At 71.0% G+C, this 115,343-nt stretch carries 100 protein-coding genes, 1 tRNA gene and 2 riboswitches (2 of these 103 running past the window's edge); of the genes, 58 read left to right on the forward strand and 43 right to left on the reverse strand.

The features are described from left to right. Together RWH45_RS13035 and RWH45_RS13040 are read left to right on the forward strand one after the other, a co-directional pair. Positions 1–1,072: the 3' portion of an SPFH domain-containing protein gene (locus RWH45_RS13035; RefSeq protein WP_315995328.1), read on the forward strand. The gene continues 338 nt to the left of window position 1, outside the view; only the last 1,072 of its 1,410 coding nucleotides appear in the window; its start codon lies beyond the left edge, outside the window; its stop codon occupies positions 1,070–1,072. 13 nt (positions 1,073–1,085) lie between these two features. Further along, positions 1,086–1,913, forward strand: a complete 828-nt coding sequence (locus RWH45_RS13040) for a DNA-formamidopyrimidine glycosylase family protein (RefSeq protein ID WP_315995329.1) — start codon at positions 1,086–1,088, stop codon at positions 1,911–1,913. 395 nt (positions 1,914–2,308) lie between these two features. On the opposite strand, the gene RWH45_RS13045 is transcribed toward RWH45_RS13040, so the two are convergent. After that, entirely contained in the window at positions 2,309–2,857 is a 549-nt protein-coding gene (locus tag RWH45_RS13045) for a type 1 glutamine amidotransferase domain-containing protein (RefSeq protein ID WP_315995330.1), read from the reverse strand. A gap of 236 nt (positions 2,858–3,093) precedes the next feature. Here RWH45_RS13045 and RWH45_RS13050 point away from each other — a divergent pair, with 236 nt between their 5' ends. Continuing rightward, entirely contained in the window at positions 3,094–3,231 is a 138-nt protein-coding gene (locus tag RWH45_RS13050) for a hypothetical protein (protein WP_315995331.1), read from the forward strand. A 171-nt stretch (positions 3,232–3,402) separates the two neighbouring features. Here the strand turns inward: RWH45_RS13050 and RWH45_RS13055 are convergent, their stop codons facing one another. Then, positions 3,403–4,896 (reverse strand): MDR family MFS transporter, encoded by a 1,494-nt coding sequence (locus RWH45_RS13055; RefSeq protein ID WP_315995332.1) that lies wholly within the window; start codon positions 4,894–4,896, stop codon positions 3,403–3,405. 200 nt (positions 4,897–5,096) lie between these two features. Between RWH45_RS13055 and RWH45_RS13060 the strand changes: the two genes are divergently transcribed. Beyond that, the gene (locus RWH45_RS13060) at positions 5,097–7,034 is read left to right on the forward strand and encodes an ABC transporter ATP-binding protein (protein ID WP_315995892.1); all 1,938 of its coding nucleotides are present in this window, start codon (positions 5,097–5,099) and stop codon (positions 7,032–7,034) included. A gap of 158 nt (positions 7,035–7,192) precedes the next feature. Here the strand turns inward: RWH45_RS13060 and RWH45_RS13065 are convergent, their stop codons facing one another. Genes RWH45_RS13065 through RWH45_RS13090 form a run of 6 tightly spaced genes read right to left on the reverse strand, consistent with a single transcriptional unit; the run spans position 7,193 to position 13,623 of the window. Beyond that, positions 7,193–8,089 carry a glycosyltransferase family 2 protein gene (locus tag RWH45_RS13065; protein ID WP_315995333.1) on the reverse strand — a complete coding sequence of 299 codons (897 nt, stop codon included), beginning with the start codon at positions 8,087–8,089 and terminating at the stop codon, positions 7,193–7,195. Then, positions 8,086–9,216, reverse strand: a complete 1,131-nt coding sequence (locus tag RWH45_RS13070; protein WP_315995334.1) for a cysteine desulfurase family protein — start codon at positions 9,214–9,216, stop codon at positions 8,086–8,088. Before RWH45_RS13070 ends, RWH45_RS13065 begins: the two co-directional genes overlap by 4 nt. After that, positions 9,213–10,070: a carboxylating nicotinate-nucleotide diphosphorylase gene (nadC, locus tag RWH45_RS13075; protein WP_315995335.1), complete on the reverse strand. Its 858-nt coding sequence runs from the start codon at positions 10,068–10,070 to the stop codon at positions 9,213–9,215. The genes RWH45_RS13070 and nadC overlap by 4 nt, the downstream gene beginning before the upstream one ends. Further along, positions 10,064–11,557, reverse strand: a complete 1,494-nt coding sequence (nadB, locus tag RWH45_RS13080; RefSeq protein WP_315995336.1) for an L-aspartate oxidase — start codon at positions 11,555–11,557, stop codon at positions 10,064–10,066. Before nadB ends, nadC begins: the two co-directional genes overlap by 7 nt. Further along, a complete protein-coding gene (gene nadA / locus RWH45_RS13085) occupies positions 11,554–12,885 on the reverse strand; it encodes a quinolinate synthase NadA (protein ID WP_315995337.1) in 1,332 nt (443 codons plus the stop codon). Before nadA ends, nadB begins: the two co-directional genes overlap by 4 nt. 12 nt (positions 12,886–12,897) lie before the next feature. Further along, a complete protein-coding gene (locus RWH45_RS13090; RefSeq protein WP_437127347.1) occupies positions 12,898–13,623 on the reverse strand; it encodes an NUDIX hydrolase in 726 nt (241 codons plus the stop codon). Positions 13,624–13,865: 242 nt separating this feature from the next. On the opposite strand from RWH45_RS13090, the gene RWH45_RS13095 reads away from it, so the two are divergent. The 8 genes from RWH45_RS13095 (at position 13,866) to RWH45_RS13130 (ending at position 24,481) form a co-directional block, all read left to right on the forward strand. After that, positions 13,866–15,041, forward strand: coding sequence for a MarP family serine protease (locus RWH45_RS13095; protein ID WP_315995339.1), 1,176 nt, complete (start codon positions 13,866–13,868; stop codon positions 15,039–15,041). A 153-nt stretch (positions 15,042–15,194) separates the two neighbouring features. Continuing rightward, complete coding sequence (locus RWH45_RS13100) at positions 15,195–15,491, forward strand: hypothetical protein (protein ID WP_315995340.1); 297 nt, start codon at positions 15,195–15,197, stop codon at positions 15,489–15,491. Beyond that, positions 15,488–17,293 carry an alpha/beta hydrolase gene (locus RWH45_RS13105; RefSeq protein WP_315995341.1) on the forward strand — a complete coding sequence of 602 codons (1,806 nt, stop codon included), beginning with the start codon at positions 15,488–15,490 and terminating at the stop codon, positions 17,291–17,293. Before RWH45_RS13100 ends, RWH45_RS13105 begins: the two co-directional genes overlap by 4 nt. Beyond that, positions 17,283–17,774: a hypothetical protein gene (locus RWH45_RS13110; RefSeq protein ID WP_315995342.1), complete on the forward strand. Its 492-nt coding sequence runs from the start codon at positions 17,283–17,285 to the stop codon at positions 17,772–17,774. The genes RWH45_RS13105 and RWH45_RS13110 overlap by 11 nt, the downstream gene beginning before the upstream one ends. A gap of 60 nt (positions 17,775–17,834) precedes the next feature. After that, a riboswitch (glycine riboswitch) is annotated at positions 17,835–17,929 on the forward strand. Next, positions 17,930–18,038, forward strand: a riboswitch (glycine riboswitch). Between the two features lie 48 nt (positions 18,039–18,086). Then, entirely contained in the window at positions 18,087–19,319 is a 1,233-nt protein-coding gene (locus RWH45_RS13115) for an aminomethyl transferase family protein (RefSeq protein ID WP_315995343.1), read from the forward strand. Continuing rightward, positions 19,316–19,690, forward strand: coding sequence for a glycine cleavage system protein GcvH (gene gcvH, locus RWH45_RS13120; RefSeq protein ID WP_315995344.1), 375 nt, complete (start codon positions 19,316–19,318; stop codon positions 19,688–19,690). Before RWH45_RS13115 ends, gcvH begins: the two co-directional genes overlap by 4 nt. Then, complete coding sequence (gcvP, locus tag RWH45_RS13125; RefSeq protein ID WP_315995345.1) at positions 19,687–22,566, forward strand: aminomethyl-transferring glycine dehydrogenase; 2,880 nt, start codon at positions 19,687–19,689, stop codon at positions 22,564–22,566. Before gcvH ends, gcvP begins: the two co-directional genes overlap by 4 nt. A 172-nt stretch (positions 22,567–22,738) precedes the next feature. Beyond that, positions 22,739–24,481: an ABC transporter substrate-binding protein gene (locus tag RWH45_RS13130; RefSeq protein ID WP_315995346.1), complete on the forward strand. Its 1,743-nt coding sequence runs from the start codon at positions 22,739–22,741 to the stop codon at positions 24,479–24,481. Between the two features lie 53 nt (positions 24,482–24,534). Here RWH45_RS13130 and RWH45_RS13135 read toward each other — a convergent pair whose 3' ends face one another. Beyond that, on the reverse strand, positions 24,535–25,410 hold the full coding sequence (locus RWH45_RS13135; RefSeq protein WP_315995347.1) for a CPBP family intramembrane glutamic endopeptidase: 876 nt from the start codon (positions 25,408–25,410) through the stop codon (positions 24,535–24,537). A gap of 164 nt (positions 25,411–25,574) precedes the next feature. Between RWH45_RS13135 and RWH45_RS13140 the strand changes: the two genes are divergently transcribed. The 11 genes from RWH45_RS13140 (at position 25,575) to RWH45_RS13190 (ending at position 40,259) form a co-directional block, all read left to right on the forward strand. Next, positions 25,575–27,194: a peptide ABC transporter substrate-binding protein gene (locus RWH45_RS13140; protein ID WP_315995348.1), complete on the forward strand. Its 1,620-nt coding sequence runs from the start codon at positions 25,575–25,577 to the stop codon at positions 27,192–27,194. A 163-nt stretch (positions 27,195–27,357) separates the two neighbouring features. Further along, positions 27,358–28,287 (forward strand): ABC transporter permease, encoded by a 930-nt coding sequence (locus RWH45_RS13145; protein WP_315995349.1) that lies wholly within the window; start codon positions 27,358–27,360, stop codon positions 28,285–28,287. After that, positions 28,277–29,224 carry an ABC transporter permease gene (locus RWH45_RS13150; protein ID WP_315995350.1) on the forward strand — a complete coding sequence of 316 codons (948 nt, stop codon included), beginning with the start codon at positions 28,277–28,279 and terminating at the stop codon, positions 29,222–29,224. The genes RWH45_RS13145 and RWH45_RS13150 overlap by 11 nt, the downstream gene beginning before the upstream one ends. Beyond that, positions 29,221–30,885: an ABC transporter ATP-binding protein gene (locus RWH45_RS13155; protein WP_315995351.1), complete on the forward strand. Its 1,665-nt coding sequence runs from the start codon at positions 29,221–29,223 to the stop codon at positions 30,883–30,885. The genes RWH45_RS13150 and RWH45_RS13155 overlap by 4 nt, the downstream gene beginning before the upstream one ends. Before the next feature lie 38 nt (positions 30,886–30,923). Continuing rightward, entirely contained in the window at positions 30,924–31,472 is a 549-nt protein-coding gene (locus tag RWH45_RS13160; RefSeq protein WP_315995352.1) for a PH domain-containing protein, read from the forward strand. Between the two features lie 217 nt (positions 31,473–31,689). Next, positions 31,690–32,670 (forward strand): ABC transporter permease, encoded by a 981-nt coding sequence (locus RWH45_RS13165; RefSeq protein ID WP_315995353.1) that lies wholly within the window; start codon positions 31,690–31,692, stop codon positions 32,668–32,670. Between the two features lies 1 nt (position 32,671). Further along, the gene (locus RWH45_RS13170; RefSeq protein ID WP_315995354.1) at positions 32,672–33,595 is read left to right on the forward strand and encodes an ABC transporter permease; all 924 of its coding nucleotides are present in this window, start codon (positions 32,672–32,674) and stop codon (positions 33,593–33,595) included. Then, complete coding sequence (locus RWH45_RS13175; protein WP_315995355.1) at positions 33,588–35,780, forward strand: dipeptide ABC transporter ATP-binding protein; 2,193 nt, start codon at positions 33,588–33,590, stop codon at positions 35,778–35,780. Before RWH45_RS13170 ends, RWH45_RS13175 begins: the two co-directional genes overlap by 8 nt. 4 nt (positions 35,781–35,784) lie before the next feature. Then, positions 35,785–37,461, forward strand: coding sequence for an ABC transporter family substrate-binding protein (locus RWH45_RS13180; protein WP_315995356.1), 1,677 nt, complete (start codon positions 35,785–35,787; stop codon positions 37,459–37,461). Between the two features lie 159 nt (positions 37,462–37,620). Continuing rightward, entirely contained in the window at positions 37,621–39,534 is a 1,914-nt protein-coding gene (gene typA, locus RWH45_RS13185; RefSeq protein WP_315995357.1) for a translational GTPase TypA, read from the forward strand. After that, the gene (locus RWH45_RS13190; RefSeq protein WP_315995358.1) at positions 39,534–40,259 is read left to right on the forward strand and encodes a creatininase family protein; all 726 of its coding nucleotides are present in this window, start codon (positions 39,534–39,536) and stop codon (positions 40,257–40,259) included. Before typA ends, RWH45_RS13190 begins: the two co-directional genes overlap by 1 nt. An 8-nt stretch (positions 40,260–40,267) precedes the next feature. On the opposite strand, the gene RWH45_RS13195 is transcribed toward RWH45_RS13190, so the two are convergent. Continuing rightward, the gene (locus tag RWH45_RS13195) at positions 40,268–41,671 is read right to left on the reverse strand and encodes an amidohydrolase (protein ID WP_315995359.1); all 1,404 of its coding nucleotides are present in this window, start codon (positions 41,669–41,671) and stop codon (positions 40,268–40,270) included. Then, positions 41,668–42,696 (reverse strand): LacI family DNA-binding transcriptional regulator, encoded by a 1,029-nt coding sequence (locus RWH45_RS13200; protein ID WP_315995360.1) that lies wholly within the window; start codon positions 42,694–42,696, stop codon positions 41,668–41,670. Before RWH45_RS13200 ends, RWH45_RS13195 begins: the two co-directional genes overlap by 4 nt. Positions 42,697–42,877: 181 nt before the next feature. Here RWH45_RS13200 and RWH45_RS13205 point away from each other — a divergent pair, with 181 nt between their 5' ends. Genes RWH45_RS13205 through RWH45_RS13225 form a run of 5 tightly spaced genes read left to right on the forward strand, consistent with a single transcriptional unit; the run spans position 42,878 to position 49,016 of the window. After that, positions 42,878–43,924, forward strand: coding sequence for a BMP family lipoprotein (locus RWH45_RS13205; protein ID WP_315995361.1), 1,047 nt, complete (start codon positions 42,878–42,880; stop codon positions 43,922–43,924). Next, entirely contained in the window at positions 43,924–45,456 is a 1,533-nt protein-coding gene (locus RWH45_RS13210; protein WP_315995362.1) for an ABC transporter ATP-binding protein, read from the forward strand. The genes RWH45_RS13205 and RWH45_RS13210 overlap by 1 nt, the downstream gene beginning before the upstream one ends. Continuing rightward, positions 45,453–46,541: an ABC transporter permease gene (locus tag RWH45_RS13215; protein WP_315995363.1), complete on the forward strand. Its 1,089-nt coding sequence runs from the start codon at positions 45,453–45,455 to the stop codon at positions 46,539–46,541. Before RWH45_RS13210 ends, RWH45_RS13215 begins: the two co-directional genes overlap by 4 nt. Next, positions 46,538–47,812, forward strand: a complete 1,275-nt coding sequence (locus RWH45_RS13220) for an ABC transporter permease (RefSeq protein ID WP_315995364.1) — start codon at positions 46,538–46,540, stop codon at positions 47,810–47,812. Before RWH45_RS13215 ends, RWH45_RS13220 begins: the two co-directional genes overlap by 4 nt. 4 nt (positions 47,813–47,816) lie before the next feature. Beyond that, a complete protein-coding gene (locus RWH45_RS13225) occupies positions 47,817–49,016 on the forward strand; it encodes a metal-dependent hydrolase family protein (protein WP_315995365.1) in 1,200 nt (399 codons plus the stop codon). A 4-nt stretch (positions 49,017–49,020) separates the two neighbouring features. Here RWH45_RS13225 and RWH45_RS13230 read toward each other — a convergent pair whose 3' ends face one another. Then, the gene (locus RWH45_RS13230) at positions 49,021–49,389 is read right to left on the reverse strand and encodes a DUF2200 domain-containing protein (RefSeq protein WP_315995366.1); all 369 of its coding nucleotides are present in this window, start codon (positions 49,387–49,389) and stop codon (positions 49,021–49,023) included. 112 nt (positions 49,390–49,501) lie between these two features. Beyond that, positions 49,502–50,053 carry a helix-turn-helix domain-containing protein gene (locus RWH45_RS13235; RefSeq protein ID WP_315995367.1) on the reverse strand — a complete coding sequence of 184 codons (552 nt, stop codon included), beginning with the start codon at positions 50,051–50,053 and terminating at the stop codon, positions 49,502–49,504. A 66-nt stretch (positions 50,054–50,119) separates the two neighbouring features. Between RWH45_RS13235 and RWH45_RS13240 the strand changes: the two genes are divergently transcribed. Both RWH45_RS13240 and RWH45_RS13245 read left to right on the forward strand, forming a co-directional pair. Then, positions 50,120–50,833: an AzlC family ABC transporter permease gene (locus tag RWH45_RS13240; RefSeq protein ID WP_315995368.1), complete on the forward strand. Its 714-nt coding sequence runs from the start codon at positions 50,120–50,122 to the stop codon at positions 50,831–50,833. Next, a complete protein-coding gene (locus RWH45_RS13245) occupies positions 50,830–51,144 on the forward strand; it encodes an AzlD domain-containing protein (protein WP_315995369.1) in 315 nt (104 codons plus the stop codon). Before RWH45_RS13240 ends, RWH45_RS13245 begins: the two co-directional genes overlap by 4 nt. Positions 51,145–51,494: 350 nt before the next feature. Here RWH45_RS13245 and RWH45_RS13250 read toward each other — a convergent pair whose 3' ends face one another. Then, positions 51,495–54,452 carry an RCC1 domain-containing protein gene (locus tag RWH45_RS13250; RefSeq protein WP_315995370.1) on the reverse strand — a complete coding sequence of 986 codons (2,958 nt, stop codon included), beginning with the start codon at positions 54,450–54,452 and terminating at the stop codon, positions 51,495–51,497. A 341-nt stretch (positions 54,453–54,793) separates the two neighbouring features. On the opposite strand from RWH45_RS13250, the gene RWH45_RS13255 reads away from it, so the two are divergent. The 5 genes from RWH45_RS13255 to RWH45_RS13275 all read left to right on the forward strand — a co-directional run bounded on the left by RWH45_RS13255 (position 54,794) and on the right by RWH45_RS13275 (position 58,773). After that, positions 54,794–55,192 (forward strand): DUF6113 family protein, encoded by a 399-nt coding sequence (locus tag RWH45_RS13255; RefSeq protein ID WP_315995371.1) that lies wholly within the window; start codon positions 54,794–54,796, stop codon positions 55,190–55,192. A gap of 52 nt (positions 55,193–55,244) precedes the next feature. Further along, entirely contained in the window at positions 55,245–55,565 is a 321-nt protein-coding gene (gene fdxA / locus RWH45_RS13260) for a ferredoxin (protein ID WP_076676249.1), read from the forward strand. Positions 55,566–55,568: 3 nt separating this feature from the next. Further along, the gene (gene dapC, locus RWH45_RS13265) at positions 55,569–56,672 is read left to right on the forward strand and encodes a succinyldiaminopimelate transaminase (protein ID WP_315995372.1); all 1,104 of its coding nucleotides are present in this window, start codon (positions 55,569–55,571) and stop codon (positions 56,670–56,672) included. A 321-nt stretch (positions 56,673–56,993) separates the two neighbouring features. Further along, on the forward strand, positions 56,994–58,289 hold the full coding sequence (locus RWH45_RS13270) for a citrate synthase (RefSeq protein ID WP_315995373.1): 1,296 nt from the start codon (positions 56,994–56,996) through the stop codon (positions 58,287–58,289). A gap of 289 nt (positions 58,290–58,578) precedes the next feature. Continuing rightward, complete coding sequence (locus RWH45_RS13275; RefSeq protein ID WP_315995374.1) at positions 58,579–58,773, forward strand: hypothetical protein; 195 nt, start codon at positions 58,579–58,581, stop codon at positions 58,771–58,773. Between the two features lie 88 nt (positions 58,774–58,861). Here RWH45_RS13275 and dapD read toward each other — a convergent pair whose 3' ends face one another. After that, a complete protein-coding gene (dapD, locus tag RWH45_RS13280) occupies positions 58,862–59,782 on the reverse strand; it encodes a 2,3,4,5-tetrahydropyridine-2,6-dicarboxylate N-succinyltransferase (protein ID WP_315995375.1) in 921 nt (306 codons plus the stop codon). 43 nt (positions 59,783–59,825) lie between these two features. Here dapD and dapE point away from each other — a divergent pair, with 43 nt between their 5' ends. The 3 genes from dapE (at position 59,826) to RWH45_RS13295 (ending at position 62,403) form a co-directional block, all read left to right on the forward strand. Continuing rightward, positions 59,826–60,902 (forward strand): succinyl-diaminopimelate desuccinylase, encoded by a 1,077-nt coding sequence (gene dapE / locus RWH45_RS13285; RefSeq protein WP_315995376.1) that lies wholly within the window; start codon positions 59,826–59,828, stop codon positions 60,900–60,902. Continuing rightward, a complete protein-coding gene (locus RWH45_RS13290) occupies positions 60,899–62,122 on the forward strand; it encodes a hypothetical protein (protein WP_315995377.1) in 1,224 nt (407 codons plus the stop codon). The genes dapE and RWH45_RS13290 overlap by 4 nt, the downstream gene beginning before the upstream one ends. 107 nt (positions 62,123–62,229) lie before the next feature. Beyond that, positions 62,230–62,403: a DUF3117 domain-containing protein gene (locus RWH45_RS13295; protein WP_076490128.1), complete on the forward strand. Its 174-nt coding sequence runs from the start codon at positions 62,230–62,232 to the stop codon at positions 62,401–62,403. Positions 62,404–62,484: 81 nt separating this feature from the next. Here RWH45_RS13295 and RWH45_RS13300 read toward each other — a convergent pair whose 3' ends face one another. Beyond that, a complete protein-coding gene (locus RWH45_RS13300; protein WP_315995378.1) occupies positions 62,485–63,123 on the reverse strand; it encodes an O-methyltransferase in 639 nt (212 codons plus the stop codon). A 72-nt stretch (positions 63,124–63,195) separates the two neighbouring features. Here RWH45_RS13300 and RWH45_RS13305 point away from each other — a divergent pair, with 72 nt between their 5' ends. Further along, positions 63,196–63,567, forward strand: coding sequence for a twin-arginine translocase TatA/TatE family subunit (locus tag RWH45_RS13305; protein ID WP_315995379.1), 372 nt, complete (start codon positions 63,196–63,198; stop codon positions 63,565–63,567). A gap of 150 nt (positions 63,568–63,717) precedes the next feature. On the opposite strand, the gene RWH45_RS13310 is transcribed toward RWH45_RS13305, so the two are convergent. Genes RWH45_RS13310 through RWH45_RS13320 form a run of 3 tightly spaced genes read right to left on the reverse strand, consistent with a single transcriptional unit; the run spans position 63,718 to position 66,727 of the window. Continuing rightward, positions 63,718–64,866 carry an Mrp/NBP35 family ATP-binding protein gene (locus RWH45_RS13310; protein WP_315995380.1) on the reverse strand — a complete coding sequence of 383 codons (1,149 nt, stop codon included), beginning with the start codon at positions 64,864–64,866 and terminating at the stop codon, positions 63,718–63,720. Next, positions 64,863–65,408 (reverse strand): DUF1003 domain-containing protein, encoded by a 546-nt coding sequence (locus RWH45_RS13315; protein ID WP_315995381.1) that lies wholly within the window; start codon positions 65,406–65,408, stop codon positions 64,863–64,865. Before RWH45_RS13315 ends, RWH45_RS13310 begins: the two co-directional genes overlap by 4 nt. Continuing rightward, a complete protein-coding gene (locus tag RWH45_RS13320) occupies positions 65,408–66,727 on the reverse strand; it encodes a magnesium transporter MgtE N-terminal domain-containing protein (protein ID WP_315995382.1) in 1,320 nt (439 codons plus the stop codon). The genes RWH45_RS13315 and RWH45_RS13320 overlap by 1 nt, the downstream gene beginning before the upstream one ends. 71 nt (positions 66,728–66,798) lie before the next feature. Between RWH45_RS13320 and RWH45_RS13325 the strand changes: the two genes are divergently transcribed. After that, on the forward strand, positions 66,799–67,596 hold the full coding sequence (locus RWH45_RS13325) for a YflT domain-containing protein (protein ID WP_315995383.1): 798 nt from the start codon (positions 66,799–66,801) through the stop codon (positions 67,594–67,596). Beyond that, positions 67,593–68,279, forward strand: a complete 687-nt coding sequence (locus RWH45_RS13330) for an alpha/beta hydrolase family protein (RefSeq protein ID WP_437127348.1) — start codon at positions 67,593–67,595, stop codon at positions 68,277–68,279. Before RWH45_RS13325 ends, RWH45_RS13330 begins: the two co-directional genes overlap by 4 nt. A 34-nt stretch (positions 68,280–68,313) precedes the next feature. On the opposite strand, the gene RWH45_RS13335 is transcribed toward RWH45_RS13330, so the two are convergent. The 3 genes from RWH45_RS13335 to RWH45_RS13345 all read right to left on the reverse strand — a co-directional run bounded on the left by RWH45_RS13335 (position 68,314) and on the right by RWH45_RS13345 (position 72,644). Continuing rightward, on the reverse strand, positions 68,314–70,095 hold the full coding sequence (locus tag RWH45_RS13335; protein WP_315995384.1) for a gamma-glutamyltransferase family protein: 1,782 nt from the start codon (positions 70,093–70,095) through the stop codon (positions 68,314–68,316). Beyond that, positions 70,092–71,537, reverse strand: coding sequence for an aminopeptidase P family protein (locus RWH45_RS13340; RefSeq protein WP_315995385.1), 1,446 nt, complete (start codon positions 71,535–71,537; stop codon positions 70,092–70,094). The genes RWH45_RS13335 and RWH45_RS13340 overlap by 4 nt, the downstream gene beginning before the upstream one ends. A gap of 75 nt (positions 71,538–71,612) precedes the next feature. Further along, positions 71,613–72,644 carry an endonuclease/exonuclease/phosphatase family protein gene (locus RWH45_RS13345; RefSeq protein WP_315995386.1) on the reverse strand — a complete coding sequence of 344 codons (1,032 nt, stop codon included), beginning with the start codon at positions 72,642–72,644 and terminating at the stop codon, positions 71,613–71,615. Positions 72,645–72,836: 192 nt separating this feature from the next. Between RWH45_RS13345 and RWH45_RS13350 the strand changes: the two genes are divergently transcribed. Beyond that, on the forward strand, positions 72,837–73,697 hold the full coding sequence (locus RWH45_RS13350; RefSeq protein WP_315995387.1) for a PHP domain-containing protein: 861 nt from the start codon (positions 72,837–72,839) through the stop codon (positions 73,695–73,697). Between the two features lie 74 nt (positions 73,698–73,771). On the opposite strand, the gene RWH45_RS13355 is transcribed toward RWH45_RS13350, so the two are convergent. Continuing rightward, positions 73,772–75,226 (reverse strand): DEAD/DEAH box helicase, encoded by a 1,455-nt coding sequence (locus RWH45_RS13355; protein ID WP_315995388.1) that lies wholly within the window; start codon positions 75,224–75,226, stop codon positions 73,772–73,774. Between the two features lie 149 nt (positions 75,227–75,375). Between RWH45_RS13355 and RWH45_RS13360 the strand changes: the two genes are divergently transcribed. Continuing rightward, on the forward strand, positions 75,376–76,092 hold the full coding sequence (locus tag RWH45_RS13360) for a ferritin-like fold-containing protein (RefSeq protein WP_315995389.1): 717 nt from the start codon (positions 75,376–75,378) through the stop codon (positions 76,090–76,092). A 213-nt stretch (positions 76,093–76,305) separates the two neighbouring features. Here the strand turns inward: RWH45_RS13360 and RWH45_RS13365 are convergent, their stop codons facing one another. Together RWH45_RS13365 and RWH45_RS13370 are read right to left on the reverse strand one after the other, a co-directional pair. Further along, positions 76,306–76,590: a hypothetical protein gene (locus RWH45_RS13365; protein ID WP_315995390.1), complete on the reverse strand. Its 285-nt coding sequence runs from the start codon at positions 76,588–76,590 to the stop codon at positions 76,306–76,308. Positions 76,591–76,600: 10 nt separating this feature from the next. Further along, the gene (locus tag RWH45_RS13370; RefSeq protein ID WP_315995391.1) at positions 76,601–76,825 is read right to left on the reverse strand and encodes a DUF3107 domain-containing protein; all 225 of its coding nucleotides are present in this window, start codon (positions 76,823–76,825) and stop codon (positions 76,601–76,603) included. Between the two features lie 370 nt (positions 76,826–77,195). Here RWH45_RS13370 and RWH45_RS13375 point away from each other — a divergent pair, with 370 nt between their 5' ends. Beyond that, positions 77,196–80,339, forward strand: coding sequence for an ATP-dependent helicase (locus tag RWH45_RS13375; RefSeq protein ID WP_315995392.1), 3,144 nt, complete (start codon positions 77,196–77,198; stop codon positions 80,337–80,339). After that, a complete protein-coding gene (locus tag RWH45_RS13380; protein WP_315995393.1) occupies positions 80,336–83,623 on the forward strand; it encodes an ATP-dependent helicase in 3,288 nt (1,095 codons plus the stop codon). The genes RWH45_RS13375 and RWH45_RS13380 overlap by 4 nt, the downstream gene beginning before the upstream one ends. Before the next feature lie 231 nt (positions 83,624–83,854). Here the strand turns inward: RWH45_RS13380 and RWH45_RS13385 are convergent, their stop codons facing one another. Further along, a complete protein-coding gene (locus tag RWH45_RS13385) occupies positions 83,855–85,309 on the reverse strand; it encodes a phosphotransferase (RefSeq protein WP_315995394.1) in 1,455 nt (484 codons plus the stop codon). Between the two features lie 109 nt (positions 85,310–85,418). Between RWH45_RS13385 and nudC the strand changes: the two genes are divergently transcribed. Both nudC and RWH45_RS13395 read left to right on the forward strand, forming a co-directional pair. After that, positions 85,419–86,342: an NAD(+) diphosphatase gene (nudC, locus tag RWH45_RS13390; protein ID WP_315995395.1), complete on the forward strand. Its 924-nt coding sequence runs from the start codon at positions 85,419–85,421 to the stop codon at positions 86,340–86,342. Beyond that, positions 86,339–88,090 carry an ATP-dependent helicase gene (locus RWH45_RS13395; protein ID WP_315995396.1) on the forward strand — a complete coding sequence of 584 codons (1,752 nt, stop codon included), beginning with the start codon at positions 86,339–86,341 and terminating at the stop codon, positions 88,088–88,090. Before nudC ends, RWH45_RS13395 begins: the two co-directional genes overlap by 4 nt. Positions 88,091–89,033: 943 nt before the next feature. On the opposite strand, the gene RWH45_RS13400 is transcribed toward RWH45_RS13395, so the two are convergent. Beyond that, positions 89,034–90,473, reverse strand: a complete 1,440-nt coding sequence (locus RWH45_RS13400; protein ID WP_315995397.1) for a zinc-dependent metalloprotease — start codon at positions 90,471–90,473, stop codon at positions 89,034–89,036. A 128-nt stretch (positions 90,474–90,601) separates the two neighbouring features. On the opposite strand from RWH45_RS13400, the gene RWH45_RS13405 reads away from it, so the two are divergent. Next, complete coding sequence (locus tag RWH45_RS13405) at positions 90,602–91,729, forward strand: YlbL family protein (RefSeq protein WP_315995398.1); 1,128 nt, start codon at positions 90,602–90,604, stop codon at positions 91,727–91,729. Positions 91,730–91,772: 43 nt separating this feature from the next. Further along, positions 91,773–94,724, forward strand: coding sequence for a UPF0182 family membrane protein (locus RWH45_RS13410; protein ID WP_315995399.1), 2,952 nt, complete (start codon positions 91,773–91,775; stop codon positions 94,722–94,724). 392 nt (positions 94,725–95,116) lie between these two features. On the opposite strand, the gene RWH45_RS13415 is transcribed toward RWH45_RS13410, so the two are convergent. From RWH45_RS13415 to idi, 7 genes are read right to left on the reverse strand one after another with little or no spacing between them, the layout of a single operon-like run. After that, complete coding sequence (locus RWH45_RS13415) at positions 95,117–96,007, reverse strand: prenyltransferase (RefSeq protein ID WP_315995400.1); 891 nt, start codon at positions 96,005–96,007, stop codon at positions 95,117–95,119. Then, a complete protein-coding gene (locus RWH45_RS13420) occupies positions 96,004–96,321 on the reverse strand; it encodes a lycopene cyclase domain-containing protein (RefSeq protein WP_315995401.1) in 318 nt (105 codons plus the stop codon). Before RWH45_RS13420 ends, RWH45_RS13415 begins: the two co-directional genes overlap by 4 nt. Continuing rightward, the gene (locus tag RWH45_RS13425) at positions 96,318–96,653 is read right to left on the reverse strand and encodes a lycopene cyclase domain-containing protein (protein WP_315995402.1); all 336 of its coding nucleotides are present in this window, start codon (positions 96,651–96,653) and stop codon (positions 96,318–96,320) included. Before RWH45_RS13425 ends, RWH45_RS13420 begins: the two co-directional genes overlap by 4 nt. Position 96,654: 1 nt before the next feature. Further along, positions 96,655–98,211, reverse strand: coding sequence for a phytoene desaturase family protein (crtI, locus tag RWH45_RS13430; RefSeq protein WP_315995403.1), 1,557 nt, complete (start codon positions 98,209–98,211; stop codon positions 96,655–96,657). Further along, positions 98,208–99,077, reverse strand: coding sequence for a phytoene/squalene synthase family protein (locus tag RWH45_RS13435; protein ID WP_315995404.1), 870 nt, complete (start codon positions 99,075–99,077; stop codon positions 98,208–98,210). The genes crtI and RWH45_RS13435 overlap by 4 nt, the downstream gene beginning before the upstream one ends. Then, complete coding sequence (locus RWH45_RS13440) at positions 99,074–100,141, reverse strand: polyprenyl synthetase family protein (protein ID WP_315995405.1); 1,068 nt, start codon at positions 100,139–100,141, stop codon at positions 99,074–99,076. The genes RWH45_RS13435 and RWH45_RS13440 overlap by 4 nt, the downstream gene beginning before the upstream one ends. Continuing rightward, positions 100,138–100,689 carry an isopentenyl-diphosphate Delta-isomerase gene (idi, locus tag RWH45_RS13445; protein WP_315995406.1) on the reverse strand — a complete coding sequence of 184 codons (552 nt, stop codon included), beginning with the start codon at positions 100,687–100,689 and terminating at the stop codon, positions 100,138–100,140. Before idi ends, RWH45_RS13440 begins: the two co-directional genes overlap by 4 nt. 111 nt (positions 100,690–100,800) lie before the next feature. Between idi and RWH45_RS13450 the strand changes: the two genes are divergently transcribed. Beyond that, positions 100,801–101,232: a MarR family winged helix-turn-helix transcriptional regulator gene (locus RWH45_RS13450; RefSeq protein ID WP_315995407.1), complete on the forward strand. Its 432-nt coding sequence runs from the start codon at positions 100,801–100,803 to the stop codon at positions 101,230–101,232. A gap of 125 nt (positions 101,233–101,357) precedes the next feature. Here the strand turns inward: RWH45_RS13450 and RWH45_RS13455 are convergent, their stop codons facing one another. The 5 genes from RWH45_RS13455 to RWH45_RS13475 all read right to left on the reverse strand — a co-directional run bounded on the left by RWH45_RS13455 (position 101,358) and on the right by RWH45_RS13475 (position 104,173). Further along, entirely contained in the window at positions 101,358–102,017 is a 660-nt protein-coding gene (locus tag RWH45_RS13455; protein ID WP_315995408.1) for a formylglycine-generating enzyme family protein, read from the reverse strand. Continuing rightward, entirely contained in the window at positions 102,014–102,934 is a 921-nt protein-coding gene (locus tag RWH45_RS13460; protein WP_315995409.1) for an SMP-30/gluconolactonase/LRE family protein, read from the reverse strand. Before RWH45_RS13460 ends, RWH45_RS13455 begins: the two co-directional genes overlap by 4 nt. A gap of 51 nt (positions 102,935–102,985) precedes the next feature. Beyond that, positions 102,986–103,474, reverse strand: coding sequence for a cupin domain-containing protein (locus RWH45_RS13465; protein ID WP_315995410.1), 489 nt, complete (start codon positions 103,472–103,474; stop codon positions 102,986–102,988). A 9-nt stretch (positions 103,475–103,483) separates the two neighbouring features. Further along, positions 103,484–103,846 carry a hypothetical protein gene (locus RWH45_RS13470; RefSeq protein ID WP_315995411.1) on the reverse strand — a complete coding sequence of 121 codons (363 nt, stop codon included), beginning with the start codon at positions 103,844–103,846 and terminating at the stop codon, positions 103,484–103,486. A gap of 253 nt (positions 103,847–104,099) precedes the next feature. Continuing rightward, a tRNA-Met gene (locus RWH45_RS13475) sits at positions 104,100–104,173 on the reverse strand. A gap of 83 nt (positions 104,174–104,256) precedes the next feature. On the opposite strand from RWH45_RS13475, the gene RWH45_RS13480 reads away from it, so the two are divergent. The 3 genes from RWH45_RS13480 to RWH45_RS13490 all read left to right on the forward strand — a co-directional run bounded on the left by RWH45_RS13480 (position 104,257) and on the right by RWH45_RS13490 (position 106,084). Beyond that, positions 104,257–104,754: a DUF6328 family protein gene (locus tag RWH45_RS13480; RefSeq protein WP_315995412.1), complete on the forward strand. Its 498-nt coding sequence runs from the start codon at positions 104,257–104,259 to the stop codon at positions 104,752–104,754. Further along, positions 104,751–105,557: a carbon-nitrogen hydrolase family protein gene (locus tag RWH45_RS13485; RefSeq protein ID WP_315995413.1), complete on the forward strand. Its 807-nt coding sequence runs from the start codon at positions 104,751–104,753 to the stop codon at positions 105,555–105,557. Before RWH45_RS13480 ends, RWH45_RS13485 begins: the two co-directional genes overlap by 4 nt. A 104-nt stretch (positions 105,558–105,661) precedes the next feature. Continuing rightward, on the forward strand, positions 105,662–106,084 hold the full coding sequence (locus tag RWH45_RS13490) for a nuclear transport factor 2 family protein (protein WP_315995414.1): 423 nt from the start codon (positions 105,662–105,664) through the stop codon (positions 106,082–106,084). A gap of 6 nt (positions 106,085–106,090) precedes the next feature. On the opposite strand, the gene RWH45_RS13495 is transcribed toward RWH45_RS13490, so the two are convergent. Then, entirely contained in the window at positions 106,091–107,296 is a 1,206-nt protein-coding gene (locus RWH45_RS13495; RefSeq protein ID WP_315995415.1) for an aminotransferase class I/II-fold pyridoxal phosphate-dependent enzyme, read from the reverse strand. A 200-nt stretch (positions 107,297–107,496) separates the two neighbouring features. Here RWH45_RS13495 and RWH45_RS13500 point away from each other — a divergent pair, with 200 nt between their 5' ends. From RWH45_RS13500 to RWH45_RS13510, 3 genes are read left to right on the forward strand one after another with little or no spacing between them, the layout of a single operon-like run. Beyond that, positions 107,497–109,098 (forward strand): S1C family serine protease, encoded by a 1,602-nt coding sequence (locus RWH45_RS13500; protein WP_315995416.1) that lies wholly within the window; start codon positions 107,497–107,499, stop codon positions 109,096–109,098. 40 nt (positions 109,099–109,138) lie between these two features. Continuing rightward, positions 109,139–110,389, forward strand: coding sequence for a CDP-glycerol glycerophosphotransferase family protein (locus tag RWH45_RS13505; protein ID WP_315995417.1), 1,251 nt, complete (start codon positions 109,139–109,141; stop codon positions 110,387–110,389). Next, positions 110,386–111,846: a CDP-glycerol glycerophosphotransferase family protein gene (locus tag RWH45_RS13510; protein WP_315995418.1), complete on the forward strand. Its 1,461-nt coding sequence runs from the start codon at positions 110,386–110,388 to the stop codon at positions 111,844–111,846. Before RWH45_RS13505 ends, RWH45_RS13510 begins: the two co-directional genes overlap by 4 nt. Positions 111,847–111,864: 18 nt before the next feature. On the opposite strand, the gene RWH45_RS13515 is transcribed toward RWH45_RS13510, so the two are convergent. Beyond that, positions 111,865–112,206 (reverse strand): DUF7882 family protein, encoded by a 342-nt coding sequence (locus RWH45_RS13515; protein WP_315995419.1) that lies wholly within the window; start codon positions 112,204–112,206, stop codon positions 111,865–111,867. Between the two features lie 26 nt (positions 112,207–112,232). Further along, on the reverse strand, positions 112,233–112,394 hold the full coding sequence (locus tag RWH45_RS13520) for a hypothetical protein (protein ID WP_315995420.1): 162 nt from the start codon (positions 112,392–112,394) through the stop codon (positions 112,233–112,235). A 151-nt stretch (positions 112,395–112,545) separates the two neighbouring features. Here RWH45_RS13520 and RWH45_RS13525 point away from each other — a divergent pair, with 151 nt between their 5' ends. Beyond that, positions 112,546–113,052, forward strand: a complete 507-nt coding sequence (locus RWH45_RS13525; protein WP_315995421.1) for a MarR family winged helix-turn-helix transcriptional regulator — start codon at positions 112,546–112,548, stop codon at positions 113,050–113,052. A gap of 75 nt (positions 113,053–113,127) precedes the next feature. Here the strand turns inward: RWH45_RS13525 and RWH45_RS13530 are convergent, their stop codons facing one another. Further along, positions 113,128–114,210, reverse strand: coding sequence for a glycosyltransferase family 2 protein (locus tag RWH45_RS13530; protein ID WP_315995422.1), 1,083 nt, complete (start codon positions 114,208–114,210; stop codon positions 113,128–113,130). 42 nt (positions 114,211–114,252) lie between these two features. Here RWH45_RS13530 and RWH45_RS13535 point away from each other — a divergent pair, with 42 nt between their 5' ends. Next, positions 114,253–115,343 carry the 5' portion of a CDP-glycerol glycerophosphotransferase family protein gene (locus RWH45_RS13535; protein ID WP_315995423.1) on the forward strand. The gene runs 139 nt beyond the window's last position, so the window shows 1,091 of its 1,230 coding nt (coding positions 1–1,091); its start codon is at positions 114,253–114,255; the stop codon falls past the right edge of the window.

Genomic DNA, 115,343 nt, shown 5'->3' on the forward strand with positions numbered 1-115,343 from the left:
CTCCGACCCCGAGTCGGTGCGCCGCGCGGCCGAGCGCTTCGCCTCGCAGGACAAGGCGATCGAGCAGTTCACGACCGAGCAGCTCGAGGGTGCGCTGCGCGGCGTCGTCGCGACGCTGACCGTCGAGGAGCTCATGCGCGACCGGCAGCGGCTGTCGGACCAGATCGCCGAGGGCATCAAGGGCGACCTGTCGTCGCAGGGCCTCATCCTCGACTCCTTCCAGATCCAGGGCGTCACCGACGGCAACGGCTACATCGCCGCCCTCGGTGCGACCGAGGTCGAGCGCGTGAAGCGCGAGGCCGAGGTCGCCCGCATCAACGCGGTTCGCGAGATCCGCGCACGCCAGATCGCCACCGATGAGGCGAACCTGATCGAGCAGACGAAGCTCGACAAGAACAGCGCCGCGGCCAAGGCCGAGGTCGGTCGGGCCAACGCCGAGGCCGAGCAGGCCGAGGCCCTCACCCGCGCCGAGCGTCGCCAGGCGGTTCTGCAGCAGGAGGCGCAGAACACGCAGGCGCGCCTCGAGTCCGAGGTCTCCCGCGTCGCCGACGCCGACCTGTACCAGCGCCAGAAGGATGCCGACGCCGAGGCGTACGCGCAGATCAAGGCCGCAGAGGCTCGCGCTCAGATCGCCGAGCAGGAGGCCTCCGCCGTGCGCGTGCGCGCCGAAGCCGACGCGCAGGCCGTGCGCCTGGCCGGTGAGGCGCGCGCCGAGGCGATCCGCGCCGAGGCCGAGGCCCTGTCGCAGAACCAGGAAGCACTGCTCGCCCAGCGCGCTCTCGAGGCGCTGGTGCCGATGATGGCCGAGTTCGCCAAGGGCTACGACCGCGTCGGCAACGTCACCGTCCTCGGCGGCGAGGGCGCGAGCGGCCACCTCGCGACCGAGTCGGCGACGGGCCTGCGCTCCTCGTTCGAGGCCGTGAAGGCGGCGACGGGGATCGACCTGACGCAGATCATCCAGGGCCGCGCCGTGGCCGACGCGTTCGCCGAGTCGGCGCGTCGCCCCGCGGCCGAGGCGCCGGCATCCAGCGCCCCCGCGGCGCCGCCCGCGGCGTCTGACCTCGGGGTCTGAGCGGCACCCGCCGATGCCCGAAGCCCCCGAGGTCGAGGCGCTCGCGCTGTTCCTGCGCGAGCGCCTGATCGGTCGCGAGGTCGTCGGCACCGAGCTCGTCGAGGGGAGGGCGTGGAAGACCCGCGGCCGTCCCCTCGACCAGCTCGTGGGTCACCGGGTGACCGCCGTGACGCGATTCGGCAAGCACATCGACCTCGACCTGGACGGTGCGCATCTCTCGCTCGGGTTCGGCCGGGCGGGGTGGGCGACGTGGACCGACGCCGACGCCGCACCACAGCTCGCCGAGGCCGCGGCATCCCCTGCCGCCGCCGTCATCGCGCGGGTCGTGTTCGACGACGGCGAGCTGGGCATCACGGATGCGGGGGAGTGGCTGTCCGTCCAGCTGCACCTCGTCGACGAGCCGCGCGAGGTGCCCTCGGTGGCGAAGCTCGGACCGGATGCCATCGACCCGGACTACTCGCTCGAGATGCTCCGGGCGGCGCTGGGCGGGCGACGAAAGCAGGTGAAGGCCCTCCTGCAGGAGCAGGAGACGCTGGCCGGGATCGGCAACGCGTACTCGGATGAGATCCTCTTCGCCGCGCGACTGTCGCCGGTCGCCCACGCCTCGTCGCTGACGGACGACGAGGTGACGCGGCTGTTCGCGGCGTTGCGCGACACGCTCGCCAACGCCGTGGCGTCGCGTCGCGGAGTGCCGATCGCCGAGCAGAAGGCCGCGAAGGTGGCGGCGATGAAGGTGCACGGTCGCACGGGTGAGCCGTGTCCGGGGTGCGGCGGCGTGATCGAGGACATTCCCGGGACGAAGGGCGGCGGCCAGTGGTGCCCGTCGTGCCAGGGCGGCTGAGGGACGGACCGCGGGGCGGGAGACCGGGGGCGTCGGGTCGGTTCGCGGAGGGGCCCATCAGGTCGGTGGGTGCCGAGATCGGAGCCGTGCCCGCGGGCGATCGCGGCGACCGGCAGCAGCTCAGTGACTTGCGTCGGGTCGGTGACCGGCAGCAGGTCGGTGACCGGCAGCAGGTCGGTGATCGGCGCCTGGCCGGTGTTCCGCCCAGGTCGATGATCTGCGCCGGGTCGGTGTTCCGCCCAGGTCGATGATCTGCGCGGGGCCGGTGATCGGCGCAGGGTCAGCCGGCTCTCGAGTATCCGGTCTGACGCTGCGCCGAACAGGGACGATGCGTGGGCCCGGCGGCACGCGGAAGGGCCCCGAACCGTGGTCCGGGGCCCTTCCGACGATCGCGCTCAGGCGGTTTGACCGGAGTGCGTGCCCTCAGCGACCTCTTCGACGAGCTTGGCGTTGAAGGCCGGCAGGTCGTCGGGGTTGCGGCTGGAGACGAGGCCCTGGTCGACGTGGACCTCTTCGTCGACCCAGGTGGCGCCGGCGTTGCGGAGGTCGGTCTGCAGCGTGGGGTAGCTGGTGAGCGTGCGCCCCTTCAGCACATCGGCCTCGGTCAGGATCCACCCGCCGTGGCAGATGACGGCGACGGGCTTGTGCTGGTCGAAGAAGTCGCGGGCGAAGGACACGGCATCCTTCACGATGCGGATGTCGTCGGCGTTCTGCACGCCGCCCGGAAGGACGAGCGCGTCGAAGTCGCCGGCGGAGGCGCCCGAGACGGCGAGGTCGACCTTCTGCTCATGCCCCTTCTCGCCGCTGATGCTGCCCTCGTTCGGCGAGACGAGCACCGCTTCGGCACCGGCGGAGGTCACGGCCTCCCACGGGCTCGTCAGCTCGCTGTCTTCGAAACCGTCGGTGGCCAGGAATGCGATGCGCTTGCCGCTGAGATCGGTCATGGATACGCCTCTCTTCGTTGTCGGTGGGGTTCTCCACGTTAGGAACGAGACACGGCGCGAGGGCGGGGGTTGCGGATGCCCCGTGCAGGGGTTAGCCGCGAAGCGGGCCGACCGTGTCGATCGACGGCCGGTGCCGGGGTGTGCCCGCACGTTCACAAGTCCGGTCGCTCCCGGCGGGACGGGGGACGGGCGCGGCACCGGCCCCTGCCCGCACGCGCAGGCGTAGCATGGAGCGCATGTCCGGTGACTCCACGTCTGACACGACCACCGCGTCCACGCCGCTTCTCACGCTGCTGAACGCCCCCGCTGTCGAATCCGACGACGACGCTCCTTCCGCCTCGCAGTGCTGCGGCGGCGGCTCCTGCTCTCTCTGAGCGCTCGCTGACGTCTTTCTGACGCTACGCGTCCGCGCCCCGCGCGGCGATGTCGGTCGCCCCTTCTGGTGGTGAGCCGGGGTCTCGCTGCAACGCCGGCGGCGCCGGTCTTCAGCGCAGACTGCGAGACGGGCGCTCACCGTCACGGTGCGCGCCCGCCTCGAATGCCGGTCAGGGCGCGACGACGGCCGCGTCGGCTTCTTCCGCCTCCGCCGGCTTGCGCACGAAGCACGCGAGGACGACCGCGGCCGTGGCGATCACCGCGCCGACGAGGAAGGACGCGTGCACGCCGGACGCGACGGCGCCGGCCTGGTCGGTGCCACCGGCGAGGGCGATGCTCGAGAACACGGTCATGATCGCCACGAAGCCGGCCGTGCCCGCGGCACCGGCGACCTGCTGAGCGGTGCCGACGACGGCACTGCCGTGCGAGTACAGGCGGCGGGGGAGCGAACCGAGCGCGGAGGTCATCAGAGGCGTGAACACGAGGCCCAGCCCGAGGTTCAGGGCGAGGTAGACCGTGACGATCCACCACATCGGGGTGCCCTGGCCGAAGGTGAGCGCCATCGTCCACAACACGGCGGCGGCGATGAGCATCCCGGGGATGACGAGGGGAGTCGGGCCGAAGCGGTCGAACAGGCGACCGACGATCGGTGCCATGACCCCCATGAGCACGCCGCCCGGAAGCAACATGAGACCGACGGTGAGGCTGCTGAGGCCGAGCGCCTGCTGCAGGAAGATCGGCAGCAGGATGAGCGACCCGAAGAGAGCCGCCATCACGATCGCGACCAGGGGGACGGCGAGCCGGAACGAGGGGCTCAGGAAGACGCGCAGGTCGAGCAGAGCGGAGTCCGAGCGCTGCAGGCGGAGCTGGCGCAGGACGAAGACCGCGACGAACACGGCGCCCACCGCGAGCGGGATCCACACCGGCACGGACGCGTGGCCCGAGGCCGATTCGCCGATGGCGCTCAGGCCGTAGACCAGACCGCCGAAGCCGATCGCCGAAAGGACGACCGAGAGGACGTCGAAACGTGCATCGGGGCGGGTCTCGGTGACGTTGCGGACCCAGCGCGCACCGAGAGCGATGGCGACGAGCGCGATGGGCAGGATGAGCCAGAAGATCGCGTGCCAGGTGAGGGCCGAGAGGATGAGGCCCGAGACCGTGGGCCCGACCGCGGGTGCGACGGCGATGACGATGGTGACGACGCCCATCACCCGACCGCGCCTGTTCGCGGGGACCAGGTTGAGCACGGTCGTGAAGAGCAGGGGCATCATGACGCCCGTGCCCATCGCCTGGATGATGCGTCCCGCGAGCAGGACGCCGAACGCCGGCGCGACCGCGGCGACGAGCGTGCCGACGGCGAAGACGCCCATCGCGCTGAAGAACACCACGCGGATCGGGAAGCGCTCGAGGAGGAAGCCGGTCAGGGGGATGACGACGGCCATCGTCAGCAGGAACGCGGAGGTGAGCCACTGGCCGGTGGCCGCGCTCACGCCGAAATCGGCCATGATCGCCGGGAGCGCGACCGACATCGTGGTCTCGTTCAGGATGACGACGAAGGCGGCGACCACGAGCAGCGCGATCACCGGGCCGGGGCGGTGCGTCGGCATCGACGGGGTCGACGCGGTCGTCGGTCGGGAGACGGGGATGGTGCCGGTGGCGGCCATGACGAGGTCCTTTACACGCGGGGGGCTTCGTGGCGCCACGGAGGGCGACTGCGTCGGTCACAACGGGCAGGCGGCCCGAGGTATTCCGATATCGAGACGATCGGATCGAAGATGATCCGGTAGCGACCCTACCGAGGGGCTCCGACATCGCCGTCCGCGGCTCGATGTCGGTGGGCGGACGTAGGCTGGCCCGCATGAGCATGGGCGGAATGGGCGGGAGCATGTTCCGCGGCGTGGATGCCGACGTGCAGCGCAAGCGCAACGCCCAGGCGCCGCGGGTGGCGAATCTGGGCCGTCGGGTCGTCGAGCTCTTCCGCCCCTACCGCGCCCGCATCGCCTTCACGGCGCTGCTGGTCGTCGTCGGCGCGGCGGTCGCGGTCATCCCGCCGCTGCTCGTGCAGCGCATCTTCGACGACGCGCTGTTCCCCGTCGACGGCTCGAACCCCGATCTGCGCCTTCTCGCCGTCCTCGTGAGCCTCATGATCGGGCTCTTCCTCGTCTCCGCTGCGCTCAACGTCGGTCAGACCTGGCTGACGGCCACCGTGGGGAATCGGGTCACCGGCGACCTGCGGACCCGTCTTTTCGACCACCTGCAGAACATGGAGCTCGGGTTCTTCACCCGCACGAAGACGGGCGTCATCCAATCGCGTCTTCAGAACGACGTGGGCGGCGTGTCGGGTGTGCTGACCAACACCGTCACCAGCATCCTCGGCAACGCCGTCACCGTCATCGCGTCGCTCGTGGCCATGATCCTCATCGACTGGCGGCTCACCCTCATCGCGGTCGCGCTCATGCCGTTCCTGCTGTTCGTCCAACGACGGGTGGGCCAGGTGCGGGCCCGCATCGCGGGTGAGACGCAGGAGTCGCTGTCGGAGCTGTCCGCGATCACGCAGGAGACGTTGAGCGTCTCGGGCATCCTGTTGTCGAAGTCGTTCAACCGCCAGCGCACCGAATCCGCGCGCTTCGACGCCGAGAACGACAACCAGGTGGGCCTGCAGGTGCGCCGCGCGATGAGCGGTCAGGGCTTCTTCGCCGTCGTGCAGGTGATCATGTCGAGCGTGCCCGCGGTCATCTACCTCGTCTCGGGATACCTCATCGGCGGCGGCGCGGGGGCGATCACCGCCGGCACCATCGTCGCCTTCACCACGGTGCAGGCGCGGCTGCTCATGCCCCTGATGGGCCTCATGCGCGTCGCGCTCGACGTGCAGACCTCGTCGGCGCTGTTCGCCCGGATCTTCGAGTACCTCGACCTGCGCCCGGCCATCGTCGACGTGCCCGATGCGCTTCCCGTCTCGGCCGCGCCCGGACCGCTCGGGCGCATCGAGTTCCGCGACGTGGAGTTCCGGTACCCGGACGCCCCCGCGCAGGCGCGACCGACCCTCGACGGCGTGTCGTTCACGGTCGAGCCCGGCCAGCACGTCGCTTTCGTCGGGCCGTCCGGCGCGGGGAAGACGACCATCCTGTACCTGACGCCGCGGATGTACGAAGCCAGCGGCGGCGCGGTCCTGTTCTCGGGAGCCGATGTGCGTTCGCTCGAGCGCGCCTCGATCATCGACGAGATCGGCATCGTCTCGCAGGAGACCTACCTCTTCCATGCGACCGTCCGCGAGAACCTGCGCTACGCCCGTCCCGACGCCACCGACGACGAGATCGAGGCCGCGTGTCGGGCGGCCAACATCCACCACGTGATCGCCGGTTTCGAGGCCGGGTACGACACGGTCGTCGGTGAACGGGGATACCGCCTCTCGGGCGGCGAGAAGCAGCGCATCGCGATCGCGAGGGTGCTGCTGAAAGACCCGCCCGTGCTGCTGCTCGACGAGGCGACGAGCGCCCTCGACACCGTGTCGGAGCGCATCGTGCAGGAAGCCCTCGAGACCGCATCGCACGGTCGCACCACGCTGTCGATCGCCCACCGCCTGTCGACGGTGATCGGTGCCGATCAGATTCACGTGGTGGATGCCGGTCGCATCGTCGAATCCGGCACGCACGGCGAACTGCTGGCGCTCGGGGGACTGTACGCCAGCCTCGCCGCCGAGCAGCTCGCGGCCTCGTTCGTGCTCGCCGAGGAGCAGCTCGACGAGGCGGGTCTGGCCCGCGCCGCCCTTCCCGCGCGCCGGGCGGACGAGGCGCCGGCGTAGCTCGACGCGGTTCGGACCCGCCGCATTCCGTGCACGACGGCGCGAGGTGTTTGAAGCGCGCCGCATGACAGAATCCGGTGTCGGCGTGTCGGGGACTCCGCCCGCCGTTGTGTCTGCGCACACGTGACGCGGCCCGGCACAGGCCGCCGCCCCCGGCCTCAGCCCGGCAGCGACTCCATGAACGCCTTGAGCGCGATGCGGTACGAGGCGTCCGGATGCGTCTCGGCGATGCGCCGCAGCGGCGGGAGATCCAGCGTGCGGATCAGCCGCCCGCGCTCTTCGACGGCCGCGTCGGCCCCGGCGGCGCGCAGCACGGCGATGCCCTCGCCGAGGGCTTCGAGGTAGTCGCGCAGCACGTCGACCTCGCCCAGGCGCTGGGTGATCGACCCGCCGTCGCGGCGCTGGCGCCACTCGACGATCACCTCGGGGATCACGTCGAACGCCGCCGCCGAGGCGTACATACGCTGGGCGAGCACCTGGTCCTCGTAGTAGCGCCCCTCGGGGAAGCGGAGACCCTGCTCGTGCCAGAAGGCGGTGCGGCTGAGCTTGGACCACGCGACGATGTTCCCTGATGCCGCGGGGTGCTGCGTCAGCGTCGTCCCCGAGCGGGCCGGGTCGGTGGCCGCCGCGACCCACGGCTGCACGTCGCCCGCGGTGTATCCCGGGCCCTCGGCATCCGGGCGCAGGCGCACGTACGCTCCCGCGACGAAGTCGCTCCCGGTGCGATCGAGGGCGTCGGCGAGGCGGGCGAGCGCGTCGGGACGGAGGATGTCGTCGGCGTCGAGGAAGGCGGTGTAGGGCGTGTCGACCCGCGCGAGTCCGGTGTTGCGGGCGGCGCCGAGGCCGCGCTGCTCCGTGTGGCGGACGAGACGGAAGCGGGGGTCGTCGGCCTCGGCGTCGGCGAAGATGCGGGCCGTGTCGTCGGTCGAGGCGTCGTCGACGAGCACCGCCGTCCAGTGCGGGTGCGTCTGCGCGCGGAGCGAATCGAGGGCTTCGGTCGCGTACTCGGCGACGTCGAAACCGGGGACGATGACGGTGACCGGGGTGGAGCTCACCCGCGCGATCCTACGGCCGTCACGGCCGCGGCGACCGCATCCGCGACGGGATCGAGGGATGCCGTGAGGCCGTGCGGCAGCGTGAAGCGCACGGCGGTGCGGGCCGTATCGTGATCCAGGCCGATCGCGAGCAGCACGTGCGACGCCTCGTCGCTGCCGGCCGCGCACGCCGAGCCGCTCGAGGAGACGACGCCGCGGCGTTCCAGCTCGAGCAGGACGGTCTCGCCGTTCGTGCCGGGGAAGACGAAGCTCGCGGTGCCCGGGAGGCGACGGGTCGGGTGGCCGGTGACGCGCGCGTCGGGCACGAGCGCGAGGACGCGGGAGATGAACGCATCGCGCAGCCCCGAGACGCGGGCGGCCTCCTCCGCGCGCTCCGCCTCGGCGAGGGTGAGGGCAGTGGCGATGGCGACGGCTCCCGCGACATCCGGCGTCCCCGACCGGCGTCCGCGCTCTTGGCCGCCGCCGTGCAGCAGCGGTTCGAACGGAAGTCGCCCGCGCACGGCCAGGATGCCGGTGCCCTTGGGGGCGCCGACCTTGTGGCCGGCCACGGTCACGGCATCCGCCCCGAGGCCGGCCAGGGGCAGCCACCCGGCCGCCTGCACGGCATCCAGGTGAAGGGGCACTCCGCGCTCGTGGGCGACGGCGGCGAGGGCGGCGGCGTCCTGGACCGTGCCGATCTCGTTGTTGGCATAGCCGACGCTCACGAGCGCGGTGTCCTCGCGCAGGCTCGCGGCGAGCGCGTCGGGGGTGAGCGTTCCCGTGGCGTCGATCAGGGCGTGCGTGACCGCGACCCCGTGCAGGCGGGAGAGGTAATCGGCGGAGGCGAGCACCGACTCGTGCTCGATCGCCGTCGTGACGAGGTGCCTCTTCCCCGATCCCAGGACGAGGCCCTTGATGGCGGCGTTGTTGGACTCCGTGCCGCCGGAGGTGAAGGTCACGTCTCCCGTCCGCATCCCGAGGACGGCGGCCACCCGCGATCGGGCGTCGTCGAGGGCGGATGCCGCTGCCTCCCCGAGCTCGTGATGGCTCGACGGGTTGCCGAAGTACCGCGTGAGGTACGGGGCCATCGCCTCGAGCACCTCGGGGCGCACGGGCGTCGTCGCGGCGTTGTCGAGGTAGAGGCTCACGCCGTCTCGATGCGGATGTCGAGTCCGAGGTCGAGCGACGACGCCGAGTGCGTGAGCGCGCCGACGGAGATGACGTCGACGCCGGTCTCGGCGATGGCGCGCACCGTGTCGAGGGTGACCCCTCCCGAGGCCTCGACCTGCGCTGCTCCCGCGACACGGGCGACGCCGGTGCGCAGATCGTCGAGCGAGAAGTTGTCGAGCATGATCGTTCCGACGCCCGCGGCGAGCACGGCGTCGATCTGCTCGAGACGGTCGACCTCGACCTCGACATGCGTGGTGTGCGGCAGCCGCGCGATCGCACTCTCGAGAGCCTGGGTGACCGACAGGCCGTTCGCGGTGAGCACGGCGAGGTGGTTGTCCTTCGCCATCACGGCATCCGAGAGCGAGAAGCGGTGGTTGTGGCCGCCGCCGTCGCGCACCGCCTGTCGTTCGATGGCGCGCAGGCCCGGGGTGGTCTTGCGGGTGTCGACGATGCGGGCGCCGGTGTGGGCGACCTCGGCGACGTAGCGGCCGGTGAGGGTCGCGATGCCCGACATGCGCTGCACGAAGTTCAGTCCGATGCGCTCCGCCGTGAGCACCGCGCGAGCGGGACCGGTTACCACCGCGAGCGTGTCGCCGGGGGAGAAGCGCGCCCCGTCGGCGACGCGCTGCTCGACCGTGGTCGACGGATCGGTGAGGGTGAACGCCGCGGCGAAGACGGCGGCTCCGCTGAAGACGCCGTCGACGCGGGCGACCAGCTCGGCGCGCGCCGTCGCGTCTTCCGGGATGAGGGTCTCGCTCGTGAGGTCGCCCCAGGGGGCGTCCTCGTCGAGGGCGGCGGAGACGACACGGTCGATGGTGGCGCGGGTCAGCATGCGAGGACCTCCGGAGGGGCGGAAAGGGATGCCGGTTCGGCGGCGTCCGAGCGGTGGTGGGCGCCGACGGAGGCGGTACGCGCCCGCGCGGCATCCACGACGTGGGTGGCGACGAGGAGGAGGTTGTCGTCCTCCACCGACGGGAGGAGTCCCGCCGCTCGCCAAGCGGCGAGTGTCGCCGCGGCGCGGTCGAGCCCGGAGGCGTCGCGCACGAGTCCCGCGTCGTCCCACATGAGCCGTTGCAGAGCCGCGCGGGAGAATGCCTCGGCAGCGGTGTCGACCGCCACGGGCACCGGTCGCGCGGGGGCGACCGGGGGGATCGGCCAGTCGCGGTCACGGGCGACGGCATCCCCGGCGCGCGCGCCGAACACGGCCCCTTCGAGCAGCGAATTGGATGCCAACCGGTTCGCCCCGTGCACGCCGGTCCGCGCCGTCTCGCCCACCGCGTACAGTCCGGGCACCGTGGTGCGCCCGTCGAGGTCGGTCACGACGCCGCCCATGAGGTAGTGCGCCGCGGGGGTGACCGGGATGGGCTCGTGCGCCCAGTCGAGGCCGCGCTCGCGCACGGCGGCGTCGATCGTGGGGAAGCGCCGAGCCAAGCGCTCCGCGCCCAGGGCGGTGGCGTCGAGGCGGACGGGGTGACCGTCCTGCGCGGCCATGGCGCGGGCGTTGGCGCGGGCGACGACGTCACGGGGGGCGAGCTCACCGTCGGGGTGCGCGTCGAACGCGAAGCGGCGTCCCGCGTCATCGATGAGAACGGCGCCCTCGCCGCGGACGGCCTCCGACACCAGGAAGGGCGTCCCGACGGCGAGCGCCGTCGGATGGAACTGCACGAACTCGAGGTCGGCCACGGCGGCGCCGGCCCGGATGGCCGCGGCGATGCCGTCGCCGGTGGCACCGAGGGGATTGGTGGTGTGGGCGTACAGCTGACCCGCTCCACCCGTGGCGAGGACGACGGCGTCGGCGGTGAGCCGGTCGCCGTCGGCCAGTTCGATGCCCGTGACACGGCCGCGCTCGACGATCAGGTCGCGGAGCAGAGCGTGCTCCTGCACAGGGATCCCCTCCGCGCGCACCGCCTCGCCCAGGGCGGCCTGGATGGCGGCGCCGGTCGCGTCCCCACCGGCGTGCAGCACGCGGGCGACGGCGTGCGCCGCCTCGAGACCGCGCGAGAAATCGCCGTCCGCGGTGCGGTCGAAGCCGACCCCGCGGTCCACGAGCTCGGCGATGCGCGCCGGTCCCTCGCCGACGAGCACCTCCACGGCATCCGAGTCGTTCAATCCCGCACCCGCGGTGATCGTGTCGGCCGCGTGCGAGGCGACGGTGTCCGCCGGGTCGGTGACGGCGGCGATACCCCCCTGCGCCCAGCGCGTATTGGTGTCGGGCAGGGCGCCCTTGGTCACGACGGTGACGCGGCATCCCGCCTCGTGAGCGTGCAGCGCCGCCGTGAGACCGGCGATGCCGCTGCCCACCACGACGACGGTGGTCACTTCACTGCGCCGTTCGGCTTCGCGGCGAGCATGCGCTCGAGGGCCACGGTCGCGGGCTCGGCCACATCGGCCGGGACGGTGATGCGATTGACGACCTCGCCCGCCACGAGCGACTCGAGCACCCACGCGAGGTAGCCCGGGTGGATCCGGTACATCGTCGAGCAGGGGCACACCACCGGGTCGAGGCAGAAGATCTCGTGCTGCGGATACTGTGCGGCCAGGCGCTGCACGAGGTTGATCTCGGTGCCGATCGCGAAGGTCGTGGGCTCGGTCGCCGCAGCGATCGCCTTGCGGATGATGTCGGTCGACCCCGCCTCGTCGGCGGCATCCACCACGTCCATCGGGCATTCGGGGTGCACGATCACGCGGACGCCGGGGTGCTCGGCGCGCGCCTTGTCGATCTGGTCGACGGTGAAGCGGCGGTGCACCGAGCAGAAGCCGTGCCACAGGATGACGCGGCTGTCTGCGAGCTGTTCCGCGGTCGAGCCGCCGAGGGCCTTGCGCGGGTTCCACATCGGCATCTGCTCGAGCGGCACGCCCATGGCCTTGGCCGTGTTGCGGCCGAGGTGCTGGTCGGGGAAGAAGAGCACGCGCCGTCCGCGCGCGAACGCCCACTCCAGCACCGTGCGCGCGTTCGACGAGGTGCAGACGATCCCGCCGTGGCGCCCGACGAAGCCCTTGATGGCGGCGCTGGAGTTCATGTACGTCACCGGGATGACGGGGACGAGGCCCTCGGCATCCGGGGTCTCGAGATCGCCGAGGACCTCCTCCAGCTGCTCCCAGCACTCCTCGACCTGGTCGATGTCGGCCATGTCGGCCATCGAGCATCCCGCGGCGAGGTTCGGCAGGATCACGGCCTGATCGGGGCGTGAGAGCAGATCGGCCGTCTCTGCCATGAAGTGCACGCCGCAGAACACGATCGCCTCGGCCTCGGGGCGCTCCTTCGCGGCATTGGCGAGCTGGAACGAGTCGCCCACGTAGTCGGCGTGACGCACGACCTCCTCGCGCTGATAGAAGTGCCCGAGCACGACGACGCGCTCGCCGAGGGTCTGCTTCGCCGCGCGGATGCGGGCGTCGAGCTCGTCGTCGGAGGCGTCGCGGTAGTCCTGCGGCAGCTCGCCCTGCCGCGGAGCGCCGGTGGGGATGACGTCGCCCATCGACGAGCCCGGGCCGTACCCCGGTCGCGTGTCGAAGTCCCAGGGGCCCACGGCGAGGTCCGTGGTGCAGGTGGCGTCGGTCGACGCGCCCGAGACGATCGCCTGGATGGCGTGGTCGACGCTGGGGTCGACGGCCGGACGCGGCTGCAGGGTGAGGGGTGTGGCGGACATGGGCGTTTCCGATCAGTGACGGGACGGGAGCGGGCCGCGGTCGGCGAGCTCCACGTCGCGGTTGTAGCGGTAGAGGCGGGCAGGGCGATGGCTTCCGGTGCGGAAGCGCTCGGTCGGGATGAGCGTGTCGCTCGTGTCGACCTGTCGGCGGAAGTTCGCGGGATCGAGGCGTTTGCCGAGGATCGACTCCGTGACCTCGCGAAGGTCGGCGAGCGTGAACTCGTCGGGCAGCAGCCCGTGAGCGATGCGGCTGTAGCCGACCTTGTTGCGAAGGCGCCACAGCGTGTATTCGACGATGTCGTTGTGGTCGAACGCGAGCGTCGGCAGATCGGTCGCGTCGAACCATTCGACGTTCTCGGGAGCGTCGCCCTCCCGCGCGTGGGCCGCGACCTGCGCGTCGACCTCGTCGGAGCGCAGCAGTGCCCAGTACACGATCGACACGACGCGGGTGGGGGAGCGGTCCACGGCGCCGAACGCGTAGAGCTGCTCGAGGTAGCTGGGGGTGAGGCCGGTCGTCTCGGCGAGCGTGCGGGATGCCGCGGCGTCGAGGCCCTCGGTCGCGTCGAGCCATCCGCCGGGCAGTGCCCAGCGCCCATCGAACGGATCGCGCGTGCGGCGCACGAGGGGGAGCGAGAGCACGGGTTCGTCGTCGGCGTCGCGGCGCACGCTGAAGATGACGGTCGACACCGCGACGCGCACGTCGGCGTCGCGGGGCTCGGGGCGAGGGGTTCGTGTCATGGTGACCATATCTCCGGGATCGATCTTAGTGTCATTCCGACCCGAAGGGCGAATCGCGCGATGATTCCGGGCACCTCCTGTCGAAGACCGTGTCGCGGGGTGGCCCCGGGGCCATCTCCGAAGCCCCGGGGCCACCGGCGACTTCAGCGCCCGGTCGCAGGATCGGCGCCTGCCCGGCCCCGCGCGTCGAAAGGGTTCTCTCAGACGCGCCGCCTAGCCTCGGGGAGGACTCAGGAGGTCGGATGCCGATCATCGACATCGTTCTGATCGCCCTTCTGGCGGTCGCTCTCATCGTGGGCCTGTCGCGCGGATTCCTCGCCACGATCGGCTTCTTCGCCGGGCTCGCGGCGGGTGCCGTCGCCGCGTACTGGGTCACGCCCTTCGTCGGACAATGGGTCACAGCCCCGGCCTGGCGTGGCCCCGCGATGATCCTCGCCGGCATCCTGCTGCTGATGATCGGTTCGGGTCTCGGCAGCGCGGTCGGCGGATTCTTCCGCCGCGGCGCCGATCGCATCAAGCTTCGCGTGCCCGAGCGTCTGCTCGGTGGCGTCGTGAACGTCGCCGCCGCCGCTCTGACGATCTCCTTCGTCGCGGGATCCCTCACGCCCGTGGGTCTGCCCGTGGTCTCGGCTGCTCTGGGCTCCTCCACGGTGGTGCGCACGATCGACGACCTCACGCCGCCTCCCGTGCGCGGCGCGCTCGCCGACCTCCGCGGACAGGTGTTCGCCGGCGGCATACCGAGCTTCGGTTCGCTCATCCAGATCGGCCCCGTGCCCAGCGCGCCCGAGATCGCGCTCGACGACCCGGCCCTGACCCAGGCTGCCCAGTCGGTCGCCCGCATCTCCGGCACCGCCTACGCGTGCGGCATCACCTCGAGCGGGTCGGGCTTCGTCGTGGCCGACGACCGCGTCGTCACCAACGCCCACGTCGTCGCCGGAGTCGACGCCCCGCTGGTCGAGCTTCCCGGTCAGCCCGCCCGCGAGGGTCGCGTCACCTACTTCGACCCGACCGACGACATCGCCGTGATCTCGGTGGATCAGTTGGACGCCGCGGCCCTCCCCATCGTGTCGACGCTCGCGGTGGGGGAATCCGCCGTCGTGCAGGGCTACCCCGGCGGCGGCCTGTTCACGTCGGGCAGCGCGCAGATCCTCTCGGAGGGGACGGTGCCCGTCCCCGACATCTACGACGGAGCGTCCTCTCCCCGCGACATCTACGCGATCGCCGGGATCGTCCGCCCCGGCAACTCCGGCGGACCGCTTCTGACCACCTCGGGAGAGGTCGCCGGCATCGTCTTCGCGCGTTCCGACACCGACGACAACGTCGGCTACGCCATGACCCCTGCCGAGCTCCTCCCGGTCATGGCGCAGATCGATGCGCTGTCGACGCCCGTGGCATCCGGAAGCTGCACCCGGGGCTGACCGCGGGATGCCGGTATCTGCGCGAGGCAGCGCGGGCGCCGAAGAGCGTTCGGACAGCGGGACCGACGGCGTTCGCGAGGCCGCGCACGCGCAAGGGTGAAGTTGTCCACAGGGTGATCCGGTGGGGCCGGCGCTCTCCCTACGATCGCTCCCATGCCGCTCATCTCCCTCTCGGTCGACGAGGTGCGACGAGCCGCGACGAAGGTCAAAGAGGTCTCGGCGGGCCTGAGTCCCCTCCCGCTGCTGAGCGTCCCGGGTCAGCCCGATCTCTCGCTCGCGCTGGCCGAATTCGTCGCCTGCCTGAACGATTGTCGATCCGAACGGGAGCGCGAGATCGACGCCACGGCGGCAGGGCTGCGCGACGTCGCGGATCTCTTCGAAGGCACGGAGACCGCAGCCGTCGAGGGGATCCGCGCGCTCGCATCGGCCGCCGGATGGAGCCTCCCGTGACGGCGGAACTCGGTCAGTCCACGGATCCGGTACGGCTCATCCCCGGGAATGCGGCCGCTCTCCATCGAACGGTCGCCCTGTGGACGGCTCGTGCGGTCGACGCGGAAGAGTCCGCCGCCAGGCTGCGGCGGGTGCGCTCGGTGCCGGAATGGGCGGGCGAAGCGGCGGACGCCTACGAGCGACGCGTCTCGGCCGCAGCCTCGCGGTGGGATGCCATGGCCTCAGCCTTTCGCGTCGCTCAGGCGGCGCTGGAGGAGTTCGTTGCGGCGCTGGAGTCCGCCCGTGCCCGCGCCGGAGACGCCGTCGATCTGTGGAACCGCGCTGACGCCCTGGATGACGCTCCGCCCGTGACGACGAGCTTTCCCGCGCCGGATCGGCAGCCGTTGCGCGGTCTGGAACCGCGGAGCGAAGCCCGGTCGATCCTCGACGACGCGCGGTCCGCGCTCGACAGGGCGGCGGAGCACACCGCCGCCGCACTCCGCCGCGCCATCGCAACCCCCGGGCTCGACGCAGACGAGTGGCTCGCCGTGCTCACCGGATGCGTGTCCGCCTCTCAGGCGCTGGACGCGATCGCCGGCGCCGACGGCCCGAGCCTGGCCACGGTGCTCCGCGCGCGGCCCGCGCTTGCACAGGTCCTCAGCCAGGCGGAGCCGTCCGCGGTCGCGCCGTGGTGGGCCGCCCTCGACGATGGGCAGAAGCACGCGCTCATTCACGCCGCCCCCGCGGTGATAGGCAACCTCGGCGGTGTGGCTTACACCGCCCGTGACGAGGCGAATCGGATATGGCTGCGCACGCAGCTCGAGGAGGCGCGTGCGGCGTTGGCGGAGGCGGACGCGCCTTCGCTTTCCTCGCGGATCAATGCGGCCGCTGGATCGGAGGCCGTGACCAAACGACGGGACACCGCACGGGCGCGGGTGGCGGGGCTGGAGAACATCGCGATGGCGCTCGCGGAAACCGCCACCGGCTCGCTGAGGCAGCTCATCTCCCTCACCGACGACGCGCCCCCGCTCGCTTCGATTTCGATCGGCGACCTCGACGCTGCCGACGTCATAACGCTCGCGGTGCCGGGAATGGGTACGACAACCGAACACATCAGTGACTGGGCACGCGCGACCCAGAACCTGCTGACGATGCAAGACCAGCTCGATCCGGGGCGATCTCACGCAACGGTCGCATGGGTTGGATACCGCACGCCACCTCTCCCGACAGGCGCAGGTGAGTTCGATGTCCTAGGCTCCGATCTCGCCAGGCGAGGTGGAGACGCACTGGCTGGTGACATCCGAGCCCTCCAATGTTCGCGGGCCGGTATCGACGTCAACGTGGTGGCCCATTCATACGGGACGACGACGGCGTCCTTCGCGCTCGCGCAGGATGACGTTCATGTGGCGGCCTTCGTTTCTTTGGGATCGGCTGGGTTGGCGCCACAAATACATGAGTCGACCCTTCTGCATGCGACGGAGGTTTATTCCGGGCAGGCGCAGGACGTCTTGGCCATCGATCCTGCTGGCGGTGATCCGTGGGCATGGGTGGGGAGAATGTCCGCAGCCCACCCCATCAATCCGATTGCGCCGGGCTTTGGTGCTCACGCATTCAGTGTCGCTGGGGAGGGTGAGTTACTGCCCGTGACTCATCATGAGGTCAGTACTCCCCAGGGCACGGGCTATCTAGACCCCCGCACCGAGTCCTTGCGCAATGTAGCGGCCGCGACCGTTGGGCTCAGCCAACAGGTGACGGACTATGTACCGCCGGGACCGACGCCGCTCCAGCAAGGGCTCATCGAAGGAATGACGCATGGCGGTTGACGCTGACCGGGTGCTTCGCTGGATGACCAGCGCGGCTGCGGTACTGGGGCTGACGTTGTTGTTGGCTTCCTGTTCAGCGCCCGCCGACGAAAGTCCCGTATCGGCTCGCGAGAAGCTCACGTCGACTATTGAGGAGAGCGCGGCCATTCTTGGCCAGGTGGAATGGGCGGAGGTGGGCCCGGCGGATGTGGGGAACTGTGGTGACCAGCCCGGCGAACGTGTGAACTACAACTATTGGTACAACGCTGACCCTCAACCCGAACGAGATCACGCAGCTGACGCCCGAAAAATGGCGGAGCATTGGACTGCTCTCGGAATGGACGTCCGCGTCGTTGAAAGCCCGTCGTACGTTGTTTATGCCACGGGAGGTCCCGTTGAGGGTTTGTCCTTCTCCACCGCACCCGGCAACTACTACATCACCGGCACCTCCCTCTGCGTCCCCGGCGACGCCGACGAACTCCGCAAACAGGACAACGGCTGAACATCTCACGAGGCCGACCGAAGCTCCGCTAGGCTGACCCCACAAGTCCACACCGGCCCCATGATCGATGCGGGAGAGCTCCGGCGAACGCAGCCGGGCACCGAAGGAGCAAGCCTCCCCGCCAATCTCTCAGGTACGCGTACCGCGTCGATCGGGCCACTCTGGAAAGTGATCCGGGTGCACCGCGCCGGATCCGCCGACGGTGAAAGCTGTGCGTTCAGGACGCCGCAGTGAAACTCTCAGGCCCATGACAGAGGGGGAGTTCTTCAGGCGCCGACCGGCGTCTGTCCGTCATCGCGAACGGCAGAACTCATGACCGAAACCCCCGCTCCACCGCGCACGTCGCCGCTGCACGATCGGCACGAGGCCCTCGGCGCCTCGTTCACCGACTTCGGCGGCTGGAACATGCCCGTGCGCTACACCTCCGACCTCGCCGAGCACCACGCCGTCCGCGCGGCCGCAGGTCTGTTCGACATCTCGCACATGGCCGAGTTCCGCGTCGACGGCGAGACCGCGGCCGCCTTCCTCGACCACGTGCTCGCCGGACGCCTGTCGACCATGAAGATCGGCAAGGCGAAGTACTCGCTGGTCCTCGCGGAGAGCGGGGGCATCGTCGACGACGTCATCGTCTACCGCACGGGGGAGCAGAGCTTCCTCGTCATCTCGAACGCCGGCAACCGGGATGCCGTGGCCGCGGCGTTCGACCTGGCTCAGCGCACGTGGGTCCCCGCGTCGACCGCGGTCCCTGACGGCGCAGCCGAGGTCCCTGAGCCCGTCGAAGGGACCGGAACCCCCGCGTCGGACGCTTCGACAGGCTCAACGACCGACGCTCGCGGGAGCCTCACCGTCGAAGATGTCACCGACCACTACGCCCTCATCGCCCTCCAGGGCCCCGAGGCCCGTGGCATCCTGAGCTCCACCCCGGGGGTCGAGATCACCGGCACCGCACTCGACGAGCTCGGCTACTACGCCTGGACCGAGGGCACCTTCGACGGGGCCCCGCTGTTCGTCGCCCGCACCGGTTACACCGGCGAGGACGGCTACGAGCTGATGATCCCCACGGCCCAAGCCGCCGCCCTGTGGGATGCCGTGCTCGCTGCGGGCGCCGATCGGGGTCTCGTTCCGTGCGGTCTCGCCGCGCGCGACACGCTTCGACTCGAAGCCGGCATGCCGCTGTACGGCCACGAGCTCTCACGCGACATCGTCCCCGCGCAGGCGGGCCTCGGTCGTGTCGTCGCCGTCGACAAGGAGGCGTTCGTCGGAAAGGACGGCCTGTCGTCCGGACCCGCCGATGCCCCGGTCCTCGTCGGTCTCGTCTCGGAGGGCCGCCGCGCGGGTCGCGCCGGCTACTCGGTGCTGCACGGCGACGACACCGTCGGCGAGATCACCAGCGGTGCCCTCAGCCCCACCCTCGGCCACCCCGTGGCCATGGCTTTCGTCGCACCCGCGGCATCCGCCATCGGAACCGAACTGTCCATCGACGTCCGCGGAACCCGCATCCCCGCGACCGTCACCGCCCTTCCCTTCTATCGGAGAAACGCATGACCGACCTCACCGCCCTCAGCTACACCTCCGAGCACGAGTGGATCGCCCTCGAGGGCGACATCGCCACCGTCGGCATCACCGACTTCGCCGCCGACAAGCTCGGTGACGTCGTCTTCGTCGAGCTGCCCGGCGCGGACTCGGCCGTTTCGGCCGGTGATGTCTGCGGCGAGATCGAGTCGACGAAGTCCGTCGGCGAGCTCTACGCGCCGATCACCGGCACGGTCGTCGAGGTCAACGACGCCGTCGTCGACGACCCCTCGCTGGTCAACGCCGAGCCGTTCGCCGGCGGCTGGCTCATCAAGATCCGCGTCGAGGGCGACCTGCCCGCCGACCTGCTCGACCGCGCCGCATACGAGGACCTCACCGCATGACCTCCGTCCTCCCTCCTCGCACGGATGCGGGGACCCCGGCCGCCTTCACCGACCGCCACATCGGCATCGGTCCCGACGCCCAGGCGCACATGCTCGAGGTCGTCGGGTACGACAGCGTCGAGGCGCTCGTCGAGACCGCCGTGCCGGCATCCATCCACGTGCAGCCTCGCGCGACGAGCTCGATCCCGACCGCGGCCACCGAGGCGGAGGCTCTGGCCGAGCTGCGGGAGCTGGCATCCGCCAACCGTTCCGCCCGCCCGATGATCGGTCTCGGCTACTACGACACCTTCACGCCGTCGGTGATCGCGCGGAACGTCCTCGAGAACCCGTCCTGGTACACGGCCTACACGCCGTACCAGCCCGAGATCTCGCAGGGGCGTCTCGAAGCGTTGATCAACTTCCAGACGATGGTCACTGACCTGACCGGGCTCGCCACGGCGAACGCGTCGATGCTGGATGAGTCCACCGCGGTCGTCGAGGGCATGCTCGTCGCTCGTCGCGCCTCGAAGGCGAAGACCGACGTCTTCCTCGTCGACGTCGACTCCCTGCCGCAGACGAAGGCGCTGCTGCACCACCGAGCGGCGGCCGTCGGCATCGAGATCGTCGAGACGTCGTTCGAGGGGGAGATCCCCGCAGCGTTCGGCGCGTTCGTGCAGTACCCCGGCGCGACCGGGCGCATCTGGGACTTCTCCGCCGTGGCCGAGACCGTGCACGCGAACGGCGGCCTGGTCGTGGCCGCCGCCGACCTGCTCGCCCTGACGCTGCTGCGCTCGCCCGGATCCCTCGGCGCCGACGTGGCGGTCGGCACGACCCAGCGCTTCGGCGTGCCCCTCGGCTTCGGCGGACCGCACGCCGGCTACATGGCCGTGCGTGCGGGCCTCGAACGACAGCTTCCGGGCCGCCTCGTCGGCGTGTCGCAGGATGCCGTCGGCGCCCCCGCCTACCGCCTGTCCCTGCAGACGCGCGAGCAGCACATCCGCCGCGAGAAGGCCACGTCGAACATCTGCACCGCCCAGGTGCTGCTCGCGGTGATGGCCGCGATGTACGCGGTGTACCACGGGCCCGACGGGCTCCGCGCGATCGCGACGCGGGTCGCGCGCAAGGCCGATGCCCTGGCATCCGCTCTGCGCTCGTACGACCTCACCCTCGCGAGCGACGCGTTCTTCGACACCGTGCGCGTGCACGTGCCGGGGCGCGCGCAGGACGTCGTCGATCGCGCCCGCGAGCGCGGCTACCAGCTGCTGTGGGTGGACGATGCGACCGTGGGCGTGTCGGTGGACGAGACGACGACGGATGCCGATCTCTCGGCGATCCTCGACGCCTTCGGTTTCGCGAGCGAGGAACTGTCCGAAGGGGAGGCGCTGCGCGGGGTCGAGGAGGCCCTCCACCGCGACGACGAGTACCTCACGCACCCGGTGTTCCACAGTCACCGCAGCGAGACCGCGATGATGCGCTACCTCAAGACGCTCGCCGACCGCGACTACGCGCTCGACCGCGGCATGATCCCGCTGGGCTCGTGCACGATGAAGCTCAACGCGGCGACCGAGATGGCAGCGGTGTCGTGGCCCGAGTTCTCGCGCGTGCATCCGTTCGCGCCCGAAGCCGACGTGCACGGGTACCTCGAGATGATCGAGCAGCTCGAGCGCTGGCTCGCCGAGGTCACCGGCTACGACGCGGTGTCGCTGCAGCCCAACGCCGGCTCGCAGGGCGAGCTCGCGGGCCTGCTCGCGATCCGCGGCTACCACCTCGCGAACGGCGACACCGCGCGCACGGTATGCCTCATCCCGTCGTCGGCGCACGGCACGAACGCCGCCTCGGCGATCCTGGCGGGGATGAAGGTCGTCGTCGTCGCGTGCGACGAGGCCGGCAACGTCGACCTCGGCGATCTCCGCGCGAAGATCGCGCAGCACGCGGCGGAGCTGTCGGCCCTGATGATCACGTACCCCTCCACTCACGGGGTGTATGAGCACGACGTGCTCGAGATCACGCAGGCCGTGCACGACGCCGGCGGACAGGTCTACGTCGACGGCGCGAACCTCAACGCCCTGCTCGGCTTCGCCCGCTTCGGCGACCTCGGCGGCGACGTGTCGCACCTGAACCTCCACAAGACGTTCGCGATCCCGCACGGCGGCGGAGGTCCGGGCGTGGGTCCGGTCGCGGCGAAGGCGCACCTCGCGCCGTTCCTGCCCTCGCACCCGTTCTCGCAGCGCGCCGAGCACGCCGGCGGCACGTTCGACGGGGGCCCGGTGTCTGCCGCTCCGCACGGCTCCGCCGGCATTCTGCCGATCTCGTGGGCCTACGTGCGCATGATGGGCGCCGAGGGTCTGCGCCAGGCCACGGCCGCCGCGGTGCTCTCGGCCAACTACATCGCCACGCGTCTGCGCGAGCACTACCCGGTGCTGTACGCCGGTGAGGGGGGCCTCGTCGCACACGAGTGCATCCTCGACCTGCGTCCCCTCAAGGAGCAGACCGGCGTCACCGTCGACGATGTGGCGAAGCGCCTCATCGACTACGGCTTCCACGCCCCGACGATGTCGTTCCCGGTCGCCGGCACCCTGATGGTGGAGCCGACCGAGAGCGAAGACCTCGCCGAGCTCGACCGCTTCGTGGATGCCATGATCGCGATCAAGCAGGAGGCCCTCGCGGTCGCCGCGGGGGAGTGGCCCGCCGACGACAACCCTCTCGTGAACGCCCCGCACACCGCCGAGACGGTCGTGGTGGGGGAGTGGGAGCACCCGTACTCGCGCGAGACCGCCGTATACCCCGTGCGCTCGCTCATCCGCGGCAAGTACTGGCCCCCGGTGCGCCGCATCGACCAGGCCTACGGCGACCGCAACCTGGTGTGCTCGTGCCCCCCTCCGGAGGCGTTCGCCTGACGATCCGACGCGGCGGCGGTTCCCGGCATCCGGGGCCGTCGCCGCGTCTAGCGTGCCCGGCCCCTCGGCCGCACCGTGCCGCGCCGTTCGCGCGCCCGTCCGGGGCGCGGCCGGCGTCGACGGGCGCGCGCGGCCCGGGGATCCCACAGGAGGCGTTTAGTAAAGTGCCCCTGTGCTGCACCGTGGGCTGAACGACGTTCCTCGACCGACTCGACGACGCGGGGCGGGACGGCTGCTGGCCCTTCTGATGGCCGCCGGTGTCGTCCTGGCCGGGTGCGCGGCCCCCGAGCCCGCCCCGGCTCCGGTCGAAGAAGCGCCCACGAGCCTGACCCTCGGCGTCGTGGGGTCGCTGACCAGCCTCAACGCCGCCAGCGCCACGGGCAACACCCCCGCCAACCGCGCCCTGTCCGCGCTCCTCGACGAGCGGCTCGGCTCGCTCGACGGCGACCTCCAGGTGGTGCCCAACGACGGTCTGGGCCGCATCACCCGCGTGCAGGGCGACCCGCTCAAGGTGAGCTACGAGCTCTTCTCCGACCGTGTGTGGTCGGACGGCACCCCGGTGACCCTCGACGACCTGCTGTTCGGCTGGGCCGTCACCTCGCATTACTTCGACGACGCGACCTACGACGCGACCGGCCAGATCGTCTCGGGCACGCGGTACTTCAACACGGCCATGCCCGCCGACCCGAATGCACGGACCGCCCGCCCGAGCATCGACCGCGCCGACGACACCCTCACCCTCACCTACGAGCAGCCGTTCGCCGACTGGAACCGTCAGTGGCTGCTCGACCGGCCCGTCCACGTCATCGCACAGCGAGCAGGCGTCAGCGTCAAGGATCTGCTCACCGCGATCCTCACCACTCCCGCGGGCGACCCGGAACAGCCGCGTACACCGAACCCGGTGCTGCTCGCCGCGGCTCAGACCTGGAACACCGGGTTCGACATCGCGCCCGGCTCCACCCCCGACCCCGCCAGCGTCGTCTCGGCCGGACCGTGGACGGTGACCGAGATCACCGCCGACACGGTTCAGCTCGCGCGCCGCGATTCGTATCAGGGCGCCCACTTCCCGGGGCTCGAGCAGCTGACCGTCCGCTTCTTCGCCGACCGTGCGGCCCAGCTGTCCGCGGTCGAGGCGGGTCAGGTCGACGTGGCCAACGTCGGCGACATCGACGTGGCGGAGAACGAGACCCTGACCGAGGCCGGATACCAGGTGCAGGTCGGTCCGACCACCCAGACGCTGCACCTGCGGTTCGCCGAGGGGACGGCATCCGACCTCCGTCAGGCCATGACGCTCGCGATCGACCGCGGCTCCCTCGTGCAGGACGTCCTCGGCGCGGTGCGCCCCGACGCGCAGCCCCTGCAGTCGTTCCTGTCGTCGCCCGCGGCGGGCTCGCTCTACGCCGACCTCGTCTCCGGCAACGGCGCCCCCGGCACGGGGAGCGACGTCGACGGCGCGCGCAGTGCCCTGGGCGATCGTGCGGCCGTGCTGCGCGTGGCCTACGACACCACCGACGACGTCTCGGCGCAGGTCTTCCCTCGACTGGTGTCGATGGGAGCCCGTGCCGGGATCGCCGTGCGCCTGGCGACCACTCCCGAAGAGGCGGATGCCACGTTGGCCTGGGTGGGAGAGGACGAGAGCCTCTACCGCTCGGCGCGCGACCGCATCGCCGAGGGGATCGAGGGGGCGCAGACGAACGCGCTGTTCGACGAGCTGACCGTCCACACCGATCCGGTCGACGTGCTGTCCGAGGCCAAGGAGATCGACCGCTCGCTCTTCGCCGCCTACGCCGGGGTGCCCCTGCTCGAGCGCACGGGCGCGGTCGTCACCGCCGAGGGCGTCGGGGGAGTGGCCTACACCTCCGAGCCCGACGGGGTGCCCCCCGCGTTCTGGACCTGGTCCCCGCCGCAGCGCTGAGGTCGGATCCCGGATGCCGTCACGGCACGCTGCGGGACCTGTCGCCGCGAGCCTCAGGCCGTCGGCGACGGCGTCGCGGTGGGCGTCGGGGTCGACGCGGGCGGGGCGAAGATCCCCGGCCACCACGCCGCGGCCAGGGGGTAGCCGACGAAGGCGACGATGTCGATGACCGTATGGGCGACGACGAGCGGCATGACCCGCCCCCAGCGCTTGTAGCACCACCCGAACACGAGGCCCATCACCACGTTGCCCAGCGCCGACGGCCAGCCCTGATAGAGGTGGTAGCTGCCGCGCAGCAGCGCGGTGGAGACGATGATGCCCGTCCACGACCACCCGAGCCGGCGGAGGCGGTCGAAGAGGTATCCGAGGAAGATGACCTCCTCGGTCAATCCGGCCCGCAGCGCCGCCAGCACGAGCAAGGCGATGACCCACCACGACGAGTCCAGCGGCGCGGGGACGACCGTGATGCTCTGCCCGATGGCCCGGCCGATCGCGTAGACCCCGATGCCCGGAGCGCCGATCAGCGCGACCAGGAGCAGCCCCCGGGCGATGTCGGAGCCCGGGCGGCGGAAATCCAGGCCGATGCGGCGCAGAGCATTGTTGGCCGGCTCCCACAGCAGATACAGCGCCAGGGCGACGAGAGCGAGCGAGAAGAAGATGTCGAGGAACTGGTAGATCGCGTCCCACAGGGGCTCGGCGCTGCGCGACGGATTCAGCTGCGTCTGCTGCTGGGAGATCGGCGCACGGGTCGCCGCTCTCACGAACGACACCACCGAATAGATCGCCGACTGGCCCACGCTGATCAGCAGCACCAGCGCGATCTCCCAGACCAGACGCGAGCGCGCGTACCGTTCGGACGCCGCCAGAGTCGGAGGATATGACCAGTCCGCGGGACCCGTGGGGCGCGACGACTTGTCAGATTGCCACATCAAGGGCCTCCCGAGTAAATCCTCTGTAACGTTTATCCAAGAAGTTTGGGGCACCTGGGTAAACGTGCCTAGTGTGTTCTCATCCTGCCCGAACGGATTTCCCCGCATCTTGTGCTGCGTGAAAACTCTGCCCGGGCGATGATCATCCCTTCCCTGGAGGAACTGTGAAGCGCAACAAGATTGCCCTCTCCAGTCTCGCCCTGCTGGGAGCTGTCGGGCTCATGCTCGCCGGCTGCTCGGGCGGAGACAACGGCGGCAGCGGCTCGGCCTCGGGCGGCGACGCCTCGGCCATCATCCGGACCAACGGTTCGGAGCCGCAGAACCCGCTGATCCCGACCAACACCAACGAGGTCGGCGGCGGCAAGATCCTCGACTCGATCTTCGCGGGTCTGGTCTACTACGACGCCGACGGCGCCCCGGTGAACGACATGGCCGAGTCCATCGTCACCAACGACGCGCAGAACCTCACGGTGACCTTGAAGAAGGGCCAGAAGTTCACGGACGGCACCGAGGTCAAGGCCGACAACTTCATCAAGGCCTGGAACTGGGGCGCTCAGCTGTCGAACAACCAGCTGAACAGCTACTTCTTCGAGGACATCGTCGGCTTCAGCTACGACGCCGACTCGGAGCTGACCGGTCTGCAGAAGGTCGACGACTACACCTTCACGATCGCCCTGTCCAAGCCCGCCGCCGACTTCGCGCTGCGCCTGGGCTACTCGGCGTTCTTCCCGCTGCCCGACAGCGCGTTCGACGACATGGCCGCCTTCGGTGAGAACCCGATCGGCAACGGTCCGTACAAGCTCGCCAGCGACGGCGCATGGCAGCACAACGTGCAGATCGACCTCGTCAAGAACGACGACTACCAGGGTGGTCGCACGGTCGCCAACGGCGGCCTGACGGTCGTCTTCTACGCATCCCAGGATGCCGCTTACGCCGACCTCCTCGGCGGCAACGTCGACGTGATCGACGCGATCCCGCCGGCATCGCAGGCGACCTTCGAGTCCGACCTGGGCGACCGCGCGGTCAACCAGCCGGCCGCGGTGTTCCAGTCGTTCACCATCCCGGAGCGCCTCGCGCACTTCGGCGGCGAAGAGGGCAAGCTGCGTCGTCAGGCGCTGTCGATGGCCATCAACCGCGACGAGATCACGAAGACGATCTTCCAGGGCACCCGTACCCCGGCCAGCGACTTCACCTCGCCGGTCATCGACGGCTGGTCGGACTCGCTCACCGGCGCCGACGTGCTGCAGTACGACGAGGCCAAGGCGAAGGAGCTGTGGGCCCAGGCCGACGCCATCTCGCCCTGGACCGGTACCTTCCAGATCGCGTACAACGCCGACGGTGGTCACCAGACCTGGGTCGACGCGGTGACCAACTCGATCAAGAACACCCTCGGCATCGACGCGTCGGGCGCTCCCTACCCGACGTTCAAGGAAGCCCGTTCGGCCATCACCGACCGCAGCATCCAGACCGCCTTCCGCACCGGTTGGCAGGCCGACTACCCCGGTCTGTACAACTTCCTCGGACCGCTCTACGCGACCGACGCCTCGTCGAACGACGGTGACTACTCGAACCCCGAGTTCGACAGCCTGCTCTCGACCGGTATCGCCGAGACCGAGGTCGACGCACAGAACGCCGACTTCCAGAAGGCGCAGGAGATCCTGCTCCAGGACCTGCCCGCCATCCCGCTCTGGTACTCCAACGTCACCGGCGGATTCGCCGACGGCGTGAACAACGTCAAGTTCGGGTGGAACTCGGTTCCGCTGTACTACGAGATCACGAAGTAACCCTTCCGATCTCTGGCCGCGAGGCGGTGACGGATTCGTCACCGCCTCGCGGTCTGCCAGCCAGGCCTCATCACGACGTGTGATAAAACAGCACGGGCTCTTCTGAGCCCGGCCCCCCACGTGACGTCCGATGAGGCGTTTCCCACGTTCGAAAAGAGAGCGGATGCTCGGCTACATCCTCAGACGTCTGCTGCAGGTGCTCCCCGTGTTCTTCGGGGCCACGCTGCTGATCTACTTCATGGTCTTCGCCATGCCGGGAGACCCGATCCTCGGGCTCTTCGGCGACAAGACCCCCGCCCCGCAGGTCGTCGAAGCCCTGCGCGCGCAGTACCACCTCGACCAGCCCTTCATCGTCCAGTACTTCCTGTACCTCGGCGGCATCTTCCAGGGCGACCTCGGGACGACCTTCTCCGGCCAGTCCGTGAACGAGGTCCTCGCCCGCACCCTGCCGGTGACGGCTCGACTGGCCGTGATGGCCCTCGCGATCGAGTTCGTGCTCGCCATCGTCGTCGGCACCATCTCGGCCATCCGCAAGGGCAAGCTGTTCGACAACGTCGCCCTCATCGTGGCGCTCCTGTTCGTCGCCCTGCCGATCTTCGTGGCCTGCTTCCTCGCGCAGTACTTCCTCGCCGTCCAACTCGGGTGGTTCCGCCCGACGGTCGGTGCCCAGAACGGGTGGGGGGATCTCATCCTCCCGGCGATCGTCCTGGGCCTGAGCCTCTTCGCGACGAGCATGCGCCTGATGCGCGGGTCGGTCATCGACACGCTCAACCAGGACTGGGTGCGCACCGCCTACAGCAAGGGTCTCTCGCGTCGTCGTGTGATCCCCGTGCACGTGCTGCGCAACTCGCTCATCCCGGTGATCACCAACTCCGCGACCAACTTCGGTGTGCTGCTGGTGGGCGCGACCGTGACCGAGGGAATCTTCAACATCCCCGGCGTCGGCAACACGCTCTACCAGGCGACCATCCGCGGCGAGGGCCCCACGGTCGTGTCCTTCGTGACCGTCTTCGTCATCATCTACGTGCTGGTCAACCTCGTCGTCGACCTTCTGTACGGTCTCCTTGACCCGAGGATCCGCTATGTCAAGTAATCGTTCCCCGGCGCCGCACTTCGTCGCCCCCATCAAGACCGAGACCATCTCGGTCGACGCCGTGCGCGTCGCCGCCCGCAAGAGCAACCTCTGGCTCGACGCGTGGCGCGACCTGCGCCGTCGGCCCACCTTCTGGATCGCCCTGGCCGTCATGGCCGTCGTGATCCTGATGGCGGCGTTCCCGACGCTGTTCACCCAGGTGCCGCCGAACAACGACTGCCAGCTGTCCAACAGCAACGGCGGCCCGACCGCGGGTCACATCCTCGGCTTCACCTTCCAGGGCTGCGACACGTTCTCCCGCATCGTGTGGGGTGCGCGCACCTCGCTGTCGGTGGGTCTGCTCGCCACGGCGATCGGCACGATCATCGGCCTCATCATGGGCGCGCTGTCGGGCTTCTACGGTGGATGGCTCGACGCGGTGATCTCGCGCGTCGGCGACATCTTCTTCTCGATCCCCTACATCCTCGCGGCGATCGTCGTCATGAGCGTGTTCTCGCAGTACCGCAACGTCTTCACCCTGGCGTTCGCGATCGGCGGGTTCGCGTGGGCCTCCACGGCACGCGTCGTGCGCGCCGAGGTGCTGCGTGTGCGTCAGGCGGACTACGTCGCCGCATCCCAGGCCCTCGGGCAGTCGCGCTTCAAGACGCTGCTCACCCACGTCATCCCCAACGCCATCGCCCCTCTGCTGGTCGTCACGACCATCAGCCTCGCGGCGGCGATCGTGGCCGAGGCGACCCTGTCGTTCCTCGGTGTCGGCCTCGGCGGCGACACCATGTCGTGGGGTAACGACATCAGCCAGGCCCAGCAGTCGCTGCGCGTCGCGCCGGCCGCGCTGATCTGGCCGTCGCTGGCGCTGACCGTGACGGTGCTGGCGTTCATCATGCTGGGCGAGCTCATCCGAGACGCCATCGACCCGAGAGCGAGGGCCCGCCGATGAGCGACGCCACCATGACGCCGCTGCTGTCCGTGCGCGACCTCAAGGTCGCCTTCGAAGGTCAGGGCGGTTCCCGCCAGGTCCTGCACGGCGTGAGCCTCGACGTCTACCCCGGCCAGACGGTGGCCATCGTGGGCGAGTCGGGTTCGGGCAAGTCCACCACCGCCTCCGCGGTGATCGGGCTGCTCCCCGGCACCGGTCACGTCACCGGCGGCAGCATCACGCTCGACGGACGCGAGCTGACGGGCCTGACCTCGTCGCAGTTCGAGTCCGTCCGCGGCAAGGACATCGGATACGTCCCCCAGGACCCGATGTCCAACCTCAACCCGGTGTGGAGCATCGGCTTCCAGGTCAAGGAGGCGATCCGCGCGAACGGGATCGCCACCGGCCGGAAAGAGGTCGAGAAGCGCGCCATCGAGGTGCTCAAGCAGGCCGGTCTCGCCGATGCCGAACGCCGGTTGCACCAGTACCCGCACCAGTTCTCGGGCGGTATGCGTCAGCGTGCGCTCATCGGCATCGGCCTCGCCGCCGATCCGAAGCTCCTGATCGCCGACGAGCCGACCTCGGCCCTCGACGTCACGGTGCAGCGCGTGATCCTCGACCACATGGCATCCCTCACGCGGGAGCGCGGCACTTCGGTGCTGCTCATCACGCACGACCTGGGTCTGGCCGCCGAGCGCGCCGACACCATCGTCGTGATGAACCAGGGCGAGATCGTCGAGTCGGGTCCGAGCCGCGAGATCCTCGAGAACCCGCAGCACCCGTACACCCAGCGGCTGGTCGCCGCGGCGCCGAGCATCGCGTCGCAGCGCATCCAGGCGAAGGCGGAGGACCGTGGCATCCTCCGCGAGGCCGACCTCGACGCTCCGGCGACCGTGAAGGTGACCGACCTGGTCAAGGAGTACAAGATCCGCCAGGGCGGGTTCCGCAGCGAGCAGTTCCGCGCAGTCGACGGGGTCTCGTTCGAGATCCCGCGCGGCAAGACGCTGGCGCTCGTGGGGGAGTCGGGCTCGGGCAAGTCGACCATCGCCAAGATGGTGCTCAAGCTCGAGGAGCCCACCTCGGGGTCGATCGAGGTCGACGGCGTGAACACCGGCAGGCTCAGCGCGAAGGACACCTTCGCCCTGCGTCGCCGCATGCAGCCCGTGTTCCAGGACCCCTACGGCTCGCTCGACCCGCTGCGCAGCATCGGCAACCTCATCGCCGAGCCGCTCAACATCCACAAGGTGGGTGACACCACCTCGCGTCGCGAGCGGGTGGAGGAGCTGCTCGAGCAGGTCGCCCTGCCGCAGGAGCTGGCGTCGCGTTACCCGAACGAGCTGTCCGGTGGTCAGCGTCAGCGTGTCGCCATCGCGCGCGCGCTTGCGCTCAAGCCCGACATCCTCGTGCTCGACGAGGCCGTCTCGGCGCTCGACGTGCTCGTGCAGGCGCAGATCCTCCAGTTGCTCGCGGAGCTGCAGTCCGAGCTCGGTCTCACGTACCTGTTCATCACGCACGACCTCGCCGTCGTCCGTGTCGCCGCCGACCTGGTGTGCGTCATGGAGCGGGGCAAGCTCGTCGAGCAGGGCACCGTGGACGAGATCTTCGCGCAGCCGTCGCAGGAGTACACGCGGCGTCTCCTCGACGCCATCCCCGGCGCCTCCCTCCAGCTGGGCGGCGCGTGACGCGCGACGAGCGCTTCCGGGGCGCGGAGCACCCACGGGTGTTCCGCGCCCCGTCCTCCCTCTTCGGGCTCGTGCTCGGCGCGGTGCTCGCGGTCGTCCTCCTCGGGGATGCCGCGCTCCGCGCCGGCGTCGGCGAGATGCTGCTCCTCGCGCCCTGGGTGCTGCTGGCGCTGTGGGGCGTGTACGCCCTGCTGTTCGCCCCGCACGTGCGCATCGACGCCCGCGGCATCCGCATCCACAATCCTCTGCGCGTCACCGAGATCGCGTGGGCGCGCGTGAGCGACATCGACATGCGGTGGCAGCTCGAGGTGCGCACCGACGAACCGCGGGTGGTGAAGGCCTTCGGGGGCCCGGTGGCCGGACGACCGGGGCGCCCCGCGCTTCGCCGTGACGACGAGCGGGGGCGGCGCGAGCCCCCCGCCATCCGTGATCTTCAGATCATCCAGGACGCGTGGGAGTCCGCCCGCACGAATGCGACCGCCGGCGGCGTCGTTCGTCGTTTCTGGGACATTCCTTCGCTGATTTCCCTGGTGGTTCTGATCCTCTGGGTTATTATCGCTTTGTTCATTTCCGGCGGTGTCCGCTGAGCGCAGTGCTGCGCCAGCATCAACCGCTCGTGACAAAGCGCCATGTAAGGGCTTTGTTACGGTCGTGAAAAGTGTGTTCCCCCGGCACACATTCCGCGAGGTGCCGACGTAGGGTCTCTGAAGATCCTTAGCCAGGCGAAAGAATCGGCGGGGATCTCGAAGGCGAGAGGACCACCATGCAGATCATCGACATGTTCCGGACAGGCCTGCGCGCCTCATGACGTTGTACGTCCTGCGCCGGTTCCTGAACTACGCGGTTCTGAGCCTGCTGGCGACCTGCCTCGCGTACGTGCTCGGGTCCGCGCTGCTGCGACCCCAGGATCGCTTCTACGGCATGAACCCGCGGCCGCCGGAGGACTCGATCATCGCGAGTCTGAACGCGCTCGGGGCCAACCCCGACGTGCCGATCCTCGTGCGACTGTGGAACTGGCTCGTGAACCTGTTCACGAAGTTCTCCCTCGGCTCCACCATCGGCGGCCAGGACGTCATGGCCGAGATCTCCGCCCGCGCCGGCACGAGCCTGCGTCTGCTGCTCATCGGTTCGCTCATCGGCGCCGTCGTCGGCGTGCTCGTGGGCGTGTGGGGAGCCGTGCGGCAGTACCGCGCGAGCGACCAGGTGACGACGTACGCCTCGTACCTCGTGTTCGCGACGCCCACCTTCGTGATCGGCGTGCTGCTCATGATCGCCGCGACCGGGTTCAACAACGCCCTCGGAACGCAGGTCATCCGCTTCACGGGCGAGTACACCGCCGGCATCGAGGGCTTCTGGCCGGTCGTCGCCGATCGCGCCGTTCATCTGCTGCTGCCCACGATCGCGCTCGTGCTCATCAGTGCCGCGTCCTATTCGCGCTATCAGCGCAGCATGATGCTCGACGTCCTCGGCGCCGACTACATCCGCACCGCGCGCGCGAAGGGACTGCCGCGCACGCAGGCGCTCTTCCGCCACGGCGTGCGCATCGCGCTGATCCCGATGTCGACGTTCTTCGCCTACAGCTTCGGCACCCTGATCGCGGGCTCGACCATGCTCGAGATCGTGTTCTCGTGGCGCGGCATGGGGCAGTTCCAGCTCAACGCCGTGACCCAGCAGGACATCAACGCGGTGGCCGGTTCGACCCTCTTCGTCGCGGTGCTCGTGCTGCTGTCGTCGACCCTGTCCGAAGTGCTCTACGCCGCACTCGACCCGAGAGTGAGGAGCTGACATGACGATGCAGGAAGAGGCTGTGGACGGCACGCTCGTCGCCACCAGCCCCGTGACCCGCGAACGCAAGGCGATCTCCCGCGGAGCGCTCGTGCGGGCCCGGCTGCGCAAGATGCCCCGCTTCTGGGTCGGCGCGAGCATCCTCGTGTTCATCGTGCTGTGGGCCTTCATCGGCCCCCTGGTCTACCCCTACGACGCCACGGAGCGCGACTTCCTCAACGTCGGCCTGGGGCCCACCCAGCTGCACTGGTTCGGCACGAACGGCATCGGTCAGGACATCTACGCCCAGACCCTCGTCGGCTTGCAGAAGTCGCTCATCATCGGCGCCCTCGCCGGCATCGGCGCGACGCTGATCGCCGCCGCCGTGGGCTCGGTCGCCGGATACCTCGGCGGGAAGATCGACGCGGTCATCGGGTGGCTCATCCACCTGCTGCTCGTCATCCCCTCGTTCTTCATCCTCGTGCTGCTCAGCCCGCTGACGCGCGGCCTGTCCTGGCTGGCGCTGACGTTCTTCCTCGCGGTGTTCAGCTGGATGATCCTCGCCCAGGTGGTGCGCAACCAGACGCGTTCGCTGCGCAACCGCGACTTCGTGCGCGCGGCTCGCTACATGGGCATGCCGACGCGCAAGATCCTCGGTCGCCACATCATCCCCAACATCGCGTCGTTGCTCATCATCGACGCGACCCTCGGCATCGTCGCGGCCATCATGGCCGAGACCTCGCTCAGCTACTTCGGCTTCGGCGTCCAGGCGCCCGACGTCTCGCTCGGCACACTGCTCGCCGCCGGCACGTCGGCGGCCGTGACCCGCCCCTGGCTGTTCGTGTACCCCGCCGGCGTGCTGATCGTGCTGCTCCTGGCCATCAGCCTCATCGGCGACGCCCTGCGCGACGCCATCGACCCCACCTCGGGAGCGAACCGTGACTGACACCCGTTCCGCCACGCTGCTGTCCTCCACCGGACGCACCCCTCTGCTGTCGGTCCGCGACCTCAGCGTCACCTTCCCGCAGCGCGAGGGCGGCGACGTCCGCGCCGTGCGCGGGATCTCGTACGACGTGCACGAGGGGGAGTTCCTCGGGATCGTCGGCGAGTCCGGCTCCGGGAAGAGCGTCTCCTCGCTCGCGGTGATGGGATTGCTGCCGTCGAACGCGCGCGTCGAGGGCGACATCCTCTACGACGGGCGTTCGCTGCTGTCGATGAACGACGCCCAGCTGTCGAAGATCCGCGGCGCCGAGTTGGCCATGGTCTTCCAGGACCCGCTGTCCGCACTGACCCCGGTGTACACCGTGGGCGACCAGATCTCCGAGGGCCTGCGGCTGCACGACCGCGCGCTGTCGGCCCAGGCCGCGCACGCCCGGTCGGTGGAGCTGCTCAAGCTCGTCGGCATCCCGGATGCCGAGCGCCGGGCCCGCGCGTACCCGCACGAGTTCTCGGGCGGCATGCGCCAGCGCGCGATGATCGCCATGGCGATCGCGAACGACCCGCGCGTGATCATCGCCGACGAGCCGACCACGGCGCTCGACGTGACGATCCAGGCGCAGATCCTCGACGTGCTGCAGAAGGCGCGCGAGGTGACCGGGGCGGCGGTCGTCCTCATCACGCACGACCTCGGCGTCGTCGCCGGTCACGCCGATCGCGTCGCGGTGATGTACGCGGGCACGCTCGTCGAGCGCGGTTCGGTCGACGAGATCTTCCACGACCCGCACATGCCGTACACGGTGGGCCTGCTGCGCTCCGTCCCCAACATGCAGACCGCGGGGTCGCACCGGCTCGTTCCGCTCGAGGGGCGACCGCCGTCCCTGGCGAGCCTGCCGAAGGGCTGTCCGTTCGCCGCGCGCTGCCCGATCGCGATCGATGCGTGCCGCGAGGTCGAGCCCGAGCTCGTCGTGCACGGCGCCGACCCCGACCACGTCTCGGCGTGCATCCGCGCCGGCGAGATCGCCTCCGGCGCCCTTGCGCGGCCCGACATCTTCCCCCGCCCCGAGCCGCTGGGCGAGATCCCGCCGCTGCGGCCCGATGTCACGCCGGCGGTCGAGGTCACCGACCTCACCAAGCACTTCCCGCTGATGAAGGGCGCCGTCTTCCCGCGGCGCGTCGGCACGGTGCGCGCGGTCGACGGCGTCTCGTTCTCGATCCAGCCCGGTCGCACGATGGGGCTGGTGGGGGAGTCCGGGTGCGGGAAGACCACGACCATCCTCGAGATCATGGAGATGGTCGCCCCGCAGAGCGGCAGCATCCGCATCAACGGCACCGACGTCGCGACCGTGAGCCGCAAAGACAAGGCGCAGCTGCGCAAAGGCATACAGATCGTCTTCCAAGACCCGATGGGTGCGATCGACCCGCGCCTGCCGGTGGGCGAGGTCATCACCGAGCCCCTGCTGGTGCAGGGCGTTGCGCGCGCGGAACGCGATCGCAAGATGACGGAGCTGCTGGAGCTGGTGGGCCTGGACCCGGCGATGTCGGACCGCTACCCGCACGAGTTCTCGGGCGGCCAGCGTCAGCGCATCGGCATCGCCCGTGCGCTCGCGACCGACCCCGCCGTCGTCGTGCTCGACGAGCCCGTCTCGGCGCTCGACGTGTCGATCCAGGCGGGCGTGATCAACCTGCTCGAAGACCTCAAGGAGCGCCTCGGCCTGTCCTTCCTGTTCGTCGCCCACGACCTCGCGGTCGTGCGTCAGATCGCCGACGACGTCGCGGTCATGTACCTCGGGCGCATCGTCGAGCAGGGCCCGGTCGACGCGGTGTTCGACGACCCGCGGCATCCGTACACCAAGGCCCTCATCTCGGCGGCGCCCATCCCGGATCCGCGGATCGAGCGCTCACGCACCCGCATCCTGCTGGACGGCGATCTGCCGAGCCCCACGCAGGAGATCTCGGGATGCCGCTTCCGCACGCGGTGCCCGTTGTATCGCCTGCTGCCCGACGCCGACCGGCGTCGGTGCGACTCCGACGACCCCGGTCTGCGCCCCTCGGCGCACTCCGAGGTGGCGTGCCACTACGCCGAGCGCTCCGACCTCGTCCTCGAGACGGCATCGGCCGCGTCCCCCCGAACGTCTGCGGCCGACGGCACCATGTCGTCGCAGACCCTCCCCGATCACCAACGAGAGGACTGATCACATGATCCGCAAAGCGAAGGCTCTCGGCGCACTCGCGCTGCTGAGCGCCGCCGCCCTGGCCGTCGCCGGCTGTGCGCCGGGCAACACCGCGGCCCCGTCGGCGAACCCCGACGACCAGAACTCACTGCCCTCGACCGCGTGGGTGCGCGCCGACGCGGCCGACGTGCAGGACGGCGGCTCGCTGACGCTCGCCGTGTCGTCTCTGCCGGTGAACTGGAACATCTACCAGATCGACGGCAACGAGCGCGACACCAACGACATCTACACGACGATGAGCGGCGGTCCGATCAAGATCGACGAATCGGGCGAGCCCGTCGTCGACGAGAACTACGCCTCCTCCGCCGAGCTCGTCAGCGAAGACCCCCAGGTCGTCGAGGTCAAGCTCAACCCGGATGCCGTCTGGGAGGACGGCACGCCCATCACCGTCGCCGATTACCAGGGCATGTGGAAGGCCAACAACGGCTCGAACCCCGAGTACATCGTCACCTCGACCACCGGATGGGACCAGGTCTCCTCGGTCGAGCAGGGCACGGACGAGTTCGACCTCAAGATCACCTTCTCGTCGGTGTTCGCCGACTGGCAGTCGCTGCTGAGCCCCGTGCTCAAGGCCAGCGTCACCGCCGACCCGACGACCTTCAACACCGGCTACACCTCGCAGGCCGTGCCGTCGTCGGGCCCCTTCAAGGTGAGCTCGATCGACGCGACCGCCGGGATCGCGACGCTCGAGCGCAACCCGAACTGGTGGGGCGAGACGCCCAAGCTCGAGACGATCGTCTACCGCGCGGTGAGCCAGGACCAGCAGGGCTCCTCGTTCAGCAACGGTGAGATCGACGCCGTCGAGATCTCGGCCAACGCCGACCTCTACCAGACCGCGCAGAACGTGCAGGGTGCCCAGATCGAGGCCTCGAACGGCCTGACCTGGACGCACATCACCATGCGCGCCTCCGATGGCCCGCTCGCCGACGTCAACGTCCGCAAGGCCGTGGCATCCATCGTCAACCGCGAGCAGATCGCCAACACGGCGAACGCGCCCGTGGGTGTCCCTGCCATCACCCAGGGCAGCTACATCTTCATGCCCGGTCAGGAGGGCTACACCGACGAGGCGCTGCCCTACGACACCGACGCGGGCGCGAAGTACCTCGAAGACGCCGGCTACACCAAGGACGGCGACTCCTGGGTCAAGGACGGCACGCCGCTGACGTTCTCGGTCACGGTTCCGGCCGACACCGCGACGAACATCCAGCGCGCCGAGCAGATCCAGGCCGACCTGAGCGAATTCGGCATCCCCGTGGAGCTGAACTCGGTGCCCGTGGGCGGCTACTTCAGCGACTACATCATCCCGGGCGACTTCGAGATGGTGACCTTCTCGTGGGTCGGCACGGCCTACCCGATCTCGTCTACGCGCTCGCTGTTCACTCCGGTGGACTCGGAGCAGAACTTCACCGGCATCGCCGATGACCGTCTCGGCCCCCTGTGGGAGCAGGCGAACAACGAGCTCGACCCGGCCGCGCGCCTCGAGACCGCGCAGGAGATCGACAAGGTCCTGTGGGAGTCGGTGCCGATCATCCCGATCGCGCCGCTGCCCAACGTCTGGGCCGTCAAGCAGGGCCTCGTGAACTGGGGCGCCACCCAGTTCGAGACCGTCGACTGGACGATCGTCGGCTTCCAGAACAGCTGAGTCCGACTCGGCGATGCGGGGGCGGGATCCCACGGGATCCCGCCCCTTTCGCGTGCGTGCGCGCTTCCTGAACGTGCGCTGCCGGGAGTGTTGCGGGCGCCCGGTAGACTGTGAGGGCCCGATTCCGGGCGCCACCCCTCACTTTCCTGGAGACCCTCCATGGCGCACGCCCTTCGTCCTGACCTCCGTAACGTCGCGATCGTCGCGCACGTCGACCACGGCAAGACGACCCTCGTCGACGCCATGCTCCGCCAGACCGGCTCGTTCGGCGACCACGCGCACGTCGAAGAGCGCGCGATGGACTCCAACGACCTCGAGCGCGAGAAGGGCATCACGATCCTCGCCAAGAACACGGCGATCGAGTACAACGGTGTCCACACCGAGGTCCCCGTCACGATCAACGTGATCGACACCCCCGGCCACGCCGACTTCGGCGGCGAGGTCGAGCGCGGTCTGTCGATGGTCGACGGTGTCGTGCTGCTCGTCGACGCGTCCGAGGGTCCGCTGCCGCAGACCCGCTTCGTGCTGCGCAAGGCCCTCGAGGCCAAGCTCCCCGTCATCCTCCTGGTCAACAAGACCGACCGCCCCGACGCGCGCATCGCCGAGGTCGAAGAAGAGGCGCACGACCTGCTGCTGGGCCTCGCCTCCGACCTGGTCGACGACGTGCCCGACCTCGACGTCGACGCGCTGCTCGACGTGCCGGTGGTCTACGCCTCCGGCCGTGCCGGCGCGGCATCCCTCACGCGTCCCGACAACGGCGCGCTGCCCGACAACGACGACCTCGAGCCCCTGTTCGGCGCGATCCTCGAGCACGTGCCCGCTCCGTCGTTCGACGACGAGGCGCCGCTGCAGGCCTGGGTCACCAACCTCGACTCGAGCCCCTTCCTCGGCCGCCTCGCGCTGCTGCGCGTCTTCAACGGCACGCTCAAGAAGGGCCAGACCGTCGCCTGGGTGCGCGCCGACGGCACCACCAGCAACGCCCGCATCACCGAGCTGCTCAAGACCCGCGCCCTCGAGCGTTTCCCCGCCGAAGACGCCGGCCCCGGCGACATCGTCGCGATCGCCGGTTTCCCCGACATCACGATCGGCGAGACCATCGCCGACCCCGAGGACGTGCGCCCGCTCAAGGCCATCACGGTCGACGACCCGGCCATCTCGATGACCATCGGGACCAACACCTCGCCCCTCATGGGCAAGGTCAAGGGGCACAAGCTCACCGCCCGCATGGTGAAGGACCGCCTCGACCGCGAGCTCATCGGCAACGTCTCGCTCAAGGTCGTCGACATCGGACGCCCGGACGCCTGGGAGGTCCAGGGCCGCGGTGAGCTGGCTCTCGCGATCCTCGTCGAGAACATGCGCCGCGAGGGCTTCGAGCTCACCGTCGGCAAGCCCCAGGTGGTCACCAAGCGCGGCGAGGACGGCAAGCTCAAGGAGCCGTACGAGCACCTCACCATCGATGCCCCCGAGGAGCACCTCGGCGCGATCACGCAGCTCATGGCCGCGCGCAAGGGCCGCATGGACAACATGACCAACCACGGCACCGGCTGGGTGCGCATGGAGTTCGTCGTGCCCTCGCGTGGTCTCATCGGCTTCCGCAGCGAGTTCCTCACGATCACGCGCGGTACCGGTATCGCCAACGCCATCTCGCACGGCTACGACGACTGGGCGGGATCGATCACGACCCGCCAGAACGGCTCGATCGTCGCCGACCGCATGGGCGTCGTCACCCCGTTCGCCATGATCGCCCTGCAGGAGCGCATGAGCTTCTTCGTGCAGCCGACCGAAGAGGTCTACGAGGGCATGGTCATCGGCGAGAACTCGCGCGCCGACGACATGGACGTCAACATCACCAAGGAGAAGAAGCTCACGAACATGCGTTCGTCGACCTCGGACTCCTTCGAGTCGATGACGCCCCCGCGCGTGCTCACGCTGGAGGAGTCGCTCGAGTTCGCCCGCGACGACGAATGCGTCGAGGTCACGCCCGAGAAGGTGCGCATCCGCAAGGTCGTGCTCGACGCGACCGAGCGCGGCCGCGCCGCCTCGCGCGCCAAGCGCCAGGATGCCAACGCCTGATGCTCGAACTGGCCGGTGCCTCGTCCGCCGATGTGCGTGAACACGTCGCGGCGGGCGGGCGCCTGGCCGTGCTGGCCGTGGGGGCCCTCGAGGCCCACGGCCCGCATCTGCCCCTGAGCACCGACACGATCGTCGCCGAGCGCATCGCGCGGGCGGTCGCGGAGCGCTGCGACGGGGCCCTTCTGCCGGCGATCGCCTATGGCGAGACGTGGGCGACGTCGGGGTACCCGGGCACCATCTCGCTGTCGCCCGAGACCGTGCGGGCCCTCGCTCTCGACATCGTCCGCGGCGCGGCGGCGTCCGGCCTCGATCGCGTGGTCATCGTCAACGGCGACTTCGGCAACCGCCTCCCGCTCGCGGCTGCCGCGCGCGACCTCGCCGCCGAGGGCCTGCGGGTCCTCGTGCTCGACCACCCCGGTCTCGCCGACGCCGCCGACGCGGTGCGCGAGAGCGCCCCCGCCGCGCCGGGGATGAACCACGCCGAAGAGATCGAGACCTCGATGGTGCTGGCATCCGCTCCCGAGCTCGTGCGGATGGAGCGCGCGGAGCCGGAGTATCCCGCGTTCCCGGTCGACTTCGGACTACGGCCCGTGCGTCTGCACGAGATCGGCGCGAGCGCGGTCTTCGGAGACCCTCGTCCGGCCACCGCGGAGAAGGGCGAGCGCCTCTTCGCCGCGGTGATCGACGCCGCCGTCGCGCAGGTCGAGCGCTTCGTCGCGGGCTGAGGCCGGGCTCAGGGCGCGTAGTCCTGGACGCGCCGTCCGTGCGAGCGGTCGGTCAGCGCCGGAAGACGCTCCGAGAGCTCCGCGACAGCCTCCTCCAGATCGATCGTCAGCAGCCGACGGTCCCGGACGACGACCCGGCCGTCGACGATCACGGTCGTCACGTCTCCCTGGTGCGCGCTGAGGGCGAGCGAGTGCGCGAGGTCGTGCACGGGTTGCAGGTGCGGGGTGCGGAAGTCCACGAGCACGATGTCGGCGCGGAGCCCCGGCCGTAGCGCGCCGATCTCGCCGGCGAGGCCGAGCACCTCGGCGTTCTGACGTGTCGCGAGGTCGAGCAGGTGCGCAGAGGTCGCCCAGGTGGCATCCCCCGACGCGTACTTCTCGATCATGCCGAGAAGGCGCATGTTCTCCCACACGTCGAGGGTCATGCTGCCCGCGGCTCCGTCGCTGCCGATGCCGACGCTGATGCCGGCGTCGTGAAGGAGACGCAGGGGAGTAGTGCCCTCCTGCGCGTGGAGCAGATACGTCTTCGTGCACGACGCGACACCCACGCGGTCGGCGTAGGCGGTGAGCAGCTCCGCGTCCTCGGCGACGATGCCCGCGCCGTGGGCGATGAGCGCGCCGGCTTCGAGCACGCCGGTCTCATGCAGGATGCCGATCGGGGTGCGGCCGTCGCGCGAGCGGCTGGACGCGGTCTGCGTGAGGTTCTCGGCGGCATGGATGTGGATGCGCACGCCCAGGCGCTCGGCATCCCGGGCCGTCGCCCGCAGGTCGTCGTCGTCGACGGTGTAGGGCGCGTGCGGGCCGAGGGCCGTGGTGATGCGTCCGTTCGCCGAGCCCGCGGCGTCGCGCGCGAACGCCGCGCTGCGCTCGCGACCGGCCGCGCCCTCGGACGAGAAGAAGGTGTCGGCCAGCAGAGCCCGGATGCCGGAGCCCTCGACCTCTTCGGCGATGGTCGACATGCCGAAGTAATGGTCGGCGAAGGTGGTGACGCCGCCGAGGAGCAGCTCGCCGATCGCGATGCGCGCGCCGAGGCGGATGTCGCGGTCGGTGAGGTTGACCTCCATGGGCCACACGTGGTCGTTGAACCACTCGGCGGTGGGGACGTCGGAGGCCGCGCCGCGGAACATGACCATCGGCGTGTGGGTGTGACTGTTCACCAGACCGGGGAGGGCGACGAGGCCGCTTGCGTCGATGATCTCCGCGTCGGTCAGTGCCGCGAGGTCGACCTCGTCGTCGGGGAGGATCCAGGCGATGCGTCCCGCGCTCACACCGATGCTGTGACCGGGCAGATCGCGGACACCGCCCCTCGAGGCGGTGTCCGCGCGCGGCAGGTCGGGGTACCCCGGAGCGGGGCGGTGCGTCTCGGCGGCGACGCGGGCGTGACGGATGACGAGGTCCACGGGTGCGGTCATGACTCCTCCTGAGGGGTCCGGGTGCTCGCGCCCACGACGAGGTCGGCGCTCAGGGCGGTGCGTCGCCGCGCGGCGACGCGCGAGCGCTGCGCGTGCTCGAGCATCTCGACGGCCTCCGCGCCCATCTGACGCCAGGGGTGCCGGAGCGAGGTGAGGGGCGTGCCCTGGGCGTCGGGATACAGCTGCAGCAGGCTGGCGATCTGCACGTCGTCCGGGACGCGGACTCCGCGCGCCCGCAGGACGGTGAGTACACCGGTGGCCACGTCGTCGTTGGCGCACACGAGCGTCTCGCCCGGGGTGACGGCATCCCACAACTTCTCCGCCGCGGTCACTCCGGCGAGCAGATCGCTGCCGCGGTACACCACGGCGCCGGGCGCGATGCCCCGCGCGGCGCACGCGTCCCCGACCGAGCGGATGCGCGTCGCGTCAGCGGGCGCGTCGGGATCGAGGCCGACCGTGATGATCTTGCGGGTGCCGGTGCGGGCGAGGTGGTGCGCGAGGAGACCGGCCGAACTCGTCTCGTCGAGGCTCACCGCGCTGGGGGTGTCGGGATCGAGGAAGCGCCCCACCTGCACGATGGGCAGACCGTGCGAGAGGCGCTGGGCGTGGCCCGAGGCTTCGATGGTGGGAGGACAGACGATGAGCCCGTCGACCCGGCGGTCGAGCAGGTCGGCGACGCGCTCGTCGTGGTCGGCGCCGTCGGGCGCGACGTACCGGAGCAGGGCCCCGATGCCCTGGGCGTCGAGACTCTCGGTCACCGATTCGATGAGGGCGGACAGGAAGACCGTGGCGTAGCGGGGGAGGACGATCCCCACGCTCTGGGTGCGGTTCGAGCGGAGCGCGCTGGCGACGGCGTTGTGGCGATACCCGAGACGCGCGGCGGCGGCGCGGACGCGCTTGAGGGTGTCGGGGGAGACGGGTCGGGATCCCGAGAGCGCGCGCGACACGGTCGCCGTCGAGACCCCTGCCTCGGAGGCCACATCGGCGAGGGTGGCGAGCTCGTCGGAGGGCGCGGAATCGGTCACTCGCTCAGCGTACGCAATCGATTACCAACCCACGTGTGACGAAATCGAACCGCAACACGACTGAAATCGGTAGCAATGACGGGTATGAGTAAGGTGACTCTCGGTCGCATCCCCCTCATTCGTCCGACCAGTGTGCAATCGATTACATGACCTGCGCCCCACCCGAACCGAAGGAGTCCCCATGTCACGCCCCCTGACCCGATCCCTGCTCACGATGGGCGGCGTCCTCACCGTCGCCGCTCTGGCGCTCACCGGCTGCGGCGGCAAGACCGCCGACACCGGGTCGGCCTCGGCCGCGTCCGACGGACCGACGATCGCGCTGCTGTACGGCACCACCGGTGACTTCTCCTTCATGGACAGCGCCTACAAGGGGTTCACCGAGGCCCAGCAGGAGGACTCGTTCGCGCCGCTGGAGCTCTCCAGCCCCAACACCGACGACTACCAGGACCGCGTCGACCTCGCCCTGTCGCAGAACGCGTCCCTCGCGATCGGCATCGGCTTCCAGTGGCAGCAGCCCATGTCCGAGACCGCCCACCCCGACACCGCCTTCGTGCAGGTCGACGCCGACACCGGCACGGTCATCGACGACGTCACCACGATCTCCTTCGCGGCCGAGCAGTCGTCCTACCTCGTCGGGGTCGCGGCGGCCCTGGCCTCGACCTCGAAGCACGTCGGCTTCGTCGGCGGAGTGGACCAGCCCAGCATCCAGAACTTCTTCACCGGCTTCGAGGCCGGAGCGAAGTCGGTCGACCCGTCGATCGTCGTCGACAAGACCTACCTCGCGCCCCTCGGCGACTTCACCGGCTTCTCCGACCCGACGAAGGGCAAGGAGGCCGCGGCGTCCATGTACGCCGGCGGCGCCGACGTCGTCTACGCGGCCGCCGGTGGATCCGGTCAGGGCGTCTACGAAGAAGCGGCCGCCAGCTCGACGGATGCCAAGAAGAACTGGGCCATCGGTGTCGACGCCGACGTCTACCAGACGGTCTCCGACACCATCAAGCCGTTCATCCTGACCTCGGCGATCAAGAACGTCGACGTCGCGGTGAAGACCTCGATCTCGGAGTTCCTGGACGGCTCGCTCCAGCCCGGCGAGGTGCGCTACGACCTGTCGAACGACGGTGTCGGATACTCGACCTCGGGTGGCTTCCTCGACGCGTACGCCGACCAGCTCGCCGCGATCGAGAAGGACATCGTCGACGGCAAGATCACGGTTCCGACGGCCCTGTGATGACCGACGAGCAGGAGGTGCTGGTGCGCCTGAGCGGCATCGTGAAGCGCTTCGGGACGTTCACCGCGAACGACCGGATCGACCTCACGGTCCGCGCGGGAAGCGTGCACGCGGTGGTGGGTGAGAACGGCGCGGGCAAGTCGACGCTCATGAAGATCCTCTCCGGCGAGGAGAGCCCCGACGAGGGGACGATCGAGATCGACGGCGCTCCCGTGACCTTCCGCTCGCCGCGCGACGCGCAGGCGGCCGGCATCGGCATCGTGCACCAGCACTTCCTGCTCGCTCCCGCCCTGCGGGTGTGGGAGAACGTCGTCCTCGCCGACGAACCCGGTCCGCCGGTGCTGATCGACGCAGCGCGCGCACGCCGTGAGGTGGGCGAGCTCGCGGAGCGCACCGGCTTCCCGGTCCCCGTCGACGCCGAGACCGAGGATCTCGGCGTCGGTACGCGGCAGCGCGTCGAGATCCTCAAGGTCTTGTACCGCGACGCGCGCATCATCATCCTCGACGAGCCGACCGCGGTGCTCGTCCCCGCCGAGGCCGAGGCCCTCTTCGCCGCGATGCGCGACTTCACGCGCGCCGGCGCGGCGGTCATCTTCATCTCCCACAAGCTCGACGAGGTGCTCTCCTTCGCCGACGACATCACGGTGATCCGCGCGGGTCGGGTGGTCGGCACCGCCGTGCCCGCCGAGACGACTGCGCCCCAGCTGGCGCGGCTGATGGTGGCATCCGAGATGCCCGTCGTGACCCCGCGCGAGTCGCCCGTCTCGGACCGGGTGGTCCTCGAGACGCGCGGGCTGACGGTCGCGGGAACCGAAGCCGTCCCGCTGCTCTCCGACGTCGCCTTCCGCGTGCACGCGGGCGAGATCGTCGGCGTGGCCGGGGTCGAGGGCAACGGGCAGTCCGAACTGCTCGCCGCCCTCATCGGACGAGCGGATGCCACGGGCACGGTGCTCCTCGACGGCGACGACGTCAGCGCGGCGACGACCGTTCAGCGGCGGGCCCGCGGCATGGGCTACATCTCGGAGGACCGCCACCGCGACGGGATCGTGCTGCCACTGCCCCTCCGCGACAACGCCGTGCTCGGCTACCAGCAGCTCGCCCCCGTGCGGCGCGGGCCCTGGTTCTCCCGTGCCGCCGCCGCGAAGGCGGCGGCCGAGATCATCGCGGCCTTCGATGTGCGCGGCGGGGGGCCCGCCACGAGAGCGGCGACCCTGTCGGGTGGAAACCAGCAGAAGTTCATCGTGGGCCGCGAGCTCCTGCGCTCCCCGCGCCTGCTCCTGGCCGCCCATCCCACGCGTGGCGTCGACATCGGCGCGCAGGCCGCGATCTGGAGCGAGCTCACCGCCGCCCGCGACCGCGGCCTCGCGACCCTCCTCGTCTCGGCCGACCTCGACGAGATCCTCGCGCTGTCCGACCGCATCCTGGTGCTGCACCGCGGACGCATCGTGGCCGAGCTCGACGCCCGCGGCGTCGACGCGGGCACCGTCGGCGAGTACATGACCGGCGCGCGCGGCGGGGAGGAGGCCGCATGATCGCCCGCATCCTCCGCACCGTCGCCGGCCCGGTCATCGCGATCGTGCTCGCGCTGGTCGTCACGGCCCTGTTCCTCACCGTGTCCGGATACTCCGCGGCATCCGCCTTCGAGGTGATGTGGACCTACGGCACGACGCCGGAGTCCCTGGCATCCACCGTCAACAACGCCATCCCGCTGTACTTCGCCGGGATCGCGGCGGCCTTCTCGCTGCGCATGGGGCTGTTCAACATCGGTGTCGACGGGCAGTACCGCGTCGCGGCGCTCGTGGGCGCCGTCGTCGCCGCCTCGCTGCCGTTCCCGCTGTGGATCACCCTCCCGCTGACGCTGCTCGCGAGTGCCGCGGCCGGGGCCGCGTGGGCTCTCGTGCCCGCCCTGCTGAAGGTGTACCGCGGGGTGAACGAGGTCATCACCTCGATCCTCATGAACGCGATCGCCACCACGGTCGTCGCCGTGCTGCTGGCCGACGTGTTCCGCTCCGGCGGGGGCCAGAACACCGGCTCGGCGCCGATCGGCGGGAACGGCTCGATGCCCGCGCTCATCGACCTCGGCGGACGCGTGCAGATCTCGGGTTTCCTCCCGCTCGCCGTGCTGCTCGGCATCGGGTTCTTCCTCCTGCACGAGCGCACCGTGTGGGGCTACACCGTGACGGTGGCGAATCTGTCTCCGGATGCCGCGGAGTCCGCCGGCATCTCGGTCCGGCGCCGCATCGTCACCTCGCTTCTCGCCTCGGGCGCCATCGCGGGACTCGTGGGCCTGCCGCACGTGCTCGGAACCGCGCACCGGCTGGATGGCACCCTTCCGACCGACCTGATGTTCACGGGGCTCGCCGCCGCCCTGCTCGGCCGCTCGCACCCGATCGGCACGGCGCTGGGTGCCCTGGTCCTGGCGTTCGTGGAGCGCAGTGCCCAGGTGCTCGGCATCGTCAAGCTCCCCACCGAGGTCGGCACGCTCTTCCTCGCGGTCGTGCTGCTGAGCTCGGCCCTCGGCTACTGGGTCGTGGAGAACGGCGAGCGTCGTCTGGCGCTCATGGCGGCGATCCGGCGCACCCGCGTCGGTCGTGCGAAGGAGGCGTCGACGAGATGACCGCAGTGACCACCGCCCCCGCGGCGTCCCGCGCCCCCTCCTCGGCGCGCCGACGTGCGCGCAGCGTCCTCTCCTGGGTGCTCCTGGGCTTCGGGCTCCTTCTCATCGCGCAATGGGTGTGCGATGCACCCGGCCTGTCGTCCTCATCGACGTGGGGCTCCGCCCTGCGCCTGACCGTCCCCATCGCCGTCGTGGCCGTCGGCGCGTTGTACTCCGAGCGCGCGGGCGTCATCAACGTCGGCCTCGAGGGCATGATGATCGGCGGAACGTGGGGAGCCGGCCTCTTCGGCTGGTTCGGCGGCCCGTGGGTCGCCCTGATCGGCGGTGTCGTCGGCGGGCTCGTCTTCGGGCTGCTGATGGCGGTGCTGTGCCTGGAGCTCGGCCTGAACCAGCTCGTCGTCGGTGTCGCGATCAACGTGCTCGCCGCGGCCCTCGCCCGCTTCCTCTCCGACATCGTCTTCAGCGGACTCGACGGCGGCAGCGTCGCGCGCTCGCCGCGCATCGAGGGCAACGTCCCGCGCGTGAGTCTGCCGTTCCTCTCCGGCGGCTTCGGCACCCCCGATCCTCTGCGCGACCTCGAGGCCACCGGCATCCCGGTCCTCTCGCCCCTCGCGGGCATCGTCGGCGGTCTCACCCGGGATGTGTCCCTGGCCGCGATCATCGGCCTCGCCCTCATCCCGCTGACCGCGTTCGTGCTGTGGCGCACGCGCTTCGGTCTGCGCATGCGCGCGTCGGGGGAGGAGCCGGCCGCGCTGCAGGCGCTGGGCGGACACGTGCACCGCACGCGCTACCTGGCCGTGCTCGTGGGCAGCGGCATGGCCGGCTTCGCCGGCGGCTACCTCGTGCTCATCTCACAGGGCTATGTCGAGAACCAGGTCGCCGGTCGCGGCTTCATCGGCCTCGCGACCCTCATCTTCGGAAACTGGATGCCGGGAGGTGTCTTCGCGGGATCGGCCCTGTTCGGCTTCAGCGACGCCGTCGGTCTCGGCCGTCCGGAGACCTTCCGCGGCATGCTGTTCGTCCTGGGCGCCGTGTTCGTTCTTCTCGGCGCGGTGCGTCTGCGCCGCCGCCTCGGGGTCCGCGCGGCCGTTCCGTCCCTCATCCTCGGGGCGGTCCTGCTGGTCGCCGCCCTCGTCCTGCCCCTCCCGAGCGCGCTCGCGACGGCCGCCCCGTACCTCGTCACCCTCGCGGTGCTCGTGGTGGCCGGGACGCGGATGCGTCCGCCGCGTGCCCTCGGCAGATTCTTCCCCCGTCAGAACTCCTCGAGGTGATCGCGTGAGCGTCAATGAACTGTCCGGTGTCCACATCTGGGACGGGAACGCGCATCGCGGCGTCGGAGCGGTGGGCTGGAGCGCGGGCCGGATCTCGTCCGTCGACATCACCGCGTCCGCCGGCGACGCGGACCTGACGGTGATCCCCGGTCTGATCGACACGCACGTCCACCTCATCGGCAACGCCTCCGACACCCCGGCCGACTTCCTGTCGTGGCCGCTGACGACGCGCCCCGAGGAGCAGGTGCTCCACGGCCTCGCCCACGCCCGGCGCGCGCTCGCCGTGGGCGTGACGACGGTGCGCGACTTGGCGGCGGACGACATCCAGTTCTCGCTCTCCCGCGCCCTCGAGGCGGGCGTGATCGAGGGTCCTCGCGTGCTCGCGCACGGCCTGGTCAACATGACCGGAGGCCACGGCGACCTCTTCACCCCGCCCGCGGTGGTCGACCGCAAGCCGGTGGCCGACGGCCCCGACGCCTGTCGGGCTCTCGTGCGCCGCTGGGCGCGCTCGGGCGCCGACGGCATCAAGGTCCCCGTCAGCGGTGGGGTGCTCTCCGTCGGCGACAAGGCGTCGTGGCGCAACTACACGGATGCCGAGATCGCGGCGATCGTCGACGAGGCGCACGCGCTGGGGATGCGCGTCGCCGCGCACGCCCATACCGAGGACGGCATCCGCCGCGCCCTCGCCCACGGCGTGGACTCGGTCGAGCACGCGACGAAGCTCACCGCCGCCCTGGCGGCGCAGATGGTCGCCGGCGGCACGACGGTCGCACCGACCCTGCTCATCAACGACCGCATCGCCGATGGATCGGTGCCGGTGGCCCCCGGTCAGCGCGAGATCGCGCAGGAGCTCGTCTCGGGGCGCGACCCCGTCTTCCGCGCCGCCGCGGCGGCCGGGGTGGAGTTCGTCCTCGGCACCGACGCGAACGGTTTCCACGTGGGCTTCGACGACCAATGGGAGGAGCTGCGCGCGATGGCGCGGGTCTTCGACTGGGATGCCGCTCGCGCGCTGCAGTCGGCGACGTCGCGCGCGGCCGCCGCGATCGGCCGTGGCCACGACCTCGGCCGCATCGCCGACGGCTTCGCCGCCGACCTCGTGGTGGTCCGCGGGCGTCCCTGGGAAGACGCGGGGGCGCTCCGCGCCGAGTCGGTCGTCGCCGTCGTGGCGCGCGGACGGCTGGTGGCGGGCTCTCTCCCCGGATAGGGGCTCACCCCGCGGGTGACGAGACGCCCTCTCCGCCCCGAAGGACCTTCGCGAGCGGCCGTCCCTTCGCGAGTTCGTCGACGAGCTTGTCGAGCACGCGGATGCGGTGCATCAGCGGATCCTCGATCTCTTCGACCCGGATGCCGCAGATCACTCCCGTGACCTGATTCGCGTGCGGGTTGAGCGTCGCCTCGTCGAAGAACGCGCGGAAGGTCGTCGTCCCCTCGATGTGCCGCGCGAGGGCGGCGTCGTCGAACCCGGTCAGCCAGCGGATGACGGCATCCAGTTCGTCCTTCGTGCGCCCCTTGCGCTCGACTTTCGCGTCGTACAGCGGATAGACCGACGAGATGGTCATGTCGAAGACGCGGGACATGACCCGCACACTACGCCGCGCACCGACCCTTGTCATCGAGCGAGCCCGTCCATCCGAATGCCGTCGGTGAAGCCCGTCCGGCAGGGTCGAGCGGGAGTCACCGGCCAGCGAGTCAGTGCGACTCGACCACGCACACCGCGCTCATACCGGGGGTGAGGGCCTCGAAGACATGCGCGGCATCACCGGCGTACGAGAGGTAATCACCGGGGGAGAGCTCGAAGGGGGCGTCGGCGGGACCGACCCGCCCGCGACCGCTCACCATCACCAGATGCTCGACGGTGCCGCGGGGGTGCGGGTCGGACACGCGCGGCGAGCCCGGCTCGGCACTCAGGAGGTAGATGTCACGGCGGGCGTGCGGAGGGCTCGCCGACAGCAGAACGGCCAAATAGTCGGATGCCGAGGACGGCACCGCCGTGGCTGCTTCTCCGGCGCGGATGAGGGTGGGGGAGCGGATGCCCTCGTCGACGAAGACGGCGAAGGGGACGTCGAGCGCGCTCGCCAGCGCCCAGAGCGTCTCGACGCTGGGGTTGCCGCCGCCGTTCTCGAGCTGGGAGATCGTGGCCTTCGCGACGCCGGCGCGCCGGCCGAGTTCCGAGACGCTGAGGTCGCGTCTCTCGCGCTCGCGCCGGAGCGTCGTCGCGATGCGGTCGCCAAGCTCGGTCATACGTTCATTATGCTCGGCGAACGTTCGACTTGACGAACGACGCGAATGTCGTTCACGATGATGACTATGCGTTCGCTCTCCCGAACACCCGAGGGTGTCGCGGCCCGCCAAGGTCTCGCCGTGGCTCTCGCCACCAGCGCGTACGGCATCTCGTTCGGCGCTTTGTCGGTGGCATCCGGTCTCGATGTCTGGCAGACCTGCGTGCTGAGCCTGCTGATGTTCACGGGTGGGTCGCAGTTCGCCTTCGTCGGGGTGATCGCCGCCGGAGGAGTCGCCGCGGCTCCCGCGGCCATCGCCTCGGCGGTGCTGCTGGGTGCGCGAAACGCGGCCTACGCGATGCGGATGGCCCCGGTGGTGGCGGGAGGCTTCTGGCGCAAGGCCGGCGCGACGCACTTCACGATTGACGAGTCCGTCGCCGTCGGCCTGGCGCAGACCGAGCCGCGCGCGCGTCGAGTCGGGTTCTGGGTCACCGGGGTGGCGATCTGGCTCGGCTGGAACCTTTCGACGCTGCTCGGTGCTCTCCTCGGCGACGTCCTCGGCGACCCGCGCGCGTACGGTCTGGATGCGGCCGCAGCGGCGGCCTTCCTCGCGCTGCTGTGGCCGCGGCTGAGGGGTCGACAGCCTCTCGCGGTCGCGGCCGGCGCCGCCGTCGTCGCGGCCCTGCTCACCCCCGCACTCATGCCCGGTATTCCGGTCATCGCCGCCGCAGGGGTGGCCGTCGCGGTGGGGCTGCTCGACCGGTTGCCCCGTGCGACACCCGACGAGGGGCGGATGCCATGACTCTGTGGACGGCCGTTCTCGCGGCATCGGTGATCTGCCTCGCACTGAAGGCGACGGGATATCTGCTGCCCGCGCACTGGCTGGATGCGCCGCGCCCCGCGCGCGTCGCCGACTCGCTGACCGTTGCGCTCCTGGCGGCCTTGGTCGTCGTGCAGACGCTCGGTGCGGGTCAGGCGGTCGTAGTCGACGCGCGCCTGCCGGCCGTCGGCGTCGCGGCGCTGCTGCTCTGGGCGCGTGCCCCGTTCCTTGTCGTGGTCGCGGGCGCGGGCGTGACGGCGGCGTTACTGCGATTGTGGGGCTGGGCGTCGTGAAAGTGCACGCTCGGATCGGTCGTTCGTCATGGCAGCGATCATGGCGCGCACGCCTCGCCGCGACCTCGTCGGGCGGGCGGACACCAGCCCACGTCACGAGCAGCGAGGAGGAGTCGGACGAGGGGCGGATGCCGCATTGTCGCGATATCCGCCCCTCAGGTGGAAAACGGGCTCCCGACTGCGCGAACCAGCGGGAGCCCGTCTCGTCAGCGCGACCCGGTATCAGCGCTACACGCTCGTTCCGGACGAGTCTGATGCGCTGGGCGCGTGGGCGGACCGGGCGGCTGAAGCGGCGCGTCGCACGGTCACTTCCGGAACGGTCGTGTGCGGGAAATGCCTGTGCCCTCGTTTCACGCGGAGCGGATCGGGTAGACCGTCCACGACGCGTGACTCGCCGAGATCCGTTTCACGCCGTCGATCGAGACCATCTTCACCGGGGTCGCCGCGTCGTCGTGCGTTCCGTCGCCGAGTTGGCCGTCGCCGTTCGCGCCCCACGACATGACCGTTCCCGTCTTCGTCAGCGCGTGCCCGCTCCTGACTGATCCCGCGATGTCGACGACGTCGGCCAGGCCGACGACCTGGTGGGGCACGGAAGAACTGCTGAGGTCAGTGTGCGCGATGCCGGCGCCCAGCAGACCAAAGATGTTGTCACCGATCGAGAGCACGCCACCGGCGGCGGTCCGGATGAAGACCGTGGATTCAGCGCAGGCGACCTGCGCCGCTTTTTCCGTCAGTCCCTTGACTTTCAACGGCTCTCCGAAGAAGCCGTCAGGAGTGACAGAGCTGTCGACCCCGAGCTGCCCGTAGGAGTTGTCACCCCAGCCCCATACCTCCCCGTTGTCGAGGATCACGTGGGCAGACCAGCCGGCGGCCGTCAGCTGGGCGATGTTCGTCAGGTTCTGGACCTGCCGCGGTGTCGACCGGTAGTCATCGCTCCACCCCGCCCCCATCTGCCGTCGGTCATTACGGCCCCATGCGTAGGCTGTTCCACCGATGCGCACGTAGGCGGTGGAGCGTCCGGCGGCGATCTGGTCGACATAGTCGAGCCCATAGATGAGCGTCGGAGTGTCGACGGCGGAGGTGTTCGACACTTGATCCGACCCAATCTGGCCGTAGTCGTTCCGACCCCACGTGAATACGCACCCGTTGACATCGAGGGCCAGGGCCCAGTTCTGTCCGGCCGCGATCTGCGCGATGCCCTCGAGACCGGGCACCCGGGCCCACGTGGTCCTCGCCGTGTGCTGCCCCGTGCCGTCCGCGAGTTGCCCGGCGTCGTTGGCGCCGGCCGACCACACGGTGCCGTCGCTGAGAAGGACGAGGGTGAAGTCTGTGCCGGCGGCGATCTGAACGATGGGCATCGGAAATACTCGGGGAAGTTGCGCGGGTGTCGACGGCCAGTTCCCCTCCTGCCCACTGCCGAACTGGCCGCGATAGTTGGCGCCCACGGCGTAGGCGTTGCTGCCGCGCACGTTCAGGAGTCGGCTCGCGCGGGCGAAGCCTGATTTCGCGTCCGCACGCACCACCGTTCCGGGGGTGGTCCAGACGTCTTCGACCTCGACACGCGCGAAGGCGGACTCGTTGGACGTGTTCACGCCGTGAAGGGCGAATCCCGACGTGGTGAAGGCGATACCCATCGCGGAAACCGGGGCACCCGTGGGGGACGCCACCTTCGCGTTCAGCCACGTCTCCTCGCCTGCCGCCAGGTACTGCGGGTCCGTGAAGTCGAACTGCACGCGGCGGTCCTCGGTGAGCAGGTACGACGCGGTGCCTGTGCTCGACGAGGCCCCGAGTCGTGCGACGTTTTGCGTGCCCGCCGTCGTGACGGGGGTCGAGCGGTTGGCCGTCGACCCGTCTCCGAGGATGCCCGCGCCGTTGCCTCCCCAGGAGCGGATCTCGCCATTCGACAGCAGGGCTCGCGCGCTCTCCCCGTTCGCGGCGATCTCGACCACGTTCTGCAGGCCGGTGACCTGCACGGGCGTGCTCCGGTTGGTCGTCGTTCCCTCGCCCAGCTGCCCCACGTTGTTGCGACCCCACGCCCAGACGGTGCCGTCGGACCGCAGGGCGTAGATGCTCTGGTGCCCGGCGGTGATGCGAATCACCCCGCTGATGTCCGCGAGTCCCGCCCCCGTCGACCAGCTCGTCATATCGTCGGGGTCGCCTCCGTACCCGTTTCCCCGCTGGCCCTTGTCGTTGCTTCCCCAGACGAGCACTTTGCCGTCGTCGGTGAGGGCGTACCCGGTCTTGTCCCCTGCCGCGACCTGCACGATGCCCGAGTGGTCGCGGAGGCTGATGTCGCCGCGCTGGCCGTGGTCGTTGCTGCCGGCCGTCGTGATCTTCCCTCCGCGATCGAGCGTGATCAGGAAATCATCTCCCGCCGCGATCGCCGCCGCGTTCCTCTCGACGAGCGCCGGCTCGAGCTTGTCGGTCGTGTCGGCGACGTTGAGCTGGCCGGCTTCGTTCGCCCCCCAGGCGTACACGTCTCCGTTCGCCAGCAGCACGTACGCCGACTGGCGCCCCGCGGCGATCTGCACCACGGCGGTATCGTCCGACTTTCCCCACCACGGTCGCTGCGACGGGTCGTCGTCCCAGTTGCCGCCGACCTGTTCCCACTCCGATCGGTCCCGCGTGTCGCCGAGACCGAGCTGCCCCCGGTCGTTGGCGCCGATGACCGAGATGACGTTGCCCTCGGCGCTCCAGGCGAGCGTGAAGTCGGCTCCCGAGACGACGGATTCGAGGGTGGAGTAGAACTTCCGCGCAAGCTGAGCGGCAGTCGCCCCGTACGCATCGGTCGACCCAGTGCCGAGGTGACTCTTCGCGTTGTCTCCCACGCCGTAGGCGTTCGCTCCGCCGATCACCGCACCGACCCCGATGGTGCGGGTGTTGCCCTTGTCCGTCACTTGTGCGGTTTCCGAGGTGCTGGAGCCGGGCCGCTCCCACACCGACGTCGATGTCACGGTCGCCCGTGCGAATCCATCGCTGTCGGTGAGGGTCGATGTCGGGGAGATGGTCACGTTCGCCGACGACGAGAACGTTACGAGGACCCCGACCTTCGGGGAGTAGTTCGCGTCCCGCACGAGCACCTTAACCGGCGCAGACCCGCCGGCTTCGAGGCGGCCGACGTTCATGTTGAGACTGTCGATTGGCGCGCCATCCGACGCCGCCGCGGCCGCGGGGACCGCGGTCGCCGTGACGATGGCGGGAACGGCCCAGGCGCTTCCCGCGATGAGCGTGCGGCGCGAGACGCTCCGCGCGGCGTGCGTGGGCGCGTCGGGTGAGGGAGAAGGCGGCGTGGGCGAGAGAGAACTCATCAGGGTCCTTAGGTCATGGCGACAGTGATGGCATCAGCGTGCCGCTCGACCGAGGGTTCCCGGACGGGGTCGGGAGACCGGAAGGGGCGGGGTGAGCATGTATCGGCGACGTTTTCGCGACATCGACGCGTCCTCCCCCGAGGCGGATTCACCCACGAGTGCCGAGGCGGCCCCGGCGGTTTCACCCGCAGCACGTCGTTTGCATCGACGACGACAGGGCGTTCGGCGCGGGTCATTCTGCCCAGCAGGTCGACGCGGGCTCTCCGTCATCGTGCTCCGTGGCGGCAGGGGGCGACCGTGCTCACAGCCGTGCCATCGGCGGCGACCGTAGGATCGGACTCGTGAAGTACGGCATTCTCCGCGTCGTCGGCTGGATCGTCGCGGCGGCGATCGGTGCCGTCTACGGCGCGGCCGGCACGGTGACGCAGGCGTTCCTCCTCGGTCCGGTCCCCGTGGGCCTGCTGCTGGCGACGGTCGGCAGCGCCGCCCTGCTCATCGCGCTGCGCACCCTCACGGGAGACCGCGTGAACGCCCTGGCCGGTGGGCTCGGCATCACACTCGCGACCTACGTGTTCTCGCAGGTCGGCCCCGGCGGATCGGCGATCGTGGCCGCCCCGACCGCGGGGACCGAGTGGATCCCACTCGTGTGGACGGTCGTGGGTCCCGCGCTCATGGTGCTCGTGGCGTTGTGGCCCGACTTCTCCCGGCTCCCGGCCCCGGCTCGTACCAGCGGATCATAGGTCCGCGGCTCGGCGGAAGGGCCGTGCGCCGCAGCGCGATTAGACTGGGCGCGTGACTTACGTGATCGCCCTCCCGTGTGTCGATGTGAAAGACCGCGCCTGCATCGACGAGTGTCCGGTCGACTGCATCTACGAAGGCGAGCGGTCGCTCTACATCCACCCCGACGAATGCGTCGACTGCGGTGCGTGCGAGCCGGTCTGCCCCGTCGAGGCGATCTACTACGAAGACGACCTGCCCGAGGAGTGGTCCGACTACTACAAGGCCAACGTCGAGTTCTTCGACGACATCGGATCTCCCGGTGGCGCGGCCAAGGTCGGCGTGATCGCCAAGGATCACCCGGTCGTGTCGTCGCTGCCCCCGCAGAGTCACTGAGCCGTGGGCGTCGCCGACCTCGCCGACTACCCCTGGGACGCGGTCGCCCCCTACGCGGAGCGTGCGCGACGGCATCCTGACGGGATCGTCGACCTGTCGATCGGTTCACCCGTCGATCCGACGCCCACCGTCATCGCCGATGCCCTCGCCGATGCGACCGACGCGCACGCCTACCCGCAGACCGCGGGGACGCCCGCGCTGCGCGAGGCCATCGCGGAGTGGTATCACCGCCGGCGCGGGGTTCCCGCACTGAATGCCACGCACGTGCTCCCGACCGTGGGGTCAAAGGAACTCGTGGCCCTGCTGCCGCTGCTGCTCGACCTCGGTCCGGGCGATGCGGTCGTGCACCCGCGCGCCGCCTACCCCACGTACGAGGTCGGCGCCCGTCTCGTCGGCGCCGAGGCCGTGGCATCCGACGATCCGCAGGAATGGCCGGAGAACACGCGGCTCGTCTGGATCAACTCACCGGGAAACCCCGACGGGCGCGTGCTCTCCGTCGCCGAGCTCCGGGATGCCGTGCTTCGGGCGCGCGAACTCGGAGCCGTCCTCGCCTCCGACGAGTGCTACGCCGAGCTGGGCTGGGAGGCGCCGTGGGACGCGCAGCGCGTGCCCAGCGTGCTCGACCCCGCCGTCGTGGGCGATGACCTCACCGGGGTGCTGTCGGTGTACTCGCTCAGCAAGCAGTCGAACCTCGCGGGGTACCGCGCGGCGTTCCTCGCCGGCGACCCCGCGCTCGTCACGCGCCTGCTGACCGGCCGCAAGCACCTGGGCCTCATGCCCCCCGCGCCCGTGCAGCGCGCGATGACCGTCGCCCTGGGCGACGACGCCCACGTCGAGGAGCAGCGCGAGCGCTACGCCCGACGTCGGGCAGTGCTCAAGCCCGCCGTCGAGGCGGCCGGGTTCATGATCGACCACAGCGAGGGCGGGTTGTACCTCTGGGCGACCGAGGGTCGCGACGCGTGGGAGAGCGTCGGGCGTCTGGCCGACCTCGGCATCCTCGTGGGACCGGGGCATTTCTACGGCACGCACTTCCCGAACCACGTGCGGTTCTCGTTGACGGCGACGGACGAGCGGATCGCCGCGGCGGCGGAGCGCCTGGCAGGCTGAGCGAGCCGGGAGCCGGCGAGCTGCGGGGGCGGTGACTCGTCCACGAGCGCTGCCGGCCGACCCGCCCGGGCTGCAGCGTCGTGGTGGACGGCATCCGGTGCGCTGATCAGGAGGATCCCTCCATTCGATGGGGGGATCCTTTGGTGGTGTCATCTGTACGTCGGCGTGCCTACTAGGCTGTAAAAGCACTGTGTCCGGGTACCTTCCGTGCGCGTGCCGACCCGGAGGCCATACCCGTGGCATCCACCGGTCGAGAAGACCGCGGGTGCCGCCGCTCCCGCGATCGACCACATGGGCGACCAGAAATCGCAAGGAGGCGCGGTGAGCGACGCGGGCACGCAGCAGGACAAGGCCACTCTGACGGTAGGGGGCTCCACCGCCGAATTCCCGGTCCTGCGAGGCACCGACGGCGTCCCGAGCATCGACATCGCGTCGCTGACGAAGCAGACGGGGCACACCACCCTCGACTACGGCTTCGTCAACACCGCGTCGACGAAGTCGGACATCACCTTCATCGACGGCGACCAGGGGATCCTGCGCTACCGCGGGTACCCCATCGAGCAGCTGGCGAAGAACAGCACCTACCTCGAGGTCGCCTGGCTGTTGATCTACGGCGAGCTGCCCTCGGCATCCGAGCTGGCGTCGTTCGACGAGCGCATCCGCCGTCACACGCTCCTGCACGAAGACCTCAAGCGCTTCTTCTCGGCGCTGCCGCCGACCGCGCACCCCATGTCGGTGCTGTCGGCCGCGACCGCCGCGCTCTCGACCTACTACGAGGCCGAGTCCGACCCGCACAACCCCGAGCACGTCGAGCTCAACACCGTGCGCATGCTCGCCAAGCTCCCCGTGATCGCGGCCTACGCGCACAAGAAGAGCATCGGCCAGGCGTTCCTGTACCCCGACAACTCGCTCGGCTTCGTCGACAACTTCCTCAAGCTCAACTTCGGCGTGCTGAGCGAGATCTACCAGGTCAACCCCGTCATGACGAAGGCGCTCGACCTTCTTCTCATGCTGCACGCCGACCACGAGCAGAACGCCTCGACCTCGACGGTGCGTCTTGTCGGCTCGACCGGGGCGAACCAGTTCGCGTCGATCTCCGCCGGCATCCAGGCCCTCTCCGGCCCGCTGCACGGCGGCGCGAACGAGGCCGTGCTGCAGATGCTCGGCCGCATCCGCGATTCCGGAGAGAGCGTCGAGCGCTTCGTCGAGCGGGTGAAGAACAAGGAAGAGGGCGTCAAGCTCATGGGCTTCGGCCACCGGGTCTACAAGAACTACGACCCGCGCGCCAAGCTCGTCAAGGAAGCCGCCGACGAGGTCCTCGAGGCCCTGGGCGTCAGCGACCCGCTCCTTGACCTCGCGAAGGAGCTCGAGCAGATCGCGCTGCAGGACGACTACTTCAAGGAGCGTCGCCTCTACCCGAACGTCGATTTCTACACCGGCGTGATCTACAAGGCGATGGGCTTCCCGACCCGCATGTTCACCGTGCTGTTCGCCATCGGGCGCCTGCCCGGCTGGCTCGCGCAGTGGCGCGAGGCCATCACCGACCCGCAGACGAAGATCGGCCGCCCGCAGCAGCTGTACACGGGTGCCGCGGAGCGGAACTACCCCGGCGTCTGACCGGCATGCGGAACGCCCCGTCCCTCTCTCGAGGGGCGGGCGTTCCGGCATGCGGAACGCCCCGTCCCTCTCGCGAGGGGCGGGCGTTCTGCTGTGCGGGGCCGGGCTTTCGGCGGCGCAGGGGCCGCGACAGCGGGCATGAACGGCATCCGTGCGCAGAAACGCGGGGACGGGGTGTTTCTGCCGATGAGTAGCGTTTATGTGTCGGGCAAGGCGCAGGTCGCGATCGCTGCCCGAGGTACGCCGGGACCGACTGTCGACCGTCACCCCCGGCGCGATCGTGTGGATCGTGGCAGCCGCGGTGGGAATCACCCTGACCGAGGTGAACGCGGGCGTCCTGACATCGCTCGCCCCCTTGGTGACGGTTCTGATCGCGGGCGTGGGTGCCGTGCTCGTGTTCCGCACCTGGCCGCCACGCACCATCGAGGAGAACGGCACGGATGCCGCCGACCCGCTCGAACTCGACGAGCAGCACCTGCGCTGACCGGCATCACCGCGCCCTGCCCCGCCCCCTTTGGAATGGGGCGGGGCAGGGCTGCGCGAGCGGTGCGGCTCCGGCTGCCCGGCCCGGGTCAGGCGTGCAGCGCCTCGTTCAGGGTGACACCGACACCGGCGCGGGCCGACGCCTCGACGGCGCCGGTGAGGGAGTTGCGGCGGAACAGGATGCCGTCGCGGCCCGACAGCTCGCCGGCCTTGACCGTCTCGTCGCCGACGCGCACCTTCGTTCCGGCCGTGACGTAGAGGCCGGCCTCGACGACGCAGTCGTCGCCGAGCGAGATGCCGATGCCCGCGTTCGCGCCGAGGAGCGTGCGCGCCCCGATCGAGACGCGGTGCGTTCCTCCGCCCGACAGGGTGCCCATGATCGAGGCGCCGCCGCCGATGTCGGTGCCGTCGCCGATCACGACGCCCTGCGAGACGCGGCCTTCGATCATCGACGAGCCGAGCGTGCCGGCGTTGAAGTTGACGAAGCCCTCGTGCATGACGGTCGTGCCGGGGGAGAGGTGCGCACCGAGCCGCACGCGCGAGGCGTCGGCGATGCGGACGCCCGCGGGCAGGACGTAGTCGGTGAGGCGCGGGAACTTGTCGAGCCCCTGGAGCTGGATGCCGTGCCGCTTGAGCTGCGGGAGGGCGCGCGCCGCGGTCTCGGGATGCATCGGGCCGGCGGTGGTCCACGCGACGTTGGGGAGGTGCCCGAAGATACCGTCGAGGTTGATTTCGTTGGGGCGCACGAGCAGGTGCGACAGCGCGTGCAGACGGAGGTACGCGTCAGCCGTCGAGGCGGGGGCCGCATCGACGTCGATGGTGAGGGCGATCGCCTCGACGACGACATCGCGTCGCTCGTCCGCCCCGGCCGAGGGCTCGAACGCCGCGACGGCGGCATCCAGGTCGTCGGAGTCGCCGAGGACGGGGTTCGGGAACCAGGCGTCGAGCACCGTCCCGTCGGTGGTCCGTGTCGAGAGGCCGGCAGCGCTGATGCGTCGTTCGTTGCTCACAGGCCCAGGCTACCGGCGGGACCGCGTGTGAAATGATCGGGGCATGGCCGCGCTCGATCTGACCTCCTCCTCCGTCGCCCTCACGCGGGCCATCTGCGACATCCACAGCGAGTCGGGCGACGAGACCACGCTGGCCGATGCGATCGAGGCTGCGGTCTCCGCCCACGACCACCTCGACGTCGTCCGTGACGGCGACACGATCGTCGCCCGTACCACCCTGGGTCGTGAGCGCCGGGTGGTCATCGCCGGGCACATCGACACCGTTCCCATCAACCGCAACCTGCCCGTCGAAGACCGCGAGATCGAGGGCGAGGCCTACCTCTGGGGACGCGGCACGGTGGACATGAAGGCCGGGGTCGCGGTGCAGCTGAAGCTGGCGGCCGAACTCACCGAGCCCGGGGTCGACATCACCTGGATGTGGTACGACCACGAAGAGGTCGACTCCTCGCTCAACGGCCTCGGCCGCCTGTCCCGCAACCGTCCCGACCTCTTCGCGGGCGACTTCGCGATCCTCGGCGAGCCCAGCAACGGCGAGGTCGAGGGCGGATGCAACGGCACGCTGCGCGCGCTCGTCCGTACCGACGGTGTGCGGGCCCACAGCGCCCGGTCGTGGATCGGCGAGAACGCCATACACAAGGCGGCGCCCATCCTCGCCCGGCTCGCCGAGTACCGCGCCCGCGAGATCGAGGTCGAGGGTCTCGTCTACCGCGAGGGGCTGAATGCGGTCCGCATCACGGGAGGCGTCGCGGGCAACGTCATCCCCGACGCCTGCGAGGTCGAGGTCAACTACCGCTTCGCTCCCAGCCGCGACGCGGCCGCCGCGTCTCGCGTCGTCCACGATGTCTTCACCGGCTTCGAGGTCGAGATCGTCGACATCGCCGAGGGGGCGCGACCCGGTCTCGACGCGGAACTCGCGAAGGAGTTCGTGGAAGCCGTGGGTGCCACGCCGAAGCCCAAGTACGGCTGGACCGACGTGGCGCGGTTCTCGGCCCTCGGCATCCCGGCCGTCAACTACGGCCCCGGCGACCCGCACCTCGCGCACCACGACGAGGAGCGCGTGCCGGTCGCGCAGATCGATGCCGTCGAGCGGGGTCTGCGTGCCTGGCTGAGCGGGTCGTGACCGCCGCGGCCACGATCTCCGCTCCCGTGCGCGCATGGGAGCGTCTGCCCGTCGCCGCACGTATCGCGCTGATCTACGTCGCGGCGCGGCTGGTGACCACCGGCTTCTTCCTCCTCGCATCGGCCTTGTCGGGCCCGGGCTCGCGGTACGGCGTCTCCCCGTCGCTCGGTGACCTGGCCCTCGGGTGGGATGCGCAGTGGTACTGGTTCGCGGCGGTGTCAGGGTATCCCGAGCATCTGCCGATCACCACGACGGGCAACGTGGCGGAGAACGCCTGGGCGTTCATGCCGCTGTACGCTTTCCTCTCCGCCGGCCTGGGGTTGCTCCTCGGTTCGTGGGGCGCGGGAGCCGTCGCGATCTCGCTGGCGGCGGGCTACGGCGCGAGCGTCATGCTGTATGCGCTTCTGCGCGAACGGATCGGCGGATCCGCGGCGATGTGGGCCGTCGTGTTCTTCGCGAGCGGCCCGCTCGCCGCTCTGTTCCAGGTCGGCTACGCGGAGGCGCTCTTCCTCTTCCTCCTCTTCCTGGCGCTGTGGTGCGTCCAGCGGCGACGGTGGGAGTGGCTCTACGTGCTCGTGCCCGTCATGGGCTTCACGCGCCCCGGTGCGCTGGCCTTCGCGCTCTTCCTCGGGCTCTACGGCATCCATCGCTTCCTGCGTCGCCGCGCCGAGTCGCTTCCGGTGTTGGAGATCGTGCACGTCGTCGCGCTGGGCGTGCTGTCGAGCGTGGTGGGGTTCGCCTGGCAGGCGATCGCGGCGGTGGTGACCGGGCAACCGAGCGCCTACCTCGCGACCGAGCTGGCCTGGCGCCGCAACTGGATCGCGGATGCCGGCGGCACCTTCGTCCCGGTGGAGGGGTGGGTGCAGGGGGCCCGGTTCTGGTTCACCCAGTGGTGGCTCGGGCCGCTCGCGGGCGTGATCGCCCTCGTGCTGCTCGTCGGCGGCATCACCGTCGCGCTCGTGGTGCTGCCGCAGGTGCGTGCGCTCGGGATCGAGGTGCGCCTCTGGTCGGCGAGCTATCTGATCTACCTGCTGCTGGTGTTCTTCCCGCAGTCGAGCATCTTCCGCCTCCTGGTCCCGGTGTCGCCGCTATGGGGGGCACTCGCGATCCCGCGCTCTCGCGCCTGGCGCCTCGGCGTGCTCGCCGTGGCCCTGCTCGGTCAGTGGTGGTGGATCTACAACATGTACGCGCTGGGGAACGCCTTCTGGCAGATCCCCTGAACGCGGTTCTGCGCCGGCGCAGATGACGGGCGGGGACGGCGATACGTCGAGCGCGCGCGCCGACACAGTAAACTACTTCACAGACCAACGAGGAAAAGGGGGCCGCGATGGCAGCCATGAAGCCGCGTACCGGCGACGGACCGATGGAGGCCGTGAAGGAGGGCCGGTTGATCATCGTGCGCGTGCCGCTCGAGGGCGGCGGGCGTCTCGTCGTCTCGGTGAACGACGCCGAGGCGAAGGAACTCTACGACGTGCTCGGCGGTGTCGTCGGCGCCGCCTGACGAACATCTCCGCACGAAGGCCGGTCCCCACGGGGGCCGGCCTTCGTCATGTCGGCGGGGCGACGTCGTGTCGGCCGGGCCTCAGGCGTCGGTCGGGCGCGTCGTGAGCTGCAGCAGGCCCTCGCCGGTCGTGGAGAGGGCGCCGATGACGGCGGGGGAGGCCTGGACCTCCTGGATCAGGGAGCGGTAGGCCGTGGTCACGGCGTCACGGCGAACGGGATCGGCCACCGCGCCACCCGCGAGCACGCGCGGGATGAGCACCGTTCCGCCGGCGCGCACCAGGCGGAGACCGTACTCCACGTATTCGATGACGCCCTCGGGGTCGGCGTCGATGAAGACGATGTCGTACGACGCCTCGTTCATGCGCGGGAGGACGTCGGAGGCGCGGCCCGTGATGAAGCGGGCGCGAGCTGCGGGCACGCGCGCGTCGAGGAAGGCCTGACGGGCGGCGCCGAGGTGCTCGGGCTCGCTGTCGATGGTCGTGATCGTCGCGCGCGGGGAGCCGTGCAGCAGCCAGAGTCCGGAGACACCGCCGCCGGTTCCGACCTCGACGATGTTCAGGGCGCGCGACGCCGCCGAGATCACGGCCGCCTGTGCGCCGACGGCGGGGCTCACGGGCGCAGCGCCCAGTTCGAGCGCGTGCGCCCGGGCGCGAGCGATGTGCTCGGGCTCGACCGTCGACTCCTGCACGAACCGTTCGTTCGCCTGTTGACCGCTCACGTGGACCTCCTCGACTCAGGCTAGACGGACGAAGGGTGCGCACCCCCCAGGCGCGGCCGGTAATCTGGTGCCATGTTCTTCGGCCTCACGATCGAGAAGCTGCTGCTGATCGGCGTGATCGCCGCCGTCCTCGTGGGCCCCGAGCGGCTCCCGCGCTACGCGGAGACGCTCGCCAAGTTCACCAAGCGCGCCAAAGAGACGCTGCAGGGGGCCCGGACGCGCATGCGCGACGAGATGGGCCCCGAGTTCGACGACGTCGACTGGAAGAAGCTCGACCCGCGTCAGTACGACCCGCGGCGCATCATCCGCGAGGCGCTGCTCGACGACACTCCCACGGCGACCATGCGGGCGGCAGGCGCCGCCGCGCTCGCGGCGAAGCCGAAGCCGACGGTGCCGCCGTTCGCGCCCGGCGAGCGCCCGCCCTTCGACGACGAAGCGACCTGAGCCGGGGCTCGTGAGGGAGGTCCCGGAGCGTGTCGAAGGGACCGGTGCCGCTGTGGGGCGGTGGCTTCGACGGGCTCAGCCACCTGGCGTGGGCGCGTGGAGGCGGTGGCTTCGACAGATTCGGACACCCGACCGCGCCGAGCAGAGCCGTCAGACGTTCAGGCGCAGGGGCCTGCCCGCCAGGCCGCGGGGGCGGATGGCGAGCGCGGCGGCGGCGGCGTCGATCGCCTGCGCGGCGGGGTCGTCGGGCTGCGAGAGCACCACGGGTCGACCGTCGTCGCCGCCCGAACGCAGGGCCGGGCTGAGGGGGACGGATGCCAGCAACGGCACCGACGACTCGTCGTCCGAGAGCGCGCGGGCGACCTCGTCGCCGCCACCCGCGCCGAACAAATCCAGAACGGTTCCGTCGGGGAGGGTCATGGCGGCCATGTTCTCGATCACACCGATCGGGCGCTGCCCGGTCTGCCGTGCCACGAGCCCCGATCGAACGGCCACCTCGGCGGCGGCGGCCTGCGGTGTCGTCACCACGAGCACATCGGCGTGGGGGAGCAGCTGCCCCACCGAGATCGCCACGTCGCCCGTCCCCGGCGGCATGTCGAGCAGCAGCACGTCGAGGTCGCCGAAGAAGACGTCGGTGAGGAACTGCTGCACCGTCCGGTGCAGCATCGGACCGCGCCACGCGACCGCGCCCGCGGCATCCTCTCCGGGGCGGCGGAGGAACATGCCGATCGAGATGACCTTCACCCCGTACGCCACGGGAGGCAGGATGAGGTCGTCGAGGCGGGTCGGTGCCGGCGGCAGGCCGTCGGTGTCGACGAGGCCGAGAAGACCCGGGATCGAGAACCCGTGCACGTCGGCGTCGATGAGACCCACCCGCAGGCCGCGCGCCGCGAGCGCGACGGCGAGGTTCGCGGTAATCGTCGACTTCCCGACGCCGCCCTTGCCGCTGGTCACGGCGATGACGCGCGTGAGGGAGTCGGGTCCGAAGGGCATCTCGCGCTTCGCGCGGCCACCGCGCAGCTTCTCGGTCAGCGCTTTGCGCTCGTCGGGCGACATGACGCCGACGCGCACGTCGACCGCGTCGACCCCGGCGACCGAGGCCGCGGCATCCCGGACGTCGCGTTCGATGCGATCGGCGGCGGGGCACCCCACGATCGTCAGGGCGATACCGACCTCGGCGACACCGTCGCGCACCGCGATGTCGCGGAGCATGTCGAGCTCGCCGAGGGGGCGTCGCAGCTCCGGGTCGGTGACGCCCGCCACCGCGTCGCGGACCCGGGCGGTCAGCTCGGCCGTCACGGGGTCGCCCGCGGCGAGGCCGGGCGCGCTCCCGTGTCGGGCTGCTCGTCGAGGCGCTCCAGGAGGGCCTTCAGCTCGGTGCGCAGCGTGTCCTTGGTGATGACCTCGTCGGTCAGGTCCCTCACCGCCATGCGCAGCGCGACGATCTCGCGTGCGAGGTACTCGGTGTCGGCGAGGTTGCGCTCGGCGCGCTGGCGGTCCTGCTCGATCTGCACGCGGTCGCGGTCGTCCTGACGGTTCTGGGCCAGCAGGATGAGCGGAGCGGCGTAGGACGCCTGCAGCGACAGCACCAGCGTCAGCGCGGTGAACCCGATCGCGGCCGAGTCGAAACGCCAGTCGTCGGGGGCGATGGAGTTCCACCCCATCCACAGAACGCAGAACATCGTCAGCGAGAGAAGGAACGTGGGCGTGCCCATGGCCCGGGCGACCCACTCGGTGAACCGACCGAAGCGGTCCCGGGAGGGCTGCGGGGTGCGGGGGGCGAGCACGCCGGTGCGCCCGCGGGGCGCATCGAGGGCGGGCGTCTTGTTGTTGCGTGCCATCAGCGCCTCCTCGGGGTCTGCGGGATCTGGGTGGGGATGCTCTGCGTCTGCAGGGGCCTGACCGAGGTCGGGGGTTTCGGATCGTCGCTGTCGTGCGTGCGCCAGTCGTCGGGCAGCAGGTAGTCGAGCACGTCGTCGACGCTGACGCAGCCCACCAGGCGATGCGCCTGGTCGACGACGGGGAGCGAGACGAGGTTGTAGCTCGCGAGCAGGCGTGCGACCTCGGCCGCCGTCGCGTCGGAGGGGACCGGCTCGAGCGTGTCGTCGATGATCGCGCCGAGGCGCTCGTGCGGCGGGTAGCGCAGCATCCGCTGGAAGTGCACCGTGCCCAGCAGACGCCCCGTGGGCGTCTCGTAGGGCGGGAGGGTGATGAAGACGGATGCCGCGAGGGCGGGGTGCAGCTCGTGACGGCGGATGAGGGCCAGGGCCTCGGCCACGGTGGCATCCGCCGACAGCACGATGGGCTCGGGGGTCATGAGACCACCGGCAGTGTCGGGGCCGTACTGCAGCAGGGCGCGGACGTCGTCCGCCTCCTCCGGTTCCATGAGGTCGAGCAGTTGCTCCGAGCGCGACTCGGGGAGCTGACCGAGGAGGTCGGCCGCATCGTCGGGCTCCATGGCATCCAGGATGTCGGCGGCACGCTCGTCGCCGAGCTGCTCGAGGATGTGCACCTGCTCGTCTTCGGGCATCTCTTCGAGGGCGTCGGCGAGGCGGTCGTCGCTGAGCTCCTCGGCGACTTCGATGAGGCGCTCCTCCGGCAGGTCGAGGAGCGTGTTGGCGAGGTCGGCGGGCTTGAGCTCTGAGTAGGTGGCGACCAGCTGCTCGGCGGACTGCGCCTCGCCGGGGGTCTGGTTCTCGCGCACCTCGCCCCACGCGGCGAAGGTGGTCGCCCCCTTCGCGAAGGGCGACGCGCTCGTGCGCGGGCGGCGCAGGAACAGCTGCCCCACGTCCCACTCGCCGAGGCGGTTGCGCTCGATCGCGACGTCTTCGATCACGGCGCCGCCCGAGCCGTCGACGAGGCTGACGCGCCGGCCGAGCATCTCGGCCATGACGCGCACCTCGCCGCCGCGCTGCTGGAAGCGACGCACGTTGATGAGGCCGGTCGTGATGACCTGACCGGCCTGTATCGAGGTGACGCGTCCGATGGACACGAACACATGTCGGCGCCCGGGGATCTCGACGACGAGGCCCACGACGCGCGGTGCGGCCGACGCGCGGTAGATCACCACGACGTCGCGCACCTTGCCCAGACGGTCGCCCGCCGGGTCGAACACCGTGCAGCCCGCCAAGCGGGCGACGAAAACCCTTTGCGTGCTCACCGGTCCAGCGTAGTCCGCGCCTCATGCGCAACACCTCGGAACGCCCCAGGCGCGCGTGACAGGATGGTGAAATGAGTATGTTCGCGCAGCGCCCGGGTGCCGGTCGAGACGAGGTCGGCGAGAAGGTCGCCTCGTTCCCGACGTACGAGCAGGCCCAGAAGGCCGTCTCGTCGCTCATCGCGGGAGAGGTCCCCGCCCGCGACATCGCGATCGTGGGGTCGGGGCTGCGCTCGATCGAACGCGTGACCGGTCGTCTCGGCTACGCCACGGCCGCGCGCTCGGGCGCGCTGAACGGTCTCATGCTCGGACTGCTGTTCGCCTTCATCTTCGTGCTCGGGCAGCCCACCCTGCAGATCTCGCTGTTCGTCGGCGTGCTGCTCGTCGGCATGGCGCTCGGCATGCTCCTCAGCCTCGGCACGTACTCGATCGTGCGCCGTCGTCGCGACTTCGCGTCGGTGATGCAGGTCGCCGCCGATCACTACGACGTGTGCGTGGCGGCGACGAGCGTTCACAAGGCTCGGGGGATCGTGGGTCCGTCCGGCGCGCCGCGCACGGTCGTCTCGCGTCCCTCGGCGTCGCCGTCCGACCCGCCGCGGTACGGCGAACGCGTGACCCCCGGCTCGAGCGCTCCCGCCGCGCCGCCGCGGCCGCCCGCACCGACGGCGGCGCCCTCGGACGACGAACCGCCGCGATACGGCGAACGCATCGCGCCGCAGGCGCCGACGCCGCAGGGTGACGCGGCGGCCGACCGAGGAACGCACGGTGAGGAGAGGACGGCCGACGAGCCGACGCCCGCCGCACGCCCGGACGACGCTGACGCCTCCACCGCCAGCGGCACCGACCGCGGCTCGCGACCGACCGAGCGGTGAGCGCCGACGCAGCCCCTCCCACCGAGGCGGTCCGCATCGCCGTCGAGCTCCCGGCCGGCGCGACGGAGGTCTCGGGGCTGTGGTCACCGGCATCCGGATCCGCCGCCACCGTCGCGCTCGCGCACGGCGCGGGCGCGGGCATGGAGCACCCCTTCCTCGCCGGGCTCGCCGACGCCCTCGTCGCGGACGGGGTGTCCGTGCTGCGGTTCGTCTTCCCCTACGTGGAGGCCGGACGACGGATGCCGGGACCCGCCGCGCACGCCGTGGCGACGTGGGCGGGCGTGGAGGCCTGGCTCGCGGAGACGGCTCCGGGACCGAACGCGGCCGTCGGCAAGTCGTACGGCGGGCGCATGGCATCCGTCGCCGCCGCCGAGGGTGTCATCTCTCCCGCCGGACTCGCGTACCTCGGCTACCCCCTGCACGCGCCGGGGCGGGCCGACAAGCCCCGCGGCGCGCACCTGCCGGCGATCGGGTTGCCGCAGCTGTTCGTCGAGGGCGAGAACGACCCGTTCATCGACCCGCGCGAGCAGTTCGACGAGGTCGTGGGGTCGTGTCAGGACGCGCGGGTGCACTGGATCCCCGGGGGCGGTCATTCCTTCGAGGTGAAGGGTGCCCGCCGGCCGGCCGGCGAGATCGGCGCGGGGCTGGCGCCGGTGGTGGCGGAGTTCGTGCGATCGCTGTGACGGTGCGCCGGCGAGCCGCACCCCCCCGTTCCGGTCAGCGACCCGCTGCGTAGCCTTGGGCGCCGCGCGGGTTCGCCGCGGCCCACAGCGTGCCGTCGGCGGAGCGTCCGACAGCGGTGACGCGCCCGAGCGACCAGTCGCCCGAGCGGTGCACCCGGTGTCCACGCTGCTCGAGGCCCGCGATCACCGCGGCACCGAGGCGATCCTCGACCGCGACACCCGCCGGAGCCCACGTGCGCGGCCAGAACGAGTCGACGAGCGCCGTCGTGTGCAGATTCGGGGCGTCGATGGCCTGCTGAGGGCTGTATCCCCCGACCAGCATGCGCAGCAGCACGGTGAGCTGCCACTGGTCCTGTTGGTCGCCGCCGGGGGATCCCAGCGCGACGACCTCGTCCGCGCGCGACATCAGCGTCGGGGTGAGCGTCGTGCGCGGACGGCGACCGGGGGTGAGGGATGCCGGGTGCCCCGGCACGAGCCACGTCGCCTGCAGCCGCGTGCCCAGGCAGAAGCCCAGGGACGGGACGGTGGGGGAGGACTGCAGCCATCCGCCCGACGGCGTGGCCGAGACGACGTTGCCCCAGCGGTCGATCACGTCGATGTGGCACGTGTCACCGCGGGTCTGGCCCGACCGGTCGACAGTGGGCTCGCCGGTGGAGCCGTCGTTCACCCCGTGCGCGGTGCGCAGCGGCGGACGGACGGGGTCGCGGCCGTCGGGGGAACCCGGCCGCCACTGCGTGGAGGCCTCGTCGCCGATCAGTGCGCGGCGGGTGGCGACGTAGTCATCGGCGAGCAGGGCCTCGACCTCGACCGCGCCTCCGGCGTCTCCGAACCACGCGTCGCGGTCGGCGAAGGCCAGCTTCTGCGCCTCGATCACGAGGTGCGCCCCCTCGACGGTGGCGGGGTCGAGCTCGGCGTCATCGACGTCGTCGAGGAGCCGCAGTGTGTGCAGCAGCGCCGGTCCCTGCGTCCAGGTGCCGGCCTTGAAGACGTCCCATCCGCGGAAGCGCGCGGTCACCGCGGGTTCCCACCCGGCACGCCAGGATGCGACGTCCTCAGCCGACAGGACGCCCGGGTGATCGGCGCCGTCGGCATGTCGGTGCGGCCGCGCGATGAACGACGCCGCCTCCGGGAGCACCTTCGTCATCCAGTGCTCACGCGCTGCGTCGATGCGCTCCGCGCGGTCGGGCAGGGCGGCGCCGGCGATCACGAGCGCATCGAGCACGTCGGCCCACGCCGGGTTGGTCACGAGGGTGTCGGGCGCGGGCGGGCGGCCGGTCGGCATCCACCTCTCGGCGGACGTGGGCCAGTGGTCGCGGAACAGGTCGGCGACCCGCGCGATGGTGGTGGCGGCTCCCGCCACGAGCGGGTGACCGTCGCGGGCGTAGCCGCTGGCGAAGGCGAGGACGTCGCCGAGGTCCCACGTACCGTGGTCGCGCAGCAGGAGGAGCCACGCGTCGACCGCGCCGGGCACCGCGGCGGCGAGACCGCCGGCGCCGGGCACGAGATCGAGGCCACGGCTGCGCAAGTGCGCGAGTGTGGCTCCGGCCGGCGCCGGCCCCTGCCCCATCAGCACGACGGGGACCGACGCGCCGGCGGGTCGGACGAGCGCGACGAGGTCGCCACCCGGTCCGTTCAGGTGCGGCTCGACGACGTGCAGCACGAACGCCCCGGCGACGGCCGCGTCGAACGCGTTGCCGCCGCGCTCGAGCACGGCCTGCGCCGTCGCGGTCGCCGTCCAGTGCGTGGACGCCGACATGCCGAACGTGCCCCGGAGGGTCGGCCGCGTCGTGAACGGCGCCGGGGGCGTGAAGGTCATCGCGACTGCCGGGCGATCCACTCCTCGATCTCGTCGGCGGTGCGGGGGATGCCCGCCGACAGGTTCACCGGGCCGTCCTCGGTCATGACGATGTCGTCCTCGATGCGCGCGCCGATGCCGCGGTACTCCTCGGGGACCGTGAGGTCGTCGATCTGGAAGTACAGGCCGGGTTCGATCGTGAACACCATTCCGGGCTCCAGCAGGCCGTCGTAGTACATGTCGCGACGCGCCTGCGCGCAGTCGTGCACGTCGATGCCGAGGTGGTGGCTCGTGCCGTGCACCATGTAGCGGCGGTGCTGGCCGCCGGAATCGGCGTCGAGCGCCTCTTCGGCGGTCACCGGCAGCAGTCCCCACTCGGCGACGCGCGCCGCGATGACCTCCATGGCGGCCTCGTGAAGTCGACGGAACGGCACGCCGACCCGCGCAGCCGCGAACGAGGCGTCAGCGGCCTCGCGCACCGTCTCGTAGATGCGGCGCTGGATGTCGGTGAACGTGCCCGAGACCGGGAGCGTGCGCGTGATGTCGGCCGTGTAGAGGCTGTCGACCTCGACGCCCGCGTCGATGAGGATGAGATCCCCCGGCTTCACGATGCCGTCGTTGCGCGTCCAGTGCAGGTAGCAGGCGTGGGGGCCCGACGCGGCGATGGTGTCGTAGCCCACGCTGTTTCCGTCGGAACGCGCACGCTGGTGGAAGACGCCCTCGACCACGCGCTCGCCGCGCGGGTGCTCGATGATGCGCGGCAGCTCGGCGACGATGTCGTCGAACCCGCGTCCGGTGACCTCGACGGCCAGCGCCATCTGCGCGAGCTCGTACTCGTCTTTCACCAGGCGGAGCTCCGAGACGAAGCGGGTGAGCTCGTCGTCGGTGCCGACGGTGCGGTCGTCGTCGCCGGGGGCGAAGTCGTCGAGGTGGGCGGTCGCGAGGCCGAGGTCGGCGGCGACGCCGTCGAGGGCGGGGCGCGGGCCGATCCAGAACTCGCCGATCGTGGCATCCGAGTAGAACTCGGCGGTGGTGCGGTCGGCGCGCTCGCGGAAGTACAGCACCGCCTCGTGGCCCTCGTCACGCGGCTCGAAGACGAGCACGGCGTCGGGCTCCGCGTCGCTGCCCCACCCGGTGAGGTGCGAGAACGCGGAGTGCGCGCGGAACGGGTAATCACAGTCGTTGCTGCGCTGCTTCAGCCCGCCGGCGGGGACCACGACGCGCTGGCCGGGGAAGGCGCGCGACACGCGCGCACGACGACGTGCGGCCCAGGCCGCCTGCTCACGGGGCTCGGGCGTCGACGCCGGGTGCTCCGCCCAGCCGGTGGAGATCGTGTCGAGGAATCCGCGGGGGAACGGCGCCTTGCGATTACTGGGGGCCTCGAGGGCGACCTCATCGGTCTGCGGCTCGGCGGTCGTGGGCTCGGCGGGGGCGGTCGTGTCGCTGGTGGAGGGGGCGTCCATCGTTCCAGTCTCGCACCCGTCGCCCTCTCGTGCACGGATGCCGCCGCACCGGCGCGGGCGGGGGAGGAGCCGTACTCAGCCTCCGGTGCGTTCCAGCTGCACCACGATCGGCCGATGATCGCTGCCCGACCCGTCGAGGGAGCGCATGACGACCGACCCCGAGACGGTCCAGTCGGGCGTGGCCATGACGTGGTCGATCGGTGCGCCGAGGAGGGCGGGGGCATCGGTGGGCCACGTGCCCACTCCGCCGTTTCCGCTCTCGGACGCCGCATCGTGGCATCGGCCGAGCGTGCCGCCGTCGACGCCCATCCCCGTCATGTGGTCGAGGGTGGCGTTGAAGTCGCCCGCGAGGATGACGTTGTCGCTCGCGCACTGGTCGGCGAGCCACTGCAAGTCGCTGCGCCACTGGGGCATGTACTCCTCGCGCGGAGCGACGGCGTGCGCGGCGACGATGATCGGACCGTCTCCCGACACGGGCATCGCCACAGCGCTCGGAACGGTCGAGGTGTTGCTCGACCCGTCGAGCGAGGACTGGATGACGGAATAGTCGCCCAGCTCGGGCCGGATCAGCACGGTGGTGGAGGTGGCATCCCACCCGGTGATGCCGTACTCGCCGTACTCCGCGTGGTGCGCCCACATCGGCTGCCCCATGCCGCGCATGAGCTCGGCGACCTCGGCCCCGGTGTCGATGGTCGTCTCCGGGAGGGTGACGACGTCTGCCTGCATCCCGACGGCGAACTGGGCGATCGTCTCCGCCGAGGTGGCCGATCCCGCGGTGTTCCAGGTCATCACGCGCAGGCTCGTGTCGGTCTTCGCCGGAAAGCCTTCGGTGCCGAGCCCCCGCCCGGAGAGCAGGGCGACGTTGACCCCGCCCGCGATCCCCAGGATCAGCGCCAGTACCAGCGCGAGCGCGCGGATCGGCCGGAGGAGCGCGAACAACAGCATCAGCAGCGTCGCGGCGACCAGCACGGCCGCCAGAGCGGCGCGGAAGGAGATGATCTGCGCCAGCGGGAACGTCCGCTCGAGTCCGAAGGCCGACGGCCACGTCAGCACCGCAGCGCCCGCCGCGACGACGAGCGCGACGAGGAATCCGAGCAGTCGACGCACCCGATCGACCCTAGGGGAGCCGTCTGGGAGATCGACGGATGCCGGCAGGGTGCTGCCCGAGCGTCGTGACGGTCGAGGGGGACGGCGTGCGGGCGGGGTGCCGTCGCCGCATCGGCGGGCGGCGCGGACCGGCAGCACGGCCAGGGCATGGACGCTGCGCCCGGGCGCGAGCCGGAGCGATACGCTCGACGGGTGCCACGCGATCGTCGATTCCTCGGACCGACCGATCTGCACCTGCACTCCTCGCACTCCGACGGCACGGAGCCGCCCGCCGAGGTCATGGCCGCCGCGCACCGCCACGGCCTGCGGACCGCCGCCCTCACCGATCACGACACGACCTCGGGCTGGGCCGAAGCCGCCGAGGCGGCCACCTCGCTCGGGATGACGTTCGTCCCGGGAATGGAGCTGTCGGCGCGGCACCGGTGGCGCAGCGTGCACCTGCTGGCCTACCTCGTCGACCCCGACGACGGGGCGTTGCGAGCGATGACCGATCGCATCCGTTCGTCCCGCGTGGATCGCGCGCAGATCATGGCGGAGCGCATCTCGCACGACTACGACATCGCCTGGGACGACATCGTCGCCCAGACGACCGACGGCGCGACCGTCGGGCGCCCTCACATCGCCGACGCGCTCGTCGCGCGCGGGATCGTGGCCGACCGCACGGAGGCGTTCGCCGGCATCCTGCATCCGGCCGGCGACTACTACGTCGCCCTCTACGCCCCCGACCCCGTCACGGCGGTCGAACTCGTCGTGGGTGCCGGGGGCGTGCCGATCATCGCCCACCCGGCGGGGCGGGCGTTGCTGCCCGACGGCGTGCTGCGGGCGATGCTGGACGCGGGACTCGCGGGCTTCGAACTCGCGCACCGCGAGAACCTGCCCGAGCCGACCGCCCTGTTGGCGGACCTCGCCGCCGAGCGCGACCTCATCGTGACCGGGTCGAGCGACTACCACGGACTCGGCAAACCGAACGTGCCCGGCGAGAACACGACGGCCGACGACATGGTCGCGCGCCTCTTCGCGCGCGGTCGCGGATCGGTGCCGGTCTTCCCGTAACCCGCGGCTCCGGCGGACCCAGACGACGAACGGCGCCGCCCCCGAGGGGAGCAGCGCCGTTCGGCGAGTGTGCGTCAGGCCACGGGAGCCGTCGGGGTGCCCGAGCTGCCCCCGCCGCTGCGACGGCGGCGACGGCGGCGCGGGGCCGCGTTGCCGTCGTGATGCTCCTTGCCCGCTCCGTCGTGCGTCCCGGCGCCGCCCTCGGTGCGCGGGGCACCCTCGCCGCCCGCCTCGCCGGTCGACGATCCGCCACGACGACGGCGACGGCGCGGGGCGCGGTCGCCCTCGGCATCCTGGCCCTCGGTCTTCTTCTCGACCTGCTTGGGCGCGACGGCCTTCGGCGCGGTGACGAGACGGCCCTTCGTTCCCTCGGGGATGTTCAGGTCGGTGTAGAGGTGCGGGCTCGACGAGTAGGTCTCGGTGGGCTCGGGCTGGCCGAACTCCAGGGCACGGTTGATGAGCGCCCACTTGTGCACGTCGTCCCAGTCGACGAAGGTCACGGCGATACCGGTGTTGCCGGCGCGGCCGGTGCGGCCCGCGCGGTGGAGGTAGGTCTTCTCGTCGTCGGGGATCGTGTGGTTGATCACGTGGGTGACGTCGTTGACGTCGATGCCGCGGGCGGCGACGTCGGTGGCGATCAGCACGTCCTTCTTGCCGGCCTTGAACGCGGCCATCGAGCGCTCGCGCGCCTCCTGGCTCATGTCGCCGTGGACGGCGGCGGCGTTGAAGCCGCGGTCGCCCAGCTCGTCGACGAGCTTCTGCGCGGCGCGCTTGGTGCGCGTGAAGATGACGGCCTTCTCGCGACCCTCCGACTGCAGGATGCGGGCGATGACCTCGTCTTTGTCGAGCGAGTGCGCGCGGTAGACGAGGTGCTTGATGTTCGCCTGGGTGAGTCCCTCGTCGGGGTCGTTGGCGCGCATGTGGATGGGGTTCGACATGAAGCGGCGCGCGAGGGCGACGATCGGCCCGGGCATGGTCGCCGAGAACAGCTGCGTGTGACGGACGGCGGGGACCTTGGAGAAGATCTTCTCGATGTCGGCGAGGAAGCCGAGGTCGAGCATCTTGTCGGCCTCATCGAGCACGACCTCGGTCGCGTGCGACAGGTCGAGCAGGCGCTGGTTCGCGAGGTCGATGAGGCGGCCGGGGGTTCCCACGACGATCTGCGCGCCGGCCTTGAGCTGGTCGATCTGCCCCTCGTACGCCTTGCCGCCGTAGATCGCGACGACGCTGGTCGAGCGGTTGCTCGTGAGCATGTCCATGTCTTCGTAGACCTGCACCGCGAGCTCGCGGGTGGGGACGACGATGAGCGCCTTCACGCCGGGCTCGGGGTCGAGACCGAGGCGCTGGACGACGGGGATGCCGAAGCCGAAGGTCTTGCCGGTACCGGTCTTGGCCTGGCCGATGATGTCCTGTCCGGGGAGGCCCAGGGGGATCGTCTGCTCCTGGATGGGGAAGGCATCGACGATGCCCTTCGCTGCCAGGGCATCGACGATGTCCTGATCGATGCCGAGCTCGGCGAATGTCGTCATGTGCGTGCCTGTTCCGGCGGCGAGAGACCGCCTGGGGGAGTCGTATCCACGCCTCACTCGTCCACAGGCGCGGGGTCCCGATCCATCGCCGGGACGTGTCCACTCTACCCGGCGTGTCTCGGCGGGCCCCGACGCCTAGGCTGTCGTACGTGTTCGCGTGGTTACGTCGTCGTCAGCGCCCGGTGGGTCGCACGCTGCAGTTGCGTTCGCGGGGAGACCTCGGCGAGGCGATGCGCGTCGACTTCGCGGAGCTGGCGCCCGACGTCGAGACCTTCCTCGGTCAGGCGGCCTATCTGCAGCTGGGGTTCTTCGAGACCCTGAGCGAGTTGATCGCCCTCACGCCCGAGCTGGCGGAGAAGGAGTCGCTGTCGCGCGCGGCCGGCGCGGCGCTCATCAAGCACCAGGAGCTCGTCGCGGTCATCCGTGAGCGCGGTGCCGATCCGACGCAGCTCATGCTGCCCTTCCGCGAGTCGCTCGACGCCTTCCGCCGCAACACCCACGGCGTCCGGCCGCAGGAGACGATGCTCACCGTGCACATCACCGCGGGGCTGCTCGACGACTTCTACCTCGCGCTGTCGTCGAGCTACGGCGACACGGGACGCCGCGTCGCCCGCATCCTGCAGGCCGATGACGACCGTCAGGCGATCGTCGACATCCTCGGCGCCACCATCGAGAGCGACGAGGAGTGGCGGTGGCTGCTGGCGCTGTGGGGACGACGTCTCGTGGGCGACACGCTCCTCGTCGCTCGGACGGCGCTGCGCCACGGACACCTCGACCGCGCCGAGGAGGCCAAGGTCGAACCCGTCTTCAGCGAGCTGATGGGCGCGCACGCCCGTCGGATGGATGCCATGGGATTGGCCGCCTGAGGGCACGCGGCCCAGCCGTGTGGCCTGGGCGCGCGGCACCCGCGACCCTCTGAGCGCGTGTCGCACCGGTTTCGAGCGCGTGCGCCGCGATGTCCGGCGTCTGGGGCGGGTGGGTGCGCGGCATCCGGAACGACCGATCGCTCGGCGGTGGGGGTTCCGGCGGGCGCGGTGCGGGCTTCGAAAGGGCGGGGCGCGAGCGCCTTCGCCGAGGGTTCAGACGGGCAATCGCGAACGGTCGGCGTCGTCGCGCGCGAGACGCGAACGCGTGACGAGGGTCACCAGCAGCACGGTCGTGACGACCGGCGCGATCACGGCGAGCACCCAGGTCAGCGGCGAATCGCCGAGGCCCGCCCACGTGAGGACGGTCCAGACGACGCCGGCCGACGACGCCCCGGCGAACGGTGCCAACGCCGCACCGCGCAGGTGCCGGCCGGGGAGCGCGACGTGCGCGGCCAGGCCGATCACCGCGCCGATCAGGAGACCGAGCAGGATCTGCACGGCGGGAAGGTCAGGCGACGAACCCGACGCGACGCGACTCTTCGGTGCCGAGTTCGACGAAAGCGAGGTTGGCGGTCGGGACGAGGTAGGAGTTGCCCTTCACATCGGTGAAGGTGACGTGGCTGGCAGAGCTGTCGAGGGCCGAGGCGATGGTCGACTTGACGACGTCGGAGCTCTCGTTCGTCTCGAAGTTCAGCTCACGGCCGGTGTTGATGATGCCGATGCGGATCTCCACGATGCGTCCTTTCCCCGCGGGCCGCGGTCGGCCCGGCGCGTGATTCGACTCTAGGGCAGGGTTCCGACACCACAGCCCGTCACGCGGGGCGCTTCGCGGACGGCGAACGCGGCGCCTCCCGGCACCGTCCGGGGCCGGGTGACGCGGTGGGCTCGGCTCCGAGCGGCCGGTGAGGTCCGCCCCGCTCCGGCCGCCGCGGCCCGCCCTGCTCCGGCCGCCTCGGCCCGCCCCGGGCGGTCGCCTCGGCCCGTCCCGGTCCGGCCGCGGCAGCGCGCCCGCCGGCCGCCGCGGCCCGTCCCGGCCGACGCGGGAGACCGCAGCCGCCCGTCGCGCCCGGCCGATGTCGGAGGTCGCGATTACCGTGGAGCACATGCAGATGACGGATGCCGCCGCCCTCGGCGCCGTGCGTGAGCGCGGGGGTCTCGATCGCGATCAGCGTGCCGTCGTCGCCTGGCCCGCCGACGCGAGCGGCGTGGTGGTCGGCGCGCCGGGGTCGGGCAAGACGACCACCCTGCTCTCGCGCGTGCGCGAACTCGTGGCATCCGGTGTCGACCCCGACGACCTGCTCGTGCTCACCCCCACCCGGCCGGCGGCCACGGCCCTGCGCGACCCCCTCGCCCTCGCGGTCGACCGCGCCACCTCGGGCGCGCTGGCGCGCTCGGTGGCGTCGTTCGCCTTCCAGCTGGTGCGGGGGGCCGAGGTGCGGCGGGGCGCGGAGCCGCCGCAGCTGCTCACCGGCGGCGACGAGGACCAGATCATCCGCGATCTGCTCGAGGGCGATGCTCTCGACGAGCTCGAGGGCCTGTCGCGCTGGCCCGAGTGGCTGGGGCCGACGATCCGCGCCACCCGCGGGTTCCGCGGCGATCTCCGCGCCTTCCTCGCCGAGTGCACGGAGCTCGGCGTCACCTCGAACGACCTCGCGCTGCTCGCCGAGCGCCACGACCTTCCGGTGTGGGCATCGTTGGCGTCGTTCGCCGACGAGTACCGCGCGGTGCGGTCCGCCATGCGCGGCGCTCACCGCGACGCGGCCGATCTCGCGCGCGAGGCCGTCGCCGTCCTCGACGCCGCGCGCTCCGAGCGCGAGCTGCTCGGGCGCTTCTCGACGTTGCGGTGCATCCTCGTCGACGACGCGCAGGAGCTCACCGCCGGCGGGATCGATCTGCTGCGCGCATGCCGCACCTCGGGCATCGGAGTCGTCGCCTTCGGCGATCCGGACGTCGGGTCGGGGGCGTTCCGCGGCGCGACGCCCGAGAACTTCGCGCGGCTCGCCCGTGAGCTCGGCACGACCGCCGCACTCGGCACGCCGCATCGCGGCACGCCCGAGCAGATCGACCTGGTGCGGCAGGTGGCATCCCGGATCGGGGCCGCCGGCGTCGTCGCCCATCGTCGCGCGCCCGAGGGGGCACCTGCGCAGGGATCGGTGCGCACCTACCTGCTGCGCTCGCCCGCGGAAGAGGCCGACGCGATCGCGCGTCTGCTGCGCGAGCGACACGTTATCGAGGGGATCCCGTGGAGTTCGTGCGCCGTCATCGCCCATGACTCCCGGCAGGTGGCGACGCTGGAGGCCGAGCTGGCCGCGCGCGAGGTTCCGGCCCGCGCCAGTGGACCCGGGCTGGCGCTGGGGGCGCAGCGCCCGGTGCGCGACCTCGTGCGCCTGGTCGAACTGGGCATGACGGATCCCGACGAGTGGGTGGCCGACGAGGTCGTCGATGCATTGCTGGGCACCTTCGGCGGGCTCGATGCCATCGAGCTGCGGCGTCTGCGCACGGCTCTGCGCCATGACGAGGTCACGGCCGGGGGCACGCGCCCCGCGACCGACCTGCTCGTGTCGGGGGTGCGCTTCCCCCTCGAGCTCGCCGTGATCGACTCGCGCGAGGCCCGTCGCGCGATCCGTCTCGGCGAGACGTTGAGCGCTCTGCGTGGGCAGGCCCTGCAGCAGGCGACCGCGCACGAGCTGCTGTGGACGGCGTGGGAGCGCAGCGCCCTTTCGCGCACCTGGCGCGAAGCGGCGAGAGGACACGGTGCGGTCGCCGAGCAGGCCGATCGCGATCTCGATGCGGTCGTGGCGCTGTTCCAGGCGGCGAAGCGCTACACGGAGCGTGAACCCGACGGAGAAGCGTCGGTGTTCCTGCGGTCGGTGCTCGACTCCGACGTCGCCGAAGACCGCATCGAGCAACCGGCCGTCGTCGACACCGTGCGGGTGCTCACCCCCGCAGCCGCGGCCGGAACGGCATTCGACACCGTCGTCATCGCGGGGGTGCAGGACGGCGTGTGGCCGAACACGCGGTTGCGTGGGGGACTGCTCGAGACCTGGCGTCTGGCCGACGCCGTGCAGAATCCCGACCTTCCCGCCGCGGGCATGCTCGACCGTCGCCGCGCCGCGATGCACGACGAGCTGCGATTGTTCGTGCGCGCCGTCAGCCGTGCGGACGCCCTCGTGATCGTGACGGCCGTCGACGACGACGACACCGGGCCCAGCGTGCTGTTCGAGATGCTCCCCACTCCCGAACCGGCCGCGGCCATCCCCGAGCATCCGCTGTCGCTGCGCGGGCTCGTCGCCCGGCATCGCCGTTCCCTGACGGCCCCGCGCGTTCCCGCGGGCGAGAGGGCGCACGCCGCCGGCCAGCTCGCGATCCTCGCGGGCGCCGGGGTCGCCGGTGCCGCCGTCGAGGACTGGTACGGCGTCGCGCCGCCGAGCTCCACGGCGCCGCTGCGCGACCTCGAACGCGAAGACGTCCGCGTCTCGCCGTCCCGCTTGCACGCGCTGGAGGAATGCCAGCTCGACTGGGTGATCGCCGACCTCGGCGGCGACCGCGGTGGCACGACGGCCGGCATCGGGACCATCATCCACGCGGCGCTCGAGACCGCGGCATCCTCGTCCGAAGACGACCTCTGGGCCGTGGTCGACGAGCGGTGGGGCGAGCTCGTGTTCGACGCGGCGTGGCGCGAGCGGGCGGAGCGCACCCGCGCCCGCGACCTCGTGAGACGGCTCGCCGCCTACCTGCGGCGCTTCGACGACGCCGGCGGCCGCCTTATCGGCGCGGAACGGCATTTCGAGGTCCCCATCCCCGTTCCCGATGCCGGTGAGCACGGCGCCGTTCTCAGCGGCGACATCGATCGGGTGGAGCTCACGCCGGCCGGCGAGGTCGTCATCGTCGATCTGAAGACCGGGAAGAGCGAGCCCCAGACCGACGCCAAGGTCGCCGACAACCCTCAGCTCGCGGCCTACCAGCTGGCGTTCTCGTCGGGTGCGATCCAACAGGTCGCCGGCCTGGCCTCCGGCGGCGCGAAGCTGCTCGTACTGCGTCCGACCGCCGCGACGAAGGATTACGCCGAGCCGACGCAGAAGCCGTTCGACGACGAGCAGCGGGCGGCCTTCGTCTCGCGGGTGCAGGGAGCGGTCGACATCATGCGCGGCACGTCGTTCGCCGCCCCCTACGAGGTGCACTGCCGGGACGAGTTCTCCTACGGTCTCTGTCGCATCCACACGGTCTCGGCGGTGAGCGCCTCGTGAGCGAATCGCTGTCAGCGGCGACGATCGCCGCAGCTCTCGGCCAGTTCCCGCCCACCGTCGAGCAGACCGCCGTCATCGAGGCGCCGCTCGCGCCCGCCCTCGTCGTCGCGGGGGCCGGCAGCGGCAAGACCGAGACCATGGCCGGTCGCGTCGTGTGGCTCGTCGCGAACGCCCTCGTGCGCCGTGACGAGGTGCTGGGGCTGACTTTCACGCGCAAGGCCGCGGGGGAGCTGGCCGAGCGCATCCAACGCCGACTGCAGCGCCTGTCGGAGTTCGAGGTGCGGGGGCTGCTTCCCTTCCTTCCGCGCCTGCACGCGGACGGCCGCCTCGCGGTCTTCGCCGAGCTCGCCGCCCTCGAGGGCGCGCGGGGCGACGCGGCGCGCCGGGAGGCGCTCGATGCCCTGGTGGCGGAGACCGGTGCCGAGGTACCGGATTCGCACGACGGCGATCAGCTGCTGCACCGGCCGACGGTGTCGACGTACAACAGCTTCGCGGACGCGATCGTGCGCGAGCACGGCCTGCGGATCGGTCGGGATGCCGAAGCCGCGGTGCTGTCGGAGTCGGCGGCGTGGCTGCTCATGCGACGCGTGGTGTTCGCCTCCGACGATCCACGCCTCGAGGAGCGCCAGGAGTCGCCCCGCACGCTGATCGACGCCGCGTTGCGCATCGCTCGCGACGGGGTGGACAACCTCGTCGATCTCGACGAGCTCGCCGCGTTCCCCGAGCAGTTCGGACGGATCGTGGAGCGGCCCTCGACCTCCGCGCGGGTGAGCGTCTACAAGGAGGTCGGGGATGCCGCCGCGAAGGTCTCGGCGCTGTCGCTGCTGGCGACCCTCGCGGCCGCCTACGACCGCGAGAAGGCCCGACTCGGGGTGATGGACTTCGCCGACCAGGTGGCCGGCGCCCTGCGGATCGCACGGGAGCACCCGGCCGTGGTGGCCGAGCTGCGCGCCCGCTATCGCGTCGTGCTGCTCGACGAGTACCAGGACACGTCTGTCGTGCAGACCGACCTGTTGGCGACGCTGTTCGGCGGCACGGGCGTGATGGCGGTGGGCGATCCCCACCAGGCCATCTACGCCTGGCGCGGGGCGAGCGCGGGCAACCTCGGCGGATTCCCCGACGCCTTCGCACCCGGCACCGAGTGTCAGCGCTTCGCTCTGCTCACGAGCTGGCGCAACAGCGCGCAGGTGCTCACCGCGGCCAACGCGGTACTCGCCCCCCTGGCGCCCCGCGCGGCGGTGGCGGTCGAGGAGCTGCGCTCCCGCCCCGGCGCGCCGGAGGGACTCGTCGAGACGGTCTTCGAAAACGACCTCGATGCCGAGGCCGATCGCGTCGCGGCCTGGTTCGTCGGCGTGCGCGCCGCGCGTGCCGCCCACGGGCGCTCCACGACCGGTGCGGTGCTGTTCCGCAGCAAGAAGCACATGGTGCGCTTCGGCGACGCGCTCGGCCGACGCGGCATCCCGCACCGCATCCTCGGACTCGGCGGGCTCCTCACCACGCCCGAGGTGGTCGACGTCGTGTCCGTGCTCCGGGTGATCAGCGACCCCGAGGCGGGGTCGGCGCTGATCCGACTCCTCTCCGGACCGCGGTGGGCGGTGGGTCTCGCCGACCTGCGTGCGCTGGCCCAGTTGGCACGGCGTCTCGCCACGCACGACGTGACGCTGCAGCCGCTGGCGCCCGAGGTCGTCGATCGGCTCCGATCCACCCCGGGTGCCGACCGCGCGTCGCTCGTCGACGCACTCGACTTCGTCACCCGGCAGAGCGACACGCACGGGTGGCTGGCCGACATCACCCCCGACGGACGCGCGCGGCTCCGCGAGGCGGGGGCGGTGTTCGCGGGGCTGCGTCGCAGCGTGGGCGCTCCCGTGCCCGAGCTCATCCGCCTGATCGAGACGGAACTGCGGCTCGACATCGAGCTCGCGGCGAACGAGGCACGCGGTCCCGCACGCATCGCGTCGGCGCAGCTGCGGGCCTTCGTGGACGAGATCCGCGGCTTCCTCGCCGCCGACGAGTCCGGGTCGGTCTCGAGTCTGCTGGCCTGGCTCGACCACGCCGAGCAGGCCGATGAGTTCGCTCCGCGGACCGAGCCGCCCGAGGACGACGTCGTGCAGTTGTTGACGATCCACGGGTCGAAGGGGCTCGAGTGGGATGCCGTGGCCGTGGTGCGTCTGGTGACCGACGAGCTGCCCTCTCTCGCCCGCGATACCAAGGGGTGGCTCGGCTTCGGCATCCTTCCCTCGGAGTTCCGCGGCGACGCGGCGTGGCTGCCGGTGTTCGCGTGGCGCGGCGCCGAGACGCAGCAGGACCTGAAAGCGGCGATCGACGCCTTCGTCGCCGACAATCGGGCGCGTCAGCTCGACGAGGACCGCCGCCTCGCCTACGTCGCGTTCACCCGCGCCCGCGACCATCTGCTGCTGTCGGGGTCGAGCTGGTCCGGGACGAAGCGCCCCCGTCGTCCGAGCGTCTTCCTCGACGAGGCCGTCGAAGCGCTCGGTCTCGATCCGGTGATCGACGAGCCGGGCGACGACCCCTACGACGGCGAGCGGCGGCTCCTGCACTGGCCGCTCGATCCGCTGGGCTCCCGCCGCACCGCGGTCGCCGCCGCGGCGACGCAGGCGCAGGCCGCGAGGGCGCAGCCGGCGGCTGACGCCGATCCCGACCTCGAGCTGCTCCTGGCCGAGCGGGCCGCTCGGCTACGCCCTGCCCACGCGCCCGCCCCGACGCGCATCCCGGCATCCAAGTTCAAGGACTTCGTCGCCGACTACGGGGGCGCCGTCGACGACCTGCGCCGCCCCATGCCGGAGCGTCCGTACCGGCAGACACGCCTCGGCACCCTGTTCCACGCGTGGGTCGAGCAGCGCTCGGGACTCGTCGGATCGAGCATCGGCCTCGACGACGACGCGCTCTGGGATGACGACGAGGGAGGCGCATCGACCGCCGACGCCGCCGAGCTGCAGCGCTTGCGCGAATGTTTCGAGCGATCGGAGTGGGCGCCGCTGCGCCCCCTCGAGGTCGAGACCGAGATCGACTTCGTCACGCGGCGACTCGACGGGCGCGATCACGTCGTCATCTGCAAGCTGGATGCCGTGTACCGACGCGGCGACCGATACGAGATCGTCGACTGGAAGACGGGCCGCCCGCCCGCGAGCGAGGCCGAACGCCGTGCGCGCATGGTGCAGTTGGAGCTGTACCGGGAGGCGTACCACGCCAAGCACCGCATCGATCTCGACCGCATCGACGTCGCCCTGTTCTACGTCGGTGACGAGTTGGTGCTGCGCGGCTGACGGGGCCTCTGCCGGGCCGAGCTGCACGCCCTGCGCGGGTGAAGTGGGGCGAGGCGTCCTGCCCGCGTGGCTGTCGGCCACGGGCGACGTGGGATCGCGAAGAGGCCGGGGCGGGAACGCAGCCGAGCCAGCCGGCCCCGAGCCGTTCGGGTCGGGCGCGCGAGACGCCGGCTCGGGCGGTGTCACCCGATGCGCCCGCAGGATCTCTGGTCGGGTGCGCGCGAGGCGGACTCAGACGGTGTCGTCCGACACGCCCCAGCGGCGGAGCGCCGCGCGACTCGCACGCGCAGCGTCCTCCTCATCGTCGACCGCAGTGACGGCCGGGTCGTCGGAGGGGCGGGGCTGGCGGAGGGGGGTCTCTTCGTCGGTGACGGGGGTCTCCGAGGCACCGGGGAGGTCCGACATCGCCGACGGCGCGCTGGACTCTGCGCGCGGGATCGGCGTGGATTCGCGCGCGGCATCGTCCCACCCGTCGAGGTCGATCGGTGCAGTGGCCTCGGGGTCGATATCGTCGCGCGCCGGCAGTTGGTCGATGTGGATCGCGCCGGTGTCGGCATCCGGTCCGGGGGTGTCGAGGGCCTCGGCGAGCGCTTCGGCTGCTGCCACCCGATCGCGCTCGGCGGAGAGGTACAGCGAGAGAGCCTCGGGATCGTAGGCGTCGGTCTGCATCGACGTGTCGACGACGGCGGGCGCGACGACGGGCGGAACGGCCTCGACGAGGGCCAGGGCGTCGTCGATGTCGCTGCGCGAGTCCGGGACGATGTGGTCGCCGCGCACGCCGTCCGCCAGAGCGTCGAGAAGGGCGACCGCGTCGGCGACGACTTCGCTCTCACCGGCGTCGTGACCGTGCACGAGCCATCGGGCGAACTCGAGCTCCGCGTACAGGCGAGCACGCTCGCGCAGCAGCGGATCGGGCGAGCGTTCGCCGGCGGCGGCGTACCCCGCGTGCACGTCGTCGGCTGCCAGCGGCGAGGAGGCCAGCCAGCGCAGGTCGACGGCGGGATCGCCGACGCTGAGTCCCGCCCAATCCAGGATGCCCACCACGTGCGGCACATCGTGCTCATCGTCCGCGAGCACGATGGAGGAGCTCGTCGCTCCGCCGAGGATCACGGCGGACTCGAAACGCCAGAGGTCGTCGACCTCGAGAGCGCGCCGCCAGCGCATCATGAGATCGTCGCCGACCCGGCCCGTCGCATCGGCACGGTCGAGGAGGCGTCGGACATCGTCGCGCACCTGCTCGGGGGAGCGCACGGGCAGTCCGTCGGTGCGCACGATCGACACGGGGAGGGCGTGCACCGCGGCCAGCGCTCCACCGATCGCGGGGGCGTAGCCCGGGCCCTTCGGCAGGTGCGCGGGGTCGATGCGGTATCCGTCGATGTGATCGACGACGAGGACGCGCTGGACGCCGGAGCCGGCCTCGCCGAGCACCTCGGGCACCGCGAAAGGAAGTAGTGCCCGCACGCCCGCGGTGAGCGCGTGCAGCGCCCGGGTCTCCGCGGCGAGGTCGGCCGAGGCCTCCTCGGTCGCGGGCATGCGCACCACGACCTCGCGCCCGTCATCGGTTCGAGCGAGGGCGGAATCGAAGCGTCCGCCGCTGTTCTCGGTCAGCGCGCTGACGTTGGTGATGGCGGTGCGCGGGAGGGCCGCCGTCGCCGACGCGGCTAAAATGAGGGGCGAGCGTGCCATGCCCCCAGGGTAGGTCGGGCTTTCTCCCGTCTGCCTGCGCCACGCCCTTCTGCGGTGAGGTCGGGCCGTTGATCCGCCCGTCCGCGTCCGCCCGTCAGAGAGGTGTCCGATGCCGCATCCCGCGTCCGCCCCGGCCGAGTCCCCGCTTCCGCTGCACGTCGACCGCTCTGGAGCGGAGCGCGACGACGAGGGCCTTCTCGAGCGCGCTCGAGCCGACGCGGCGACCCGGATCCTGGCGGTGCGGCGAGACGCGGCACCGGTGCGTTCCGGTCGCCTCGCGCTCCTGGAGCGCGGGCACCTGGCATCCGCCGGCGTCGAGGTGCGCGAATGGGCGTTCCTGGGGCGCGCCGTCGACGGCGTCGCGCTCCTGCTCGCGGTGCTGCCCGACGACGCCCCCGACGATCTCGTCCGGGATGCCGAATGGGCCGCGCTGCGTACCGCCGGAGGCGATCTGCCCGAGTCGGAGGCGGAGGTCCTCACCACCGCCGTCGCTCTGGCGGGCTGGCTGCGCGACGCGCCCTTCTGCCCCGCGTGCGGGGCGCGTACCGACCTCCGGCACGCCGGATGGTCACGGCACTGCCCCTCGTGCGGACGCGAGCACTTCCCCCGCACCGACCCCGCGGTGATCGTGCTGGTGCAGTCGGCCGAGTCGGATGACCGCATCCTGCTCGGCGCGAACGCCGCCTGGGGTGGAGACCGGTACTCCTGCTTCGCCGGGTTCGCCGAAGCGGGGGAGTCGCTCGAAGACGCGGTGCGCCGCGAGGTCGGCGAGGAGTCGGGCGTGCGGCTCGACGACATCTCGTACCGCGGCTCGCAGGCGTGGCCGTACCCGCGTTCGCTGATGCTGGGCTTCCGTGCGCGCGTGGTGGCTGATGACGAAGCACGTGCCGATGGCGAGGAGATCGTCGAGGTGCGCTGGTTCGACCGTGAGGAGATCGGCGCCGCCCTGAGGGGCGAGGGATCGGTGCAGCTGCCGGGGCCGGCATCTATCGCCCGAAAGCTGATCGACGACTGGTTCCGGGGCGTCGCGTGACGGGGCCTCTCGACGGCCTCGACGAGCACCAGCTCGAGGCGGCGCGCGCCCTGCGGGGTCCGGTCTGCGTGCTCGCCGGTGCCGGAACGGGCAAGACCCGCGTCATCACGCGGCGCATCGCGCACGGGGTCGACACGGGGGCGTATTCGCCGCAGCGGGTGATGGCGGTGACCTTCACCGCGAAGGCGGCGGGGGAGATGCGGGGCCGACTCCGTGCACTCGGGGTGTCGGGGGTGTCGGCGCGCACGTTCCACGCCGCGGCCCTGGCCCAGGTCAACTTCTTCTGGCCCACGCTCGCGGGCGACCAGGCCCCGTCGATCATCGACAACAAGGTGCGGATGCTCGCGCATGCCGCCGACGGGGTGGGGCTGGCCCCCGATACCGCGACGTTGCGCGACGTGGCGGCGGCGATCGAGTGGCGGAAGGTCACCCTGCGCTCGATCGAGCAGTATGCGACGGATCGACCTGAGGGTGTCGGTCGTCTCGGCGTCGACCAGGTGGTCGCGCTGCAGCGTGCGTACGAGAAACTCAAGGACGAGCGTCGACAGATGGACTTCGAAGACGTCCTGCTGACCTGCGCGGGCATGATCGAGGCGGAGCCGAGGGTCGCGGCGGCGGTGCGCGAGCAGTACCGTCACTTCACCGTCGACGAGTACCAGGACGTCTCGCCCCTGCAGAACCGCCTCCTGGAACTGTGGCTCGGCGACCGGCGCGACCTCTGCGTCGTCGGCGACGCGAGCCAGACGGTGTATTCCTTCACCGGAGCCGACGCGCGATACCTGCTGGAGTTCGAACGCACGCACGACGACGCACGGGTGGTGCGCCTCGAGCGCAACTACCGTTCCGCCGCGCCCGTGCTCGCCGTCGCCAACGACCTCATGCGCGGCCGGGCGGGCGCCCTCGAGCTGGTCGCGGCCCGCGCCGACGAGGCTCCGGTGCCGACCGTGCGCGCCTACGACGACGACGAGGCCGAGGCCGCTGCCGTCGCGCGCTCGATCGCCGAGGCTCTGGCCCGCGGCGTCGATCCGCACGACATCGCCGTGCTGTATCGATCGCACGCGCAGTCCGCCGCGGTGATCTCGGCTCTCGCCGCGGTGGGGATCGCGGCATCCGTGCTCGGAGGACGCAAGTTCTTCGACCTGCCCGAGGTGCGCCAGGCGCTCATGGCGTTGCGGGCCGCCTCGGTCGCTCCGATGCAGACGGGATTCCTCCCGACGGTGCGCGACGTGCTGCGCAGCATCGGCCTCACCGACGACCCGCCGGAGGCGGGCGGCGCCCTGCGCGAGGCGTGGGAGGCGCGCGCGGCGCTGCTGCGCCTGGCCGAGGAGGCACCGGAGGGCACCGACCTGCGCGGCTTCACCGATGATCTGCAGGCACGCGCGCGCGACCAGCACGAGCCGACGACCCGCACGGTGACGCTGGCCACCCTGCACGCCGCGAAGGGTCTCGAATGGAGCCACGTCTACCTCATCGGTGTCAGTGAGGGGCTGCTGCCCATCTCATATGCGAAGACGTTCGAGGCGGTCGACGAGGAACGTCGTCTCGCCTACGTCGGGGTCACGCGCGCCGCGCGGACGTTGTCGGTGAGCTGGGCTCGCGGCTACGGGCGGATGGAGCGGTCGCCGTCGCGCTTCCTGCGGGAGATCGGCAGTGGCAGTCTGCGCTCGGCCGATGAAGCTCCCAGACCCGCGGGAACGAATCGACGTCGAGGCGCAGCGACCTCGTCGTCACCCCGATCGGGGCGCTGAGCAGAAACCGCGCGGCGCGCCCGGCCTCGGCGGCGAGGGCGACGTCGACGTCGGGTCGGGGGCGTCCGATCAACTGCGGGGCCACGACGGGCCACTGCGGATCGTCGCGACGTCGATCGGCGTCGAGGCAGGCCAGGCAGGCCGTGCGGCCCGGCCGTACGACCGGGCCGATCCGCGCCCGCCCTCCGTCGAGCGTGAGCGGAAGATGCGTGACGTCGTCGCGCATGTACGTCGCGGCCCGACGCGGGTCGACGCGGTAGGCGCCGAGCATCACGACCACGGTGCCCGGTGGGGCCGTTTCCGCCAGCGGCCCGGCCCACGGGAGCACCCGACTGCGCGCGGGGAGGGCGGCCAGGACCGCGCGGACAGCGCGTGGTGGCAGGTCGTCGGCGGTCTGGAGCGCGATCGGGGGATGCCGTCGGCGCGTGCGCAGCGCGGGGCCGACGGCCGCGAGCAGCTCATCGGCCTCGTTCTCTGGCGCGCCGTGCAGGCGCGCCAGGCTGCGGACGGCCGCGTGCGTCGTGCCCTCGACCAGCGCGCTCACGACGACGTCGACCCACTCTGCGGCGGAGGGGGTGACGGCAAGAGCCTGAGCGCCGAACTGCACGCGGCCGTCATCGCGCCAGAGGGGGACGGCGGAGGGGGAGAGGCGGATCATGGCCCGATCATCGCGCGACCCTCGCCCCGGGATGCCGTTGTCCACACGTACCCGTCGGTGAGGACGGGGTGGGGAGGAGGCGTCACCGCGCAGGCCGACCCGCGTACGCCGCGACGAACCCGCCCCGCGCCGAAGAACCCGCCCCCGCGCCGACCCAGCCCGCGCCGATCCAGCCCGCGCCGCGCCCACCGCCACGTGCTCGCGTGCACCGCGCGACCGCACCCGTCCGTACGCGCACGAACGACCGTGGCGAGGAGCCTCAGCCCCTCGCCACGATCATCGCCGTCACACCGGTCGTTGATCTCCCGGTGCGGCGTCGTCGTCGTCGGGGTTGCCGTCAGGAGTCGGGCCGTCCGCATCGGCCGAGGTCGTCGTGGAGTCGGCATCCGATCGGCCGCCGCCGGCCTCCTCGGCCAGCAGCTGGGCGAGCGCGTCGTCCATCGCGTCGGCGGGGGCGGCCTCGCCGCGGGAGGCGGCGGTGACACGGGCGATGAGGGCGGCCGGGTCGTCGATGTCGTCGGACGAGGGCATGAGGTCGGGGTAGTCCCACAGCGCGTCACGGCCCTCGACGCCGACGGCCGCGGTCACGGCGCGCCACATCGCGGCGGCTTCGCGCATGCGCCGGGGGCGCAGCTCCAGGCCCACGAGCGAGCCGAGGGCCTGCTCGGCGGGACCGCCCACCGCGCGGCGGCGCCGCACGGCCTCGGCGATGCGGGCGGCCGAGGGAAGGCGCGAGGTGGCGTCCTCGGTCACGACGTCGACCCATCCCTCGATGGTCGCGAGCAGATTCTCGAGCCGCGTGAGCGCCGCCGTCTGCTCCTCGGAGCGTTCGGGCAGCAGCGCTCCGCTCTCGAGCGCGCCGCGGAGCTCGTCGGGCTGCGACGGGTCGAAGCGCGTGGCGAGCTCCTCGAGCGCGTCGGTGTCGACGCGGATGCCGTGCGCGAAGTCGCGCACCTGCGAGATAACGTGCAGCCGCAGCCACCGCGCGTGCCGGAAAAGGCGTGCATGGGCGAGTTCGCGCGTGGCGAGGTAGAGGGCGAGCTGATCGTCGGGGATCTCGAGGTCGCGGCCGAAGTCCGCGAAGTTCTGCGGCAGGATCGCCGCGTCTCCGTCGGGCATGAGCGGGATGCCGACGTCTCCGCCGCCCACGACCTCGGTCGACAGGCGTCCGACGACGTGACCCAGCTGCGTGGCGAACAGCGATCCGCCGACGGTGCGCATCAGTCGTCCTGCGCCCGCGATCATGTCCTGCATGTCGTCGGGAGCCTGCTGTCCGAGGGCGGCGGTGAGCGCGTCGGCGATGCTCGTGGCCACGGGCTCCGCGAGCTCCTGCCACACCGGCAGGGTGGCGCTCACCCAGGCGCCGCGCGTGACGGCGCGCGGGGGGCGCGGGAGGTCGCTGATCGCCGTCGCCTCGCCCAGCCAGAGACCCGCGAGGGTGAAGGCCTGATCCAGGTCGGTGCGCTGGCCGGTGGTCACCCCGAGACCGTCCTGGTTCGCGATGTGCAGGGCCTGGCGCTCCGCGAGGCTCCAGTCGACGCCCTCCTGCGTGCCGTTGAACGCGCCCTGGAGCTGATTCATCACCTGCTGCAGCATCGCGGGGTCGATCTGCATGCCCGACAGGCGCGAGAGCTGTTCGGGATCGATGCCACTGGTGTCGCCCGACATGAGGCGACGCATGAGCTCCTGGAACTCTTCTTCGGGGCTCTTGTCGTCGTCTGCCACTTCAGCCGCCTTTCAGCCAGGTCTGGGGGAACGAGATCTACGCTAGTCGCACGTTTCCCCGCAACAGTCGGCCCGGCCCCTCGCCGCTTACGCCGCGCGCGAACGACCCCGACGAAGGACTCCCCACTGTGACGCTGTTCGACGAAAACGCCTCTCCCGCGCCCGCGCCCCGACAGCGCTGGCGACGCGGCTCCGTCGTCGGCGTGTGGTCGCTCGCGGTGGCGTTCGTCATCCTGCTGGTGATGTCGTTGCTGCCCTCGGCCTACGTCATCCAGCAGCCCGGCCCCGTCTTCAACACCCTCGGCACCACGACCACCGCCGACGGCCAGGAGGTCCCGCTCATCTCGGTACCGGAGGAGAAGGACAGCACGACCACCGGCCAGCTCGACCTGCTCACGGTCCAGGTCAGCGGCAACCGCGAGCGCACGCCCTCGTGGCTCGAGCTCGCCCAGGCGTGGTTCGACCGCTCGCGCGCCGTCGTGCCGATCGACCGCATCTTCCCCGCCGGGCAGACCACCGAGCAGCGCAACACCGAGAACGCCGCCCTGATGAGCGATTCGCAGCTGGAGGCCAGCGCCGCGGCGCTCCGCGAGCTCGGGTACGACGTGCCCGGCGAGATCGCCGTCGGAACGGTCGACGACGCCGGAGCCGCCGCGGGAGCGCTGCAGGTGGGCGATGTCGTCACCTCGGTGGATGCGGTGGCCGCGGCCAACGTCGACGCGGTCCGCGCCGCGGTGCAGGCCGCGGCCGGAGCGCCGGTCACGGTGGCGTACACCCGCGACGACACCCCGGGCACGGTCACCGTGACGCCGAAGCAGACGGAGGTGGACGGTCAGCCGCAGTGGCTGCTCGGCATCGGCCTGCAGGAGTCCTTCGACCTGCCCGTCGACGTGAAGATCCAGCTCAATGACGTCGGCGGACCGAGCGCCGGCATGATGTTCGCCCTCGGCATCATCGACAAGATGAGCGACGGAGACCTCACCGGCGGCCAGCACATCGCCGGCACCGGCACGATCGACGCCGACGGCAACGTGGGCCCGATCGGCGGCATCCGCCAGAAGCTGTACGGAGCGCGGGATGCCGGAGCGACGGTGTTCCTCGCCCCGGAATCGAACTGCAACGAGGTCGTCGGCCACGTGCCCGACGGCATCCGGGTGTTCTCGACCTCGACCCTGGAACAGTCGATGACGGTGCTGCGGACGATCCGCGAGGGCGGCGATCTCGACGCGCTGCCCACGTGTGCTTCGGGAACGTAGCATTCACGGCGAACCCCCGGAACGCCGCGCCTAGGATGAAGGGGTGACCACGACCTCAGCGCCGAACCAGGCCACGCCCCCGAATCGCTCTCGACGGATCATCTCGATCACCCTGGCGGTGATCGCCGCGCTGGTCGTGGCGTTCTTCGTCTTCGCGAACCTCTACTCGGACTGGCTGTGGTTCTCGCAGCTCGGGTTCACGGGCGTGCTGACCACCCAATGGATCGCGCGGACGGTGATGTTCGTCGTCGGCTTCCTCGCCATGGCGATCCCGGTCTGGGGCGTCATCCAGCTGGCGTACCGCCTTCGTCCCGTCTACGCGCGGCTGAGCTCGCAGCTCGACCGCTACCAGGAGGTCGTCGAGCCGCTGCGTCGCCTGGCGATGTGGGGCATCCCGATCTTCTTCGGCTTCTTCGCCGGCTTCGCCGCCTCGGCGCAGTGGGAGACCACGTGGCTCTGGGCCAACGGCGTCGCCACCTCGACCACCGACCCCCAGTTCGGCCTCGACACCGGCTTCTACCTGTTTGGGATGCCGTTCTACGCCGCCGCCCTCGGATTCGCGTCGGCGGTCGTGCTGGTGTGCCTGCTGCTGACCGGCGTCGTGTCCTACCTCTATGGTTCGGTCCGCATCGGCCAGCGCGAGCTGCGCATCTCCAAGGCGGCACGCATCCAGCTCGCCCTGCTCGCGGGCCTCTACCTGCTCCTGCAGGGCGCGAGCCTGTGGCTCGACCGGTTCCGCCAGCTCGTGGAGCCGTCGGAGCGCATCACCGGTCCGGGATACGTGGGTGCCAACGCCGTCATCCCCGGTCAGACGATCCTCGCGATCGCGGCGGTCATCGTCGCCCTGGCGTTCTTCGTGACGGCGTTCATCGGACGCTGGCGCTACCCGCTCATCGGAACCGCCCTCCTGGTCGTCTCGGCGATCGTGGTGGGGGCGGCGATCCCGTGGGCCGTGACCACGTTCCAGGTGCGTCCCAACGAGCTCACGCTCGAGAGCCAGTACTACCAGCGCAACCTCGACGGGACGAAGGCCGCCTACGGCATCGACAACGTCGAGAAGGAGAACTTCCAGGCCACCACCGAGGCCGAGGCCGGTCAGCTGCGCAACGACGCCGAGTCCACGGCGCAGCTGCGCATCATGGACCCGGCGATCATCGGCCCCACCGTCCGCCAGCTCGAGCAGTACCGGGCCTACTACCAGTTCACGAACCCCCTCGACGTCGACCGCTACACGATCGACGGCAAGACGCAGGACACCGTGGTGTCGCTGCGCGAGCTGAACATCGGGCAGCTGGGCGACGCTGCGTCGTGGCAGAACACCACCCTCGTCTACACGCACGGCTACGGCATGGTCGCGGCCGCCGGTAACGAGCGCACCGCCGACGGCGACCCGGTGTTCTTGGAGCAGGCGATCCCGGGGACGGGCTTCCTGACCGACCTGAACTACGAGCCGCGCGTGTACTTCGGCGAGAGCTCGCCGCAGTACTCGATCGTCGGGGCGCCCGAGGGCACCGACCCGATCGAGCTCGACTACCCCCTGGGCGCCGATGGCGGCACCGAGACCCGCACGACGTTCACCGGCAACGGCGGGCCGAGCGTGGGCAACGTCTTCAACCGCCTCATCTACGCGCTGAAGTTCCAGTCGGAGCAGATCCTCTTCTCCGACAGCGTCAACGCCGACTCGCAGATCCTCTACGACCGCGACCCCAAGGAGCGCGTGCAGAAGGTCGCGCCGTACCTGACGCTCGACAGCGACCCGTACCCCACGGTCGTCGACGGTCGCATCAAGTGGGTCATCGACGGCTACACCACGAGCTCGAACTACCCGTACTCCACGGGTGTCTCGCTCTCGCGCGCCATCGCGGACTCGAACAACCCGGCTCCCACCTACGCGCTGGATGACATCAACTACATCCGCAACTCGGTGAAGGCCACGGTGGACGCCTACGACGGTTCGGTGCAGCTCTACGCGTGGGACGACCAGGACCCGCTGCTGCAGGCATGGCAGAACATCTACCCCTCGTCGCTCAAGCCCTGGAGCGACATGTCGGCCGACCTCATGAGCCACGTGCGCTACCCGACCGACCTCATGAAGGTGCAGCGCTCGATGCTCGGCGTGTACCACGTCGACGATGCGACCTCGTTCTACCGCCAGGACAACCGGTGGACCACGCCGAACGACCCGCAGGACCCGGCGACGTTCCAGCCGCCGTACTACCTGACGATGAAGATGCCGAGCCAGGACGAGCCGACGTTCTCGATGTTCACGAGCTTCATCCCGGCATCCCAGGGTGGTCAGGCGAGAAACGTGCTGACCGGCTATCTCGCCGTCGACGCCAACGCCGGTGACGTCAAGGGGACCAAGCGCGAGGACTACGGACGATTGCGCATGCTCGTGATCGACTCGACGACGACGGTGCCCGGTCCGGGTCAGGTGCAGAACACCTTCGACTCCGACACGAACGTGTCGTCGCAGATCAACATCCTGCAGCAGGGCCAGTCGCAGGTGCTCCCGGGCAACCTGCTCACCCTCCCCGTCGGCGGCGGTCTGCTGTACGTGCAGCCGGTGTTCGTGCAGTCGTCGGGTGACACCAAGCTCCCGCAGCTGCGGCGCGTGCTGGTCGCCTTCGGCAACAAGATCGCGTTCGAGAACACGCTGAGCGAAGCCCTCGACACGCTGTTCGGCGGCGACTCCGGTGCCAGCACCGGTGACTCGACGGTCACACCGACGGATCAGAACGCGGGCGACGGGACGACCACGAATCCCACGGTTCCGGCCGGCGACTATGCGGCGGCGCTGCAGGAGGCGCGCGACGCGCTGAGCGCGCGCCAGGCGGCGCTGACCAGCGGCGACCTCGCCGAGTTCGCCACGCAGGACGCCCGCCTGACCGCGGCCGTGCAGCGCTTGCTCGACCTCGAGAGCCAGGGTCAGGGCGGCACGGCGACGCTGTCGCCGACCGCGACGCCGACCCCCGAGGCCACGCCCGCGGGCTGACCTCGCTCCTCACGACGACGCCGGCGTCCCGCTTCGCGCGGGGCGCCGGCGTCGTCGTTGCCGGTGTCTCCGGTCGCTCGCACACGCTCCCGGGCGCTGCCCAACCCGTCGAGTGTCCAGGACACGCCGCATCCTCGCGCGCCGAGCGGCGTGTCCTGGACACTCGACGTTTCCGCGGGGGCGCGGGGGTGCCGCGGCCTCAACACGCTGGCGCGGGAGAGCGCCGGCGCGCGGGCGCGGGGCGGCTCGCGCCTCGTCTCGTCAGCGCGGGAGCAGCGTCGGCGTGGCGCTCGGAGGGCACGCGAGTGTCCGAAACACGCCGCATCCACCGGCGGACAGCGGCGTGTCCCGGACACTCGACGGGGTGCCGGGCGCCCCGCCCGCGGAGCGCGTCAGGCGCTCAGGAACCACCACCAGATGAGCAGCATCGTCGTACCGAAGCCGGCGAACTGGTTGAGCCACAGGAAGCGGTTCCACCCGGCAGTGGCGCGGTCGCTCTCGGCATCCGTCACGTTCCGGTACGGCCAGCACACCACCAGGTACGGGATGACCAGGACGGCGGCCAGCGGCCCCGGCCATGCCGTGAAGAGCATCGCCACCCCCGCCAGCGCGTAGGCCGTCAGGGCGAAGCGCACGGTCCAGCGCGCTCCGCGGGCGGTGGCGATCGACGAGATGTCGGCCGCGCGGTCGGCCTCGACGTCCTGCACCGCGCCGAAAGCGTGCGACGCGATGCCCCACAGGGCGAAGGCGATGAAGACGAACACGAGCTGCCACGTCCAGACCGCACCGGCGAGCACGAGCCCGTAGACGGCGGGGGAGAAGAAGTGGATGCTGCTGGTCATCGAGTCCAGGAACGGGCGTTCCTTGAGCCGCAGCGGGGGCGCCGAATAGAACACGACGAAGAAGAGGCTCAGCGCGAGCACGAGCCACGACAGCGGCGACCCGATGATCACGAGGTACACCACGAACGGCAGGCACGACAGGGCCGAGGCCCACAGGGTGATGGGGTGCATGCGCTTGGCCAGCACGGCACCGTGCGTGCCGCCCTTGCGGGGATTGCGCAGGTCGGATTCGTAGTCGAACACGTCGTTGACCCCGTACATCGCGAGGTTGTACGGCACGAGGAAGAACAGGATGCCGACGACCAGCGGTGCATCGATCTGCCGCGTGGTCAGCAGGTAGGCGGCGGCGAAGGGGAAGGCCGTGTTGATCCAGCTGACCGGCCGCGACGACACGAAGAGCTCGCGCGCCACGCGACCGGGGGTGAGGGCGGGCGTGGTCATGCGGAGTCCTTCTGCAGAGGGCGGGGCGTGAGCAGGGTGTACAGCGCCGGGAGCAGGAACGCCGCGCACAGGGGGTACGCGAAGTCCTCGATCGGCGCGAGGCCGAGCCGCAGCCCGCTCAGGTGCTCCTGAGGATACGAGAACAGGTCGACGGCGATCATGAGGTTGTCGAAGACGAGGGTGAGGCCGATCAGCACGAGGGCGGTGACGGCGGAGGATGCCATGCGGCGGCGGAATCCCGGCATCCGCACCGTCGAGACGGTCACGATGGCCGTGAGCACCACGAACGGCACGACGATGAGCGGGTAGGTCACGACGACTCCCGCACGCGGGCTCGCGCCCGCGCGCGTCGATCGAAGACGGCGAACAGGACGACGGTGAGGTAGCTGAGGAAGACGAGGAAGAACAGCTCCTCCAGGGGGAGGTGCGGAGCGAGCATCACGCCGGCGAAGAGCGGACTCTCGCCCTTCACGAAGACGCCCGTGACGATCCCGACCAGATCCCACGCGAGGAAGAACGCCGTCCCGATCAGCACCGCAGCGACCGTGCGCACGGGCGCGACCCGGAGGGCGAGCGAGTACTTCCCGTCGATGAGCATCATGCCGACCAGTGAGAAGAGGATCGCACCCAGGTAGATCCCCGGCACCTCAGACCACCGCGCGCGCGGGTTCCGCCAGGGGGCCGGGGGTCTTGTCGCCCGTCATGCGCTTGACCACCAGCTCGGCCGAGATCAGGCACATGGGCAGACCGATGCCGGGCAGCACCGAGGTCCCCGCGTAATAGAGGTTCGAGACCTTGCGTGAGCGGTTCTTCGGGCGGAAGATCGCGCTCTGGTTCAGCGTGTGCGCGAGCCCGAGCGAGTTGCCGTGCCACGCCTTGAGATCGTGCGCGAAGTCCTCGGGGGCGATGGTCTTGCGCACCACGATCCGCTCGGCGAGGTCGGGGACGCCGGTCCACTCGGCGATCTGGGCGATCACGCGGTCGGCGGCCTGCTCGATCCGCTCGTCTCCGGCCCGGTCGACGCCGCCGCGTCCGCTGACGGGGTCGGCGGGCACGGGCACGAGGACGAACAGGTTCTCGTGACCCTCGGGTGCGACCGAGTCGTCCGATGCGCTGGGGCGGCAGATGTAGATCGACGCCGGGTCGGGGATCTTCTTGTCCGCGCCGAAGATGGCGTCGAAGTTCGTGTGCCAGTCGTCGGTGAAGAGCAGGGTGTGGTGCGTGAGCTGCGGCAGCTCGCCCTTCACCCCGAGCAGCAGCAGGAGCGCGCCGGGGCTGGGCACCTTGTCCTTCCACCACTTCTCGGGGTACTGGCGGTCCTTCTCCTCGAGGAGGTCGTTCTCGGTGTGATGCAGGTCGGCGCCCGAGACCACGGCATCCGCCGAGATGACCCGCCCGTCGGCCAGGCGCACGCCGCGAGCGATCCCCGACTCGGTGATGATGGCATCCACTGGGGAGGATGTCTCGATGCGCACGCCGCGCTCGCGGGCGAGCTTCTCGATCGCCCGGATGATCTCGGTCATGCCGCCCTTGGGGTACAGCACGCCGTCGCCCAGGTCGAGGTGGCTCATCAGGTGGTACAGGCTCGGCACCTCGAACGGCGATCCGCCGAGGAACACCGCGGGGTACGCGAGGATCTGCTGCAGGCGCGTGTTCGTGAACGAGTCGGTGATGCGCTTCCACAACGTGCGGGTGAGCAGCGGGATGAGGGTGGGCAGCCGCTTCACGAGCGCCGGGTCGCGCAGCCCCTTGGTCGACGAGTACGGGTCGTAGAGGAACTTCGACGTCGACAGCTCGTAGGCGTCCTTCGCGGAGTCGAGGTACGCCTCGAGGTTGTCGCCCGAGCCGGGCTCGTGCTCCTCGAACAGCGCGCGCACGGCCTCGCGGCCCGAGACGATGTCGATCGGCTCGCCCTTTCCGGGAGGGCCGTAGACGCGGTAGGCGGGGTCGAGGCGCACGAGATCGAGCTGCTCGTCGGCGCTCGTTCCGAGAAGCCGGAAGAAGTGGTCGAACACCTCGGGCATGAGGTACCAGCTCGGACCGGTGTCGAAGCGGAAGCCGTCGCTCTCCCACGACCCGGCGCGGCCGCCGAGCGCATCGCGCGCCTCGAACAACTGGACGTCGTGGCCGCGGTCGGCCAGGAGGGCTGCGGTGCCGAGTCCGGCGATGCCCCCACCGACGACGACGATGCGCTGGGCGCTCATGAGCGTGAACCTTTCGGAGGACGCCCGAAGAGGGCGCGGGCGGCGAGGGTGGCTTTGACACCGTCGGGGACGCGGACGCGGGGTGCGCCGGCGGGGGAGAGGCGGAGGCGGCGCGACAACTCCGCGAAGAGGTCGTGCGCGCAGGTCACGGCCGCGCGGCAGTCCGGCGGAAGGTGCGGGATGACGGATGCCGCGGCGGCGAGGTCGGCGTCGATGCGGTCGAGCACGGCGACCCGGCGCTCGTCGTCGGCCGCGCCGTCGAGGTAGTCGCGGCCGAGACGGTCGGCGTCGTCGGCGAGGTCGCGGAGGAAGTTGACGTCCTGGAACGCCGCCCCGAGTCGCCGGGCTCCATCGACGAGGTCGGCGGCGGGGCGCGCGGGCGCCGACATCCCGGCGTTCAGGAACACCTGCAGGCACATGAGCCCGACGACCTCCGCCGAGCCGTAGACGTAGGCGTCGTGCGAGAGGTCGTCGTGGGCGGCGGTGTCGAGATCGGTGCGCATCGACGCGAAGAACGGGGCGATGAGGTCGTCGCCGATCCCGCACTCGCGGGCCGTGCGGGCGAAGGCGTGCACGACGAGATTGGCGCTGAAGCCGGTGACGATGGCCTCCGCCACCTCGGCTTCGAGCCCGTCGAGGACCGCGCGCTCGCGGTCGGGTGAGAGCCCGGCATCGTGCGCGGGTCCGTCGACGATCTCGTCGGCGACGCGAACGAGGGCGTAGATGTTGCGCACGTGCGGTCGCGGGCGGGGGCCGAGCAGCCGCGCGGCGATGCCGAACGAGGTGGAGTAGCGGGAGATGACGGCGGCGGCGACGTCGTCGGCCGTCTGCGAATACAGCTCGAGACCCGTGGGGGCGTTGCTCACGGAATGCGCTCCTGCACGGCCTCGACCAACTCGATCAGCATCAGACGGCACTCGGTCGGCAGCGTCGACGCCTCCACGATCGCGACCGCCTCGTCCAGCGTCTCGCACACGAGCACCTCGAGCCGCGAACGGGCGCCGGATTTCGCGAGAGCGCTCTGGGCGGCACGCACGGCGACCGGGCCGGTGTGCGCCTGCGCGAGCGCCGCGCTGACCTCGGGCCAATCGGCGCTCTCGCGCGCGAGCGTGATGAGGTGCGTCTTCTTCGCCTCGCGCAGGTCGCAGCCCTCGTCCTTCCCCGATGCCTCGGCCGTGCCGAAGGCGCCGATGAGGTCGTCGACCAGTTGGTAGGCGAGTCCGAGCCGCTCGCCGAAGCGCTCGAGCGCCCACTGGGTGGAGCGCTCCGCCCCGGCCATCACGGCCCCGGCCTGCAGGGGCGCCGAGAACGAGTACACGGCTGTCTTGTCGTGCGTGGTGCGCAGGACGGTCTCGGGGTCGACGTCGCCCGACGAGACGGCGTTCTCGACGTCGGCGAGCTCTCCCGCGGCCGAGACGAGCACCGCGTCGTCGACGAGCTGCAGCAGCTGTCCGCGGAGGGATGCCGGGATCTCGGCGACCGCGATCATGCGCCCGGCCTCGTGCAGCAGCAGGTCTCCGGCGAGGATCGCGGCCGCGTCTCCGAGGAGCGCCGCGCCACCCGCATCCGCGCCCTTCTCGAGCCCGCGTCGGCGGAACTCGCCGCCGATGTTGGGCACGCCGCGGCGTTCGACGTCGTGGTCGATCACGTCGTCGTGCACGACGAAGGCCGTGTGCAACAGCTCGAAGGCTGCGGCCACCTCGTAAAGCGCCGGTCGGCCGATCGTGGGGCCGTGCAGGGTCTCGAAGGCCGCGACGACGAGCAGCGGGCGGAAGCGCTTCCCGCCGGAGGCGGCACGACGGATCGAGGATGCCAGGGCGCGCGCGCCGTCGCCGAGCGGGGCCACCCGCCGATCGAGGCGCTCGAGGGCGACGTCGATCGCGGCGTCGATGCCCTGCCGGGCGAGGGGGGTGGAGTCGAGCGCGATCATGACGCGCGCCGGACCACGGGTGGAGACTCGAACAGGTGAAGCTGCTGCGCCTGAAGGACCAACCACGGGCTGAATGCCCACGGCGTCGCCTCGAGGGATGCCGCGAGGTCGAGCGGGTCGACCCACCGGTACTCGGCGACCTCGTCGGGGTTGGGCTGGGGGTCGTCGTCGGTGCGGGCGACGTAGACGGGGCAGATCTCGTGCTCGACGATGCCGCTCGCATCGACGGCACGGTACCGGAAGAGGGGGAGGGCGAGCTCGAGGTCGCGGACCGTGAGGCCCACTTCGAATTCCGCACGCCGATGCACGGCCGAGAGCACGGGTTCGGCCGGACCGGGGTGGCCGCAGAACGAGTTCGTCCACACACCCGGCCACGTCTTCTTGTGCAGCGCCCGGCGGGTGACCAGCACCTCGCCCCGGCTGTTCACGACATGGCAGGAGAAGGCGAGGTGCAGTTGCGTATCGGTGCCGTGCACGCTCGCTTTGGGTGCCGTGCCGATCTCGTTGCCGAAGTCGTCCAGGAGGACGACATATTCGGTCTCGCTCATCGTGCCTCCCGTTTGCTAGTTTAGCTAGCGATGTGAGCCCGACTATACCCAGCGCGAAAGGGGGTGTCCACCGTGGACAAGACCGTTTCCACCTCTGGTACGAGGCCCGCGGTGGTCCAGACCCTCCGCGCGGTGCAGACGCTCAGCGACGCGCTCGATCGCATGCACAGCGGGATGAAAGGCGACATGGCGATGAACGCCAGCGACCTGGCGACGCTGCGCATGCTGACCATCCGCGAGACGCGCGGAGAGATGGTGAGTCCCCACGACGTCGCGGCCCATCTGCGCATCTCGACGGCGTCGACGACGAAACTCATCGACCGTCTGGTGGCCTCGGGACATCTCGAGCGGCTCCCGCACCCCTCGGACGGGCGCGCACGGGTGGTGGTGCTCACCGACAAGTCGCGGCGCGAGTTCTTCCAGCACTTCGGAGCCCATCTCGGCGCGATGCGCGAGATGGCGGCGGGGTTCGACGACGCGCAGCTCGAGACCGTCGCCTCGTTCATGGACCAGCTGACCGAGGCGATTTCGACCGACGACTGACGCGCGTTGCCGTCGGCTGTCGCGGGGTCGGTGGCTTCGTTGGGCTCAGCCACCCCCGTCGTGCCCTCACCCACCCGTACCCGAGGGACCCTGAGCCTGTCGAAGGGGTCCGTGCCCCCCGCGCCTCAGCTGCGCGAGGGCAGCGGGCCGCGCGCCACCCGCACGCCGACGTCGTCGAACGCGTCGCGCGGCCGCCCGCCGCGCCGGGCCGAGGCGCGCACGAGCGCGGGGGCGTCCGACCATCCACCGCCGCGGAACACCCGCGCATCGCTCTCCCCCTCGGGGTCGTACAGGTCGCTGCACCACTCCCACACGTTGCCGAGGGTGTCGAACAGACCGTGGAGGTTCGGCATCCTGGCTCCGACGTCGACGGGGCCGCTCAGACCGTCGCCGGCGGTCCACGCGACCTCCCGCACGGGGCCGTAAGCCGGGCCCGTCGAGCCGGCGCGGCACGCGTACTCCCACTCGTCCTCGGTCGGCAGGCGGAAGCCGTCGGCGTCGGCATCCGCGGTCACCACCTCGCCGTCGAAGGAGTAGAGGGGGTCGAGCCCCTCCCATTCGCTGAGGGCGTTGCACAGGCGGATGGCCCGCAGCCAGCTGAGTTGCGTCGCCGGGCGACGCGGATGCCGTGACGGGATGCCGAGGAGCTCGGCGAGCTGCTCCTCGGTCAGGGGATAGACGCCGATCTCGAACGAGGCGACCTCGATCTCGCGCCGCTCCGCGCCCCGCTGATCGCCGCGCAGCACGCGACCCGCGGGGATGCGCGCCATCTCGACGTCGGTCACGCCAGCTCCACGAGCCACAGGTCGCTGTCGCCCGTGATGAACAGACGCTTCTCATCCGCGTCGAAGGTGCAGTTGCTCACGACATGGGGCGTGGGGATCATCCCGAGCCGCCGACCCTCCTCGTCGACGATGACGACACCCGCTTCGCTCGAGATCCAGAGCCAGTCGCGGCTGTCGACGACGAATCCGTCCGGGATGCCGGCGTCCACCGTCGCGAAGGTGCGCGGGGGGCCGAGGGTCTCCCCGTCCCACGCGCAGGCGACGACGCGGGGGAGGGCGGTGGCGTCGGACTCGGCGATGTAGAGCGTGCGCTCGTCGCGGCTGAAGGCGAGGCCGTTCGGCTCGTCGAGGTCGATCATGCGTTCGAGGCCCGTCTTCTCGTGCCATCGGTAGACGCTCCGGTGCGAGAGAGCGGGCTCGGCGGGGTAGCCCTCGCGCGGGTCGGAGATGCCGTAGGTCGGGTCGGTGAACCAGATGGCCCCGTCCGAGGCCACGACCAGGTCGTTCGGGGAGTTCAGGGGAGCTCCCTCGTAGGCGTCGACGAGCAGACGGGTGCCCTCGGCGTCGGTGCGACTGATCCCGCGGCGGCCGTGCTCGGCCTGCACGAGGCGTCCGTGCGCGTCGAACGCGTTGCCGTTGGCGAAGTCGCTGCGGTCGCGCACCGTGACGATGCGCCCGTCCTCGTACCGAGCGAGCGTGCGCCGCCCGATCACGTCGCTGAAGACGAGCGCGTTCTCGGCCGGCCACCACACCGGCCCCTCGGCCCAGGTCGCGTCGTCGTAGAGCGAGAGCAGGCGGGAGGATGCCGGCAGCACGGCGGCGAGACGGTCGTCCCACACCCGCGGGGGAGCGACGTCGACGACGCGAGGCTCGCGGGGCGGTTGCAGGACACGTCCGTCGATGGGGATCTGGGGCATGAGATCAGTCAACCCCGTGACCCGGTGGGGTCCAGGCGGGTTGACGCCGGCTCAGCCGAAGGGGTGGGGCGTGGGGGCGGCGGGCGACGCGGCGAACTGGATCAGCACCTGCAGGCACGGTTCGTCGCCGACGGTGCCGGAGAGATGCCCCGTCGTCCCGTCGATCTCGGCCGTGGAGGTGTCCTGCCCGAAGTGGATGTCTCCGGGGCCCATCTCGACGCGCGAGCCGTCCTGCGTCTCGAGGAACCAGCGCCCGCGCAGGGGGATCACCCACTGCGGATGCGGGGAGGGATGCCACTGCCCCACCCATCCCACCGGCAGCGCCGCGAAGAGCACGGCGGACACCTCGCCGGGGAACGGCCGCATCCATTGCGGATCGGCGCCGCCGCCCACGCTCTGCAGCCCGAAGCCGCGGAGCATCGACTCATCGAGCCGGCTGGTGCCGTTGACATCGGTCCACATGTGGACGAAGGGCAGTGACGGCGGAGTCGAGGCGTCGCGGCCGTCGGTGTCGAGCGGCGCGGTGGTGGTGGTGTGCATGACAGCGAGTCAACCGCGCGGCGGAGGCGCGCCGATCCCGCTTGACGAGTTCGCCGCGGCCGTCTCCTTGCGCGCCTGCCGGACCTTGACGGTGACCAGGACGGCGGCCGTCGCGAGCGCCAACGCGCCTCCGCCCACCCAGAAGCCCAGCAGGGTGGACGCGTCGAGACCCGTGGACCGCAGGGCGTGCGCTGTCGGCGAGGGCGCGATGCCCGACCCGTCGACGGTCGATCGCGGCGTCGTGACGGTCGCCGCGGCGGACGCGGACGTGTCGACGGATGCCGAGGCGGCTCCGGCGCCGGCCGAACCGCCCACCGCGAAGCAGGTCGCCAGCGCCAGCGACAACACGCCGTGCGTGAACGTACGTCTCACGAGTGCCTTCTTTCGAGGGGTCCGCGACGAAGGCCACGGTGACCTGTCGGGTCTTCACACATCGTTGAGCGAAATCAATCAATTCCCCCAGTATTCCCCGGGTGAACCCGATGCACAACACACCGACCCCCGCACAGGTCGAGGCGGCCAGGCGCCCGGCGAGAGATCGGGGGACGCACGCGGTGCCCCGGGAAACGACCGCGGGGGAAAAGGCAGAAGGCCCCGGATCTTGCGATCCGGGGCCTTCTTCTTGTTGCGGGGACAGGATTTGAACCTGCGACCTCTGGGTTATGAGCCCAGCGAGCTACCGAGCTGCTCCACCCCGCGGCACAAGAGAAAACATTACGCCGAGATGAACGACATGGCAAATCCGGACGCACCTCCCGGGAGTGTCGCGTCAAGATGGGCTGGTGAGCAACACTTTCGACGATTTCGCCGACGGACGCCCGGAGAGCCCCGCGCAGCGCGCCGACCGCAACTGGAGCGAGATCCTGCAGGAGCTGCGCGTGCTGCAGACGGGTACGCAGATCCTGACCGGCTTCCTCTTGGCGCTCGCCTTCCAGTCGTCGTTCGCCGATCTGTCGTCGTCGCAGCGCACGTTCTACCTCGTGCTCATCTGTCTCGCAGCCCTCAGCGCCGTGGTCGCGCTGGCGCCGGTGGCCCTGCACCGGGCGGTGTTCCATCTGCAGGTCAAACCGTCGCTCGTGCGGTTCGGGCACAACGCGCTCCGCGGCGCCCTGGCCCTGGTGTCCCTTCTGCTGGTGGGCGTGGTGGTGTTCGTCTTCGACGTCGTCGTGAGCCTGGGTGCGGCCGTGACGGCCGGGGTCGTCCTCGGGCTGGTGATCCTCGTACTGTGGGTCGTGGTGCCGGTGTCCGTCCGACACCGGGGGAGGGGAACCGCACGATGAGCCACGAGACCGTCGGCGTCGCGGTGGCGCAGTTCGCGCCCACGGCGTCGCGTGAGGCCAACCTCGCCCACATCGCGGATGCCACCCGCACGGCCGCCGCGCGCGGGGCCCGGGTGGTGGTGTTCCCCGAATATTCCAGCTACTTCGTCGACCCGTTCGACGCGTCGCTCGCCGAGAACGCGGAAGATCTCGACGGCCCTTTCGTCCGGGCCCTCACCGCGCTCGCGGCCGAGCTCGACGTCGTGGTCGTCGCGGGGCTGCTCGAGCGCGCCGACGACGGCCGGCGCGTGCGCAACACGGTCGTCGCGGTGGCGCGCGACGGCATCCGGGCGGTGTACCGCAAGCTGCATCTCTACGACGCCTTCGGGCAACGGGAGTCCGACTGGGTGGAGCCGGGCGAGATCGCGCCGCCCCAGACGTTCGAGACCGCGGGGCTGCGGTTCGGGCTCATGACCTGTTACGACCTGCGCTTCCCGGAGGTGGCTCGCACGCTGGCCGATGCCGCGGTCGACGTGGCCCTGATCCCCGCCGAGTGGGTGCGGGGGCCGCTCAAGGAGCATCACTGGCGCACCCTCGTGCAGGCGCGGGCGATCGAGAACACCTTCTTCGTCGCCGCGGCCGACCACTCTCCGCCGCTGGGCGTGGGGCACTCGATGATCGTCGACCCGCAGGGGGTCGCGATGGCGCAGATCGGCACGTCCACCGACGTCGCGGTCGCCCACATCGACCCGGATGTCATCGCCCGCGTGCGCCGCGTGAATCCCGCGCTGGCGCTGCGCCGGTTCCGCGTCACGCCGCGCTGAGCGCACGGGGGCCCGTTTCCGCGCGCCTGGTCAGCGCGGATCACCCGGTGTGCGCCCGCCGGTCTCGGCGCAACGGTGTGCGCCGGCTGTCTACCCTCTCCCCCATGACCGCAGACCTGCACACCTCTCCGACCCCGATCGAGCCGGTGCGACGCCTGCTGGCGGCGATCACGGACGGCGACCTCGAGACCGCCGCTCGGGTATTCGCCGACGCAGCGCGCATCATCCGGGTGCGCTACGCCGACGGCCGGGCCTGCGGCGGCCGGACCCTCGCGGTGGGGAGCGACGAGATCCGCGCCTGGTTGGCCGAGATCATCTCGCGCGAGGTCTCGGTGGAGGCCACCGGAAGTCATCTCGAGGGGGCATCGCTGGTCGTGAGGACCGCGTGGTCGATGCGGGGCTTCGACGGCGAGCGCGTGCACTCGTCGAGCCTCGGCGTCTACGACGTCGTCGACGGGCGCATCGCGCTGCTGCGGGCGACGTCGAGCGAGGAGGAGGGGGCGGGTCGCCCCATCGCGCGCGTCTGAGGGAGGTCAGTCGCGCCGCATCCCGGCGAGCCGTTCCGCCGCGTCGGCGAGCACCTCCACCCGTTTGCACGCCGCGAACCGCACGAGCGTGGCGTAGCGATCGCGGTGCTCGGGCGAGACGAAGGCCGTGAGCGGGATGCCGACGACACCCGCGCGGGCGGGCAGCTCGCGGCAGAACGTGTCGGCGTCGGTGGCGCCGAGCGGGGCGGCATCCACCACCGTGAAGTAGGAGCCGCCCGGGGCGGACACCTCGAACCCCGCCGCGCGCAGGCCGGTGCCCAGCAGGGCGGCCTTGGCGGCCATCTCGGAGGCGACGGAGGCGAAGAAGGCGTCGGGCAGGCGCAGACCCACCGCGATCGCGGGCTGGAACGGCGACCCGCCGACGTAGGTGAGGAACTGCTTGACCGCCAGCACCGCCGACACCAGGTCGGCGGGCCCGGTCACCCACCCGGTCTTCCATCCCGTGAGCGAGAAGGTCTTGCCCGCCGACGAGATCGACACGGTGCGCTCGGCGGCCCCCGGCAGGGTCGCGAGGGGCACATGGGGGCCGTCGAAGACGAGGTGCTCGTAGACCTCGTCGGTGACGATGATCGCGTCGTGGCGGTGCGCGAGGCGCACGATCTCGTCGAGCACCTCGCGCGTGAACACGGTGCCGGTGGGGTTGTGCGGATCGTTGACGAGGATCACGCGCGTGCGGTCGGTGACCGCGGATGCCAGCTGCGCGAGGTCGGGCTGGAAGTCGGGCCACTGCAGGGGCACCGGGACGAGCTTCGCACCCGCGAGGGCGACGCACGCGGCGTAGGAGTCGTAGTAGGGCTCGAACACCACGACCTCGTCGTCGGGCCCGTCGACGAGCGCCAGCAGTGTGGCGGCGAGCGCCTCGGTGGCTCCCACCGTCACGAGGACCTCGCGGGCGGGGTCGAGCTCGATGCCGTAGAAACGCCGCTGATGCTCGGCGACCGCGGCGAGCAGGTCGGGGTAGCCGCGTCCGGGAGCGTACTGGTTCACTCCGTCGGCGATGGCCTTCCGGGCCGCGTCGAGCACGGCCTCGGGGCCGTCTTCGTCGGGGAAGCCCTGGCCCAGGTTGAGGGCTCCGGTGGAGGCGGCGAGCGCGCTCATCTCGGCGAAGATCGTGGGGACCGAGGAGCCGTCGGCGGCGAGGAGTCCCGCGCCGCGGGCGGTGCGCTGCCAGGCGCCGGGAATGTGCTGCATCCTCCCAGGATGCCGCACGGCGCGCAGCGCAAGCGGGAATGCCGTCACGGGGCGACGTGCTACACCTCGAGAGGGGCGTTCGGCGCCCCCGACCTCTCGCGGTGGCTTGCTGCGAGACCCATAGAGGCGACTCACGCTCGTCATAGGTGGCCCACAGGATCCGCGGTCATCGTAGAAGCGCCTGGAAGAAGGAGCATCCCATGAGCGACACCACGGACAACCGTCCCGAGGGTAACGACAACAGCCACAACGCTGAGGCGCCCACGTCGTCGCAGCACCACACCCCGACCCCCGCCGGCGCCGACGCCGCGCAGACCCCGGCAGCGCCCGCCGCCGACGTCGCGGCCGCCGCGCCGCGCGCCGACGTGCCCCCGATGCCGACGCGCTCGCCCGCCGCTGCTGCGGCCGCGTGGCCTCCGCCCGCCGCGGGCAGCGCCCAGCCCGGCCTCCCCGCCCAGCCCGGAGCGCAGCCCGCGCACGGCGGATACGCCTCCGCCCCCTCGGGCGCCACGGCCCCCACCGGCCAGGCCTTCGGCCCCGCCGCCACCGACGCCCACCCCACGCTGACGCTGCACGACCCGGCCCCCGCCGCCCCCCGCAAGAAGAGCTCGGCTCCGCGCATCGCGGCCCTCCTCGTCGCCGCCGCCCTCGTCGGCGGTGGTGCGGGGCTGGGTGGCGCGTACGCCGGCGTCAACCTCTGGGGCGGCTCCGACGCTTCCACCGTGTCGGGGCCCACCGCGATCACGGTGAACGATCCCAACAACGTCAACGACACCGCCGCCGTGGCCTCCAAGGTCGTGCCGAGCGTCGTCACCATCAGCGCGACCGGTACCTCGGCCGGCGGGACGGGCTCGGGCGTCATCCTGAGCGCCGACGGCTACGTGCTCACCAACACGCACGTCGTCACGCTGGACGGTCAGACCGGCGACGCGAAGCTCTCGGTGACCACCTCCGACGGACGCGTCTACGCGGCCACCGTGGTCGGCACCGACCCCACCTACGACCTCGCGGTCATCAAGCTGACCGACGCCTCGGGTCTCACCCCCGTCGAATGGGGCGACTCCTCGAAGCTCAACGTGGGCGACTCGACCACCGCGATCGGTGCTCCGCTGGGACTGTCGAACACGGTGACCACCGGCATCGTCAGCGCGCTGAACCGGTCAATCCAGGTCGCGTCGTCGGCCGCCCCCTCCGACGGATCCGACTCGCAGCAGAGCGAGCCGGGACAGGAGAGCCCGTTCCGCTTCGACTTCGGCCAGGGGCAGCAGTCGCAGTCGGCCACCTCGACGATCAAGATCGCCGTGATCCAGACCGACGCGGCCATCAACCCCGGCAACTCCGGCGGTGCGCTGGTCGACGACGAGGGCAAGCTGATCGGCATCAACGTCGCCATCGCGAGCGCCGGCGGATCGTCGGCGTCGGGCAGCCAGTCGGGCAACATCGGCGTGGGCTTCTCGATCCCCTCCGACATCGCCAAGCGCATCTCGGAGGAGATCATCGACACCGGTTCGGCGACCCACGGTCTGCTGGGCGCGTCGGTGCAGGATGCCAGTGGCATCCAGGGTGCGACGACGACCGGCGCGTACGTGGCCGAGGCCGTCTCGGGCGGTGCGGCGCAGGCCGCGGGCCTGACGAAGGGCGACATCATCACGAAGTTCAACGGCATCCCGGTGACGAACTCGATCGACCTCACCGCCCAGGTGCGCGCTCTCGCGTCCGGCGCGAAGGCGGAGGTCACCTACCTCCGCAACGGTCAGGAGAAGACCGCCGAGGTCACCCTGGGGACGATGACCCAGGGCTGAGCCCGGAAGACGAGACGCCACCCCGCGATAGGCTCGCGGGGTGGCGTCTTTCTCGTTCGGTGCGGGGAACGCCCGGAAACTCCGCCGCATCCCCCTGTACGTCGCCGGTCGTCTCGTCACCGCCGTCGTGCCGCGCTCCCGCGGCGAGTGGGTGTTCGGGTGCGCGGTCGGACTCGCCGACGGAGCGCTCGCCCTCCACGCCGTCGCCGCCGCCCACGGGGAGCACACGACCTGGCTCGTCGCCGACGCCGATCAGGCCCGCGAGGCGGAGCGCCTCGGCATCCGGTGGGTGCGGCGCGACAGCGCGGCGGGATTCTGGCGCACCGCGCGGGCGCGCGTGATCGTCGTGACGCACGGCTTCGGCGACGTGCAGCGCTACGCCACCACGGGGGCCGTGATCGTGCAGCTGTGGCACGGGATCCCGCTCAAGCGCATCGGCCTCGACTCGGCGGAGACCACCCGCAGCCCCGTGCTTCCCGGGGTGCTCTCCCCGGTGCTGCGGACGCTGTACCGGCGTGCCACCCGGCGCATCTCGCTCCTGCCGGCGGCCTCGCACCTGGTGCGCGGGCGTCTCGAGAGCGCCTTCTCGCTCACCGACGAGCGGGTGCCGGTCACGGGTGAGCCGCGTGTCGACGTGCTGTCGGCCGGCGATGCCGAGTCGCGACGCCGGGTGGCGCGCGAGCGGCTCGCGCACCTGCTCGGGATGCCGCTGGGCGAGCGCCGCGTGGTGCTCTACGCGCCCACGTGGCGCGATGGAGAGCCCGACCCGGCGGTGCCCGACGCGGGGGAGTGGGAGCGCATCGGCGCGACGCTCGATGCCGCCGACGCTCTGCTCCTGGTCCGCTCTCACCCCCTGGGCGCGGGCGATTACCGTCCTCCGCGGGACACGGACCGCATCGCCGACCTCGGCAGCGACCGCGTCGCCGACGTCACGCCGCTGCTGCCCGGACTCGACGCCCTCATCACCGACTACTCCTCGCTCGCCTTCGACGCCTCGCTCGTCCCGCTGCCGGTGGTGTTCTTCGCCCCTGACCTCGAGGCGTACACCGCGCGGCGCGGTCTCTACGGCCGCTACGCCGACGTGGCCGGAACGGATCCGGCCCGGTCGTGGGGTGAGGCCCTCACGCAGCTCGACGCCGTGCTCGCCGACCCGACGGCGGCGCTCGCCGCCTCACGCGAGCGCAGCGCGCGCGTGCACGCCCACCGCGACGGCCGCAACGCCGAGCGCGTGTACCGGGCCGTCCGTGCACGGCTGCGCTCCGCTCCCTCCCGGAAGGACGACCGCCCATGACCGACGCTCGCCTGTTCGACGACGCCGGGATGCCCGCGCTCGAGCTCAGCGGAGAGGGCGCCCGCCCGGTATCCGTCGTGCTCGAGGGGGCGCGGGCGCGCTCGTACGGCCGCCTGCGCGGCCGCGGACGCACCTGGCGTGCCGTCGTCCCGCTGCACGTCTCGCGATGGGGCGGTGCCGATCTGCCTCTGCCCTCCGGACGCTACCGTCTGCGCGTCGAGCCGGGGGAGGCGACGGATGCCGATCCGTCGGCGGCGTCGATCGCCGAGACCGGCCTCGTGGGCCTGCGTGCCGCGCTCGACGCCGGGGTGGTGACCATCTCGGCCCCCGTCGACCCGGTGTACCGGTCGGGGGAGGGGCGCGCCGCGATCGAACGGCGCTACGCCACGGGGCGGCGGGAGCCGCTCGAGAACGCCGTGTTCTTCGAGAGCTTCTACGGCCGTACCGCCGGGTGCAACCCGCTCGCGATCGACCGCGAGCTCGCGCGCGTCGCCCCGGGGGTGACGCGGTACTGGAGCGTCGTCGATCTGTCGGTCGAGGTCCCCGACGGGGCGATCGCGGTCGTCGAGGGCAGTCCCGACTGGTGGCGGGCCCGTGGAGTCTCGCGTCTGCTCGTGGTGAACGACTGGCTCCGTCGGCGGTTCGTGCGTCGTCGCGGACAGCGCGTGCTGCAGACATGGCACGGGACCCCGCTCAAGCGACTCGCCCTGTATCGCCCGGGCTTCGATCCGCGTCGCGCGCTCGCCGTGGTGCGGGAGAGTCGGCGTTGGGACGTCCTGCTGGCGCAGAGCCCGTATGCCGCGCGGGTGCTGAGCAAGGCCTACGCGTTCCTGGGCCGGCCGGTCTGGGTCGAGGGCTACCCGCGCGACGACGCCCTGCAGCACGACGACGGGCGCGAGACGCGTCGACGCCTCGGCATCCATCCCGAGGAGCGCGTGCTGCTGTACGCCCCGACCTGGCGCGACGATCGAGAGCGGATCGTCGACTTCATCGATCCGTCCGCTCTCGCGCGGGCGGCCGACGCCGTCGTGCTCGTGCGCGGGCACACCCGCACGCTGCAGCCGGGTGCCGACCTCCACGGCCCCCGGGTCATCGACGTCACCGGCTACCCCGATACGTCGCGCCTGCTCGCCGCCGCGGACGCCCTCGTCACGGATTACTCGTCGGTGATGTTCGATTTCGCCGTCACGGGCAAGCCCCTGTACTTCCTCGTCCCCGACCTCGAGCGCTACCGGGGCGAGATGCGCGGCTTCTTCTTCGACCTGCTCGATCTGGCTCCGGGACCGGTGGTGCGCACGCAGCACGAGCTGGAGAGGGCGTTGATCGACGTGGATCCGTCGATCTTCGCCGAGCGGTACGCCCGGTGGAAAACCCTCTTCGTGCCGCGCGATGACGGTCGCGCCGCCGAGCGCGTCGTGGCGCGGATCCTCGATCAGGGATTCGTCGACCGCGGCTGACGTGCGCGCCGCGCGCGGTCAGGCGGCCGCGAGCAGCTGCACCCGGTGCGCGTCCTCCTGCTGCTGCCAGGTCTCGGCGTCGAGCAGGAGACCCGACGACATCGACGCGTGGTCGGCGAGCTGGCGGAGGTAGCCGCCCGACAGGGGAGCGGAGGCAGCGGATGCGAACTGGAAGCGCATCGAGATCGACGGCTGGATCCACAACGTCGTGCGGGCGTGCCCGCCGGCGGTGTCGGTCCACGTGATCGTGAAGGATTCGCCGCGACGCAGCTTGGTCGTCAGGACGACCTGCAGATATTGCAGCAGGCGGTCGTCGATCTGGATCGGCTGCGTGTCGGCGCTGTAGAAGAGGGTGCCCATGGGAGTGCTTTCGGGGAGCGGGTGCGTCAGAGGAAGAGGGACAGCACGACGGCGGCGCTGAGGCCCGAGGTCGCGATGCTGGCCCAGACGACGATCGTCGTCAGCCGCGCGGTCGACACGGCGCTCGCGCTCGGGACGAAGGTGGAACGGTGCCGCAGCGGTGCGGTGGTGAGGGCGGTGGTGGTCATCGGTACGTTCCCTTCTTCGTGGGCTGGGGTGGTCAACCCCGGTGATCAGTAGCCTAGCATCTAATTAAGCGCGTTAAACATCATGTGGACAAACATTCACCAAGGATGACAGTCATTCGAGAAACCTTCTCCTGTTGGCTATAGTGACGGGATGCATCGAGTCGAGGAGGAGGAGCCGGTGACACCGCGAATCGACGACTCCTCGCCCCTGATGGAGGCGCTCACCGCCTACTCCCGCGAGCGCGAAGCGGCGGCCGCCAAGGCCCGCAAGCAGCTCGGCGTGAACGAGCTCGACGCGAAGGCCCTCGCGATCGTCGGGGCTCGCCCGGGGATGCGTCCGTCGGAACTCGCCGCCACCCTCGGCGTCACCTCGGCCGGAATCACCACGATGGTCGAACGCCTCGTGCGGCGGGGCATCCTCCGGCGCGAGGCGGATGACAGCGACCGTCGCGTGAACCACATCCACCTCGCGGTCGATCTCGAGAAGGAGCCGTGGTCGCAGCTCGCGCGCTTCGACGACGCCTGCCGACGCATCATTGGCAGTCTCGACGCGCAGATCGAACGCGACCTGGCCGATTTCCTGACGAAGACCACGGCCGCGGCGACCGAGGAAGTGGAGCGCGTCGACGCCGAGGCCGACGCGTCCGCTGCGGCCTGACCTCCTCCGAGGGGCGGCGCGTCCGGTCGACGTGGGTCGAGGGCGCCGCGTCCTCGCGTCCGTGACGATCGGGCGTCAGGGCAGGGGGGTGTTGCGACCGTCGAGACGCGAGGTGTCGACCGTGTCGCGGGCGCCGCGGACGAGCGCCCACAGGAAGCCCGCTCCCCACGAGACGTGCATCGACGGAAGTACGGCTGCTGTCCACGCCTTGTCGCGCCAACCGCGGCCTCCGGCACGGCCGAGCGCGCCGGTGGCGACGAGCGCCGCGTACGCCGCCACGGGCAGATGCAGCACCGTGAGTCGTCCGGGGCGACGTCGGGAGATCTGGGCGACCCCCGCCACCAGTGAGACCAGCGTCGCGACCAGCAGCGCCGGGGGAGCGAAGAAGCGCAGCGGCGTGCGCCGCGGGTAGCGCCGCACGAGCTCGCCGCGCCAGGCGCCGGTCGCACGGAACTGCCGGATCAGGCGGGTCCAGCTCTCACGCGGCCAGTAGACGACCGACAGGGCCGGATCGAACCACACGCGATAGCCCGCGCGACGGATGCGGAGGTTCAGCTCCCAGTCCTCCCCGCGACGGATGCTCTCGTCGAACAGCCCGACCTCCTCGAGCACGCTGCGGCGCATGACCCCGAGGTACGCCGACTCGGCCGGCCCTTCGGCGCCGCCGCTGTGGTACGCCCCGCCACCGAGTCCGACGCGGGAGTTGTAGGCGCGGGCGACCGCTCGCTGGAACGGCGACCGGCCGTCCGCGCGCATCACCCCGCCGACATTCGCGGCTTGCACGCGGCGCAGGGTGTCGAGGGCGCGGCGGGTGTATCCCGGTGACAACTCCGAGTGCGCATCGACCCGCACGATCGTCGGGTACCGGCTCGTGCGGATGGCGAGGTTCAGTCCCACCGGGATGTCGGCCGCGGGATTGTCGACGAGGACGATGCGCTCGTCGGCATCCGCCAGCTCCTTCGCGATCGCGTCGGTGCCGTCGGTGGAGGGCCCGAGCGCGAGCACCAGCTCCACCGGTCCCGGGACGTCCTGGGAGAGAGTGGATGCCACGGCCCGGCGCAGATACCTCTGCTCGTTCAGCACGGGCATGACGAAGCTCACGCCGGCATCGTCGGGGGGAACGGGCGCGTCTCTTCCGCCGGGGGTCGGGAGGGGCATCCGTCGATCCTGTCATGCGAGCCTGGCCGGTACCCTGGAACGATGCCTCTCGCCCGCGACGCCCAGCTGGCCGTGGGGCTGCTGCGCAAAGCCCTCGCCACCCGCAACGCCCGCCGCGACCTGCGCCGCGCCCTCGACGCGCGCGGTCCGCTGCCCGCCGGGCGCTTCACGATCGCGGTCTACTTCGCCGACGGCGCGGTGAACATGTATCAGATGCGCCAGTGGTACGCGCCCCTGCAGGAACTGGCGAAGACCTGGCCGGTCGTGGTCATTAGCCGAGCGATCCGCGGCGCGGACGCCCTGCTGAAGGATGACGCGCTCCCCATCGCCTACGCCCCCACCGTCGGCGCGGTGGAGGAGGTGCTCGCGGAGCAAGACATCCGCGTCGTGCTCTACGTCAACCAGAACACCCGCAACTTCCAGATGTTCCGGTACGGGCATCGATGGCACGTCTTCATCAACCACGGTGAGAGCGACAAGATGTACATGTCGACAAACCAGTACAAGGCCTACGACTACGCCTTCGTCGCGGGAGATGCGGCTCGCGCCCGCCTCTCGCGCGTGCTGTGGGACTACGACCTCGACCGCCGCACGTTCTCGATCGGCCGCCCGCAGGCCGACCACTACTCCGGCGACGTGCCGTACGAGTCCGACGACCGTACGGTCGTGCTGTACGCGCCCACCTGGGAGGGCGACCGTCCCTCCGCGCACTACGGGTCCGTCGTCACGCACGGGGAGACCCTCGTGAGGGCCCTGCTCGCCACGGGGCGCCACCGCGTCGTCTACCGCCCCCACCCGCGGTCGGGAGTGGTGGATGCCGCCTACGGCGCGGCCAACGCGCGGATCGTGTCCGCGCTCGCCGCGGCGAACGCCGCCGACCCCGACGCGCACCACGTCCATGACACGGGCGCCGAGCTCGGCTGGCAGCTCGCCGCGGCCGACCTGGCGATCGTCGACATCTCGGCGATGGTGTACGACCGGCTCGCGGTCGGCAGGCCCCTGATGATCACGCGGCCCCTCGACCCCGAGGCCCTCGTCGACGACAGCGGTTACCTGTCGGACTGCGAATGGCTGGATGCGTCGGCATCCGGGTCGATCGTGGCCGAGGCCGACCGGGTGCTGGGGGATCCCGA

It is taken from the genome of Microbacterium galbum (genome assembly GCF_032464915.1).
In the GTDB taxonomy this organism is placed as follows: domain Bacteria; phylum Actinomycetota; class Actinomycetes; order Actinomycetales; family Microbacteriaceae; genus Microbacterium; species Microbacterium galbum.

Bases quoted from the DNA above. Each gene is read 5' to 3' on its own strand.
- RWH45_RS13040 (WP_315995329.1), top strand. From the start codon at position 1,086: ATGCCCGAAGCCCCCGAGGTCGAGGCGCTCGCGCTGTTCCTGCGCGAG.
- RWH45_RS13045 (WP_315995330.1), bottom strand. From the start codon at position 2,857: ATGACCGATCTCAGCGGCAAGCGCATCGCATTCCTGGCCACCGACGGT.
- RWH45_RS13050 (WP_315995331.1), top strand. From the start codon at position 3,094: ATGTCCGGTGACTCCACGTCTGACACGACCACCGCGTCCACGCCGCTT.
- RWH45_RS13055 (WP_315995332.1), bottom strand. From the start codon at position 4,896: ATGGCCGCCACCGGCACCATCCCCGTCTCCCGACCGACGACCGCGTCG.
- RWH45_RS13060 (WP_315995892.1), top strand. From the start codon at position 5,097: ATGGGCGGAATGGGCGGGAGCATGTTCCGCGGCGTGGATGCCGACGTG.
- nadC (WP_315995335.1), bottom strand. From the start codon at position 10,070: ATGCTGACCCGCGCCACCATCGACCGTGTCGTCTCCGCCGCCCTCGAC.
- nadA (WP_315995337.1), bottom strand. From the start codon at position 12,885: ATGTCCGCCACACCCCTCACCCTGCAGCCGCGTCCGGCCGTCGACCCC.
- RWH45_RS13090 (WP_437127347.1), bottom strand. From the start codon at position 13,623: ATGACACGAACCCCTCGCCCCGAGCCCCGCGACGCCGACGTGCGCGTC.
- RWH45_RS13095 (WP_315995339.1), top strand. From the start codon at position 13,866: ATGCCGATCATCGACATCGTTCTGATCGCCCTTCTGGCGGTCGCTCTC.
- RWH45_RS13100 (WP_315995340.1), top strand. From the start codon at position 15,195: ATGCCGCTCATCTCCCTCTCGGTCGACGAGGTGCGACGAGCCGCGACG.
- RWH45_RS13110 (WP_315995342.1), top strand. From the start codon at position 17,283: ATGGCGGTTGACGCTGACCGGGTGCTTCGCTGGATGACCAGCGCGGCT.
- RWH45_RS13115 (WP_315995343.1), top strand. From the start codon at position 18,087: ATGACCGAAACCCCCGCTCCACCGCGCACGTCGCCGCTGCACGATCGG.
- gcvH (WP_315995344.1), top strand. From the start codon at position 19,316: ATGACCGACCTCACCGCCCTCAGCTACACCTCCGAGCACGAGTGGATC.
- gcvP (WP_315995345.1), top strand. From the start codon at position 19,687: ATGACCTCCGTCCTCCCTCCTCGCACGGATGCGGGGACCCCGGCCGCC.
- RWH45_RS13135 (WP_315995347.1), bottom strand. From the start codon at position 25,410: ATGTGGCAATCTGACAAGTCGTCGCGCCCCACGGGTCCCGCGGACTGG.
- RWH45_RS13145 (WP_315995349.1), top strand. From the start codon at position 27,358: ATGCTCGGCTACATCCTCAGACGTCTGCTGCAGGTGCTCCCCGTGTTC.
- RWH45_RS13150 (WP_315995350.1), top strand. From the start codon at position 28,277: ATGTCAAGTAATCGTTCCCCGGCGCCGCACTTCGTCGCCCCCATCAAG.
- RWH45_RS13155 (WP_315995351.1), top strand. From the start codon at position 29,221: ATGAGCGACGCCACCATGACGCCGCTGCTGTCCGTGCGCGACCTCAAG.
- RWH45_RS13165 (WP_315995353.1), top strand. From the start codon at position 31,690: ATGACGTTGTACGTCCTGCGCCGGTTCCTGAACTACGCGGTTCTGAGC.
- RWH45_RS13170 (WP_315995354.1), top strand. From the start codon at position 32,672: ATGACGATGCAGGAAGAGGCTGTGGACGGCACGCTCGTCGCCACCAGC.
- RWH45_RS13180 (WP_315995356.1), top strand. From the start codon at position 35,785: ATGATCCGCAAAGCGAAGGCTCTCGGCGCACTCGCGCTGCTGAGCGCC.
- typA (WP_315995357.1), top strand. From the start codon at position 37,621: ATGGCGCACGCCCTTCGTCCTGACCTCCGTAACGTCGCGATCGTCGCG.
- RWH45_RS13190 (WP_315995358.1), top strand. From the start codon at position 39,534: ATGCTCGAACTGGCCGGTGCCTCGTCCGCCGATGTGCGTGAACACGTC.
- RWH45_RS13195 (WP_315995359.1), bottom strand. From the start codon at position 41,671: ATGACCGCACCCGTGGACCTCGTCATCCGTCACGCCCGCGTCGCCGCC.
- RWH45_RS13205 (WP_315995361.1), top strand. From the start codon at position 42,878: ATGTCACGCCCCCTGACCCGATCCCTGCTCACGATGGGCGGCGTCCTC.
- RWH45_RS13210 (WP_315995362.1), top strand. From the start codon at position 43,924: ATGACCGACGAGCAGGAGGTGCTGGTGCGCCTGAGCGGCATCGTGAAG.
- RWH45_RS13215 (WP_315995363.1), top strand. From the start codon at position 45,453: ATGATCGCCCGCATCCTCCGCACCGTCGCCGGCCCGGTCATCGCGATC.
- RWH45_RS13220 (WP_315995364.1), top strand. From the start codon at position 46,538: ATGACCGCAGTGACCACCGCCCCCGCGGCGTCCCGCGCCCCCTCCTCG.
- RWH45_RS13230 (WP_315995366.1), bottom strand. From the start codon at position 49,389: ATGTCCCGCGTCTTCGACATGACCATCTCGTCGGTCTATCCGCTGTAC.
- RWH45_RS13235 (WP_315995367.1), bottom strand. From the start codon at position 50,053: ATGACCGAGCTTGGCGACCGCATCGCGACGACGCTCCGGCGCGAGCGC.
- RWH45_RS13240 (WP_315995368.1), top strand. From the start codon at position 50,120: ATGCGTTCGCTCTCCCGAACACCCGAGGGTGTCGCGGCCCGCCAAGGT.
- RWH45_RS13245 (WP_315995369.1), top strand. From the start codon at position 50,830: ATGACTCTGTGGACGGCCGTTCTCGCGGCATCGGTGATCTGCCTCGCA.
- RWH45_RS13250 (WP_315995370.1), bottom strand. From the start codon at position 54,452: ATGAGTTCTCTCTCGCCCACGCCGCCTTCTCCCTCACCCGACGCGCCC.
- dapE (WP_315995376.1), top strand. From the start codon at position 59,826: ATGGCCGCGCTCGATCTGACCTCCTCCTCCGTCGCCCTCACGCGGGCC.
- RWH45_RS13295 (WP_076490128.1), top strand. From the start codon at position 62,230: ATGGCAGCCATGAAGCCGCGTACCGGCGACGGACCGATGGAGGCCGTG.
- RWH45_RS13305 (WP_315995379.1), top strand. From the start codon at position 63,196: ATGTTCTTCGGCCTCACGATCGAGAAGCTGCTGCTGATCGGCGTGATC.
- RWH45_RS13315 (WP_315995381.1), bottom strand. From the start codon at position 65,408: ATGGCACGCAACAACAAGACGCCCGCCCTCGATGCGCCCCGCGGGCGC.
- RWH45_RS13325 (WP_315995383.1), top strand. From the start codon at position 66,799: ATGAGTATGTTCGCGCAGCGCCCGGGTGCCGGTCGAGACGAGGTCGGC.
- RWH45_RS13335 (WP_315995384.1), bottom strand. From the start codon at position 70,095: ATGACCTTCACGCCCCCGGCGCCGTTCACGACGCGGCCGACCCTCCGG.
- RWH45_RS13340 (WP_315995385.1), bottom strand. From the start codon at position 71,537: ATGGACGCCCCCTCCACCAGCGACACGACCGCCCCCGCCGAGCCCACG.
- RWH45_RS13355 (WP_315995388.1), bottom strand. From the start codon at position 75,226: ATGACGACATTCGCCGAGCTCGGCATCGATCAGGACATCGTCGATGCC.
- RWH45_RS13375 (WP_315995392.1), top strand. From the start codon at position 77,196: ATGCAGATGACGGATGCCGCCGCCCTCGGCGCCGTGCGTGAGCGCGGG.
- RWH45_RS13385 (WP_315995394.1), bottom strand. From the start codon at position 85,309: ATGGCACGCTCGCCCCTCATTTTAGCCGCGTCGGCGACGGCGGCCCTC.
- nudC (WP_315995395.1), top strand. From the start codon at position 85,419: ATGCCGCATCCCGCGTCCGCCCCGGCCGAGTCCCCGCTTCCGCTGCAC.
- RWH45_RS13415 (WP_315995400.1), bottom strand. From the start codon at position 96,007: ATGACCACGCCCGCCCTCACCCCCGGTCGCGTGGCGCGCGAGCTCTTC.
- crtI (WP_315995403.1), bottom strand. From the start codon at position 98,211: ATGAGCGCCCAGCGCATCGTCGTCGTCGGTGGGGGCATCGCCGGACTC.
- RWH45_RS13440 (WP_315995405.1), bottom strand. From the start codon at position 100,141: ATGATCGCGCTCGACTCCACCCCCCTCGCCCGGCAGGGCATCGACGCC.
- idi (WP_315995406.1), bottom strand. From the start codon at position 100,689: ATGAGCGAGACCGAATATGTCGTCCTCCTGGACGACTTCGGCAACGAG.
- RWH45_RS13460 (WP_315995409.1), bottom strand. From the start codon at position 102,934: ATGCCCCAGATCCCCATCGACGGACGTGTCCTGCAACCGCCCCGCGAG.
- RWH45_RS13465 (WP_315995410.1), bottom strand. From the start codon at position 103,474: ATGCACACCACCACCACCGCGCCGCTCGACACCGACGGCCGCGACGCC.
- RWH45_RS13485 (WP_315995413.1), top strand. From the start codon at position 104,751: ATGAGCCACGAGACCGTCGGCGTCGCGGTGGCGCAGTTCGCGCCCACG.
- RWH45_RS13490 (WP_315995414.1), top strand. From the start codon at position 105,662: ATGACCGCAGACCTGCACACCTCTCCGACCCCGATCGAGCCGGTGCGA.
- RWH45_RS13495 (WP_315995415.1), bottom strand. From the start codon at position 107,296: ATGCAGCACATTCCCGGCGCCTGGCAGCGCACCGCCCGCGGCGCGGGA.
- RWH45_RS13500 (WP_315995416.1), top strand. From the start codon at position 107,497: ATGAGCGACACCACGGACAACCGTCCCGAGGGTAACGACAACAGCCAC.
- RWH45_RS13510 (WP_315995418.1), top strand. From the start codon at position 110,386: ATGACCGACGCTCGCCTGTTCGACGACGCCGGGATGCCCGCGCTCGAG.
- RWH45_RS13515 (WP_315995419.1), bottom strand. From the start codon at position 112,206: ATGGGCACCCTCTTCTACAGCGCCGACACGCAGCCGATCCAGATCGAC.
- RWH45_RS13520 (WP_315995420.1), bottom strand. From the start codon at position 112,394: ATGACCACCACCGCCCTCACCACCGCACCGCTGCGGCACCGTTCCACC.
- RWH45_RS13525 (WP_315995421.1), top strand. From the start codon at position 112,546: ATGCATCGAGTCGAGGAGGAGGAGCCGGTGACACCGCGAATCGACGAC.
- RWH45_RS13530 (WP_315995422.1), bottom strand. From the start codon at position 114,210: ATGCCCCTCCCGACCCCCGGCGGAAGAGACGCGCCCGTTCCCCCCGAC.